We start from the raw sequence: 115,343 nt of genomic DNA on the forward strand, positions 1-115,343 counted from the left end.
GCGTGTATTGTGGATCTTGTTGGGCATACAGTTGGTACCCTAACAGGAAGATGAAAATGGTATATATTAGTTTTTTCATTGGTCTTGTTTTCTTTTTTAGTAGTTAAGATAAATCCAAGCTGTTCTAGCACCTTTAGACTCTGTATAAATCGTATAAAAATAGGTCCCTACAGGTAGCTTATTTCCATCCTTGTCTATACCACACCATTCATCTACATAATTTTCCAACTCCCAGACTTTAACTCCATAACGATTAAAAACTTCTGCTCTAATTATGTTTTCACGATCTTCTAAATGATCCAAAATCAAACAATCATTAATCCCATCTCCATTGGGGGACAATCCATACGGCTGATTCACACAATTCGCATTTTCATAAAATTCAACAATCATTTCGACAGCTTCCCCTTCACAACCAGTAACATCATCAACAACTGTAGCTGTAATACTCCCTTGTTCAAGAGCTTCAGCAGTTAACGTATACTCATTGCTTGTGCTTGATTGTACTAAATTGCCTTCCACATAGAAATTATAAATCAAGTCATTCGTGATCTCTTCTGTACTCACTAGATTAACTGAAATGTCATAATCCTCATTAGCACACTTAATAACATAATCTTCTTCAAAAGCGATGGCTGGATTTGGAAAGAATTCAATTAAAACGTCATCTAAGAAAAAACATGTGGTACCTGTTATGAGTATTTCTGCGGTATAAATTCCTGTTTCTGTAACTAAAAGAGTAGGCTCATTAGCATCTGCTATTGGCTCCAAAATTCCTGTAACCTCAGGATCTGTATAATACCAAGTAAGCACGGAGTTATTCGGAATATCAATTCCGATATCCAGAATCACTTCATCTCCATTACAATTTGCATTACCTCCTTCTAACAAAATATCCTCTCCTAAATCTATTTCACCAATATCAAAACTACCTGCCGACAGAAATACCGCAGAGTCATATTGGGTATCTCCATCGTCTGCTATGACTAGCTTAATATGGTATACATCATTAGGAATTACTGTTGCCATAGCGGTTAAAGGCACCGTTCTCCCTTTAAAATTTATAGGGCTGGTTAACGGATCCAACCCTATCCCATTATTAAAATCTCCTGCATCATAATAAGCATCAAAATATTGTGGATTAGCTGAATCACAATTTCCATTAAAAGTATTATCCCGTATTGAAAATACAGACACAGGAATATTAGTATTTGGGACTACAGCTAAGTTTACTGTTACTCCATTTTCATCTGTTAACAAAAAAGCAAAGGCATCAGAAAAACCACATTGAAATGTTCCATATTCCTCTGCAGCAAAAATAAAATCGAAAGACATTTCTGAAGTTACAGGCACGAAATCAAATTCAAGTACTGTTGCATTAAACGTTTCTCCCTCACCTATTTCATTTTCAAGATCTGTGTCTCCAAGCCAATTAAAATCCCCATCATTTAAAATCCCTGCTTCAGGACCTGGGGCATTTAAAACATCTCCTGTAGATAACACCACTCCACTCTCAAAAGGAAACGCAGATCCATTTGCTTCAAAATAGCCAATACCATTGGATGAACCAAAACTTGTTCCTGTTACAGACGTTATATTATTCACCAAAGAACAAGGGGAATCTATTAATATATCATTAACTAATTCTTCAATAGAATATTGATCTGCATTTGTTGCAATAGGCTCAGGAATTGTAATAACACACAAGTCAAAAGTTGTATTTTGATATGGAGCATCATCAAAAGAAAAAACTTGAATATAATAGGTGTTTCCAATAATTAAACCATTAGCCAGAATTTGATTATTATCACACCCTAAACTAGCTAAACTATTACAATCTACTCCTTCATACAGTCCCATAGAAAGAAATGTAGTATCTCCTATTATATTACTCAATGTTACAGCATGATTTTCTGATACTGCTTCAAAAGAAAACCAGACATCATCATTTGCTGTCCCTGTGCAAGTACTCCCTTGAGAGGACCCTGTAGCACCATACAATGTCCCACTAGCTATAGTTGTGCAACTATCATCTGCATTAGCAATAATAACAGATGCTGTATCGCATTCATCATTATCTGGCGGACACACAGGAACACTTAACGTACTACTTGTTAAAGTACAATTATTATCATCCTGATTAGAAACTGTAATGGTAACCTCTGTTCCTATAGCATAAGGCCCCATTTGCACTATGCCAATAGTAGTGGCTGCCTGTACAGTCGTCCCGTCATCTATATCTAAAGTTGTTGCACTTCCTAGATCAGTTATATTTACATCTATAAAAAATTGATTTGCTCCATTATCACAATCGGCTACGGCATTAAACTCTACTTCTTGAAAAATACAAGCTGTACATAACACTGTTACATCGATAGAAGCATATCCTTCAGACCCACAGTTATTAACGCCATCTGATACTACTGTAAATGATATCTCATTACCACTAGATTGATATACTAAACCAGAAAGATCGCCACCGTTTCCATACGGAGTTGCGACGTTTAAATCTGTAATCCCATCAGTATCAAAAACTGAAAACGCATCCCAGTCTTCCTCAACATTACCAGCATTAACTATAAGTGTTAAAGGCGTTCCATCATTGCTAGAAAAAGTAAACACATTAGTATCATTATTCTCATAACAATAGGTGAAATTTGTTGAACCAACCGCACAATCTACAGGGAAATTCATTTGGATTGTAGTAGAGAAATTTAAAGGTCCAACATATTCACTTGTAAAGCCTCCGCCGCAATCTGCCAAAATATAAAACTCATAATCTGTATCATAATTTAATCCTGTGGCATTAAGTGTTGTTGCATTAATAACTGTTCCTACACCTGTAGGGACTCCAGTTCCTGCTGGCTGAATAACATACTGCCATTCTGTTTCTCCATTATTAGCAGTCCACGAAATATCGGCTGTTGTTTCGCCAACATTTTCAACTAGCAAATTACTTGGTGAGACACAAAAAACGCCACATGTTTCTACTGTAATTTGATCTATAGAGAGATCCCCTTCAAAGCCTGTACCTGCCCCTCCGTAATTAAATTCTAAATATATTGTTTGCCCCAAATAAGCATCCAAATTAATACCTATTGGCACCCAAGCTTCTGTATCTGCTCCTTGAAATTCTCCATTCCAAGAATATAATGATACGAAAGGCCCTGTAGCAGAGGCCCCCACATTAACATTCAAAACCCCAATATCTGCTCCAAAAGCATGCATAAAAAAAGCTAATTCGGCACCGTCAATAGCTGTTGTTAAATCTATGGCTGGACTAATTGCAGAAGCTATATTTGTAGCGCTACCGCTTGCTTCATATTCTAAATGCGCACCTGTACCGCCATCATAGGTGTTTTCTGGACCAGTATCTCCTGAATTCTCTCCAGCTAATGTTATATCCCAATTACCTTCTGAACCATCAAAACCTGTGCCTGTCCATCCTATAGGATCACTATCTGGATCCGCCCCGAAACCTTCTGTAAATACCATTGTTGATGTTCCAGACGTACAAATAACTCCTTGTGGTGGTGGTGGTGGATCGTTTAATGTTGTAAAATTAACAGGACCTATCCATTGACTATAAACACCGCCTCCACAATCTGACCTAACATAAACCTCATAATCTGTTGAAAAATTTAAGCCCGTCTCATTCACTATGTTTACTCCCACACTTGTCCCGTTAATTGTAGGCTCTCCTGTCCCTGCTGGCTGCAACGCGTATTCCCATGCAGTAATAGTCCCTGAGTCCCAAGTAATCTCTGCTGTTGTAGCTCCAATATTATTTACAACCAAACCTGTTGGAATATCACATAATGAATTATAAACTTGTATATTATCGATCATCCAGAACCAAGCCCAGGAGTCTCCGTCATTGTATATAAAACGCACCTGCATGTTCGCATTGGAAAAAGCTGTGATATTGATATGTTTTTGATCTGGCACAGCAAAAGAACCAGCTGTAATATTCTGGTTTAATACTTCTGTCCAACTTGTTCCATCAAAAACCTCAACGATTCCAGTATCTATACCTCCATTTCTATAGAACTGCTCAAAATCTAAAAAGAGCCCAACGGCTCCTGTAGTATCAAAAGTAGGAGACGTTAATGTTTCTAACAGTAATACGCCATTTCCATTGGCATCGCTATCTACAACGACACCATTTGTACCATCGAGACTATTTGCCCCTCCTTGTTGTCCAGAGCTCCATGAATCTCCTGTTGCCGCTCCTTCATCTGTAACAGTCCAAGTCGCAGGAATTTCTATATCAAAATTTTCTTGCAAATAAGTTTGCGCGGTTAGCGAATAACTAAACGAAAGCAAAATTAACAATAAAGTAATCTTTCTCATTTATAATTAAATTTATGGTTAAGTTAAAATTTTCCAAAATTCGTAATTTTTTGGATTTTTTTTCATAAACCACAATGTATACTAATTACTTTAATTAGAAAACCAGCAACAGATATAATATTATATTTTTCGACGAAATGAACGTTTGTTAGCTAAAATAATAAATATCACTTAGTTTTTTAACATGTTAATTGCTAATTGTTATTTTTCTTTTGATTTCATTACCAAAAGAATCAATTACTGTTATTAGGTGATTACCTTGATCAGGAAGTATTGAAATGTTATGAATATTTTTAGTTGTTCCTATAAAAGTTTTGTTTAAATACCAAAACAGCGTCGTTTGAGGCTTAACGTGTGTAACCTTTACAATTAATTCATTGGTTTTACCATCGAAATCTTTTGGCAGAAAAACGACACTTCCTTTTTTAGGATAAATAAATTCCATTAATAAGCCTCCTTTTACATTACAATCACCCCTGAAAGGAGGTAAAGACTTATAAAAAGGATTTTTACTTTTATAATAATACTCCATTAACGGGGGTAAGACAAACCATGATTTATGAGAGACAACGCTTAAGTCTTCACAAGAGGCATTAACTTGATACTGCTCATCGGCATCTAAATGAATTAATACATGATATGGACAAGGTTTTGTTTTTAACCCACTAATTTGCACGTATTCTTTTTTTACTTCTTCACAGTTTTCGTTTGCGCGATAACCGCTTTTTAAACAAACATCTATTTCCCGCATCTCATCATACGGTTTTTCAAACCAATTACTGTCTGGCAAAATAGCAAATATATCAAATAAAACAGGAGCTGCAGCTTGCACACCAACCAGACCTGGCCGACCTTCCCCATCAGCATTACCAACCCATACACCAACCACATAATCTTTTGTAGTCCCTATAGCCCAAGCATCTCTATACCCAAAACTAGTTCCCGTTTTCCAAGCAATTTGCTTAGCCCCATCAAAAAACTCCCAATTCTCATCCTTTTCAGGTCTATTCACTTCTTTTAGGCTTTCATAGGTTAAATAAATAGAAGCCGCATCGAATAATGTTTTTTCTGTAGATCGCTTTCCAAAGTCAATAGTTTCTGAAGCTAAAAAAATAGGTTCACAAAACTCATTAGAAAAATATTCACTAGAATATTCATTAAAATGATTTAGTGTTGAAGAGAGACTAGCATAGCTTTTACATAAATCCCAAAGACTACTTTCGGCACCTCCTAAAATTAAAGACAAGCCATAATGGTTCGCATTATATTTTACATCTTGTAGCTTCAACTCTTTTAAATAATAATGAAAACGGTCTAAGCCAAAATCTTGAAGCATTCGCACTGCTGGCACATTTAAAGAACGCGCCAAAGCACGTTTTGCAGGTACCACACCATCGTATTCTTTATTATAATTTTCGGGCACATAGTTACCAAATTGCGACGGCACATCTGGTACTAACGCATTTGGCAACAAATCTCCAGAATCTAACATCGCAGCATATAGAAATGGCTTTAAAACACTACCTGTACTTCTCCCTTTATCTACAATATCTACATCTTTTTGATGTGCTCGTGTAGTTGGAGCATTACCAATATAACTTAACACTTCTCGTGTTTTTACATCCAAAATCAATACCGATATATTAAAGATTTCATTTTGTTGCAATAAATTATAATGATTAAAAACAACCCTATTCGCTTGCTGCTGATACTTATTATTTATAGTTGTTTTTACACGTTCTCCATGGTGATTTTTCGCAATTTTCTGTAATAAATGTGGCGCAATTTGCGGTAAGGCATAAGGTTTCTGAGGAAGTGATTCTGCAATAGACAAATCGTACGTTAAAGTATCTATGATTTGATTAACTAACAATTTTTTTAAAAGCTTGTTTCGTTTTTTTAATAAGCGCAGTTGGTTTTTTCCTGGGTAAATTAAACTTGGAGCATTGGGTAACACTGCTAAGGTTGCACTTTCCGCCCAAGATAAATCATTAGCCGCTCTGTTAAAATAGCGCCATGATGCAGCATCCAACCCTACAACATTTCCTCCAAATGGAGCATAGCTTGAGTAAAACGCTAATATCGCTTCTTTATTATATCTTAATTCAAGACGCGTTGCTAAAATTATTTCTTTTATTTTTTCCAGATAAGTTCTAGACCTTCCTTTGCGCGACAATCTAATAACTTGCTGCGTTAAGGTACTTCCGCCACGCTTTACTTCTCCTGAACTTATATTTTGCTTTAAAGCCTTAAATATAGATATAGGATTAAAACCTGGGTGCTTGTAAAAATATTCATCTTCAAAGTTGATGATACAGGTTTTAAATTTTTCGGGAACATTATTGTTTTTAGGGAATCGCCATTGCCCATCTTTTGCTATTTGCGCTCCCAATAATTCATTATTACGGCTCGTTATTACAGTTGCAGTAGGATCCTTAAAGAGTTGATTTGGCAAACATAAATAGTACACTACTATTAAAACGACTAGTACTATAGATTTTATTTTGTGTTTTCTTATGTGGGGTATTATTTTTTTCATTTTTATACAATTAAAAAGAAGAACTTCTTTTGGTAATTACTTATTCTTCATTTCTACATGAATAACGACATACTACAAAAGAAAAGCACTATTTAACACTTTACAAACTCAAACACATGCTCAACTTTACAGATTCTTACATTATAACAACTACCAATCTTGCGCACCTATTACTTAGCATGCGCTCCCATTAAATTCCCCAACATCATACTTATTATCATATTCAGTTCTGGTTGATATAAAAATCACAACACAGTAAGACGTAAAATCTAACTTCTCTTTTTATATTCTTTTTTACCCCATGCCAATACTTGCACCCCTCTTGAATAGTGTATTTTATCTGGCTTGCTATTTAAAAATGTAAACCTCGGATAGTTCACATTAATATCTGTACAAATAATATGCTGCATTGGCCATTCTATGTGATGCACATCGTATTCTATTATTTTGTTTTTATACTCCTGAAACACTGCATAACGCTCTGTTAGCCAAATATCGATTTCATCTTTTAGCACTGGCTCTTCTTCCAATGTATAGCGAATACTAAAAGCGTCTTTTAAATCCGTGTTTACAGATTGAAAACTCTCGTCATTTCTACTCATTTCCGAATAACGATATGGTAATTTAGAGGCTTGTCTTATTAGTTTACACGACCACTTATTATTAGCCTCCATACTTAAAAAACACACACTTGGCTTCCCTTTATACACAACATAAGTTCTAATATTTATTTCCTGAAAATCTGAAATATATGGCGGTTTTGGCAAGTATCGTAATTTAATATTATTCATATCGAAAGCCACTAAACTAATCCATGCTTTACCATTGACTACATCTACAGTTAATTCGCTTGGCAATAATGCCTGTATAACCTTAGGTGCTACTTCCCAATGTAAAAAAACAGCTTTGTTCCATTCTTGATATATCGCCCATGGTTTTGATGGATAATCGAATAATCTATGACTTGTTTCGTTTAGAATCTGTTTTGACTTCAATTTCATATCAATTTAATAAGACTCCTGTTTTTACAAGAGTGTGTTACTTTTCAACTTCCACCCATTGCCCTTTTGTACGTACTAAAAACTCATTATCGTACATAGCTTCCACTTGTACTCCAGGCAAATAATAAACTCCTAAATAAGATGCATTTAACATCACATTAAAAGTCTTAGAGCTACTAGTCTCCCCTCTTTTATTTAAATCTAAATAAAAATTAACACGATCATCTCTAATATCGGTATATCTTGCCTGACTTATAGTTGCGCTTCCAAAAGCCGTAAATCGCGTGTTTACGATTTCCCATCCCGATGGAAATACCTGTGTTAAAGCAATATCATTTACACGCTCATTTTTAAGATTACTCACAGTAACAGTAGCTACAAAATCCTGCCCCTGTTGCAGCTTGCTAACATCTATAGAATTCCCTTTTAAATCTTTATAAATAACACTTACACTCAAACCGCGCTGCTCCTCTAACTCTTCGCCTAATGGTAATTTACCCGAGTTTAAAACACGTACATAAACGACATTAGCTTGATTATTTTTAAAATTTAAAGCATTACTTCCACCCTTTAATTTTAACTCCCGCTGCACAATTGCATTCTGTGTCTTTATAGTTTCAGTTTTACCATTAATAGTATAATCTAATTCCACGGATTTCCCTCCATTAGCCACCACCATTTTAGCCATTGCTAATAAACTATAAGCTGTTGTTTGTGTACTCATCCAACGGCTACCAGAAAGATCTCTTGCTAATTGTTTCGCCAGCTCATGTGATCTCTTATCTTTTGTTAGCACCATCGTTTCTAGAGCCATTGCGCGGTTTCTATCTACAGAACCATAGGTATAGTAGTTATAACGCGGTGCTTGAAACTCAATATTCGCTGTTTTAGAAATTTGATGACTCGCTTCCTTTTGCCCTGCTAATGCATAAGCAGCTGCTAATCGCCATTTGGCCTCGTTAGAGATTTCACTAAACTCCCGTAATCGATTCATAGAAGCTAGGTCTGGACTTCCTGCTAATGCCAAAGTATACAATCTATAGGCTTGCGCTAAATCACTATTATACGTTCTATAACTTGGCCTCCAGTTTCTTGCAACTTCTTTTTGATAACGAATCCAATTATCCTTAAAGGCTAAAGGTAATACATAGCCTTTATTCTCTGCCTCAATTAAAAAGTGTCCAGAATAGCTTGTTCCCCAGTCGTTAGCATTACCTTCTCCAATCCAGTAACTCATTCCTCCGCTTGGTCTTTGAAAATGACCTAAACGTTTAATTCCATTTTTAATATTAGATTGTATTTTTTGTTTTTTATCGAAGGGTAAATCAAAAATATCATTTAAATACAACTGTGGAAATACACTAGATGTTGTTTGCTCTACACAACCATGCGGATATTGTATTAGATACTGTAATCGTCTAGAAAAATCCATTGGCGGCATTGTAGAAAACTCTAATGTTGCTGCATTTGTTCCTTGCACCCCAAAGGTTTCAAAATCTAAATTAGCGGTTGCATTTGCTTCCAATGTTTTATCTAGTACTCTTGATGTTATTGGGTTCGGATTAACAACATCTAGCTCAACGTTGCATGTTGCCTTTTCACCATTTCCTGTTGCTATAACCTCAACAGTATTTACACCTTTTGCTTTACTAACATCTAATTCAAAATAAACCATTTGCTCATCTGGCCTTTTAAATGTTAACATTTTGGTTTGATCACCAACTACAGTAATGCCATTACTAAGTTTTAGTTTCAACTTTACATTTTTCACTTTATCTTCCATAGCAAATACAGTAACCGGAAGAGTCACTTTCTCACCAGGACTTAACTTACGTGGTAGCGTAGCCAATACCATTAATGGTTTTTTAACTTCCACTGATTTATCTACACTACCATAAGCCTCTGTTCCATTATTTCCAGCGACAACCATAGTACGTACAGCACCAACATAATTTGGCATTTTTATGGTGTGCGTTTTCTTAGCACCTGACTTTAATACAAATGGCCCTAAATAAGTAACCACAGGCTTAAAACGGTTCGCTTTTTTGTTTTTACCTCCAGCAGCACTACCATCTCCACCAATAGCAAATATTTGATCTATACTACCACTATACGCTCCCACAACATCATCGAATACATCCCAGGTTTTAACACCTAATGCTTCTCTTGCATAAAACACAGACCAAGCGTTTGGGGTTTTGAAACGCGTTAGATCTAACAAGCCTTCTTCGACCACCGCAATGGTATAAGTCATTGCTTTATCGTTACTCTCTGAAATGGTTACCTTAAACTCTTGCTCTGGACGCAATACCTCAGGCATTTTAATTTCTGGATTAAGTTTTGTTTCTGGATTTTCGACTAGTATTGGAATGACACCATATAAACGTAATGGCAAATCATTTGCAGTACTAGCATGCGGCTGTAGTAATGAAATATTCACAAATACATTGGGCGCCATGGCATCTGTTATTGGCACATCTACAACAGTTTCACCTTGTTTAGTTTTCACCCATTTGTAATCTATAACTTCGGAACCGTTTTCAACACTTATTAAAGCGCGTCCTTCCGTACCAGAAGGAAATGTAATTCTTGCGGTTTCGCCGACATTATAATTGTCTTTATCGGCAGAAAACACTAGCATTTTTGCAGCATCTTTACTACCTGTTGGTTGCCTTTTCCACCAGTTTCTATAAAAATAGGCTGTGCGTCCTGTTGCATGCCCACTTATCGGATCGTAAACCCGAATTAAATAACGACCACCTTCATGCTCTGGAACTTTTATATTAAAGCTTGCTTTTCCTTTTACATCTGTATTTACCGTAGTATTCATAAATGGTTTATGATACGAACTCTTAGCATATTTAGACAAATTATCGTACGAAGAATTCCACCACCAACGCCATTCTATTTTATAAACTTTAACTTCTAATCCATTTCGTTTTATTGGTTTTCCTTGAGCATCTACAACTACCAAATCGAAATTTTGATCTTCGTCTGTATAAAATGATCCATAAGCCTTACTTTTTGGTGATTTTAATCCTACAAAGGATTTATATGGTGCATATTTTTTTGAAAAGGCGTCCATAGAAAAATCGCCCCCATTCTCAAAAGCACGTACTAAAAACTGAACATTTAGCATTCCCGGCGCATTTTTACCTACATTTAATTTATTGGCAATAATCGCTAGTCCTTCTTCATCCACTTTATTTTCAAAAATAGTAAGTTCTTCTCCAGAGAATTCTCTAGATGGATCTCTAAACAGATACGCTTTATAGTTTTCAAACGGTGAATACGCATTACTAAACTTCGCTTTTATTTCTGTTTTTAAGTTTTTTGCTGGCGCACCATGCAACCATTTTATTTGCAAGTTTCCATTTAACGGACTTTCACCTGTAAGCACCTCATCCTTAAAATCAACTTTAATTCTTAAGCGATTAGGCTTTACCGTTTCTATTTTTAATCCTTTATAAAATTTAGCGCCACCGACACTTACTTTAGCATTCCAGTTTCCTGTTTTATCATCTACTCCTGTAGGCACCGTAAATTTGTAGAACTGATTAACATTTGTTGTTGTAATTTTTTTATAAACTAATTTGCCATTAGGGTCTGTTATTTCCATTTTTACGGGATGCCCATTTGGCAACTTATTAGCCACATCATTTAACATAAAAGTTAGGTGCAAGGTATCTCCCGGCCTCCAAACACCACGCTCTCCATAAATATATCCTTTAATACCGCGTTGCAAACGATTTCCCGAAATATCAAATTTACTTAGCGATAACGAATTTCCATCTTTTAACTTTATATAAGTTTTATTTCTCCCTTTTGATACTATAGCAAATGCGGCATGCTTATCTGCTTTTATCGTAGCTAAGCCCTCAGCATCCGTTTTAGTTGACGCTATTTCTTGCTGCTGAAAATTATACAATACAACTGTAGCATTCTCCTCTACATTAGTATTTAAAATATTAGTCACCGCAAAGTAATAATTATTATGAGCTCCTTTTTTTACAATTACCCCAATATTTGACGCTAATAAATTCTGTGAAATCTTATTATTAACCTTATAGTACGACGGTTTACAAGGGTTTTTACGATCTCTCCAATTGTAATTATTATCACGGTAACTATAAGTTAGATTATCCCAATACTCTTCCTCTCGCAAATCGTCATCTTCTGTAGTACTCTCACTATAATCACCTTCGTAATATTCCTCTTCATAGTATTCATCTTCGTAATAATCGTCATTATCTTCAGAATTTGTTATGTTCTGGTTATCATCGCAACCATATAAAGAATACTCTTGTTTGAAATCGACTTCCACCCTATAAATTGCCCCTGGATCTGCATTAAAAAATTTAGACAAATCAACACTATAGGCTTTCCATTTCCCTGTATTTTCTATAGCACTTCCCATAAGTTCAATTTTCTTTTTTGCGATACGCCGTCCTACATAACGAATACTATTATCATATCCAGCAGCCGACTCATTTTCTTGAAGGAATTGCAAGACATTACTCTCAAAGATTTTAATCACTTTCACGTCTACTGCCATTAAATTAACAGCTTCAAAATTAAATTTTAATGCTTCAGAATTTGGTAGAATCACACCATTGTTTACTAAACGCACTTGTGGTTTTATTTGTTCAAAAGAAATAGTTTCAGAAAAAGGGCGTTTCAATTTATACCCTTCTGTATTTTTTATCCCCTGAAAAACATCTATACGAACAGTTCCTATAATTTTAGAATCAGAATAAGCCTTTAAAACATTTCCATCTACTATATATCTTGGATTTCTAACATTCTGAATACTTACTAACCCATCAAAATTCTGTTGTTTTCTTATTGGATCAGAGAAATTAATGGATAAATATTGCTCTGGACTTTGCACCACTTCCATTTTTGTAATGGTAAAATTATTTTTTCCAGGAATCGGCACTTTATTTTCTCCAGAATTATCCGCATTTATAGCTTCACCATCCCATTTCACTAGTATTTCACTATCTTCTACAAAACGTCTTATACTATCGATCTTAAAAGCAAAATGCCTTGACGGCACACTTTCTTCATCCCATTCGATTTTTAGGTTTTTCCCTTTTTGCGTAGCACTTATTAGTTCTTTAGCCTTATCTATACTAATATTATCTGCCGCCTTTAACGTCCCTAATAAGTATTGCCACTCTTTACTATATGATTGTAAGTCCTTAGTAATAATATTAAAGTTTGGCGTGATGGTTTTAAACTGAAAAGTGTAATTTTTAAATTCGGCAGAAATATTGTTATATATCTTATCTAAATTTACTGTCACCGAATACTCCGTATCTGACTCTAAAGGCTCATCTGGAACAAAAACTAACACGTGCTTGTTTTTAGAAACCAATTGCCCTGACACATATGGTATTACATTAACCAAATCTTCAGAAATATCGTTATCGGCACTCCACTCCTTAACCGCTTTAGTTAAACTTATTGTTATAGGACTACTAGTCGACACCCTACCAGAAGTAGTATAACTTATATAGTCTCTAAATTTAAAAACATTGTCTGTTTCTGTTTCTTTTTTCTTACATGAAAGAGCGAGTAAAAAACAGAGCATTAAGGTTAAAAGCGATTTTGTTTGCATAATAGTTTTGAAAGTTTTCACAAAACTAAGAAGTATCCACCAAACAACTACAAAAGGATTAATATTCGTTGCGATAAAACAAGGATTCGTTAAGTTAAAAATAGTATTTGCAGCAACACCTAAAGATTATACGTTTACGAATAGCATTACCTGCAGCATTCCCCTACATATTATCAACTTTAAAAATGCAACAAATAACTATTCCGTTCACAAAGCACAACTTTGAAATAATCTAATATAATGGCATTTTTATCTTTTTAGAGTTAACATTTTAAAAAATCTAGGTCTTCAAAATAAAGAGTTTTATTAGTACCTTTGCTCAAAATTTAATAATTCGTAAAAACTAAGCAATTATGGCAGCAGTTTCAGCTGATTTCGGAATAAAAGAAGCTCTTTTAGAATTAGGAGTAAAAGATATAAACGAAGGAACATCTACAGGTTCCAATTATTTTTCTAATGGAGAAATTTTAGAATCTTATTCTCCAGTAGATGGAAAGTTAATAGGTAAAGTAAAAGCAACAACGCAGGCAGATTACGACAAAGTAATGGAAACCTCTACAGAAGCTTTTAAAACCTGGCGAAAAATGCCCGCTCCCCAAAGAGGAGAAATCGTTCGTCAATTTGGTGAAAAATTAAGAGAAAAGAAAGAAGCTCTAGGAAAGTTAGTTTCTTATGAAATGGGAAAATCTTACCAAGAAGGTTTAGGTGAGGTTCAAGAAATGATAGATATCTGTGATTTTGCAGTAGGTTTATCTCGCCAATTACACGGCTTAACAATGCACTCTGAACGCCCAGGACACAGAATGTATGAGCAATACCATCCACTAGGAGTTGTAGGTATTATTTCTGCATTTAACTTCCCTGTAGCAGTTTGGGCTTGGAACACTGCATTAGCATGGATTTGTGGAGATGTTTGTGTTTGGAAACCCTCTGAAAAAACACCTATTTGTGGCGTTGCTTGCCAAAATATAGCTGCTGAAGTTTTTGCTGCTAACGACTTACCAGAAGGTATTTGCAACTTAATAAATGGAGATTATAAAGTTGGAGAAATGATGACTAAAGATACACGTGTCCCTTTAGTATCGGCAACAGGCTCTACGCGAATGGGTAAAATTGTTGCTAAAGAAGTTGCAGGACGTTTAGGCAACTCATTACTAGAATTAGGAGGAAACAATGCCATAATAGTAACACCAGATGCAGATGTAAAAATGACTGTAATAGGTGCTGTTTTTGGAGCTGTAGGAACTGCTGGACAACGTTGCACTTCTACACGCCGTTTAATTATACACGATAGCATGTACGATACTGTTAAAGATGCTATTGTAAAAGCTTACGGACAATTACGAATAGGAAACCCTTTAGATGAAAACAATCACGTTGGACCACTTATTGATACAGATGCGGTAAAAATGTATGAAAATGCACTAACTAAAGTTGTTGAAGAAGGCGGAAATATTATTGTTGAAGGCGGCGTACTTTCTGGAGAAGGTTACGAATCTGGATGTTATGTAAAACCAGCTATTGCTGAAGCTAACAATGCTTATGAAATAGTACAGCACGAAACTTTTGCTCCTGTTTTATATTTATTAAAATATTCTGGAGGCGTAGAAAATGCTTTAGATATTCAAAATGGAGTCGCTCAAGGCTTGTCTTCTGCTATTATGACCAATAACTTGCGTGAAGCAGAAGCTTTCTTATCTGTTGCAGGATCGGATTGTGGAATTGCCAATGTAAACATAGGAACTTCAGGAGCCGAAATTGGTGGTGCCTTTGGAGGTGAAAAAGAAACTGGTGGCGGACGTGAATCTGGATCTGACGCTTGGAAAGTATACATGAGACGTCAAACAAATACGATTAATTACACGACAGATTTACCTCTAGCTCAAGGAATTAAATTTGACCTTTAATTAAATTAATTAACAAGATCATTATAAAAACCGCTTCTAAGAAAGCGGTTTTTTTTATTTTTACTCCAAAAAAAGACAAAAAAATGACCGTACAAAAACTAAAAAAAACGATATTCATTCTTATTATTATTCTTTCAACCCTAAATTCTTGCGAATCTGAGGACAATAGTGAAACCTTTACTCTTCCAGAGCCAGAACTTATTGAAACTTATTATTTTAAAGGAATGCTAGATGGAGAAGTACTCAATATTGAAAAAAACGTATACATCAACGATTACTTTAACGGAGTCAGGCCATACAGAACCAATTCTATAAACAGCCAAATCCACAGTGAAGACCCTGATAATTACAACACAAGCCCCTGCAAAGGTCTTTATGGTTTTGCTTTATATGCCAATGAAGAGCACGAAGATTTCAATCAATTAGACTCGGCTAATATGGTTTTTAGAAAAATCCCCATTAACACCTGTACCTTAGCAAATGAAATTATAGCAATGCATTCCTTTTTAGAGCTCCCAAACTACAACTACAATCTATTTTCAAATAGTCAATATACTTCTATTCCTAATTCCGTTGCTCTAGACTTTTTTCCGGCAGGTACGTTTTACGAAAACACCACTTATTACTCCTCTCGATTTGGTGACAACACTAATGCTTCCTTTAATATAACCTCGGTCGATGAAATAGAAGCTGGGCAATTTATAATTACAGGAACGTTTAGCTGTAAATTATACAATAATAATGACAATACTGAATATAAGGAACTTGAAAATGGTGAATTCAGAATAACATTTAAACACCTTTTAACAGCGTAACCCTCTTAGGAAAGAAACACTTCTACAAATCGTATTTAACTTTTTTAAGTAAACAAAAGAGCCTTGACAAAAATCAAGGCTCTTTTTAAAATGATTGGTTATTTACAGACTAATCAATAGTATTATTGTTTAATGAATTTTTTTGTCATTGTTGCTTTTCCATCATTAATTTCAACAAAATATAATCCCATTTTTAACGCTCCAACATTTATTTCTCCTGTTAGATTTCCTTTAGAAATGGTCTGACCAGTTATGCTTACTATCCTGTATGTTGCGTCTAAATCCCCTTTTAAACTAATATATAAAACATCTCCCTTAACAGGGTTTGGATGCATTTTAAAGGTATTATTATTAACATTTACAACTCTTATTTTTCCAACAGTCCTTGCATTTCCTACACAGAAATTTGTAGTCTCCGTACTTCCAAAAGAACCTCCAGAAGCCAATGTTCCTGATCCATCAGAAACACTATATGATCCATTCCCATAAGAACAGCAAATCCCATCACCATAAGCATCTGTAATTACGAAATCGTAACATCCCTCTTCTAAACAAACCGTTTGAGTTTCTGTTGAACCGTCTGGGTTCGCTGTAGAATAACTTGCTGAAGCGACTGTATTTCCATTAGCATCTTGAAGTGTCCAAGCCGTTTCTTCTGGATAATTATCTAATGTTACAGATACTAATACATCTGTACAAGTTGGCGCAGAATCGCCTAAGCAGAAATTCGTAGTCTCTGAGTTATCAAAATCGCCACCAGAAGCTAAACTTCCCCCATCTCCAGTTACACTATATGAGCCATTTCCATAAGAACAGCAAATCCCATCGCCATAAACATCTGTGATAACGAAATCATAGCAGCCATTAGGTAAACATAATGCTTCTGAAACCGATGAACCATCAGCATTTGCTGTAGAATAAGTACCAGAAGCTACTGTAACTCCACTTGCATCTTTAATTTCCCAAGCCGTTTCTTCTGGGTAATTATCAAAAGTAATATTCACATTAATACTATTATCTGTACATGCTGTAGAGCATGGTTCACAAGAGCCACCACAATCTACACCAGTCTCGTCTCCATTTTGAATACCATCGTCACATGTTGGAGCAGTATCACACGGCTCACAAGAGCCACCACAATCTACACCTGTTTCATTTCCATTTTGAATTCCATCATTACATGTTGGCTCACTACCACCGTCACATTTTGTAGATGCTCCAAGACTCGCTCGAACACCGCCAGGCAATAAGGTAACGCGCATTCTATCGGTTTGCCCTTGAGTAAATAGATTCATACAAGAATCATCACTATAATCCATATAATTTTGAACCATATCCACCGAACCACAAGACACATGTGTTGTAGCACAGCCACCATTAGAGTTATCAGAAAGCGGGGTATCTGATACAAAATCATCTACTCCACAACCACCATCTCCCCAGATATGACGTAAATTTAAAAAATGTCCGACTTCATGCGTCGTTGTTCTTCCTAAGTCAAAAGGTGCAGACAGATAAAAACCAGAACCGCCATTTTTACTACCAAAGTAATTTGGCCCCATTACAACACCATCTGTAGCTGCACTTCCTCCTGGAAACTGAGCATAGCCTAAAATTCCACCTCCAATATTACAGACCCACATATTAAGATATTGAGAAGTATCCCACGGATTGACGCCACCTTGAGATGCTTTTTTCATAGCATCACTAGTCCCCCAAGATGTTCTCGTAGAAGATTTTCTAGTAATTCCATTTGTAGCATTACCGCTTGGATCTACAACAGCCATACAAAATTCAATTTCTGTATCTGCCGCTTGAGACCATGTGTTATCTGCATCAGAGTTTGTTCTTCTAAAATCGTCGTTTAAAACTTGTATTTGGGATAATATCTGCGCATCACTAATATTCTCATTAGCATTGCTATAAATAACATGTACCACCACTGGAATAGTTATAATATCACCTACTATTTTGTTTTGCTGCCCTTGTAATTCTTGAAGCTTATTTTTTGTGTAAGCCTCAATTTGATTCATATTTTGCTCTAAAAGAGGGTTTAATTGTTTTCTGTACTCTAAGTTTTCCATAGATTTACAGTTTCGCTCTTGCTGAGCAAAAACTGTAAAAACAAAAAGAAAGCTCATTACAAATAAAGTAATTGATTTTTTCATAATTAAATATTTAAAAGTTTTTGAATTACGGGAGCATTTTTATTAACAGCCTCAAAATTATAAAAATATATCATTTTTTTAGCATTTTTATTAACTATTATTTAACAAAAAACAACTTCTATTGAATTTACGGTTTTTACCGTAATTTAAAATGATACAATTCCTACATTTACATTAATTATGAAGCATCTACTATCAATTAATAATCTTTCCATTTCGTTTTTATCTAACAAGGATGAGAATAAAATTATACATTCTATATCCTACGATCTATATGAGAATGAAATACTGGGCATCGTCGGAGAATCTGGCTCTGGAAAATCGGTATCGTCTTTAGCTATTTTAGGATTACTTCCCAAAGCTATATCAAAAATAACTTCAGGTAGTATTTATTTTGAAAATGAGGATTTAACTCAAGTTTCTTCTAAAGATTTTCAAACTATTAGAGGCTCAAAAATAGCGATGATCTTTCAAGAACCAATGAGTTCATTAAATCCCGCTATGACTTGTGGTAAACAAGTTGAAGAAATATTGCTTCAGCATACTACCCTTTCTAAAAAAGAAAGAAAAGCAGAAACACTCTTATTATTAAAAAAAGTAAAACTTCCAGATCCAAATCGCACTTTTAAATCCTATCCACATGAAATATCTGGAGGGCAAAAGCAACGTGTTATGATTGCCATGGCTATAGCCTGTAAACCTCAAATACTTATAGCAGACGAACCAACAACAGCTCTTGATGTTACTGTACAGAATGATATTATCGAACTTTTAAAAGAAATTCAAGCAGAAACAAAAATGAGTATTATTTTTATAACTCATGACTTAGCTTTAATTTCTCAAATAGCAGATAGAGTTTTAGTAATGTATAAAGGAGATATCGTAGAACAAAATACTACAACTTCAATTTTTAACTCTCCCCAACACAACTATACCAAAGCTCTAATAAACGCTAGACCGTCTTTAAACACACGATTAAAAACGCTTCCTACAATTAGCGACATATTAAACGACAAGCTTTCTCACGAAGTCATTACTACAAAAATGCGAGAAACACGACATAAAGAAATCTATGCAAAGCCTCCTCTTTTAGAGGTGTTTAATATTGAAAAAGAATACTTTACCAAGTCGAATTGGTTTAGCAAACCTGAAATTTTTAAAGCTGTAAAGAACGTCAGCTTTAAACTCTACGAAGGCGAAACACTAGGATTAGTTGGAGAATCTGGTTGCGGAAAATCGACATTAGGCAATGCCATACTACAATTAGACAAAGCCACTTCTGGGCGCATTATTTATAAAGGCAAAGACATTACAACATTAAACAGCTCTGAAACTCTAGCTATTAGAAAAGATATTCAAATTATCTTTCAAGACCCTTATTCTTCATTAAATCCTAGAATAACAGTAGGCAATGCCATAATGGAACCGATGACGGTTCACAAACTACACAAAACTCCTGAAGGACGCAAAACTAAAGCCATCTCAATTCTAAATAAAGTAGGCCTTTCTGAAACGCATTTTAATCGTTATCCTCACGAATTTTCAGGAGGACAACGTCAACGCATTGGAATAGCAAGAACAATAGCTTTGGAGCCTAAATTAATCGTTTGTGACGAATCTGTATCTGCGCTAGATATTTCTGTACAAGCTCAAGTTTTAAATTTACTAAACGAATTAAAAACCAATTTCGGGTTTACATATATTTTTATTTCACACGATCTTGCTGTCGTAAAATACATGTCCGATCAGTTATTAGTAATGAATAAAGGAGAAATTGAAGAGTTAAATGAAGCCGATACTATTTATACTACACCTAAAAAAGAATATACAAAAAAATTAATAAATGCGATTCCTAAAGGACTTTAATCATAAGATTAGATAGCTAAAAAGATTGTAAATCTCACTAGCTATTAAACTTTTATTTACTTATAATTTTTAAATTGAATAATATAAACGGTTAAGCTATGGTACATTTGAGCTTTTATATTATTTTGATAGGTTTGGGATTACAAATATACATTTGTTTTCAACACTACCGCTTAAAAGCTTTTAATTTAGACGAAATACACGATATTTTAACATTTAAACGTTAGACACAATATTATTTCATATTCACCTGTCTATCTATAAACTTAAACAACTTATTCTTATAAACATCACCACCTTTTTCAAACATATTGTAATGATCTCCGTTATCCACAGTTACAAATTCTTTGTCTGTTGTTATTAAGTTATGAAACAATTGCTTAGCATAGCTATATTTAATATTTTCATCTGCATTACCGTGTGAAATCAACATCGGTTTATAAATTCTATTAACCGACGCTATAGGACTTACTTGCTTAGGGTTAAAGTTTGCGATATCACCAGCTTTTTTTAACACCAGATTGCACACCCACTCCAAGCCTAAGCCATAAGCATACCGTTTTTGATAATCCTGTACAATTTGCTTCAAGTCTGTAAAAGTACTTTCTACAATACCAAAATCAATTCTTAAGTCTTTTTCAATAGCTTGAATTGCAATTGCACCTCCTAATGAACTCCCCCAAATCCCAATTTTAGCTTTTGAGTTGTTTTTTTTTATCTCATCTACAATTATGGAAATATCATCTTTTTCAAAGAAACCGTAAGTTGTGTATTCCCCACCGCTTTCGCCATGCGCTCTATTATCAAAAAGCCAACTGTCGTATCCTCTATTAGCCAACTCTACAGCTAAATCGGTAAAATGCTCTTTACATCCGCCAATTCCATGTACTAATATTACAGAGGCCTGTGTTTCTTTTTTATTAGATTTCACATAATACCCTTTAAGTACAATACCATCTGCTGTAACTAAGCTCACCGTTTTATATTTCTGCTTTTGAAGCTCTAAATGATTACGCCCGTTGACTCTCTGTGGCTGTAAAATAGCATAAGGCAGCACATTATTAATTACAACTATTAAAACAAAGCTTACTAATAAAATAATACATAGCGTTATTTTATAAACCTTCTTCACAGACATCTGATTAGAAAGATGAGGGGTTAATTAATTGAATAATCATCCCCACTTAGAGCTTCATTTCTGGCACATCACCTTCCACTAAAAGCGTTCCTTCTGTTGCATCTTGAATCTCTTTTACTGAAACTCCTGGAGCACGTTCTAATAACTTAAACCCATTTTTAGTAACCTCTAAAACCGCCAAGTTTGTTACTATTTTTTTTACACAACCAACACCGGTTAATGGTAGTGAGCATTTCTTAAGAAGTTTAGACTCTCCTCGTTTATTAGTATGCATCATGGCTACAATAATATTTTCTGCACTAGCTACTAAATCCATAGCTCCCCCCATACCTTTAACCATTCTCCCTGGGATTTTCCAATTGGCTATATCTCCATTTTCAGCAACTTCCATAGCCCCTAAAATGGTTAAATCTACATGCTTTCCTCTTATCATTGAAAAACTGGTCGCTGAATCAAAGAAACTAGCTCCTGGCAATGTAGTTATGGTTTGTTTACCGGCATTAATAATATCTGCATCCTCTTCACCTTCAAATGGAAATGGCCCCATTCCCAAAACACCATTCTCACTCTGAAACTCTACTTCAATATCTTCTCTCACATAATTTGCCACTAATGTTGGGATTCCTATTCCTAAATTTACATAGTACCCATCTTGCACTTCTTTTGCTATACGCTTTGCTATTCCTGTTTTATCTAACATAATATTTTAATTTCTCTTTCTAACGGTCCGTTGCTCTATTCTTTTTTCATATTGCTCACCTTGAAAAACACGCTGAACAAATATCCCTGGAATATGTATTTGATTTGGATCTAAAGTTCCCACAGGCACAAGCTCCTCAACCTCGGCAACAGTTATTTTTGCAGCACCACACATATTAGGATTGAAATTTCGTGCTGTTCCTTTAAATATTAAATTTCCTGCCTCATCGCCTTTCCATGCTTTTACAAACCCAAAATCTGCATTAAAAGCTTGTTCTAAAACATACATTTTACCATTAAATTCTCTCGTCTCTTTTCCTTCAGCCACTTCAGTTCCATAACCAGCAGGTGTATAAAACGCAGGGAAACCTGCTTGAGCAGCTCTACAGCGTTCGGCAAGTGTTCCTTGTGGAATTAACTCTACATCGAGCTCCCCAGATAGCATTTGTCTTTCAAATTCATCATTTTCCCCAACATAAGATGAGACCATTTTTTTTATTTGACGTTTATGTAATAACAACCCTAATCCAAAATCATCTACTCCCGCATTATTCGAAATACAGGTTAAGTCTTTTACACCACTTTCCACCAAAGCTGCTATAGCATTTTCTGGTATCCCAGACAAACCAAAACCACCAAGCATAAAGGTCATACCATCAGCAATTCCAATCATTGCCTGATCTATCGAGTTTACTTTTTTGTTTATCATCTATTCAAAATTTATTGTGCTTAAAATTAAGAAATAAAAAAGCCATTCTATAACGAATGGCTTTCAAATATATTTTTTTACTTTTTATTAAAATTACAGGTCAAAATCGTCTGAATTATCATCCTCTTTTGTTTTAACTTCTTTATCAAGGTCATTAATCCCCTCATCTTCATCGCAATCAACTTTAATTGATAAATTCATAGGCTTCTCAAAATCTGCTTTAGAGATACTTAAACTTTCATCTTCATAACAGCTACGCATATACATTCCCCAAATAGGCAAAGCCATTGCTGCGCCTTGTCCGTATATTATAGATTTAAAATGCGCCGCTCTATCTTCAGCTCCTACCCAAACTCCTGTTACTAAATTGGGTACCATTCCCATAAACCACCCATCACTTTGGTTTTGTGTTGTTCCTGTTTTTCCTGCAATCGGGTTTTTAAATTCATAAGGATACCCTGTTACTACTTCTCTAAAATCTGCTCGTCTTTTATCTGCTCCTTTGGTTCTTAATCGCACACCAGAACCTTCTTTTGTTACACCTTCCATAAGCTTAACTGTAACATATGCAGATTCTGCACTTAACACATCTTTTGTTTCTGGTGTAAATTGATACAATACCGTCCCGTTTTTATCCTCAATTCTTTCTATCATTACGGGCTTTGTATACACCCCTTTATTCGCAAAAGCTGAATAGGCTCCTACCATTTCGTAAACGCTAATATCTGGAGTCCCTAAAGCTATAGAGGGGACTTCGGGGATATTTGAAGTGATGCCTAAATTTTTTGCCAATGTAGCTACCGGCTGTGGACCGACTTTATTCATTAAACGTGCTGTAACCGTATTTACAGAATGCGCTAAAGCATAAGTTAATGTTTTTTCTCCTCCATATTTGCCATCAGAATTTTTTGGTGTCCATGGTTCTGGATTTCCATACTTATTAGCCTCAATGGTTATTTGTGATAATGGTTGTGTATCGCAAGGTGACATATGTAATTGGTCTATTGCAGTAGCATAAACAAAAGGTTTAAATGTAGACCCAACTTGTCGTTTTCCTTGTTTTACATGATCGTATTGAAAATGGGTATTATCGACTCCTCCCACCCAAGCTTTCACATGCCCCGTTTGCGGGTCCATACTCATCATTCCAGCATGAAGAAAATGCTTATAATATCGCATAGAATCTATTGGTTTCATAATAGTATCTATAGTCATCGTTTTGCCGTTTTTCCATGCAAAAACGGTCATCTTTGTAGGAATATTAAAGGACTCAATAATTTCTTTTTTAGACTTGCCTTGTTTTTTTAAAATCCGCCAACGCTCACCTCTGCTCATTGCGTTTCTCATTAATTTATCCACCTCTTTTTTAGTTAAATCTAAAAAAGGAGCTGTTGGATTACGCTTGGGTGTGTTTTGATGAAAAAATTCAGCTTGTAATTTTGAAATATGCTTCATCACAGCTTCCTCAGCATATTTTTGCATTCGGGAATCTATAGTGGTATAAATTTTTAAACCATCATTATATAGATTGTATTTAGAACCATCTGGTTTTGGATTATCATTTATCCATTTTTTCATTTCTTTTGAAAGAAAGGCTCTAAAATAAGGCGCTGGACCTTTACTGTGCGATTCTGGAGAATAATTAAGGTCTAATTCGGTTTTTTGAAGAGAATCTTTAATCTTTTTCGTAATATATCCGTATTTCTCCATTTGATATAATACGACATTTCTTCTGTTTTTAACTCCAACAGGATTACGTCTTGGATTATAAAAAGAAGAGTTTTTAAACATCCCTACGAGCATTGCAGCCTCTTTTAACTCTAATTCTATGGGTTCTTTACCAAAATAAATTCTTGACGCAGAACGAATACCATCACCATTATTACCAAAATCATAAATATTGAAATACTGTGCCAATATTTCTTCTTTAGTATACTGGCGTTCCAAACGAATAGCTATAATCCATTCTTTAAATTTCTGAGTATATTTTCGCCACCCTTTGGCTCTTTCGCCATGAAATAATTGCTTTGCTAGCTGTTGAGATATTGTACTAGCACCTCCATTTTTACCTAAAAAAACAGCCGCCCTTAAGGTCCCTCTAGCATCTATCCCAGAATGCTCATAAAACCTAGCATCTTCCGTAGCAACAAGCGCATCTATTAAATGCTTAGGTAATTCTTTATAACTAACTGGTGTTCTATTATCGTTTAAATAGAATTTACCTAGTGTTTTTTCATCGCTAGAAATAATTTCTGCGGCCAAATTCGTTTTAGGATTCTCCAAAACTGTGTGGTCTGGCATATCACCAAAGACACCCCATGATGCTAAAGAAAACAATAACACAATTAATAGCACCCCGCCTAAAAATAGTATCCAAAACCAACGTATATATTTTTCAAAACCCTGATTCTCTTTCACTTGTTTTGCCTTAGCCATAAATTACTTCTCTTTTATATATAGTTCTATATGGTCCCAAATTCACTTTTGAAACTCTATTAAAAAATTGCTTAAAACCTCTATTTTTGGGTTTCTATTCTAAACCCTACATCAGTTATTCCTTCAAGCTTCTGAATACCATTAACATCACCATTTTTTCGCATAGCATGCTGAATATTAACCACATATTCTCCAGCCTCATTAAACACAACACCTTGTTTATACCATAGTTTATTCTCTTTTACTCCGGTCAAACCAACACCTAACAATTCACCATCGGCATTTGCCATCTTATATTCTAGGGTGTCCTTAATAATTTTTCCATGAGGAAAATTCATTTCCACTATTAAGAATAAATTATTGTATTTATAATCCTTAGTATTCCTAATATTGACAAATAAATTATAGGGGGTTAAGGAATCTGGTGCTTGAATATTAAATTGAACCGTCTCATCCTTATCCCAAGTATTAGAAACAGTCTTGTATTTATCAAAAACACTAGTTGAATCACATGAGCAAAACATCAACACACATAATAGCAAATTACCCCATACTATTATTCTACTTTCTCGCAGGTTTTTTAGCATTATTATTAGATTTATTTGTTCTATTTTGAGGTTTATTATTTTTATTTTGAGGGTTTCTCTTATTCTTATTTCTGTTATTCTTACTCCTATTGTTTTTACGTTTTTTATTCCCTTTTGGATTATCAAAACGTGTTAAACTATCCTGACCTACAACATTCTCAAATTCTACTTTAGTATCTTCTATCAAATCTGAAGCATACTCTTCTAAACTAGCGACTTTCTCCCTGTCTTTATTTAAATCAATGATTTCCCTAGCTTGAGCAGTAGTAATCTTATGCCAATTCATCCATTCCCCTTCATAAGCATACCACATATGACCTTTAAAAATATCTGTTTTTTGACATACAGCAGTACCTTTTTCGGTGTATAGTTTTACATCCGTTTTAGGGAAAGCTTTCAAAGCATCCAAATAGGAGTCCAATTCATAGTTTAAACAACACTTTAATTTCCCACATTGCCCTGCCAATTTTTGCGGATTTAATGATAATTGCTGGTATCGTGCTGCTGATGTGCTTACAGACCTAAAATCTGTCAACCAAGTAGAACAGCAGAGTTCTCGACCGCATGACCCTATCCCTCCTAATCTTGCTGCTTCTTGCCTAAACCCGACTTGCTTCATTTCTATTCGCGTTCGAAACTCTTTAGCGAACACCTTTATTAATTCCCGGAAGTCTACACGCTCTTCAGCAGTGTAGTAAAAGGTTGCTTTACTAGCATCTCCTTGAAATTCAATATCAGAAATTTTCATTTGCAGCTTCAAATCTATTGCAAATTGGCGCGCCCTAACTTTCATTGGCTCCTCCTTATCTCTAGCAGCAGACCATATATCTATATCCTTCTGTGATGCTTTACGGTATACTTTTAAAATATCTTCTGGTTTTTTACTGATTTTTTTACGCTTCATTTGCACGCGAACCAACTCTCCAGACAAAGTAACCATTCCTATATCATGTCCTGATTGCGCTTGTGTTGCCACAATATCACCAATAGACAACGATAAATTCTCTGTGTTTTTATAATAATACTTTCTCCCATTTTTAAATCGAACCTCAACAAAGTCAAAAGGGCTTTCGCCATTGGGAATAGACATATTAGACAGCCAGTCGAAAACAGTTAATTTATTACAGCTATCGGTACCACAAGTACCATTGTTTTTGCAACCACGTGGGCTACCATCCTTTGTTGAGCAACTTGCACAAGCCATATGATTATTATATATTGATTCTGAATACCATAGATACCAGAAGACGATTAATATTTATTTGCTTTTCTATTGATGAAAATCCGCAAATGCTTTTGAATTACAAAACCCCTCTTTTTGAGAGACTTACCGTATAATTGGTTAAATTTTGATTGTAAAGATAAGATTATTCTAAAGACTTGAAAATAATAAAAAACCCGAAGAGATACTTCGAGTTTTTTTATTATTTTGTATTAAAGTAACTTGATTATTTTTTTAGTGTTTCAAATATATTTCTCAAGTCTTTCTTATATGGCAAATGATCTGCGCGTCCTTTTTTAAAAATATCATTACTATTCCCTTGCCCTTTACGTAAAGCTTTTTGAGCGTCATGAGGTAATGCTGTAATTTCCTTACAGTTTGTTGAACAGCAATTATTCATTTCTTCTTTACAGGTTTCACATTGTATAAATAATAAATGACACGCTTCGTTTGCACAATTAACATGTGTGTCGCAAGGGCTTCCACACTGGTGGCAATTAGCGATAACATCTTCACTAATTTTTTCTGCCCTACGGTCATCAAAAACAAAGTTTTTTCCAATAAACTTATTTTCTAGTTCTTGTGCTTTGACCTGTCTCGTATATTCAATAATACCGCCTTCTAATTGATACACATTCTTGAATCCCTTATGTTTAAAATAAGCACTAGCTTTCTCACAACGAATCCCTCCAGTACAATACATCACTAAGTTTTTATTCGCTTTATGATCTTTTAAATCATCTTCTATAATATCCAGTGATTCTCTAAACGTATCCACATCAGGTCTTACAGCATTTTTAAAGTGACCTATTTCACTTTCATAATGATTTCTCATATCTACCAATACGGTATTCTCATCTTCTATAAACTCATTAAACCTTTCCGCAGCAACATGAATCCCTTTATTAGTAACATCGAAAGTTTTATCATTTAAACCATCGGCTACAATTTTATTACGAACTTTAATTTTCAGCTTCAAAAAGGACATATTATCTTGCTCTACCGCAATATTTAATCTAATTCCTTTTAGAAAGTCTATGGTGTCTAGGTGCATCTTAAATTCATTAAAACGATCTGCCGGAAGCGATAGTTGCGCATTAATACCTTCATTAGCCACGTAAATACGCCCTAAAACATCCAATATATTCCAAGTAATGAATAAATGATCCCGAAGTAATTGAGGGTTTTCAATATTTGCATATTGATAAAAAGAAAGAGTTAAACGCTCTTTACCAGCATTTGCTATTAGTTCTGCTCTTTCCTTGGCACTTAGTTTATTGTACAGTTGCATGCTATACTATTTTTAAGGTTAAAGATTTTTTTTGCAAAAATACCACTTAATATGATTCCAACAAATTAACTTCACAGTCAATCGCTTTAATACGCTTTAAAAATTAAACAAAAAAAGTCCCTATACTATGTGTAAGGACTTTTAATAGACTAACTCGTTACTAATTTTTTTTCTTAAAAATTAAAGAACGAGCTAACCCCCATCGGCTTTACAACTACTATTCACAAAGACAATAGCTGGAACACCTAAAGCATTCATTATTATTGTTTTTTTTAAATATTTCATGTCTTTAATACTGAAAACTAAAGATAAATCATTTTAAAGTCGGGCTTAATTATTCTTTCTCATAGCAAATTTTTTCCCGCTTTATTTAGTAGACGCATAAAGTATAAAAAGGTTGCGTGATAAAATTGTAATACCTGAAAAGAATTGGTATTTTAGCACGAATAATACAAAAATATCATAATAATGAGCAATGAAAAAGAAGCGAAATTAAAGGCGCTTAAGCTTACTCTAGATAAACTAGACAAAGCTTATGGAAAAGGAACAGTAATGAAAATGAGCGACGCAGCTATTGTTGATGTTGAAGCGATCCCTTCTGGTTCTTTAGGCTTAGATATTGCATTAGGTGTTGGAGGGTATCCCAGAGGACGAGTAATCGAAATATACGGTCCAGAATCTTCTGGTAAAACAACGTTAACCTTACACGCTATAGCAGAAGCCCAAAAAGCTGGTGGCATCGCTGCATTTATTGATGCAGAGCATGCTTTTGATCGCTTTTATGCCGAAAAATTAGGTGTAGATATAGATAATCTAATTATTTCACAACCGGATAATGGAGAACAAGCTTTGGAGATTGCAGATAATCTAATTCGTTCTGGCGCTATCGATATTGTTGTTGTAGATTCTGTAGCTGCATTAACACCTAAAAGTGAAATTGAAGGAGAAATGGGAGATTCCAAAATGGGACTCCATGCACGTTTAATGTCACAGGCCTTGAGAAAACTAACCGCTTCAATTAGCAAGACAAATTGCACTGTAATTTTCATTAATCAATTACGTGAAAAAATAGGTGTAATGTTTGGAAATCCCGAGACTACTACTGGAGGTAATGCATTAAAATTTTATGCTTCAGTACGTTTAGATATTAGACGCTCTACACAAATAAAAAGTACCGATGGCGAAGTTATGGGTAACAAGACGAGAGTTAAGGTTGTGAAAAACAAAGTAGCCCCTCCATTTAAATTAGCCGAATTCGATATTATGTATGGAGAAGGTGTTAGTAAAGTTGGCGAAATACTTGATGTAGCTGTAGACAAAGGCATTGTCAAAAAGAGCGGCTCATGGTTTAGTTATGATGAAACTAAATTAGGCCAAGGCCGAGATGCTGTAAAAGCTATAATTAAAGATAACCCAGAGTTATTTGATGAGCTTGAAGAAAAAATAAAAAAAGCCATTAAAGACGAAAAATAAAATTAAATCCCGATATATTCGGGATTTTTTATTTTTAACACGCAACCTTTTGCATTTTCATGCATCTCTTAAAAAACGTAGGTTTTAGTTTTAAGAGTTTAAAATAAAAAAATACACATATCTTTAATAATCTTATTTAGCGCCCTCTTGTTATATTAGTCATACTCATTGACTAATAACTATCAAGAATTCGAATTAGATAAAAACATATGTGATTACACTTTTTTGCCTTACACCCACAACTTGCCTTACTTTTAATGATATATACTAATCAAGGCAATAATTTTAAAGCGACTCACATAAGTGTATTAAAAGACAATAATTAAAAAATATCCACTTAACGATAGGAGTTCCTGTAGCATCAATGAAATATTAACTAAACGTGAAAAAAATTGAGTTTAAAACAACTCATACATAAATGTAAAATTAACGATACTAAAGCTCAAAGTGAGCTCTACATGCTCTTTTCTAGCAAATTGTTTTCAACTTCTTTAAAGTATTCTAGAAATTACGCTGAAGCTGAAGATAATTTACAAGACGCCTTTATAACCATCTTTAAAAAAATAGAGCAATATAAAAATGCAGGCTCTTTTGAAGGCTGGCTTAAACGAATAACGATAAACACGGCATTACAGCGCTACAGAAACCAAGGGGTTTTTGATATTATCAATGAAGATATTATAGAAGACGAAACCATTTCTATTGAAGATGATGACGATGAAGTCTCTATAGATTTTTTATTGAAAATTATTCAAGAACTACCAGATCGTTACCGATTAGTCTTTAATCTCTACGTTTTAGATGGTTATTCCCACAGCAATATTTCAGAAATGTTAAACATAAATTTAGGAACATCAAAATCTAATCTGGCTAGAGCAAGACGAATTTTAAAAAAAAAGATTCTAGAACATAAAATGGGGCTACACTCCCAATCATTATAATGAATGACAAGAAGCACATAGATAGACTTTTTCAAGAGAAATTTAAAGACTTTGAAAGGACTCCAGATACAACTGTTTGGAAAAATATTCAAAGGCAACTAGACCTCCCAAAACAAAAACAAAAAAGAGTTTTTTCATTACGGACTAAGCTTGCAAGCACCGTTGCTATTTTATTACTACTCACCGCCATAGGTTTTACTTATATCAAGACCTCAAAAAAGCACCTTGATTCTCTTATCATTACGGATAATAATAATAATAATAATAAGAGTTCCAACTTAAATAATACGCCCTCCATAATTAATCCAACAAAAAGTAACCTCAAAGAAATTAATGACTCAAAAAACACAACAAACCATAACGACAATACCAACAGCAACCCCTTAATTTTAAACAAGAAAAAAAACACCTTAACAAAACAAAAACGCTCCCCTATTAAGGCAAACACTCAACATTTGTTAAAAGCACAAAAAACAACGCCAAATACGAAAACAAAAACAGCTCATAAGCATCCCACAAAAAAAAATACGTTCAAAAACTCTAATCCATTTTTCTCGTCACAAGGAGCCCTAAAGCGTAACACAATTACGAAAACCTCTAATAAAATAAATAATTCTAGGGATTTCACATTTAAAGATACTATTGTTAACAGCAAAAACACCCCCAAGCTTTACAACTCTGGATTTATATCATCTAATACGAGAAAACACCCTTCAATAATACAAACAACTAAAAGCAAACAGCTAAACATTACTAATACAAATCCATTAACATTAGTTAGCTTACTAAATAAAAAAGGAAATAGTATAAGTTATATACAATCTAATGCTGTAGAAGAAGCCATTGTCAAAAACAAAAAAACGAACACAAAAGAGAAGACCGCTTTAAATAAATGGTCTGTCAATATGAATATCGCTCCTGTATACTATAACACACTTGGCAAAGGCTCTCATTTTGACGATCAATTTATTGATAACCCAAAAAATGGTGAACTAAACACTAGTTACGGAATACAAATAGGTTACGCACTTAATAACAGGTTTAAAATACGCACAGGATTAAACAAGCTCAATTTAAGCTATGACACGGCAAATGTTATTATCTATGAAACCTTATCTAGCGCAGCAAACCCTCCTCCTTTAAGAAATGTTGATTTTATTCCAAACAACCAAGGACAAACATTATCTGCTTTAAGCACAAGTAGCCTTGCTATTCAACAAATAAGTGATATTGCTAATGATGAATTAAATGCAGCTTTAAGTCAACGTATAAGTTATATGGAAATCCCTTTAGAATTAGAATACAGCCTTATAAACAAGCGTTTTGGATTCAATATAATTGGAGGTATGAGTACTTTTATATTAGGCGATAATCAGGTGGTTACAGAAGTAGAAAACCGCAAAACATTAATTGGCGAAGCGAATAATATAAACAACATTAGCTTTAGCACAAATTTAGGCCTAGGTTTAGATTATAAGTTTACTAAAGTTTTTAAATTCAACCTAGAACCTGTATTTAAATATCAAATCAATGCTTTTGATAAAGTCTCTGGCGATTTTAAACCATTCATTATTGGTATTCACACAGGTTTTAGTTATAAATTTTAATTAGGGTAGTAATACCTTAATTTTCTCGACTGTAGCGAGAACAATGATGACAAAAAGCTGTTCGGTGCCATGAGTGGCTTTTTTCATCATTATGCTTTATAATAATCTAATTGATTTAAAATAACCGTTCTTGTTTTACTATTCAATCTTTTAGTATCTTCGGTTTTTAGACCTTTAGTACTAATAAAACGATGCATTTTAACACGCATCTTACCTGGACTTCCGCTAAAAAAAGTGTATGAAAACCGCTTTTTATTATCCGCAAAAGTTAAAGGCACTATTGGTATTTGATGATTAATAGCTAAACGAAAAGCCCCATCTTTAAACTCAGCTAAATCAATATGCTCCTCTGGCACCATGCCTTCTGGGAAGATACATATACTCAAACCATCTTGCAAACGTTTTTGAGCTCTTAAAAATACAGCTTGCCTACTTTTAGGGTTGTTTCGATCGACCAAAATAGACGTCCGTTTATAAAAAAAGCCTAATAATGGTATTTTTGCTAATTCTGCTTTCCCTACAAATACAAACGGGTTTTTAACAACCACAAGCATTAACATAATATCTATCATTGAAGTATGGTTGGCTGTAAACATATAACTGTCATTCCTATTTGTTATCTGGTCTCGCTCAACTCTTGTTTTAAATCCCATTCCGATTAATATGAATCGTGCCCATATTCGTGCCAATTTAAAAAAATAAGGATACCAAGACTCCTTTAAAATGGAGACTAGTAGAAAAGGGAATAATACGATTATTGGTATAGCAACAAGTACATAAAACCAAATACGATATAGTAGCCAAAAAAAGTGCTTAAATACAATCATAGGCTCCAAAAATACATAATTGATTTGAAGTAATTCATTTTCCTTTTATATAAAAAAATTACCTTTGCAACCTTAATACTGTTATTAGAATATTAATTAATGAAAGACCTGTAACACAGGTAATGTTATGGCAAGAATACTTACAGGAATACAAAGTACAGGAACACCGCATCTAGGAAATATTTTAGGCGCTTTAATTCCAGCGATAGAAATGTCTAAAAACGAATCTAATGATTCCTTTTTATTTATAGCAGACATGCATTCTTTAACTCAAATAAAAGATGGGGCGCTTTTACGACACAATACTTATTCTACAGCTGCTACTTGGCTAGCCTTTGACCTAGACATAGAAAAAACAGTGTTTTACAGACAAAGTGATATCCCACAAGTAACTGAATTAACATGGTATCTCAATTGTTTTTTTCCTTTTAAACGCTTAGAGTTAGCACACAGTTTTAAAGATAAAGCCGATAGACTAGACGATGTTAATGGTGGTTTATTTACGTATCCTATGCTAATGGCTGCAGATATCTTATTATATGATGCTGAAACGATACCCGTTGGAAAAGACCAAGAACAACATATTGAAATGACAAGAGATGTCGCCTCTCGTTTTCATGCCAAAATGGGAGAAACCTTTGTTTTACCGAAGGCCGAAATTCAAAAAGAAACCATGTTAATCCCTGGTACAGACGGAGCCAAAATGAGCAAAAGCAAGGGCAATACTATTAATATATTTTTACCAGAAAAAAAACTGCGTAAACAAATTATGAGTATTGAAACAGACAGCACAGCTTTAGAAGATCCAAAAGACTGGAAAACATGTAATTGTTTTGCTATATACAAACTATTAGCTTCGGAATCGGAAGTTGAAACAATGAAAGCTAATTATGAAAATGGCAATTATGGTTATGGACATGCTAAACAAGCTTTGTTTGGATTAATTCTAACCCGTTTTAAAAATCAACGTGAGCGTTATGACTACTATATGAATAATTTAGACGCTATCGATGCAGCTTTAGCCAAAGGTGCTGAAAAAGCAAAACGTATTGCAGATGAGGTTTTAAAAAGAGTTAGACATAAAATTGGATATTAATTATTCCATAAAAAATTATAAAATCTGAACAATTATAAACTTGTTCAGATTTTTTTTATTTAAATTATTTTCTTTTCATCACAAACAAGAACTCTTAAACTTCTCATATATTATACAAGAAAAAGAGATTGCTTAACTTATTAAACCATTTATATCACTTCAAATAATTTCCCTGGTAAAGGCCTCACGACTCCTTTCAATTCCATATTTAATAATACCCCTGCTAACTTATAAATTGGCATATTACAATTTAATGCAATACTATCAAGAACCTGCTTCTGGTGCGCTTTTAAATAATCGTACACTTTTCTTTCATCATCATTAAGCCTTATAAACAATTGTTTTTGTATTACTGATTTTTGTTTTTCTTCCAGTTGCCAATTCAATAAATACGCCACATCTAATGGTGTTGACAACAAGTGTGCTCGCTGTTGTTTTATAAGATTATTACACCCTACACTTTGAGAATCGGTAGTGCGTCCTGGCACAGCAAAGACATCTCTATTGTAGGAATTCGCAATATCTGCAGTTACTAAGCTCCCTCCCTTTTCAGCAGATTCAATAACAATGGTAGCCTCACTAAGTCCAGCTATAATTCTATTCCGCTTCAAAAAATTATTCCTATCAAATGCATCTGTACTCCAAAAATCTGTAAAAAACCCACCATTATCTTCTACAGCTTTCATATATTTCTTGTGCGGTTTAGGGTAGATTTGATTTAAACCATGTGCTAGGCAAGCAACCGTTTGCAATTTATGTTTTATAGCCCCTTTATGCGCTGTAATATCTGTTCCATAGGCAAAACCAGAGACGATTACGGGGTTGTATACAGCTAACTCTTCAATAAGTTTTTCACAAAAAGCTATCCCACTGGTCGTAATTTTACGCGTTCCAACAACACTTATAATGTGTTTTCTATTTAGCTTTATGTTCCCTGATTCGAATAATAAAATAGGACTGTCAATACAGTGTTTTAACTTTTCGGGATAATCATCGGATCTAAAGAAATGGCACCTAACCTTCTCTTTTTTAATAAATTCCAGCTCTTTTTCAGCTGCTCTAAAATGCTTATTTGTAAACAAATCTCTAATTATTAAATCCCCTATCCCGTTAATTTTCAACAAATTTTGTCGTTTTTCTTTCAAAACACCTTCAACAGAGCCGCAATGATTTATTAATTTCTTTGCTGTTGTATCTCCTATTCTAGAGCCTTTTTGAAGTGCCAGAGTATTAAGTAAGTCTGTTTCATTCATTTTACAAGGTTGATTTAGAGTCTACAAGAAAAGAATTTTAATGCTGTTAATAACTAATGCCAGACAAATTTTATTCTATTTTAATAAATGTCTAACTTTGTTATTATGCAATTAGAGACTTACATAAGCGATTTGTTGTACCGTTATGAATGTGTAACGGTACCTAAATTTGGTGCTTTTTTATCACAGCACGTATCTGCAACAGTACATGAATCTACAAATGCGTTTTATCCACCAAAGAAACGCCTATCCTTTAATGAGCAAATACAAACTAATGATGGTTTATTAGCACATTATATTGCTGATGCCGAAAAAATATCATTTGAAGCTGCTTCAAAAAAAATTGAAGATGCTGTTGTATCTTTAAAGTCACAATTGAAAGAAAATAAAACCCTTAAGTTTAAAAACATTGGTGATCTAACATTAAATAAGGAGGGCAAAATACAGTTTAATCCCTCTTACCATTTAAATTACCTAACAGATGCTTTTGGTTTGTCACAATTTGTTTCACCTACTGTAACTCGTAAAACGTCTAAGGAAAACATTAAAGTTGTTAAACCTAATATTGTACTAGAAAAACGAAAAACTAGGCCTTATCTAAAATATGCTGCTATTGCTGTAATAGCATTAACTCTTGGAGGTTTTGCCGTTTCAAATTATTATATAAACGGTATAAATTCACATAATCAATTAGCTCAAGAAGAAGCCAATAAGCAACTCGAAAGCAAAATTCAAGAAGCAACATTTGTTATGAGCAACACTTTACCCGCGGTAACGTTAAATGTAAAGAAACAGTCTGGGAATTATCATATTGTAGCAGGCGCTTTTAGAGTTGAAGAGAATAGAGACAAAAAGATAGAAGAACTAATTGCTCAAGGTTTTGATGCTAAAAAGATTGGCATTAATAAATACGGCTTACATCAGGTAGCTTATTCTAGCCATATGGATAGAGCCGAAGCTTTAGAAGCTTTAAATACGATAAGGACATCAAATAATAAAGATGCTTGGTTACTCGTAAAACAACTGGATTAATAAAATACTCTACTATATCACTTAATTTCTTTTTTAAAATCTTAATTAATTCTAAAATATAGAATTTAAGGTTTTAAATCCACTTACCTTTGCGTTTTAATTGACGGTTCCCGCATATGCTCGGGAACAATATTTAATATTTATGCAAGCAAAAACAGTAGAATTATCTAAAACAATCTTAACCGATTTAGTTTTACCTAGCGAAACAAATCCTTTAAACAATTTATTTGGTGGTGAATTACTCGCTAGGATGGATCGTGCTGCGAGTATTTCAGCTAGACGCCATTCGCGTCGTATTGTCGTTACAGCTTCTGTAAATCACGTTGCGTTTAACCGCTCCATACCATTAGGTAGTGTTGTTACTATTGAAGCTAAGGTTTCAAGAGCATTTACGAGCTCTATGGAAGTATTTATAGATGTATGGATTGAAGATAGAGAATCTGGAGAGTGCATTAAGGCCAATGAAGCGATATACACTTTTGTTGCCGTGGATGATACAGGAAGACCTGTTACTGTTCCAGAATCTATAGTTGAGACAAAACTAGAGAAAGAACGTTTTGAAGGTGCTTTAAGACGTAAACAACTCAGTTTAGTTCTTGCTGGAAAAATGAAACCTAATGACGCTACCGAATTAAAGGCCTTATTTAAATAGTATTTTTAATGTTTTTAAAATAAAACAGTTTATTATTTAAACTTTTTTGAACTCTTATAGTCCTATAGTTTCTCTTTTAAAACCATAACAATCTATGAGAATTCTAAGCATTATTTTATCGGTCTTTTTTGCTTTAAGTTTAGCTTCTTGTGTAACTAGAGTTACTACAAGGTCAGTCCAAACGGTGTATATAAAAAAGGCTCCAAGATATTATAAAATAGTAAACGTTAGAGGGCGTCGGTACTATTTCTGGAATGGTAATCATTATAAAAAAACACGAAGAGGTTATGTTGTTGTAAGATTATAAAGTTATTACATTCTATAAATCCAACTTGCTGGGTTTTGCGTTTTAGTCTCCTTATAAATGCTAAATCTTAATGTGCTTTCGCCTGTTTTAGGATGTGTAAAAACTTCTCCGATATCCTGCTTAGTTTTAACTTTATCCCCTTGCTTAACGTATAATTTACCAAGGTTTTTGTAAGCAGTAATATAATTTCCATGTTTAATTAATACCGTTGGATTACTACGTTTAGGTTTGATTATTCTTAAAACGACACCATTAAAAACTGCACGTACTTTTGCGCCTTTACTTGTAGAAATTCGTACGCCATTACTATTAATAATAAGCGTTTTATCTATTGGAGAGGGCTGTTTTCCATAACGTACTTTCACCACTCCCTTTTCAACTGGCCATGGCAGTTTGCCTTTATTCCCTAAAAAACTCTTTGCTAAAGCTTTATCTTCTGGCGCCATAGCAAACTTAACCGATTTAGTATTTTTCTTTACTTTTTCCTTATTAGATTTTATAATTGCATCTCTAATAATTTTATCGATTTGTTTATCGATCTTACTGGCCTCTTTTTCCTTTTTTCTAATTTGCGCAGTGTACTTCTTTAGGTCCTTTTTTATCGAACGCATTATAAGATTATGCTGCTTTAGCTCTTTCTCAAGTTCTTTTTGTGCCAATTTGTTTTCACTAATCAAATTGCGCTTTTCTTTTTTTTGAGCCAACAACAAAATATTTGAGTTCTGTAAAGCTTGGGCTTTTAGTTTAATGTTTTCGCCTTGTTGTTTTTGGTAATTTGCATATTGATTGATATACTGTATACGCTTATACGCTTGTTTAAAACTGCTTGCTGATAATAAAAACATAACACGACTTTGTTTGTTCTTATTTTTATATGATTTATCAATCATATTCCCATAATTTGTTTTAAGTGCCTTAAGCTCGCTTCTAAGCGATGATATTTCTTTTTGGTTACTATTTATCTCTCGGGTAAGTAAATTCGCCTGCTGATTCGTTACTTTAATTAGGTTGCGCCTTACGTTAACTTTATAATTAAGATCTTCTATTAACGAAATCTGAGATTTTTCTTTGGATTTATTTGATGAAACCAAAGTATTTATCTTTTGTATTTCTCTTCGTAATGCAACGCGTTTAGCTTCTAGCTCTTTTTGTTTTCCGTTTTGAGAAAACACTAACGTGTGACTTAATAAAAAGAAACTTATAACAAAGAAGCTATATACCGGTTTTTTAATCATTACTTTAATTCTATTTCATCGTAACCTGAAGGAATTCTAAAAGGAAATCTAAGATTTTGATTTAATGCTACAGATTTAAATTCTAAATCAATATTTAATTCTTCATTTTTTTGAACCGCAACGATATCTATTATTTTAGGAAATGTTTCGGCATCTATTTTTTGATATGTTGTATAATCTATTCGTAATAACCGTCCTTCTTTAATTTGCCCTATTTCCTGAGTGTCCAACTTAAAAAGACTGGGATTAAGCAAAAAGAAGATCTCATAAAGTTCATCTTGATTTTTAGGTTGCACTACATATGACTTTTCATTAACGTCACTTTTATAGTCTTTTGCATTCAAATCTAAAATTGCTTCTCCTAAAAGCAAATTTTGAACTTTTTTAAAGTCTAATTCTGTTCCCAATAACTCACTCAAATATCTAAAATCCCCGTCAAAATAAGTATTGTCCCAATTATTATAAAAAGCAACTCTATCTGGGGTAATTAAGGCTTTAACGATTCCTAATTTACTTAACCATATTGCCTTGTCCTTTTCCATTCGCATAGAAACGGTTACAGATTGGCTTCTAGTTCCATCATTTGTTTCTATTTTTAATCGCGCAGACAAAGTTTTAAAATTAGTTTTTCTGCTATTGGCTTCTTTTACGATCTGTTTTGTTGAAAGACTAGAATTTAGTGTTCCTGTAGCTATTATTGTTTTTGCTGATTTACAACCAAATACAACTAATATAACAAGTAAAAGTATAGGTGTTTTAATATTTTTAATATTCATTTAATTTGAAAGTTCTAATGCTTTTGCTTTATCACTAAACGTTTTTGCTTTATCTAAATTGTTCAGTGTGTGGTATGCCTTACTTAATTGCTTATAAAAATCGCCTTCCATCTTGTTGTTGTCTATAATATAATCTAAGCCTGCTTCTAAACTATCTACCGCATCACTGGCACGTCCTAAACGGTTTAATGCAACTCCATTTATAAGATATAAAACAGGTTGCGATGGGAACTTTTCTAATGCTTCATCACTTTTTTGTTCTGCTATGGTATAATGCTCTAAATCGATATGTAATAATAATATATTTCGTAATAATCCAAAATTATCGGCTTCTAGTTTTTGCGCTTTTGAATAGTATTTTAGAGCCTCTGCCTTATCCCCTTTTATTAAATAATATTGAGCCAATTCTACAAGTGTCTTACCATCTGTTGCAGCATTAATCACCAAAGAAGCAATCGCAACTAAATCCTTTTCATATTCTTGATGTTTTCCTACGAATTTAACAAAGTCAGATAATACCTTGGCTTTAGATTCTGGTTTGATTTGCCTACTATTCAATACTACTTTCATAGATTCAATGGCTTTACGAGCGTCACCATCGTCTAGATAAAACTTATACAATGCTAAGTGTACCAGTTGTGACTCTGGGTTTATTTCTAAAAGCTTTTGAGCTGTTTCAAAGGCCTTCTTTTTATCATCATTCTCACTGTAACGGTAAATTAATGCTAAATAATTTTTCTCTGCTTCAGGATTATTCTCTACTCGTTCTTCTAAATTGGCTATTTGTTCTTTTTTGCGACCAGTGGCATTATAAATTTGATTTCGAAGCCGGTCTCTCATGGTAGAAACCCCTTGTTCTTCATCCAACTCGTCTAATACTTTGAGTGCCTCTTTATATTTTTTTGTTCGTACATATATAGACGCTAAGTCTTCTTTATAATCGGGATGAAATTTAACCAATTGCTTAACTGTTTTTATGGCTTTATCGTAATTCTTTTGTTGGACATAAGACTCATAAAGTTCATCTAGATACCATTCGTTATCAGGTTGTTTTTTTATCGCTTTTTTTAACGCATCTTCAGCAGCTCCAAAATTTTTAAGTTTATTGTAGTTTTTGCCAAGCTCGAAAAACAGAATAGATTTTGAGTCATCTAATTCAATACATTTAAGCAGAGCAGTTACAGCTTTATCATAGTTCTCTATTCCTTTTTGTTTTAAGGCTTCAAAAAACAATTCTTGATATGCGTCTGAAACATTTCCTAAATCGTCATCTGGCGTTTTATTAAAATCTACTTGTGCATAGGTTAATTGAGGAAAAATAAGCATTCCCAAAAGCAAGTACAATATGTAGATTTTATGTTTCATAAGCTTTTTAAACGGTGTCTTTTTTATATTATAATAACTTAACAACTATCAGTAACAGTTATTCCATTATGGTATAGTCGCCAATACTAATTTTGGTAAAATCACCATCATATTTAACAAAATTTCCAACCATAGCCTCGTCTAAATTAGCATTTTTTATTGTTGTATTATTCTGTATTAAACTATTTTTAACGATTGAATTTTCAACAACACAATCATTACCAATAGATACATTTGGACCAATCGTTGTGTTTTTTAATATTACATTGTCTCCAATATAACAAGGTTCAATAATATTAGATTCTTCTAATTTTACAGAATCTGATATTAATTGCTCTTCATTATCTGCTTGTAAAAAGCCTAACATTCTTGCGTTTGTTTCTAAAGTTACAGCTTTATTTCCGCAATCCATCCACTCACTAACTTCTCCAGTTTTAAAGACTTTGCCATTTGCCATCATTCCTTTAATACCATCATTGATTTGGTATTCCCCACCATTTATAATATTTTGGTCTAACACGTGTTGTAATTGGTCTTTTAACACTGCTACATCTTTAAAATAATAAATACCGATAACAGCCAAATCACTTACAAACTGTTCTGGTTTTTCCACCAATTCAACAATCTCTTGCTTTTCATTTAATTTTACTACGCCATAAGCTTCTGGCTTCTCAACTTGTTTTACCCATATAACGGCATCGGCTTCTGGGTCGAGATTAAAATTAGCTCTTATTAAGGTATCGGCATAAGCAATAACAGCTGGCCCAGAAAGAGATGCTTTGGCACACATAATAGCATGTCCTGTCCCTAACGGTTCATCTTGTCTATAAATAGAAGCCTTTGCGCCTAAGCTTTTAGCTAAATCTTCTAAACTAGAAACAACCGCAGTTCCAAACCAAGCAGGATCGCCCAAAACAAAAGCAATTTCTTCTATAGGCTGATTTAAAACTTTTACGATATCTCTTACTAATCGATGAACAATAGGCTGTCCTGCAACTGGAATTAATGGTTTAGGAACAGTTAAACTGTGCGGCCTTAAACGCGAACCGCGTCCTGCCATTGGTACTATTATTTTCATATTTATAAATCTGTTATCACAGTATTTTAATTATATTATTATTTTAAAGTTTTTAGGTAACCCTCTTGTAATTATTTTACTCCAGTGCTGCCAAACCCTCCTGTTCCACGCGCTGTATCCGACAAAGATTCGACTGCTTGCCACTCGGCACGTTCATGGCTTGCAATGATTAATTGAGCAATACGTTCTCCGTTTTCCAATACGAATACGGTATTAGACAAATTTACCAAAATCACCCCTATTTCGCCTCTATAATCTGCATCGATTGTTCCTGGTGCATTAAGAACAGTTACCCCATTTTTAGCAGCCAAACCACTTCTAGGTCTTACCTGTGCTTCAAAACCTATAGGTAGCTCTATAAATAGCCCTGTAGGTACAATGGCACGCGCCATTGGCGCTAATGTTATACTTTCGTTTATATTGGCTCTTAAATCCATTCCTGCAGATGCTACGGTTTCGTAATGCGGCAAAGCATGTTTAGACTTATTTATAATTTTTATTTGCATTTTTTAAGATCTATCTGTTTTTATAATAATTAAAACGTTTCAATAATTAACGAGAAATCTATGTTTGTTTTTTCACTAATTGTTTTAGTTCTTTTCTTTCAAGCAGTAAAGCGCTAATTAAAAATAATAAAACAAAAACAGTATTTAAATAGTAATTGGCATTGGTTCTTAAGGCTAAGATAGCGAGAACAATTGCTAACAATAAATATCCCACTATTTTTTTTAGATCATAAGGTACGGGATAATACTTTTGACCAAATAAGTAGGATAAAATAACCATGACTCCGTATGCTGCCAATGTTGCCCAAGCTGCAGCTATAAATCCTATTTTATCTATCATTACTAAATTGAAAACAACTGTTACTAGTGCACCAACTATAGAAAGATACATGCCATAGCTTGTTTTATCGGTTAACTTATACCAAATAGCCAAATTAAAATAAATGCCTAAGCATAAATTTGCCAAAAGTACTATGGGAACAATCTCTATAGCGATCCAATAACTTTCATCTCTAACAATTAATAGTTTAAAAATATCTAGATATGAAACTATAAAAACCAACATCGCGCTTCCCACAATAACAAAATACTTCATGATGGTTGCATAAGTTTCTTTTGCGTTTTCTGATTTTGAATGATTGAAGAAAAAAGGCTCTGCTCCTAATCGAAATGCTTGTATAAAAATAGTCATAAATACTGCTATTTTATAACAACCACTATACGCACCATTAATATCTTTACCTAATGCGTCTGGTAATATCCATTTATCGAAATTCTCATTAATTACATATGCAATGCCCGCAACCATAATTGGCCACCCATAACTTATTAATTCCTTAAAAATAGTACTACTGAACTGTAATTTTGTCTTAAAGAAATAAGGCATTAGCAATAAAAAAGTAGAGCTGCTTGCGATTAAATTTGCTATAAATATATATTTTACTAAATCTGATTTATCATAACCTGGAAAGCTAATTCCAAACTTAGGTATGGCCCAGAGAAAAAAGAAATTTAATATCACAACAACAGCAATGTTTGCGATTTTTATTGCAGCAAACTTAATTGGCCTTCCTGTGGCTCTCAAATAAGCAAAGGGTGCTACAACTAATGTATCTAGTACCAAAAGGCTTAATAATAAATTAAAATAAGTCTGGTCTATCTCCATTGCATTTGAAAGTTGCTCATTAAAAATAAGCATAAGTACTAGAAATAAAACAGTGGTAACTATAAGGCTAATAAATGTTGTTGAAAACACCTTATCCTTTTCTTTAGATTTACTAAAAAACCTAAAAAAAGCGGTTTCCATTCCATAGGTAAGCAAAACATTAAAAAAAGCGGCATACACATAAAACGTTGTATTATCAGAATAGCTTGCTGTTGGTAAAGTATCTGTATGTAATGGAACAAGCACAAAATTCATAAGTCTTGGCAAAACTGTAGCCAAACCATATATTATTGTGTCTTTAAAGAACTTTTTAAGTACGCTCAATGTATTATATATCTATGTTTTGTTTCCTTTAGAACGCCAGTATTTAATTTACAGGTGGGCTCGTTGGGTAGTATTCGCCTGCTTTTTCTTTGATATTCCCTATTTTAAAATACTTTGTCTCTCCTTTTTCTATGTAGCTAATAACGCATTCATTTGCAGCCAATTTAAAAGGAAATCGTTGTGCTTTATTCTCATGAACCGCCTTGGTATTGTCATGAGTTAGAATAGCATTAGGCTTTACTTTTTTAATCGTTGCAAAATAAGAAGCTTTACCGCTTTTTAACTTCCCTTTCATGTTTCTAAAAAATACACTATCTACAACGGTATTGTTATACATTACTAGGTTTGGGAAATAGATGTTAACACCCGAACCGCCATCTTTTATACCTGCAACCCATTCTTGGAAATAAACACGATTATGCGCTAAAGGGGCTTCCTTCTGTAGTTTTAGTTTTGAGCCAGAGCAATGGAAAAGGCTTATAGCTAAAACAAATACCGTTAGAAGTTTAAGTGTACGCTTATGAAATCTCATTATTATTTGTTTTTTAGATAAATATACAAATTCATATTCTATACTATAAAAAAAGCCTTGCTGAAAATCAGCAAGGCCTTATATTTATGATTTAAAAGCCTTTATTTCAAAAGGTTAATTTTAAATTTAATTATTTAATGCTTCTGCACCACCTACAATTTCCAAGATTTCATTGGTAATTGCAGCTTGACGTGCTTTATTATAAGTCAATTTTAATTGATCTCTAAGCTCTGTAGCATTATCTGTTGCTTTATGCATAGCAGTCATACGAGCGCCATGTTCACTTGCAAAAGAATCTCTAATACCTTTGTATAATTGTGTTTTTAAAGATTTAGGAATTAACTCTTCTACAATCTCCTCTTTTGATGGCTCAAAGATATAATCAAGATTAGTATTTCCGTTTTCTCCTGCAACTGGCACTATTGGTAAAAACTGCTCAGTCATCACAATTTGAGTGGCTGCATTTTTAAATTTATTGTAAACGATTTCGATTTTATCGAATTCACCTGCAACAAATTTATCCATTAGCATTTCTGCTATTGCAGCAACATTATCAAACGTTAGATTGTCTAAAACCTCACTTTTATTAGCGATAATACAATCTAATTTTTCGAAAGCATCGTTCGCTTTTTTACCAATGGCAAGAACAGAAACCTTTTTTCCTGCATACACATTGTTCATTAAGTGATTCGTTTGCTTAATAATATTAGTGTTAAATGCACCACATAATCCTCTGTTTGAAGTTATAGCAACTACAAGTACATTTTTAACGTCATTTTGTGCTGCATATTTACTTCCAGAATCTGCATCAAGTGTTGCGCTTAAATTTTGTAAAAGCTCTGTTAACTTATCTGCATAAGGACGCATAGCAGTAATAGCATCTTGTGCCTTCTTTAACTTTGCAGCAGATACCATTTTCATAGCACTGGTAATTTGCATTGTAGAAGATACAGACGATATTCTGTTACGTATTTCTTTTAAGTTTGCCATGTTTACAAGTTATGGGTTATGAGTATGGGGTTGCAAATAACTATTTTTACAACCCTGAACTCTGAACTTTTTATCCTTTATATTTCGCTGAAAGATCTTTACATACAGATAATAATGTATCTGTAACCTCGTCAGTTAATTTCCCTGCTTTTAAAGTGTTTAAAACATCTTTATGTTTCGCATTTAAGAACTCGATAAAATCTCTTTCAAATTCTTTAATTTTGTTTACAGGAACATCCTTTAATAAGTTTTTAGAACCTGCATAGATAATTGCGACTTGATCTTCTACTTTAAAAGGTTCGTTTTGACCTTGCTTTAAGATCTCTACGTTACGTTTTCCTTTTTCAATTACATTTAAAGTAACGGCATCTAAATCGGAACCAAACTTAGCAAACGCTTCTAATTCGCGGTACTGTGCTTGATCTAATTTTAATGTTCCAGATACTTTTTTCATGGATTTAATCTGTGCATTACCACCAACACGAGATACAGAAATACCTACGTTAATTGCTGGACGTACACCAGAGTTAAATAAATCTCCATCTAAGAATATCTGCCCATCTGTAATAGAAATTACGTTGGTTGGGATATATGCTGAAACGTCACCTGCTTGTGTTTCAATAATTGGTAATGCAGTTAAAGAACCGCCTCCTTTTACGATTGGCTTTAATGAATCTGGTAAATCATTCATTTCTTTAGCGATAGCATCGTTATTAATGATTTTTGCAGAACGCTCTAATAATCTTGAGTGTAAATAAAATACATCCCCAGGATAGGCTTCACGTCCTGGTGGACGTCTTAATAATAATGAAACCTCACGGTAAGCAACGGCTTGTTTTGATAAATCATCAAACACAATTAACGCTGGTCTACCAGTATCTCTAAAATACTCTCCAATAGATGCTCCAGTCATTGGTGCATATACTTGCATTGCAGCAGGATCTGATGCATTTGCAGCGACTATTGTAGTATAAGCTAAAGCTCCTTTTTCCTCTAAGGTTTTAGCAATTAATGCCACTGTTGAAGCCTTTTGCCCTACAGCAACGTATATACAATATACAGGTTCCCCTGCATCGTAAAATTCTTTTTGATTTAAGATTGCATCAATACAAACTGCCGTTTTACCAGTTTGTCTGTCACCAATTACCAGCTCACGTTGTCCTCTACCTACTGGAATCATTGCATCAATGGCTTTAATTCCGGTCTGTAATGGTTCGGTTACTGGCTCACGGTAAATAACACCAGGTGCTTTACGTTCTAAAGGCATTTCGTAAGTCTCTCCAGCAATAGGTCCTTTTCCATCGATAGGATTTCCTAAAGTATCTACAACACGTCCAACGATACCTTCTCCTACTTTAATAGAAGCGATACGAGAGGTACGTTTTACAGTAGAACCTTCTTTTACTCCAGTTGATCCACCTAATAATACGATACCTACGTTATCTTCTTCTAAATTAAGTACAATTCCTTCTGCACCACCTTCGAATTCGACTAATTCTCCGTATTGAGCGTTAGCTAATCCGTAAGCACGTACAATACCATCACCTACAGTTAATACTGTTCCAACTTCGTCTAGTGAAGCACCTGCTTCAAAACCTGAAAGTTGTTGTTTTAAGATTGCTGATACTTCAGCTGGTTTTACTTCTGCCATCTTATTATTTATTTAGATATAAATATATCTTAGTTTAATGTAAATTCTCTTTTTAATTTGCTCAGTTGATTTGCAATACTTGCGTTGTATTGTATATCTCCTACACGTAAGATAAAGCCCCCTAAGATTGCTTCATCTATAACACTTTCTACTTCGACGTCTTTACCTGTAAGCTCTTTAACTTTCGCTAAAACCTTTACTTTTAAATCTCCTGTTAATGGTAAAGCTGTTGTTACTGTAGCAACTTCAGTTCCGCGTTGTTCATCGTATAATCTAGAAAATTCGGAAGCAACAACGCCTAATAAAGCTAATCGTTTATTAGTTACTAACGTATCAATAGTATTTACTGTTAATACATTAACATTTTTAAATATTTCTAATAACGATGCTTTTTTAATTGAAGCACTTACCACAGGACTTTGAAGCATTTCGCTTAAGTCTTTACTATCGGCGATAGTTTTTGCGATAAGCTTCATATCGTTATTTACAGTTTCTGCTGTATTTTGATCGTTTGCCAAGCTTAACACTGCTTTTGCGTATCGTATTGCTGCTCTTGCTCCTACCATTTCTTAAATTAATTAAGTTTTGCTTCACCTAACATAGACTCTACCAACTGTAATTGTTTGTCCTTATTAGATAATTCTTGACGCACCATTTTTTCAGCAATATCAACAGACAAACCAGCCACGTGGTTTTTAAGCTCTGACATAGCTGCTTTCTTTTCGCTATCTATAGCGATTTGTGCTTGTTCAATCATTTTGTTTGCTTGCGCTTGTGCTTCTTCTTTAGCATCGGCAACCATTTTATTTTTAATGTCTCTAGCATCTTTAAGCATTGCTTCACGCTCTGCACGTGCTTCATTTAACAATTTCTCGTTATCTGCTTGAAGATTTTGCATTTCTTTCTTAGCGTTTTCAGCAGATTCTAATGCATTATTAATAGATTCTTCTCTGCTTTTCACGGCGCCTAAAATAGGTTTCCAAGCAAACTTTTTCAATAAGAAAAAGAATACAACAAAGATGATAGTAGTCCAAAAAATTAAACTTTCTGGTGCAGTAAAGTTCATATCTATATTTTTATTTAATTATTTTTTCAATTTAAAATTCTTCCCAAAACCAACCGTTTTGGGAAGAATTAGTTTCTTTTCAAAAATTACTTAATTACCCGTTTGTAATTAAAGCAACTACCACTGCGAAAAGTGCAACCCCTTCAATAAGAGCGGCAGCTATAATCATTGCAGTTTGAATTTTTGAAGTAGCTTCTGGTTGACGAGCAATTGCATCCATTGCAGATCCACCAATTTTTCCAATCCCGATTCCTGCTCCAATTGCAGCTAATCCAGCACCGATTCCAGCTAATACCATAGTAATAAAATTTATTTAGTTAATAATTAAAAAACTCGATTTAATGATGGTCATGTTCGGCAACAGCCTGACCAATAAACAATGCCGACAACAATGTAAATACATACGCTTGCAGTGCAGCAACCAACATCTCTAAGACACTCATAAATAAAACGAAGGCTCCAGAAACTGGCGCTATGAACACGCTTTTAAAGATGAATATTAGAGAAATTAAACTTAATATAATAATGTGACCAGCAGTAATGTTTGCGAATAAACGAATCATTAATGCAAATGGTTTTGTAAACATTCCAATAATTTCAATTGGCACCATAATAGGATATAATGCTTTTGGTACTGGTGGCATTAAAATATGCTTCCAATAATCTTTATTCCCGCTAAATGTTGTAATCACAAACGTGATAAATGACAACACAAACGTGAAAAATATATTTCCTGTTAAGTTAGAACTAAACGGAAAGAATGGGATTAAGCCAACTAAGTTATTAATCCATATAAAGAAAAATATGGTTAACAAGTACGGCATATACTTAGCATACTTTTTCTCGCCAATATTGGGAACAGCAATATCATCTTTAACGAACAAAACCAAAGGTTCAAGAAAACCCGCAAGTCCTTTTGGTGCTTTATCATTTTTCTTATAAGAACGCGCTACCAAACCAAATAATAAAAAGATAACTATTGCAGACATTAGCATTGAAAACACCAATTTAGTAATTGAAAAATCCAGCGGCCTTGCCTCAAAGTTAAAAGCTCCTTTTTCCGCTGCTGTTAATGCTTCGAACTTGTTTTTATAAAAAATAACATCATTGTAACGTACAAACTCTTGACCGTTTACTGCTACAACATGATGTCCAGTATTATCGTGATGGAATTTTTCTGAAGAAAACATAGTCAATCCATTATCTGTCCATAGTATTACGGGCAAATAAAAAGATATTGGGTGACCGTTCCAGTCTGCAATGTGGAATTCATGAGAATCACCAATGTGACTATTAATCAATTCACTTGCGTTAAATTCTTTATCATCGCCGTGATTACCGCCATTGTCTGCTATTGCAAATAATGGAACCAAAGCGAAAACTAATATTGCAATTAATTTGATAGATTTTTGTGCTATCGCCATACCTTTTTATAATAAAAAATTATCGTCCTAAAATTTCGGTGCAAATGTACGGTATTAATTATAATTTTGAAGTCTTAAATTAAAAAAAAAAATCAAGAATTTAATGCCCTTATTTTTAGAGTAGTAAAACCTATTTTTTATTCAGCGTTTTAAGTACAAATAGCGTTTCTATAAGTAAGTATAGAAAGTAGGGAATAAAAAAGGCTAAAACATCATTTATTGAAGACTGTGTTCTGTTGCGAATTAAAGGCAATAGAAACACAATAGCGGCCATCATTTTTAATAAGCTACAGGCCATAAAAGCAAAGCCTGTTTTGTCTGAAAAGGTTTTATGTACAAAAAGAATACTTATATAAATAAGTAACGTTGCAAAGAAATGAAACACATAAATACTCCAAGTACTATAAAAAAAAGAAGTGGTCTCTTTTAAGTGTTCTACAATTAAATATTGAATCCCAAAGAGCACTAATGTAAAAGGGATTAATACGATTAAAAAGGGTTTTAATTTCTGAATCATTCTTTATCTTTATTCATAGACATAACCTGCTTAATCACTACATACATCGCTGAGACGACTCCTAGTAGTGAAAAAATGATAGTATATGCACTATATGCATTAGGGAACTTCTCATCTAACTTAATGCCTATAAATGAAAACACACAAATAATAGCGATCATTTGAAAGGCTATGCCTGAGAATTTAATGTAATTGTTAAGCTGTTTTTTTGGTTTTTGTTCCATTTTGCAGTTCTTTTATAGTGGTTTTCATAACACATGTTACATTAAACACTGCTCCAGGTTCCACGGCTAACTTTTCTGTTATAACCTCTCCTTCTACTTGCGCAGAAGCCTTTAATGTTAAGGTCCCTGTAAGATTCAATTTCCCAGAAAATTTACCTTCAAAATAAGCGTTAGCGCTTTCTAATGCTCCAACAATTTCCCCTGTTTTTCCAACAACAACTTTTCCGGGTGTTTTAATATTTCCTTCAATAATTCCGTCTATTCTTAAATCGCCCTCACTAGAGAAATCACCTACAATTTTGGTGCCTTTTGCTATTTTATTTTGAATAGATGTATTATCCTGTTGCTTGTCTTTTTTGTTCTCAGAAAACATGTTATTATTTATTTTTTTTGGGAGTTATATTATTATTGACTTATTAAATAAGCATCTAAATTTTTATGAATTTGAACAATTCTATAATTTTGAGAGGAAATTGCAAATGCAGGTTTTTTAATCTCATCTCCTTTTTCTAATATTTGAGAAAACCCTTTGGCACCATCTATACTTTTTAAACCATGCACTACTATAAATATAGTATTTTCTTTGTACAAATCTACAGAAACCGTTAGATCATAATATTTCACTTGTTTTACCGCTTCTTCTAAAACCTTTACAAAGGTATTAATTTCATCTTCACTAGAATCTGTAAATTGATATATTACTTTAAAGTTTTTGGCCGTAGTGTCGTCTCCAAATACTTTATTTGACAACACAGTAAATCCTTTGGAAATCATTTCTTGTGCTTGCATTCCCTCTGGGGTATTGGCATAATTTGCAGCAATAGCATTTATCGCTTTACTATAAGCTTCAAATCCGTATAAACGCCCTGTTGCCGTTGCTTTTAGCAGTTCAAACTTTGGCACAATTGCATCGCCTTCTAGTCTATTAATATAATACTCACTAGTATTGATAACTTCTAAAAACCGCTGTTCTTCAAACAACTTATATGTCTGCTCATAAAGGCTTTCTGGGCTATTTTTATCGCGATCTAAAACCAGTTCTGGATTACGAAGTATTTGTGCATAACGCGACTCTGGGTAATGGGTTATAATATCGTTTTTAGCTATTGAAGCTTCATCTGCCTCTCCTAGTGCTTGATAAATTTTATACAAATTATATTTTGAAGGCAATATTAAACGCTCTTCAGGATTACTTTTTAACAACGCTAAAAACTTCTCTTTTGAGAGTTCATATTCTTTAAACTTCTCCTTATAAATAAGGCCCAATTGGTAGTATGCAAAGTTTCTATCTTTAGATAAACTATCGATTGCTTTTTCTTCGGTTGGAATTTTTGATATATAATATTGTGGATCAAACAATTCATTATTCTCATCTAAACTCAAGAGTTCTTCTGCTGATGCTGCGCTTATACCTGATGCGCCACGACTTGAGGATGATGCCCAGCCATCTTTAAGTTCGCGATTACCCCAAACTCTTAAGAACTCGTTTTTTCCATAGGCTACAGTTGTAGGGTTATAAAAATAAAATACCGATCCTTTATTTGAAGCGCCGCCTTTAGGTTTTACAATATTCCCACTTCCTGTACTATTTGCTGCTAAGCCCCTTTTTTGTTCTTCGATTGCTAAACGTTCTTTTTCGGCTTCTGCTTTGGTTATTAATTTGTTTGTATAAGCTTCAAAATAAGCTAACCTATCGGCTTCATTCATAGCAACCAAATTTAGTATACTATCGTTTGTTTCGGCAATATCTTCATAATAAATAACATCGTCTAGGTTGTCTCTTTTTCGCTTTATAGTCCTATATGGTTTGCTATCTTTAACCATATTAATCATTGTACTATCAAAATATGCGCCTGCATTTTTATAAGCATTAGCATCAAAGCTCATATCCCCAAGCGTTTCGTAATTTTTAGCAACTAAAATTTTATCTTGAGAGCGTGTTTTTATAGATTTATTATAATAGACCACTGCTAAGGAGTCATTAGCCGTTTTGAGATAATACGTTCCTATTTGATGGTATATATGATCTAAAAAAGGCCTGTTCTCTCTATTTACTTCGAGCTTTGTTAAATGCTCTAAAAAAGCAATTTTATCACCGTTCTCATAATCAAAATTCTTAGCTTTTTCTACTTCTGCGCCTATAAGATATTTCCGCGGTATTCTCCGGTTTAAGTCTATAACTCTATCGAAAGCAATGTTTGCACTATCCTTATCGTTTAAGGCATTATAGAGTTGCCCTTGAATAAAACGATAACGCCCTTCTTCATTCCGTTTTTTAGTTTCACTAGCCGCAATGTCAATTTGCGTTAATGCACTATCCAATGCTTTGGTGTTAATATAAGCTTGTGCTAATATAGATGTTGCATCTGCTAAATCCTGCCCTTCTATTTCTTCTTGCTTTAACAAGCGTTTTAAATTTTTAATAGCCAACTCATTATTATCTAAACGCATGTTGGTTTTTTCTCTCCAAACTTTAGCTTGGTTGATGTTACTACTTGCTGGATATTTATATAGAATGTAGTTAAAAGCCTCTAATGCAGGTACAAAACGCTGGTCAAAATAGCGCGATTTTCCTAGTAATAAGTAAGCTTCATCTATTTGAGGATTTTTTTCTTTCCCATTAATATTCATGCCATGCCTTTGGATGGCTTTTACCGATTTTTCTTCGGCAATTGTAAAGTCTGAGTCTTTAGAATCGCCAGGTAAGATTAGATCTTCGTCTATTTGCATACGTTCTACTGGTAAAATGTCCCAATAGTTATCTCTGTATGAGTTATTAAGATTTGTTCTTCCTTTTTCTAAAGCGACATTGCCATTAAACAAAGTGTTGTATTCTGTAGTTACTGCGTGAAAATTTCTACTAACGAAAGTATCCTTTTTACGAGAACACCCTGTTATTATTATAACAGCGGCTGTGACGAGCAATATTGGTTTTAATATTATTTTCAACGTTGTTGTATTTAATCTAATACATAACTTTAATCTTATGCGAATATTATATATTTATCTCATAAGCTCGTAAAAATAAGCATCTTTTTCAGTTTATACCAAAATATAAGTTTAAAGTTATAGGTTCAAGATTATAGATATATGCTAATATACCGCGTTAAATCTTAAAACATTTATTCTTTTTTAGATTTCAGGCATTGCATCTGGCTTTCCAGCATATTTTTTAAAGTTCTACAACATTCGAAAAATGTAATTCTAATTCTTTTAACGTTGCTTCACTTGTTTTAAGGTCTTTAATAACTTCGCCTTTCTCTAGCACAACAATACGCTCACAAACATCGGTAACATGCAAAAGATCATGACTAGAAATCAAAACCGTAATCCCTTGTTTTTCAGCTAAATTTTTAATAATACCTTTTAATCTAATTTGAGTTGTTGGATCAAGATTAGCAAAGGGCTCATCGAGTATAATAACCTCTGGATTTCCTATAAGTGCAGCCACAATCCCTACTTTTTTCTGATTTCCTTTACTTAGGTCTCTTAAATATTTTTTTTGATTTAAAATTTCTCCATGAAAAAAGTCTTCAAATTGTGATAAAAGTTGATCAACATCATTTGCGTTTTGCTCACGAAGTTCACCTATAAAATAGAAGTATTCTTCGGCAGTTAAATATCCAATCAAAAAACTTTCATCTATAAAAGACGCTGTAAAAGGCTTCCAGTCTTCACTTTCATTAACTGCAACGCCGTTATTTACAATACGCCCTGTTGTTGGTTGTATTAAATCCAATAACAAGCTAAAATAAGTTGTTTTACCTGCACCATTATTGCCTACCAACCCAAAACTTTGTCCTTTAGGAATTTCAAGATTTTCAATATTTAAAACTGTAGAATCGTTGTATTTTTTAGAAATATTTGATGTCGTGATCATTGTTTTGTCTTTTTAAATTGGTTATTTTTTTTCTGAAAACGCAGCTATAGTCTTATATTTTCCTTTTTGGTAAACGGCTTCAATTTTATTGAAAATGGCATTTCTAAAAACAATCCCCAAAACACCACTTAAAGCTAATACCGCAAGCCCAACCTCAAAATTAACAAGCTTATACGGAATATAGAACAAGCCCATTGGAAGGAGTAGTTTAGGCAAACTTATTAATAATTGTGTGGGATTAAATCCATTGGTATTACTAAAGGCTTTTGCTTTGACATTAAGCTCTACCGGCACTCTATTTAGCACTCCTCCATAAAGTGTTATAAATGAATTTAACCCAATATTAAAGAAGGCCCCTGCGGCTATCATTCCAAAAATATCCCATCCAAAATAAATATAGGGTGTACTTAAAACAAAAGAAAGCAATACGGCAAAAACCATTAAATACCATTTAGACTGCAAATAGGTTTTGTATTGTATATTTTGACTCATTAGCATTTTATAATATTCGCTATCCCATGAGGGCACTAGTTGCCCGAAAGTCATTAAAAAGCCACCTGTTACAAACATAGAAGCAAAAGCCAACATTGCTGGCATCTCTTTATAAGCCTCTTGAGTATAAAATATAAGGCCGTAAAATAAAAAGATAAAAGACATAAACATAACCTGTCGTGGCCTTACATTTCTCCAAATAAGTTTTACATCATTTTTAATAAACGGTGCGACAACTCCAAAACGGTTCATCCAAGATAAATCGGCTGCATTAACTTCCTTTATTTTTTTAGAGATCGCATTGTCTAAATAAAATCCTTTTTTTATAAAGTTAAAATTCACTAAATAAAATCCTATCGCTATTAACACAGGAAACACAACTAGGTAAGAGTGTATATACAGTGCATTAAAGACCGCGCCAATAGGTTCTGATATTTTAAAAATATGATAGAACTCTAAGCCTGTAAAAACCCCTAAAATGGCTACTATTACATAAAAAGCAAAATTATTTTTATTAATAAGAAAATTTATAAAATTATTAGTTAGCGTAATGGAAATTACGGCAACAAGCCAACACAGAACATTTATTACAGGATATCCGTTAACTAACAAAACTACAGCGAACGGTATGAATACAAATAATGGTAAAAAGTTAAAGAAAGACAATGTTGTTTTTCCTAATAAAAAATGAATTACAGCATTTCGTTTCACAGGAATTGTCATTAATGGCTTCACATTCATTACTGGTAATTGCTGGAAAAAATAACGAATAAGTAAGTCGGAAAGAAACCAATAAATCAAGAAATTATTTAGAATGTGAATTGGATCGGCTGTAGGCGCTACTTTTTTTAAAATAAAAAATAGACCAACCCCAAACATAAGGGCTGCGCCACCAAAACAAAGCACCGCTAAAAACAGTAAAATTTTAATCGCTAAACCTTTTTGAAAATAGGAAGCTCGTCGAAACTGCTTCCATTCTAAACTTATAAAATGCTTGAACATATCTATATTTATTGTTTACTTTTAATAAGTTAGTATTATAAAACAACAAAATGTTACATCCCGTATTCGGGATATGTTTTTTTAAGAAGTTTTTGAGCTTCGTTTGGTAATAACTGAAGACTAATATAACTACTTATTACAATGAGTGTAAATACTAAAGAAGCTATAAGTGCTACAACATTACTCCCAAACATATCATATCTATTGGAGTTTATCATCTGAAAAAACAAAAACAAATACGAAGAACCAACGACTGAAGCTTATTGAAAAATAATATCCTCCAAAAGCCATTTTTTTTGCTTAGCGCTTTTTCTTTTTTCATAGGCTTTACGTAACGCTGCGCCTTTATAAACCGACCATACTCCTGCGACAGTAAATATTGGGACCGTAAAATACAATACATAGTCACTCTTTACTATTAAATAAAACGCTAGAAATAAAGATAGCGTTATGACGAATTGTGGCAATTCAAACCATTTTTTCAAATAGGTCCATAAATACCCATAGTAACGTTTATTCATTGCTTTTTGTCTGGCATCAATAACATTCATAAAACCAAAAATACCAAATTTCTTAAAAGACAGATCACGAGATGTTTCAAAAGATAGTTCTGGTTGTGTTTTCCAAATGTCTTCAATATCGTTTGCTAAGTGATCTACTAATTCTGTTTGCAGGTCATAATGCTCTACAAAATGTTTTCTTGTAAAAAGATACAGCTCTTCTATTTGTAATTTTGTAAGTTTCATTTTTGTATTAACACGTTTTTTAAAAGTTCTAAAAACAGTGCCTTCTATTAATTATTATCCTTTTATAAATTCAATACAACACACTTAAACATAACACTTAATCCTTTAATCTCCTTTAATAAGTAACCAACCTGTGATCATTTATTGTTTTAACCTTAACTAAATGTAGGATTTATAAGGACTTGCATTGTTTTAATATAATTTTCAAGCTCTGCTAATTTATTTGCAGTTTCTTTTGTTCCATGTTCCGTTATCTTATAATATTTACGCAACCTATTGTCTACTTTTTTCACTTCGACCTCTAATAACCCTTCTGCTTCTAATTTATGTAAGGCTGGGTACAAAGCGCCCTCCGTAATATGCAACGCCCCTTTTGTTATCACTTTAACTTTTTGAGTAATTTCATAACCATACATTTTATCCCTTTCATTTAAAAGTTTTAAGATAATAGTTGTTAAACTCCCTTTATATAGTTTAGAATTGCTCATGACTCAAATATATACCTAATTTTCTTATGCATAAAATTATTATGTATTATTTTTTTCATAATTGCTCTAATAACTCTAAACCCTTCACTATTTTTACAAAAAAAAATAACATGTCGCAATTTCATAAATTAACGATACAAGATATTCATAGAGAAACTTCTCAAGCTGTTACACTAACATTTTCAATTCCTGAAAATTTAAAAGACGCTTTTACCTTTAAAGCTGGACAGTATATTACTTTAAGAACAGCAATTAATGGTGAAGATATAAGACGCGATTATTCGTTATGTTCCACTCCAAAAAGTGGTATTTTAAAGGTTGCCGTTAAAGAAGTAAAAAACGGTAAGTTCTCAAAATATGCAAATAGCGAATTAAAAATTGGAGATGTTTTAGATGTTGCAACACCAAACGGCCGTTTTATTTTTGAATCCGATGCTAGTAAAAGTAGAACTATAGCCGCATTTGCAGCAGGAAGTGGAATCACTCCTATTTTAAGTATTGCTAAAACTGTTTTAGAGGAAGAACCCAATAGTACTTTTGTTTTAGTTTATGGAAACAAAACCACTAAAGACACTATATTTTTAAATGAACTCTTAGAGTTACAACACAAATACAGTCAACGACTTACAATACAATTTGTTTTTAGTCAAGCTCAAGAGAACAATGCCATTTTTGGAAGAATAGAAAAAAGCACTGTTAATCTTATTGTTAAAAACAAATACAAGCACACCACTATTGACGCTTTTTATCTTTGCGGACCAGAAGCAATGATCAATACCGTAAAAAGTGTTTTAACCGAGAATGCTATCACAGAAGATCTTATTTTTTACGAGCTTTTTAAAGCTGCCAAGGCCACTGAAGCCATAGCAGAATCTAATACAGCAGGAAGTTCAACCATAAAAATAATTGTTGATGATGAGGAAGCGACTTTTGAAATGCAAAAAAAGCAAACCATTTTAGAAGCAGCTTTAGATCAAGATTTAGATGCTCCCTATTCATGTCAAGGTGGAATTTGTAGTAGTTGTATTGCCAAGGTTACCGAAGGAAATGCAACTATGCGTCAAAACAATATTCTCACAGATGGTGAAGTAGCAGAAGGGTTAATACTAACTTGTCAAGCTCATCCAACCACTTCAAAAATAACAGTAGACTTTGATGATGTTTAAAAACTAAGCATCATCTTTTTTCTAAACGCTCAAGTTTTAAGGTTTTTAAACACATTAAATATAGCTTTAAAATTAAAGTTCAATTATTTTACTAATTGTTTCTATTGTATGCCAATTTAAAATACTGGCTTTAGCATTTTATTCATAAAGGTATTCTCAAACACAAAGTAACTATGCTATAAAAGATTATTTTAACACCAAACCCATTTCATCCCAAAAAATAAACTTTTTATCGAAAAAGTATTATTTTTTTCAGTTTAACAAAATTTATATCGATAAAATGCTTAAATTTAATTGAATTTATAACTCTAAATATTTGTTAGTTTAAGGGATAATATAATTTTAGGGGATTAGTTGTAAATTAAAAAAGCCTTATCGGAAGATAAGGCTTTTGTGCATTTATATAATAGAGGTAATTTTCTTTATAACATTTTCTGGGGATATTGTTCTAGAGGCTTCTTTATAGCTTTCTGGGAAGACATTGCCATAAATAGAAGTGGGTATTAATGGAAATACTTTTTTATCAGCGAGTAATTGATAATCATCTGGCTGATTAAATGGTTTAAACCCTGCAAAAGGGTGTGTTACATTCCAAATAGTAACTACTTTTTTTCCAAGCATAGCAGCTATATGTGCATTTCCTGAATCCATAGACAGCATTACACTTAAATTTGAGATAACATCTAATTCTTCATCCAAGCTTAACTCACCAGCTAAGTTTATAACATTTGCATATTTATTTTGATACCCCTTAAGTATTGCAATTTCATTTTCACCTCCACCAAACAATAAAATCTTATGATCTTTAGATAACTGCGCCATTACGTCCTCCAAAAGATCTAATGGATACATCTTAGATTCATATTGGGCAAAAGGTGCAATTCCTATCCATTTTTTAGCATCAGTTCCTATAAGTTTTTGCGCATGAACACTTAATTTTTTTTCTGAAAAATTTACCGATTTATTTAAATCTATGTTATAGCCCAATTGCTTAAAGACATCAACATAGCGTTCATGTGTTGTTTTTAATTGCTTAAAGATTTCTCCTTTAACAAGCGCTTTTTTCTCATTTCTCCCTTTATCTATTTGTTTGAAAGCCTTACCTAAAAAAAAGGATTTCAATATTTTGGTTCGCAATACATTATGTATGTCTGCAATGGCATCTATTTTTAATGCCTTTATTTCTTTAGATAATCTATATAAACCAAAAAGCCCTTTATGCTTACCTTTTAAATCGGGTGAAAGCACTTCCACATTAGGCAGATCTCTAAAGAAAGGTTTAAAAAACGCACGCGTTAAAACCGTTATTTTAACTTCTGGATATTGTAAGCAGAAAGCACTTAAAACAGGAACTGACATCGCTACATCTCCCATTGCCGAAAGACGGATAACTAGTATATGTTTTTGCTTAGATTTCATCTTAGTTTAAAAAACAGTCTTCAAACTATTCAGGCCTTATTTTTGCCCTCTCAAAACGGGATTAAGCTCATCGTCATTATACATTTTCATTTGCTTATATACTTTCATATACTTATCTCCATTTTCAATATCTACTATCATATCATCTATAGCAGTACTTAAATCTACCCGCTGTTCTAATAACACTTCTAATTTCTTTTGGCAGGCTGCTATATGACTTTCTGAAGCATCCTTTCTCTCAACTTCTTCATTCATATGATAAATTTTCAATGCCAATATAGATAACCTATCTATGGCCCATGCTGGACTTTCAGAATTTAATTTTGCAGATTCTTTTGGTGTTACATTAGCGTATTTACTTAAGAAATAACTATCTATATATTCTACCATATCTGTCCTATCTTGATTTGAAGCATCAATCTTACGCTTTAAAGTCAAAGCTGCCACAGGATCTATTTGAGGGTCTCTAATAATATCTTCAAAATGCCACTGTACTGTATCTATCCAACATTTACGATATAACAAATGTTCAATCAAATTCTCTTTTTCATCATACACATTAGTAAATTCTTGATCTACGGTATTTATAACGTGGTAAGTATTTATAACCTCTTGAAAAATACTATTAGCTTTACTTGTAAACATATTATATCATTTTAAAGCACAAAACTACGTAAATTATATAAGAATCCTTAGAAAATGAAAATTCTAGTTTCTTTTTATCATTCGTAAAATTTAAAGTCAAAAATTACAACTGTAATACTAAATAATTAACTTTAGCCTCAAAAAAGCTTACTTACTATGAAAATTCATAACCTTTCCTCTCAGCATTCTATTTTAAATACTTTTATATCTGAAATTAGGGCTGTTGATATACAAACAGATCGTATGCGATTTAGACGTAATATAGAGCGCATTGGTGAAGTTTTAGGATATGAAATGAGTAAAACCTTTAGCTATGAAGAAAAGAAAATACAAACACCTTTAGCTGAAACTTTAATAAGCGTTCCTAAAAACGATGTTGTGCTTTGCTCTATTTTACGCGCTGGTATACCACTACACAATGGCTTGTTAAACTATTTAGATAAATCGGAAAATGCTTTTATTTCGGCTTATAGACACCACAAAGGCAATCCTGAAGTTTTTGAAATTATAGTTGAGTATTTGGCCTGCCCAAGCCTTGAAGGAAAAACATTAGTTTTAGCCGATCCTATGGTGGCAAGCGGACAATCTTTGGTAGCGACTTATGAAGCATTAAAACCTTATGGCAAGCCTAAAGAAATCCATTTGGCAGCTGTTATTGGCGCTAAAGCAGGTTTAGAATTCATTAAAGACAAATTCCCTAAGGATACACATTTATGGATTGCAGCTATAGATAATAAATTAAATAATAAAGGGTATATAATTCCAGGCTTGGGAGATGCTGGGGATTTAGCCTTTGGTGAAAAGCTACAGCATTAATAATATAAAAGGAAGCACAACCAAGACCAAGACAAACAACTCTTTAAACCACTTAATTTTAATGGTTTCCACATAATTTGTTATTATAATAGATAAAGGTGCAAATAAAAACAAAAATGCGCTTCCGTCTTTTTTAGGAGATAGAATCAATATAACAACAGCAAAAATAAAGCTTGCAAAAATAATTTTATAACCAGGTCTAATGGCTTTTTTTTTCTTTTTAATGGACTTTAAATAAAAGATAGAAGACCATATACCAAAGAAAAATAACGTCATTATTGCTACTATAAATTGAAACGTATTATACTTATTCAAATTTAAATCTATTGTTGGAAACAATGATCTAATAGAAAGAACAGTATCGTTAAAAAGGATAAAACATGCCACTGTAATTATTACGACAGTAAAAAAGCCCAAAAGAGGAATAAACCAGTTTTTTATTTTATTTCTAGAATAAAAAAATAAAGAAATAAATATAACACCAAAGAAAAGAAATGACCAAGCATTTACTATTCCTGCTATGGTTAGCAGAACCGATGCATCGAAAATTTTTTTTATAAACCCTTTCTGAGTTCTTAAACTCAACAATCTTCTTAAAGCCAGTAATACAAACACATTAGATATTACTGTTTTTATATCCAAAAATACGGTAGGCATCACCAAAAAAAACAAACTAAAAAACAACACTTCATAATTACTCTTTTGAGAGAGATAATTTTTGCTAACAATAAAATCGGTTAGGAGTACTGAGAGATAGCTTAAAAAAAATACAAGGTTTAATTTTACAATATATAGTGCAGACATGTCATTTTCATTGTACTTAAAAATAGCAGCAAAGATGGCTAGTAGTAATACGAAGAAAACTATTAAAAAATTAATTGATTTAGATTTACTAAAAATACTTGTAATCATTATCTGTTTTTGTATTTTTGCTCTATAAATATACTATTATGAAAGATTTATTCTACGCAATTCAAGACTTATTTGTAAATGTATTGTTTGCACCTTTAGATGCTTTAAGAAGTTTAGAGTTGGAAAGTTGGTTTGCTGCTAATTTTTTAAACTGGTTTTTTATGGCCATTTGTGCTGCTGCTATCGTATATTGGATGCTTCAATTAAAGAAATATAGTGACAATAAAGAAGAAGATAAAAGTGTGTCTTCACACTCTTATCTTTAATCGATATATTTTATAAATCGAAACCAATATCTTTTCGATAATTCATCTTATCAAAATGTAGTTTTTCTATATTTTGATAAGATTTTTTTATAGCTTCTTGATACGTTTTTCCGTAACTAGTCACTGCCATTACGCGCCCTCCAGAAGTAACTACTTTATCGTCTTTTTTAGTTGCTCCCGCATGAAAAACTATAGCATCTTTAATACACTCTAATCCAGAGATCTCCTGCCCTTTTTCATAAGCTTCAGGATAGCCTCCAGAAACTAACATTACCGTAGTTGCAGCACGCTCGTCAATTTCTATATTTATGGTATTTAATGTTTGATTTGCTACCGCTTGAAAAACTTCGACTAAATCATTTTTTAAACGCGGCAATACGACTTCAGTTTCAGGATCTCCTAAACGGACATTATATTCTATTACAAAAGGATCTTCCCCTACTTTAATTAACCCTATAAATACAAAGCCCTTATATGGCAACTTATCTTTTTCTAATCCCTTAATTGTTGGTATTACAATACGCTCTTTAATTTTAGACATAAAAGCTGCGTCTGCAAATGGCACTGGTGAAATAGCCCCCATGCCGCCTGTATTTAAACCTGTATCGCCTTCTCCGATACGTTTATAATCTTTTGCTGTAGGTAATATCTTATAATTCTTACCATCTGTTAATACAAAACAGCTTAATTCTATCCCGTCTAAAAATTCTTCGACAACGACTTTAGTACTTGCTGATCCAAATTTTTTATCGATTAACATCGCTTTTAATTCTGCCTTTGCTTCACTAATATCATTAAGTATAACAACTCCTTTTCCTGCTGCCAATCCATCTGCTTTAAGCACATATGGCGGTTTTAATGTTTCTAAAAAGGCATAACCTTGTGCTACCGTACTACTATTAAAACTTTGGTAAGCAGCTGTAGGGATATTATGTCGATACAAAAACTCTTTTGCAAACTCTTTACTCCCTTCTAGTTCTGCAGCCGCTTTTTGTGGTCCTATAACAGCAATATGCTTTAACGCATTATCATTTAAAAAGAAATCATGTATCCCTTGTACTAGTGGATCTTCTGGACCAACAACGACCATATTAATTTGGTTTTCTAAAACTAGTGTTTTTATAGCTTCAAAATCGGTTACTTTAATATTAATATTATTTGCAATTTCGGCTGTACCAGAATTTCCTGGTGCGACAAATAATTGCTTACATTTTGGACTTTGGGCTAATTTCCAAGTTATTGTATGTTCTCTTCCGCCAGAACCAAGTATTAAAATAGTCATAGTTTGTTGTTGTTTGCGCAAAAATAATTATTTACTTTACATTATCATATTTATCCGTTTTTCTTTTGAATTTATTTAACCTTTCGCTTCGACTTAATGGCTTTCCTATTAAAAAAGCCTCACTTACTTATAAGGCTATTAAAGCACTAAATGATAAGGATTTCAACACCTATTTTTACAAACAGCGCGAAGCTATTGTAAACCATCATTTGCAGCATAATATGTTTTACAAAAGACTAGCTTCTCATACAAATGTAAAGGATTGGAATAGCATTCCTGTTATTACCAAATTAGACTTACAACAGCCTATATCACAAAGATTATCCCAAGGATATACCATTAAAGATTGCCATATTCATAAAACTTCTGGTTCTTCTGGAACACCTTTTATTTTTGCTAAAGACAAATACTGCCATGCTATTACCTGGGCTGGTTTTATAGATAAGTATAATTGGTACGGCTTAAGTTTTAATCGATCTAAACAAGCGCGTTTTTATGGCATCCCTTTAAATAAAACGGGATATTATAAAGAGCGTTTAAAAGATATATTAAGTCTTCGTTACAGGTTTTCCGTTTTTGATTTAAGCGATAAACAACTCGAAAAAAACTTAGCAAAGTTCAAATCAACTGCTTTCCATTATATTAATGGCTATACTAGCTCCATTGTACAATTTGCTAAATTCTTACAAAGGAAACAGATCGTATTAAAAAATGTTTGCCCCAGTTTAAAGGTTTGTATCGTGACTTCGGAAATGCTTTTTGAAAACGACAAAAAATGCATAGAAAAACAGTTTGGTATTCCTGTTGTAAATGAATATGGAGCTGCAGAATTAGGTTTAATTGCATTCCAAAATACAAGTGATGAATGGGTTGTTAATAGTGAGGATTTATTTATTGAAATCCTTGATGCTGAAAATAATCCGCTACCTTATGGAGAGGAAGGCAAAATTGTTATCACTTCGCTTTACAACAAAGCACATCCATTTATTCGTTACGAATTAGGAGATATAGGGATACTATCAAAACAAAGCACACTTAGGAAGCCTATTCTTAAAAAATTGGTTGGGAGAACAAATGATATCGTAATTCTACCAAGCGGAAAACGCGCTGCTGGGTTAACTTTTTATTATATAACAAAAACCATTATTGAGGATGATGGCAATGTAAAAGAGTTTATTATAGAACAGTTAAAAAAAGACTCCTTTAAAATAAGTTATGTGAGTAAATACGTGCTTTCTAAAACTAAAGTAGCACAAATAGAAGCTGCCATAACGAAATACTTAGAGCCAAATTTAAATATTATTTTAGAACAAAAATCTGTTTTAAAAAGAGCTAAAAGCGGGAAATTGAAACAGTTTATTTCTCGGTTATAGTAATAATTTGCTTAGATTTTATAAAAAAATGCTCTTTTAAGAATACTATCATACTGTATATTGATTTAATTACAGAAAAACCTAGACCCGTTTTATAAACAGCATAATTATATTTTATCAAGTTAAGTTTATTTGAAGACATCGAGCCTTTTCGAACACGATAATACGCTAAGGATGCCTGTATACTCATAGCTGGTTTTCCTGATGTTTTAATGGCCTGTAACCATAGTAACCAATCTTGACGTTTACGAAGATTAGGTGACGTTATTTTACCTAATACTTTGGCATTATATATCCCTGTAAGATTTCCTATATAATTCCCTTTTAAATACTTTTTATAACTTAATATAGGCAATGCCTTTATTAATTTATTTAGAGGCTGTCCTGCTTCATCTATTTGCTCATAACTACTAAAGCAAACATCACAATTTTCGGACTCCATAAAGGCTATTTGTGTTTTAAGTTTTTCTGGCTTCCATAAATCGTCTGCATCAAGAAAGGCAATATAATCCCCATTTGCAACACCTATCCCTCTATTTCTAGAAATTGCTGCACCAGAATTGGTTTTATTTATTAGTAGTTTGATTTTAGAGTTTTGGGATATAAATTCTTTAACAATATTTATTGTTCCATCTGTAGACTTGTCGTCTATAAGTATTAATTCCCAATTAGAATATGTTTGCTTTAAAACGCTTTTTATAGCCTCTGTTATATAAGCTTCAGAGTTAAACATTGGCGTTATAATAGAGACTAATTTATTCATCTTTTATTTATTAATAGGCTTCGTCTTGAACCCAAAAAATATAAACTATCGTTTGTAATATAATTTTCACATCTAGTAAGAGCGACCAGTTTTCAATATAAAAAATATCGTACTTAATACGATTAATAATATCTTCATCGGATTTAACTTCTCCTCGACATCCTTTTATTTGAGCTAAACCAGAAATACCTGGTTTTACATTGTGCCTAAAAATAAAACTGTACTTGTCTATTTTCTTTGAATAATCTTCAGTATAAGTTAACATATGGGGCCTAGGACCTACAACGGACATGTCTCCCATTAAAACATTAATAAACTGAGGTAATTCGTCTATACTTGTTTTTCTTAAAAACCGCCCTACTTTAGTAACTCGTGTATCGTTTTGCTTAACATACGTTCCCTTTACTTCTCCTAACGTTCTAAGGGACCTAAATTTATAACAATTAAACTCTTTGTAATTAATACCATTTCTTTTATGTTTATAAAGTAAGGGGCCTTTGGATTCTAATTTTATTAAAATAAAAAGAATAACAGATACCCAGGATAAAACAAAAACAATTATAACTATAGAAAACACAATATCAAAAGCACGCTTAATCATTTTATTAACGCCATTATTTAACGCTACTTCTTGAATAGATTGTACGGGTAGATAATTATAAAAATCTGTTTTAATTCGCTTTGAAAATAGCCGTTTAGTATTTTGAATAAACTTAATGTTACAGTGATTAATGTTAGCATACTTAACAAAATCACTCACTTGTTTTTCCGTCAATTCATCGATGGCACAATAAATCTCATCAATACTGGGATTTTCTTTTAAAAAAATAAAACTTTCGGCAATAGTCCCCGTATAATCTTGGTTTAAAGTGTCACTAAATACCCCCAATAGGTTATAGCCTAATTCTTTTCTTTTAGTAAAAAGAGATTGCAGTTCTTTTGCGCCCTCACTTTTTCCTACAATAATAACTCGGCGGACATTTCCTTGTAAAAAAGAACGATAGGTTTTTAAAGCATAATAACTCAATAATTTAATAAGACTAATAATTGCAAACGATAGCAGTAAGTACTTAAAAACCTTAAGAGATTCTATATTTACACTTCTAAAAACCCCAATAAATGCTAAAAAAATAATACTATAAACAAACAATTGTTTTATTAGCAAGGCAATTATATCTAATACAGAAGTATAGCGGTAAACTTTATAAAAACTTAACAAATGGGTAGATAAACCCCATAATGCTATGGAATATATTAAATAAAATAAGTGTTTATTGTTGAAAAAATTATTAGAGAATAAGTATATTTTTTCTTCATTAAAGTTGAAAAAATAAAACGCTAAGGCATTAATGATTAGTATATCAAAAATGATAAGAAATGGTCTCAATAACCATGAATACCTTCCGCGTTTATATTCCATAAGCTATTTGGTATTGTAGCTTGAAAAATCTTTATGTTCACTTTTATATAGCTCGGCTTCATTTAGCCCTTTAAAGTAGTTGTAAGTAATACGCATACCTTCAGCTCTATTAATTTTAGGTTCCCAATTTAATATTTTTTTCGCTAATGATATGTCTGGTTGTCTTTGCATCGGATCATCTACTGGTAAATCTTTATAGATAACCTTTTGAGAGGTATTGGTTAACCTTATAATTTCTTCAGCAAAATCTTTAATTGTTATTTCATTAGGGTTACCAATGTTAACTGGATTCGTATAATCACTTAATAACAGTCTATATATGCCTTCTACTTGATCGTCTACATAACAAAAGGATCGTGTTTGCATGCCATCTCCAAAAACAGTTAAATCTTCTCCTCGAAGCGCTTGCCCCATAAAAGCAGGGATTACCCGACCATCATTAAGTCGCATTCTTGGTCCATAAGTGTTAAAAATCCTTACAATTCGAGTCTCTAATCCATGAAAACGATGGTATGCCATTGTTATAGATTCTTGAAATCGTTTAGCTTCATCATATACCCCTCTAGGACCTATGGTATTAACATTCCCATAATATTCTTCCGCTTGTGGGTGAACTAAGGGATCTCCATAAACCTCTGATGTTGAAGCTATAAGCAATCTCGAATTCTTTGCCTTTGCTAAACCTAATAAATTGTGCGTTCCTAATGAGCCTACTTTTAAGGTTTGAATAGGGATTTTAAGATAGTCTATTGGACTTGCAGGGGATGCAAAATGCAATATATAATCAAGTGCTCCTTCTATTTCAATAAATTCGGTTACATCATGTTTTATAAAGCTAAAATTAGGATGTTCTAAGAGGTGACTGATATTTTTTTTATCACCTGTTATAAAATTATCCATGCCTATAACGGCGTAATTTTCTTTTATAAAACGATCACATAAATGCGACCCTAAGAAGCCTGCAGCTCCTGTAATTAAAACTTTTTTAAGACTCATTACCTACCTATTGAAACGTATTTGAACCCTTCATTTTCAACATCCTTAACGTCATAAAGATTTCGTCCATCAAAAATAACATTAGCATTCATTAACGTCTTTATTTTATCAAAATTAGGCGTTCTAAAAATGCTCCATTCTGTACATATAATTAACGCATCTGCTTTTTCTAAAGCAGCATACATATTTTTAGCAAAAGTTATTCTATCTTCTAATTTTCGCTCAACATTTGGCATTGCTTCTGGATCAAATGCCGTTATATTACAACCCGATTTTAATAAACTATCTATAATATCTAAAGCCGGAGCTTCTCTAATGTCATCAGTTTCGGGTTTAAAAGCCAACCCCCAAATAGCTATATTTTTACCTTTTAATTCGTTATTAAAATGCGTTTCTATTTTTGGCACTAAAACTAGTTTTTGTTTAGCATTTACTGAAATAACCGCATCTAGTATTCTAAAATTATAATCGCTGTCTTTTCCTGACTTGTGCAATGCTTTTACATCTTTAGGAAAACAAGATCCACCATAGCCTATACCTGGAAATAAAAACCGTTTGCCTATACGAGAATCTGTCCCCATTCCTATTCTTACTTTATCAACGTCTGCACCAACTTTTTCACAAAAGTTTGCGATCTCATTCATAAATGTAATTTTTGCTGCTAAAAATGAATTTGAGGCATACTTTGTTAGCTCCGCTGATTTTTCATCCATTACAATAATTGGATTACCAGACCTTACATATGGCTTATATAGTTTTTGCATAAGCTTAGTGGCGCGTTCACTGCTTGACCCCACAACGATACGTTCTGGCTTTAAAAAGTCGTCGACAGCAAAGCCTTCCCTTAAAAATTCAGGATTAGAAACGACATCAAACGCTACAGTAGCATGCTTAGCTATTGCAGCCTTAACTTTATCTGATGTTCCTACAGGCACAGTACTTTTGTCTACTATAACTTTATAGTCGGTAATAAGTTGACCAATATCATTTGCGACGCCTAAAATATATTTTAAATCTGCTGATCCATCTTCGTCTTCAGGAGTCGGTAGGGCAAGAAATATAATGTTTCCGTGCTTAAGGCCTTCTTCTAAACTTGTAGAGAATTTTAAACGATTTGCATTAATATTTCTTTCAAACAGGACGCTTAAATGTGGTTCGTATATAGGTACTTCTCCATTTTGCATTTGCTTTACTTTATTCTCATCGATGTCTATGCATAGTACATCATTACCTGTTTCTGCCAAACACGTTCCTGTAACTAGACCTACATATCCTGTCCCTACTACTGTTATCTTCATTTATTTTTAACTTATATTTTTTTATATGCTATTTTATAAAAACACATATAACATTATTCTTTGACTTGAGCTACTTTTGTGTCTAATGTTTCAAAATCGGAATTCATACTAAGAAACTCTGGAACGATTGCTTTCATTTTACTTACAATCTCATTTTTGTTATCTCTTTTAGCAACTTCTACTAAATCAAGAATGCCATTATTAATATAATCATAGTCATAGGTTTCTATTTTTGCTATCATTATCTTATCGTTATAAGTAGGCAAAGTCTTTGATTTCTCATTCAATAACTCTTCATATAACTTTTCTCCAGGTCTAAGCCCAATAACCTTTATATCTATGTCTTTAAAAGGAATAAAACCAGCTAATCTTATTATTTTTTTAGCTAAATCTATGATTTTAACAGCTTCTCCCATATCAAAAATAAATATTTCACCTCCATTACCCATTGCGCCTGCTTCAATTACGAGCTGGCAAGCCTCTGGGATAGTCATAAAATACCTTATAATATCTGGATGTGTTATCGTAAGTGGTCCTCCTTCTTCTATTTGCTTTTTAAACAATGGCACTACTGAACCATTAGAACCTAGTACATTTCCAAACCTTGTCGTTACAAAGTTTGTTTTTGAGTTGCCATTCGTTTTTGCTTTTTCTTGAAGTGCTTGAACGTAAATTTCAGCAATACGTTTAGAAGCCCCCATGACATTACTTGGATTTACAGCTTTATCTGTTGATACCATTACAAATTTTTCTGCATTATACTTACATGCCAAATCAGCAATGGTTTTTGTCCCTAATACATTAGCAAAAATGGCTTGGGAAGGATAGTTTTCCATTAAAGGCACATGTTTATATGCTGCGGCATGATAAATTACATTTGGCCTATACTTATTAAAAACTTCATTTACTGCTTGAATATTTCTAACATCGGCAATTATGGCATCAAAAGTTAAATCTGGAAAATCATGTTTAATTTCCAATTGTATTTGATATAAAGGAGATTCTGCTTGGTCTAAAATAATAAGATGACTCGGTTTGTAATTTGCAACTTGTCTTACAATCTCACTACCTATGGAGCCCGCTCCTCCAGTGACCAAAATACATCTATTATATATTTCTTTCGCTACAAGTTTATTATCTAATCGAATCGGTTCCCTATCTAGGATATCTTCTATTTGAATATTTTGAATTTGATTAGAAAGATTCGTATTATTTTCTATATCTGATATTAAAGGCGCTCTAAAAACCTTGAAGTTATATTCTAAACAATTATCAACAATCTCAATACTTTGTTCTTTTGTTAATTTATTATCTGCCAATATGAGGGCTTGTGCGCTATAAATCCTTAATAGAACTGCTGTTTTTCTATTTAAATGAATGATTGGTAAACCAAGTATTTCTTTGCTTTTATTTTTATCCTCTCTATCTATGAATCCAATCACCCGATACCTTACTGGCTTTTCAGAACGTAATGCACTAGCGATAGCGATAGCATTTTCTCCTGTACCATAGACCAATACATTTAGCTCTGATTCTATATTATGATAATTAAAATGAATTTCGAAAATATGCTTCACTAATATTCTAAATAAAAACAAGCCACAAAAAGAAATAATAGAATAGACTAATACTTCTGACATTAAAAACAAAATCTTACCTGAAAACAGCATATAGCTATAATGAATAGCTGAAATGGTTACGAGCGTTGAAATAGTCGCTAAAAAAAACTTAACAGCATCTATTATAGTAGAATGCCTAATTAAACCGGCATATGTTCTAAATAAAATGAAGAATAAAATATTTAGTAAAATGACAATAAACTCTTGACCAGTAGGGTACGCGTATATATAGCTTATATTTTGAAGATTACCCACAATAACCTTAGTGACAATTAAAGCTAATAGAAGAATAACCGAATCAAAACACAAAATAGCCCAACGCGGTAAGTAACCTATATTTTTAAAATCTATTCTTTTACGACTAGACTCCAATACTTGCCTTAAAGCTTGTTTTATTTTTTTTAGCATTTATGTAATTAGTTATAAAAGACAAATATCTTAATTATAATTACAATATAGAAATATAACCGTAGATTACAATAATAAAATGTTATAGAACGCGATCTACAACTCTTGCGATTCTATTAAGATCTTCTTCCATTAAGTTTGACCCGCTTGGCAAACATAGTCCTGTTTTAAATAATTTTTCAGAAACACCTTTTCCATAATAAGGACTATTTTTAAAAACAGGTTGCAGATGCATCGGTTTCCATAAAGGTCTTGTTTCTATATTTTCTCTTTCCATTTCTAACCTTAATGCATCTACATTAAGCTTAGCCGTTTCATCTAAAATAACACAACTTAACCAATAGTTTGAATGATAATCTGAATTTGGTTCACTCATTACAGTTACGCCTTGTACATTTTTAAATAACCTTTTATAAAAACCATTAATAGCCCTCCTTAAGTCTATGTGTTTATCCAAAACTTCCATTTGCCCACGACCAATCCCTGCGCTAATATTACTCATACGGTAATTATATCCAATTTTTGTATGCTCATAATGAGGGGCTTGATCCCTTGCTTGAGTTGCTAAAAATATTGTATTTCTCTTTTTTTCTTCTGTATTACAAACCATAGCTCCTCCTCCTGATGTTGTAATAATTTTATTTCCATTAAAAGATAGGATAGAATACTCTCCAAACGTACTGCATTTTCGCCCTTTATAACATGAACCTAAAGCTTCTGCTGCATCTTCAATTATTGGGATACTATATTTTTTTGCTACACGCATTAGTTCATCCATTTTAGCAGGCATCCCATATAAATGAACTACGATTATAGCTTTAGGCATTTTTCCTTTATTAATTCTATCTATAATTGCAGTTTCTAAAAATTCTGGACACATATTCCATGTATCCAATTCGCTATCCACAAAAATAGGTGTTGCGCCTTGATAGATTATAGGATTTGCAGTAGCTGAAAAAGTAAAAGATTGGCACAAAACTTCATCCTTTAGTCCAACTCCTAATTGGACTAATGCTAAATGAATTGCAGCTGTTCCTGAGGATAAGCATGCTACATAAGTATTTTCACTGAGGTAATTTTCAATATCTTTTTCAAAACCATTTACATTTGGCCCTAAAGGGGCTACCCAATTAGTATCAAAAGCTTCTTTAACATATTCTTGTTCAGCTCCTCCCATATGAGGTGAGGAAAGCCATATTTTTGGATTCATAAATTACTTTAAATTACTGTTTTACATATATATATTATATCATTAATTAATGAATAATTTTTTATATATGCTTTATTAATTTCGATTTTTTTAGGCCAAATAACAGTATCATTATAGAATTTCGGGTCTTTTTGGTTTTCCAATAAATCCTCTTCATATTTAAAATAAATTGATGCTGGTCCTGTTATACCAGGTTTTATTGTTAATATTATCCTATCCTCTCCTTTTAATTTATTTGCGTAACCTTCAACATCTGGTCTTGGTCCGACAAAACTCATATTACCAATAATTACATTTATAATTTGTGGTAATTCATCTAACTTATATCTTCTAATAAATCGACCAAATTTGGTTATCCTCTTATCCTTTCTTCTCGTAATAGTTGTTTCATTTTTCTCATCAAACGATATCATTGTTCTAATTTTATAAATTTTAAAAGGTAAACCTTTAAAACCTATTCTATTTTGAGTAATTACACCTGATTTTTTGGTGTCTACAAAACTTATAATTCCCAACAAAAGAATAACCCACCAAACAAAAAAAAGCAGTAATATTGCTAAAAGAAGATCAAAATATCGTTTTCTTATTTTTTGATTTGGACTTAACACTTTAAAATATGTAATTTATTATTCGTTTATTTTAATAAATTTTGCGGGAGAACCTACAACTACTGAAAAGTCAGGAACATCATTAATTACAGTAGAGCCCGCTCCAATAATACACCATTTCCCTATTTTCACTCCTGGTATTACATTTGCTCCTAAACCAATATGTGTCCCTTCTCCTACCATTACATTTCCAGCTAACGCTACATTAGGAGAAATATGCACATAATCTTCAATTTTACAATCGTGTTCCACAACTGCTGCTGTATTTATTATACAATGACTACCAATTTTCGAATTAGGATTTATTACTGCATTTGCCATAATTACTGAACCTTTTCCTATAAAAACATTTAATTCAGAAACTACTGCTTTAAAGTGAATTACAGTTATAAAATTTGCTATTAATGATCGAGCTACTTTTTTTCTTGTTTTGTTATTTCCAATGCTAATAACAATATCTTTAATTGAATTCTCTATTGAAATGCAATTAAGTACAGGAATGTTATGCATAGTTTTTTCAGATATAAAATCGTCATAAACACCATCAATTTTATATTCTGTTGAAGACAAAATGATGTCTATAATAACTCCTGCATGCCCCCCTGCACCATATAAAAACATACGCGTTATTTTAGTTTTTAAAAGCCTCTAATTGTTCTATTGAATTAACACCTATAATTGTAGTTATAACTGTTTTATTAGTTTTAATATAATTTAAGCAACTATTAATACTCGTTTTAATATCGCCTGAACCTTTTAATAATTTCCCTGCAAAGAAAGGTCGTATTGCTATAAAAGGTTTTTTTATAGCAAATTTTGAATACTCTTGCTCTACTTTATTTAAATAAGATATAATACCATCAATTTCACTTAACTCTTCAACTGCTTCCCCAAAAGCTACTGAATATGGAAAACTAAATACAGACTTTACTTTCCCTTTTTGCTTAAGTCTTTGTAAAACCTCTTCTATTTCATCTTTAAATTTAAAGAGCGTAAGCAATCTATCTTTGTCATTAATTGGTTTAGATCTTAATAACCATTGTAAAACATCTATTCTTTCAATGTCTAAGGCTTTTAATTCTTTATCTACTCTCTCTTCTAATAATTTCGATGAAAAGACATTGTCATCAAAGTGAGGTGCAGAAAGTTTAACAATATGTTTAAGTTTATTTCCGCAATTGGACTGTTTTAAAGACCTATTATATAAATCATAAGAACTATATTCAACAGAAGAATGATGAGTATCTATACCTATAGAAAAAGCTTCTTCAATTAAATTTGTCACCTCTTTAGTTGTTAAAGATTTATCAAAAAACCGCATAGTCCCTAAAGTAATATGACTTAGATTTAAAGTGTTTTCTAGTTCTTCCACTTTAATCCAGTTTTCCAAATAAATCTATCATTTGTCTTTTCTGCTTCGTATGATGTACGACCATGTAATATTAATTCATCCCACCAAAGTACAGCTTCACCAGGGTTTAATATTACCTTTTCAACCATATGTGAATGAGCTACAAAGTTTTGAAGAAAATCGAAAAACTCTTTGTTTAACCTTTTATTTTCTTCTGTCTCCTCTTTATCTATACAATAGTAGTTATAGTTAAAATGTACTTGGCCATTAGCTTTAACATCAATTATTTTTTCCGTCCGCTCTTCTTCTGCTTTCTTATATCTAACGTCTGTTGTTTTTAAACGTTGTAATAAATCTGGAGCATTTTCTTCCATATACTTTATTAATACAGTACTATCAATAAAAGTAGTTGCTCCACCTTTTATAGCTTTATTTATACCATAAAACATCATTACATCTGCTGGGTTAGAGATATAAGACTCGTCTGTATGTAATGGTTGTGCATTTTTACTATGTCTATAAGCAGCTAAATCTGGAATATCAGCATCGTATCTAATTTCCAACCACTTCTCTTGTGTTTGCTTACCTCCTTTAGTAAAATCTTCTCCAATATTTATTGGATCTCCTAAATTATCTACAAAAACATCATAAAAAGCTCTTAAATCACCCAAATACCATTCTGGAATAACTTTAATCACCTTATGTTTCGTCAATGCCTTTTTTACTACTTTTGCAGCTTCTAGAGGGTTATCTGTTCTTAGTCTTACATCAGTTATAAATTCCATATTCTCTAATTTTTACCATTAAATTTAACCGCAGTCGCTTCTCCTGCTTGGTTAACATCAGTAGGTTTTACAATTTTTAGCAAAGTTAAAAAAAGTATTTTAATATCTAGAGAAAAGCACTGTCTATCAACATACCATATATCTAACTCAAATTTTTGTTGCCAACTTATACTATTTCTGCCATTTACTTGTGCCCAACCTGTAATTCCCGGCTTTACTTCGTGTCGTCTTTTTTGGTAGTCTGTATATATTTCTAAATACTCAGCCATAAAAGGTCTTGGCCCAACTAAACTCATTTCCCCTTTTAAAACGTTTAATAATTGAGGTAGCTCGTCTAAAGATTTACTTCTCACAAAGCCCCCTATTTTAGTTAGTCTTGAATGATCTGGCAACAATTCACCGTTAGCATCTTTTTTGTCATTCATTGTTTTAAACTTGATGACACTAAATATTTTATTATTTCTTCCGCCTCTTGTTTGTGTAAAAAAAGGTTTGCCATTATTGCTAACAAATAATAAAACAATAAGAATAATAAGAATTGGAGATACGATTAATAAAATTATTAATGCAGAAAGAAAATCTAAAGATGGTTTTATAAAAGATATATACATATTATTTATTTGATACTTTTATTATACTATCAAGGTACTTTAAAGCTAAATATTTTCTTTCAAAATGATCCTTAGCGTAGTTATATCCACTTTCTCCAAAGGATTTATAATCATTCAAATTGGCAATATAATCTTTTATTTTATTGGCAATATCTTTAGCGTTTTCTGGCTCAACACAAATGCCACATTTAGCGTCTTCTATTAATTGTTTAGACACTCCTTCAATAGCTAATAATATTGGTTTTTTACAAGACATATAATCAAAAGTCTTATTAGAGTAAATAGTTTTGAAAGTATCGACCTTTTTTAACACAGAAGCCCCCATATCTGAAGCTAAAATATATTTAAATACCTCTGTTTTTGAAACGGGGTCTCTAAAAATAACATTTTCTAATTTTCTTTTTAAAACTTCTTGCTGAAGCATTCTTTTTTCCATTCCAGAACCAATTAATTGGAATACAACATTAGTATCAGATAACAGTTCAGCAGCATTAATTATCTGAATTAAATGGTTTGCAACACCATGGGCGCCAACATAAGTGATAACAAATTTGTCTTGTAAATTTAATTTTGCTTTAAACTTATTTGCGTCGAATTTATTTTGAATACCTTCTGCTAAAGTAAAGTCCGCAGCATTAGGTATGAATATAATTTTACTTTCAGGAACGTTTTTCTTTTCTATTAAAGTATCTCTAAATGCAGGAGTCAACACATTGATGAGCTTCGCTCTTTTATAAATAAAACATTCAAACCAAAAAGCAAATTTAATAACCATTTTATTTTGTAAAACGCCGGTATCTATTGCTGATTCCGGCCATAAATCTCTAATTTCAAAAATAAAAGGTGTGCGTTTTAATACAGATAAAACATAAGCTGTGATACCTACAAAAAGAGGTGGTGAGGTTACTACTATAATATCATGCTTGCCTTTAACTTTAAATAAACCTGCATAAATGCTTGAGAATACAAACGAAAAATAAGCCCACAATCTTCCTATAAAATTAACATTATAGCTTTCAGACACGTGACATCTATAAACATCTACCCCCTTATAAAACTGCTTATCTGTGTGAAAATACCTCCCTTTATAGCGTTCATTTTTCTTTCCAGTTGCATAGTGCACCATGCCACCCAAAACACTTACTTCATATCCTTGGTTTGCCCAAACCTGAGTCATTTCATTAAAACGAGATCCTCCACCATCATTTTTTTCTAAAAATGCATGATGAATTAAAAGAATGCGCATATATTATATATCTATTTTAATTATAGTCTTAAAACTACTTTTATCGGTTGCAAAAGTAAGCCTTATAGACTTTTCTTTTACACCATAATAACCAGAAAACCATTTTTCTTCTATTAAAGGTTCTAATTTAACATTGTCTGCATTAAAAGTCTCTATAGTAATAACATCTTGAAACTCTGGGTTAATATGCCAATATTGGTATATCGTCCTATCATTAACATTTTTTAGGATATCATTAATCTCCCATAAATTTTCATCAGCTTGCTTAAAAATGCTTCTTTCATGATAAATATTATTACCTAAATTTTTAAACCCTTTTATTCTACCATAAAACTCAAAAAGCCCATCTTTATTTATCAATTTTGCTTTTACTTCTTTAACCCAATTGTACCAAATAAAACGATCGCCTTTTAACATTTGATTTTCACCTGAAACACTAACTGTATTATGGCCTTCGCATCCGTTAAAATAGTTTAAAAATTGTTTTTCTGTGTTATATTTATAGGAACCTGAGTCTCTTAGCATATTTTTACCATCTATCCAAATATCAATATGCAGATTATCCGACTGAAAGGGCCTGTCTTTATAACCTCCGCATCTTATAAACGTTTTAACATATTTATCTTGTATAATATAATAACCACCAACTTTAAAACTATTTTCTTTTTTTGGTAGAACATAATCAATTACTTCCCCACAATTTAAGCCATACCAAAATGCGCTTTCACTTTTAGCATAAGTTTTATTTACCAGCGCTAATCTTAAATCGTTTAATTGAGATTTATAATTCCTAAAATCATCACTTGTAAACTTAAAAAACAATGCTCCATCATTAGATCCATAGTTAGGAAGTTTTCCTGAAATTGGATCTAAACAGGTGTCTAAAAAATCTAATGTTCTTTCTGCTCTATCGTAAACAACAGGTTTAAACCTCTCATTATTTAATTTTGAAAGCTGTAATGCCCATGTTAATAATTGTGTAACTACACGATGGTAATTCATAGAAAATTGAAGGAATGTACCATCTTTATAAATTTGGTATTCTATCTCTTTTTCAAACCATGCCTTCCCTTTAATACTCCATTTTTTTGTTTCAGAAATAAACGGAAATAATTTAGCAGAAAGATATAAAGTAAGGGTCTCTGTAATAGCGTGGTTGTTTCTTACTGCAATTCTAGAAAAATGAATATTTTTGTATATGTGATCTAATTGCCAATAAATTGAGTTAATTATTTTCAAAAACAAAGCTTCATTTAAATCCTTTGAATCTTTATAATAATACAATGCAAATGTCCAGTTTAACAAACGTAAACTTGTTTCTTGACTACACTTGTAATTTGGCCCTTGATTTATAGGGTTCTTATCTATAAAATCTTCTATTTCACAAAAAACCAATTGTGATTGATTCTCTTCAAAATGATAATCATAACGAATAATATCGTATAAAAAAGAAAATCTCGCTTTCTCCCAAACAAATTTTATATCCCCTGCTTCTATTGAAATATCTTGAATTTCACTCCAATGTTTTGATATATCATACTTGTAATTTGTAGATGGATTAGTTACCCAATCATAATCCTTTCCCAAGTCATATTGCAGTTTGCTGAAAAATGTGAATCGTCCCTTTATAATATCATCAAATGTTGTTTTTAGCTTTTCGTCTTTTTTTTTTGGAAGATTATGTATGTTTTTTCCGTAGAAAAAAAATGAAGGCATATTACTTTTCCACTCTTCTAGAGTAATAATTTTTTTAAACTCAGGATTAGTAGGGAATGCTTTTTTTTGCCAGCCTAATTTTGTTGAAATAACATAATAGATTCTAAATAAAACATATCGCAATCCCATATTTTTAAATAGATTGAAAATTAATTTCATTTTTTGAATCATAAAAACATTTTAAATTATTAAAGATTAACTTAACTCAACCCACTCTCCTTTTTTAATACTTTCTATTGCAGCAAAGCTAGCTTTAGTAACATTGATCAATTCGTCGTATGGAATTAATTCTACACTCCCTTTTTTAAGCTCATTTAAAATAGTTTTAAATTGATTTTTATGTCCTTTATCTAGCTTTGTCTTTAACTTAGAAAAGCCTTTTGTACCATAACCAGTGGTCTTAATAAAATTATCCATTATTAAAGTTCTTTCTTGGGAATAAACTTCTAATCTTTCTTTTGAATATGATTTCGCCCCATTTGCAAAGTAGTTAATTACCCCTGTTGATCCATTATTTAATTTAACAAGAATAGACGCATTATCTGTATTTTCTTCTGGATTTCCTCCTAAGGCATTCATACAAACAGCTTTGATTTTACTTCCAGTTAAGTAAACTATTAAATCTAAATAATGACAAGCTTCTCCAATAATTCTACCGCCACCAACTGCCATATCATGAATCCAGACATTAGGAGGAATTGCTCCTGCATTCATCGTTGCAATAACATTCATAGGAGTATTTCCTACTATTGATTTTATTTTTTGGGTATGTGGAGAAAAACGACGATTAAAACCAATCATTAATGTTCCCTTACTGTTTTGGTATGCTTCTTCTATCTTTTGAAGTTCAACAAGGTTTAATGCCAAGGGTTTTTCTATAAACACATGCTTATCCCTATTTAAAGCTTTTATCACCATATTAGCATGTAAATTATGCCTAGTTGTGATCATAACTAAATTCACATCTTTATCATCTAGAACTAAATCATAATCTGTCGTACTTTGCGCTATATTGTATTTTTGAGCTAAAGCGGTTCCATTAACTCCTCCTGAAGAAACTATATGTTTAACTTGAGCATTCGTTCCTTTTAAAGCTGGCAATAAAGTCATTTTTGTAAAATTACCAGCTCCAATTAAGCCTATAATTCCTTTATTGGCTTGTAATTGTTTTTTATTTATAACAATACTATATTCTGGTTCATTATCCTCTTGATATTTAATTATAGAAGCAATAGATTTAGATTGCCCAATATTCCCATATATTTTATGGTATTCCTCTAATGGAATAATTTCTGAGACTAATTCCTTAACTCTTAACTTACCTGTCTCTATCAGTTGCAAAACAGTCTCAAAATTCCTCTTTTCTGTCCAACGAACAAAAGCTAGGGGATAATCGATACCTTTTTGTTCATAATCATCATCATATCTTCCTGGTCCATATGAACACGATACCTGAAAACTTAATTCTTTTTCATAAAAATCTGCTCGTGATATATTTAGTCCAACAACACCAACTAAGACAATTCTCCCTCGTTGTCTAGACATATTAGCTGCTTGAGAAATAATATCATTTGTTTTTGCTGACGCAGTAATAATTACACCATCTGCACCATTATTATTTGTGTTTTCTAACACAAACTTTACAGCTTCATTCCCTTTTAATGGGTTAAAAGCATTAACACCTTTAGATTTTGCTATTTCAACTTTAGTATCATCTAAATCATATCCTATCACTTTACAACCATTGCTTATAAGTATTTCAGCTGTTAATAACCCTATTAAACCTAAACCAACAACAACAATAGTTTCGCCAATTGTTGGTTTCACTAAGCGAACTCCCTGTAATCCTATGGCTCCAATTACAGTAAACACAGCTTCTTCATCTGTTATATTATCTGGTACATGTGCTACTAAGTTTTGTGGTATGCAAACAAATTCTCCATGCTGTCCGTTAGACGCTACTCTATCTCCTATTTTAAAACCTGAGACTCCTTCTCCAACAGCAATCACTTTTCCTACATTACAATAACCTAATGGTAATGGTTGCTCTAATTTATTAAAAACAGTTTCTAAAGTAGGCAATAAACCTTCTGCTTTAATCTTGTCTAAAACCATTTTAACCTTATCTGGTTGTTGTCTGGCTTTTTGAATAAGTGATGCCTTACCGAACTCAACTAACATACGTTCAGTCCCTAAAGACACTAAGCTCCTTGTAGTTTGTATTAGTATTTGTCCTTTTTTAATTTTTGGAGCGGGAACATCTACTAACTCAGTATTACCCGTTTTAAAGGATTGTAGAATTTGTTTCATAAAAAAATAATGCTTTGTACTAATTTGCAAAGATAGCTATTTAAACTATACATTCTTATTTAAGGGCATAACCTTATTAATTACAATATAAAAAAGCACTGTTGCAGTCACGCTTAACAATAACCCTCCCCCAAAAAAACTTGTTAAAAATAAAATAATTATAAGCCTTTTCTTTAAATAATCTGAATATTTCAAAAAATGGTATTTGATTATGTATATATAGAATAATATTCCAAAAAATCCTAAAAAAAGATATAAATCAAAGACTTCAAATTCTACTTTATACAAATTAAAATCTATACCTCCATACATATAATTTATAATATTCCAATTTGTTTTTATATGTATTAATGCTTTATTAACGAGATCACTTCTTCCTGATGTAATCGTTGATAACAACCCATATTTACTATAAATTTCAGACCAAAACAAAGAGTTAGTTATCAAAAAAAAACTTATTTTTTTGATAAAAATAATAACTAGCAATACCATTAATGGTATTGCTATTCTAAAAAAAACTTTATATTTAACTTGAAATAATAAGTGAGTAGATATTAGCAAAGTTATAAATAAAAACATCTTTTTTTGCCCAATAAACAAAGTAGTTAAAATAAATATACATGTTTTAATAAGATGAACTTTGTCTTTTTTATATATCCATTTGTAATAATTATAAATAATTGCTGTACAATAAATAAACCCTGCTTCTGATGGCTTAGAAAATAATCCTGCATATCCAAACCTTGAAGTATTTTCATAAGATTTAAAAACATTTACTTCAAATAACACTCCAATACCAATTATAACACAGTTAAAAAACAATATTAATTCCATATAATTATATCCTTTTATAAAGGAGCTCTTTGGAATTTTTATGCTATTTATAAATAGTATAAAGAAACATATATATAAATATCTATTTAAAAAATATATATTCCCTTTAAAAACATGATATTTTAAATCATACAGTACTGAAGATATAAAGACTTGATTAACTATCAACAAAATAATTATAATAAATAAAATCTTATAATGATTAGTTAATTTCTTAAAATTAGTTACTATAACAATAACCATAATAATTTCAAAAATCAATTTAAAAACACCAGCATATCTATAAAAAGTAGATATTGATAATTTATAAAAAAAACTTGTTATGAAATCACTAACAAATAAACTTATTACAAAAAAAGAAATTATTTTATTTTCAATAAGTTTCATTATCTAAATTTTATTTTCATTCGCCTTTGCAAATAAATCCAAGATAAGGCAAAGAATAAAAAACCGTAACCTAAAAATGATCTAGCAAAACTAGCTTGAGATAAATAATAAGCAAAAACAAAACAAAATATTATAAAAACAATATTAACAACATTTTTCTCTAATCTATCTAAAAAAACATCTAGCATCCCCAAAAAAGAACCGAGGAATATTGTCCCAAAAACAAGACCATAATAACCAAATGCACCGTAAAAATCTATAATTGAAGAAATTGCTAAAGATCCTCCTCTTCTTTTTTTAGAAAAATAATCAAAAAGTATACGTCCATCTAAATAAGTCTGATTACCAAATACTTTACTTAAAGTGCCTATATTACGTATACCATAATGATTTTCAACATTTGGAAAATAATTAACATAAAAAAAAGAAGGAAGAGATAATCTCCCAAAAATTCTTACTAATGATATTTCTGTAAGTTTTTTAACTCCTTGGAAAACACTTTGAAATTGATAATTTGTTGATGAATAATAAAGAATTATTAATATTAAAAACAGACAAAAACCTATTGATATAATTCTTTTTCTAATTTCTTTCTTGCTTTTAATTCTTTTATTTTTTTTAAGGTTATATCCTTTCTTGAAAATGAAAGTAGAAATTGAAATAATAAGTAGAAATAAAATTAAAGGGCGTTTTTGAAATAATAATAAGATTAAAATAATTGAGAAAAATAATAAATTCCAAAAGATAAATTTATTTAACAAATTCTTACTATTAATTGAAACGTATAATGCAATAATCGTTAAAAAAGGTAATACATTATAAGTAACTATTACATACCAGTAACTCGATGTAATACTTCTCCTAGAGTTTAATAAAACATTATGATTTCTATCTAGAAAGCCATAAAAAATACCATCAATAAAAACATTTCGCTTTAATAAAATATAAATAAAAAGAGAAATGGATACACATATAAGAAGGAAATAATAATTTGACCTACTTAAATTGTCTATAATCGGTTTTTTAAACCTTAAATGATCAATTATTTTTATTTTACCATAGAAAATTGCCAAAACGAATGAATAGGAATAGAGGCTTATCATTAATCCTAAGACAGCAATAAATTGTGTTTTAACAATTTGAAATTCAGTAATTAATGATATGTTAAAAGAACCAAAAACTCTCTCTACAAATGGTTTGATAAATGGAAATAATAATATTCCTGTAATAGAAAAAATCAGAGTAGTGATAAAAAACACTCCGAAAACATTCCATTTAAAGATTAATTTCCTAAACAAATAAATATGAAATAATAAAACAAATATCAATAAATAAGTTATTCCCATTTTACCCTTTTTGTTGCTATTAAATAGAATAAGTAATTAAAAGCTGCAAAAAAAGTAATCCCCCATTGTCTACTTAAAATATTTTCTGTGATGCAACTTCCTAAAATTAAAACTATAAAGCAAAAATACACATAGTTCTTTTGTTTAATAGACTTGTAAAACGCATAACCTAGAACACTTAAAAAAGTTATTAAACCAATTATACCAAAACGTAATAAATAATCTAAATATTGGTTATGAACATTAGTTGCTGTTCTAATCCCTTTCTTTTCGTATTCTGAAAGTAAAACATGATTTGCATCGCCAGTACCTAAACCAATAAAAGCGTCATCTTTAATTACTGACAAAGCAGGCTCCCATATAACAAGCCTAGTCTCTCTTTCGCTTAAATTTGGGTTAATTAATTCTTCAAGTCGATCCGTTATTCTATTTAAAGGTAAATCAAATTTAACCACTGTAAAATAACTTAAACAAAGAACTACAGTAATTAAAAAAAATAATGTTTTAATTTTTCTTTTATATGTCAATAAATAAACTAGTGAGGGTATTATTATTAAAAGGTTAAGTAAAATAGCCGTTTTTGCTACCATTTGCATTAAAAACATTGACTGAAAAATTATTACTACTAATAGGGACACAAAATATAAGGCATTATTCGTTTTTTTTAAAAATTCAACTATTAAAATATTTGACATTATGATGTACATTCCAAAATAAGCATTATGCACTCCTATTAACTTTGTCAACTCGGTTCCTGTATACCTATAAGATAAAAATAGATCTAAACTTAAAGGGAAGATATTACTTTTATAAAAAAACTGATATAAAATATAGCTTTCAAGAACTATCAAAAAAAACAAAATAGCAGTACAATATAACTTCAAAAGTAGTTTTACCTTACTTAAATTATAACTTGCATAAAATAAAGGAAAAAGAACAAAACTTATTTGCCGGGTAATAATTGTAAACCCTTTACCGATATTTTGAGAGTACAATAATCCAATAAAATTAAAACTATATAAGATAATAAGCATCCAAAAAAAAGGCGTTAGACTTAACTTAAAATGCTTCTTTTTAATAATTAGAAAAAGTTGAGTAACGAATAATCCTAGAATAAATTTAGGATTCCATTTTTCTAAAGGAAATGTAGATACTGTAGCAACTAGTATAAAAAAAACAACATCTATATTTTCATGTTTATTTATATATTTATTTAAAATCTTTATCATTTATTTCTCTAAAAAAAACTCTAATTCTTTATAATCATTATCTCCTAGGTAAACATCTTCTGGCAAATCTTTAAATGATTTATCTATTTTAATTTTATTAGTTACCAATTCTAAAACAGCATCTTCTATTTCTCCATTATTTTTATAATTAATGGCCACTCCTATACTATATTTTTCAGCTATTTCTGCTAAATAAGTTCCATTACTACAAATTAGAGGTACACCATAATACATGCATTCATATAATTTATTTGGTAATGCTAATTTATTATTTAAAGATACTTGATCAGTATCATAAACTAAATAAATAATATCTAACGATTTATAAATTTTTTCAGCATCTATAAAAGCGTTATATGCCCCAAAGTAAGTAATGTTATCATATTGTGACGCATAGTCTTCAATTATATTTTGATATTGTCCTTTTCCATGAATATGAATATCTACTGTATCATTATTCTTATATGTTTCAAAAAGTTTTATATATTCATCTTTTCTTAATAGTAATCCGACGATACCAATAGTGGTTTTCCTACTTTTTTCTACTCTTTCTATTATTGTATTTACTTGAACTTCCTTAGATAATAATTTATTTTCCAAAACGAAGACCTCTTTATTAAAAAAATTACTAAAGTGATATTCATGATATTTTTTTGAAGTTACAATTAATTTATCTATATATTTATTATATAGTCTTTTCTCTAAACTTCTCATGCACTTAGCAGAAGTACTTTCTCTAAAAACAAATTCACGTAAATCAGAAATCTCTATCGCTAATTTAATCTTTTTCCTTTTAAATATACTAGCTACTTTATACAATAATAATACATCTATATTATTAATTAAAAGCACTTCAAAATTGCTTCCCTTGAAAAGTTTTTTTAGTTTTTTAATAGTCTTTAAATAAACCCCTATTCTCTTCGCAGGTTGCGATGCATTAGGTATTTCACCTAAATCATAAACTGTTACATTATGGTCTAACGATTTATTTAAATCGGCTAAACTTTTTCGCTTAAAAAACAATAAAGTAACTGTGTTATTCTTAGTCAAATAATTTATTTGTTTTATAAATCTCGGATTCGGTTGATGAGAGATAAAGAATAATATATTCATTTTTATTTGGTCTTTCGTTTTAATAAAACATTAATTGCTTCTTTTAGAAACAATGTCTTTACTTTAAGCATTACTGCTGCATATATAATTACAGAAAAGAAACTACAAACAATGAAACTAATTAAGTTATTAAAATATTGATTCACAAAATAATTAACCACAAAAAGTAAAATGGCCAATAATATTAGTATGTCAAACCTAAAATATTGATTTCTATAAAAATATTTCCTACACCATACAATAGTTGTAATACCAAGTGAAATAAAAGCTATTGATAAAGATATTGACAAAGATATTAATGTGTTGCAATAATTTTTTAAGATTAAAAATAAAATAACATGTAATGCAACAGCTATCATTAAAGAATACAAGTTGTATGGTTTAAAAAACTTAATCTCTATAATACCTTTTAAGCCTTGAAAAAAAGCATAAGGAACTAAACCAAAAGCAATAAAATTAAAGGCAAATAGAACATTATTTATAGTTTCTGGGTTAGTTAACCAAATACCTAATAAAACGTCTAACCAAGTAGATAGTAATACTACAAATAACAAAGTGAGATAAATTATAGCTCCTGTCATTAAATTAATAGCTTGCATCTGCTTTTCTATAACGTTATCATTACCAATAATTACTGACGATAATTTAGAAACTGGTTGTAAAACCACCAGAACCATTCTTGAAAGTACTAAAGCGATAAGAAACGAAGCAATTACTCTTTCATCCTTAGATACTAAAAGAGACCCAATGGTAAGTAAAAACATATCTAAAAATGTAATTATAGAACGAGGGATACTGTACGTATAAAATGGCTTTAATTCTTGTTTTAAGCGTTTTTTAGATGGAATATTATATAATTCTAGATTAAAACTAATATATAGCATCAACACTATTTGCAATGCGGACATTATAAATAAAGTATTATATAAAATAGATTCTAAATTTGGATTTTTAGAAAAAAAGAAAAACACTAAAATAAGGATTACACTAGAATTTAGTGTACTTATCGTATTATAAATAATTATTCTTCGTTGTGTTAAAAAAAAGGGTTGTACTAAATAACTTAAATGCAAAACAGCTATATACCAAAAAGTTAATAGCATATACATTTTACTATTTTCATTATCTTTATAAGTAATATCGCCAAGATATTCTCCAAGAAATAAATAAAGCCCAATTAAAATAATAACACTTACAAACCAACCTAAAAAAGAAATAAAAAAGTAAGTTTTCTTGTTCTCATTATCTTCATTATTTAAACTTACAAAACGAATAATTGCCTGCGAAGTTCCCAATTGACTTAAATTGGTAAATGTAGCACTTACTCGACGTATTAATAAAAAAACACCTAATGCTACGGCACTAAGCATAAACTCAGCCTCTCTAATTAACCACATATTCAATAATACGTTTAATATCGAAAAGATTGTATTAAAAAACAAGTCTCGACTTAGCTTATTCATTTAGTTTTTGTTATGTTAAAATATAACGACGCATTATTTGCAATATTTGTTTTTAAAACAACTCTTTTTGATCTTACTTTTGAGCCATAATTGCGGCTTAAATAATAATCTTCAACAGCTACTGTTGTACCAAGATCAAATGTAATGAGATATTGTTTAGTTTTTACTCTTATTATAGGGTTTTCGTTCTCAAGTTCTAATATTACATCTTCAGCAAAATGTATGCTCCTAATAACTTCATGTTCTCTATTACAAAATACTTCATCCTCACAACGTATCTCACTAAAATCCTTTAAAATTGTAAAATTACGTTTATGTTTTACTGCATTCTCTAACCTATTGTAACCATTATGCTCACCTGAAATCATTATTGAATGTTCCCGTTCATTACAACTTATTTTTTCTGGTATTGCTATATTACTAATTCCCCACTCTCCAATTTGAGGTGCAATTTCAGTATTATCGACTACTAAGCCATTATGATATAATGATGATTTCATTTCGCTTTTAAGTTCTAAATCCCCTGTATAAGTATAACAACCAGGGTCTACAATAATATCTTGATTATCTAACATCAATTCAAAACTAAACAAGTCATTATGTCCATGACCACCTCTACCGTTCATACCGACTTCTCCATAATCCGTTATAAAATAATCGGAATTTGTTTTTATTGAAATGAAGCCTCCTGCCTCAAAATAATTAACCTGAAGAGATTCTTTAAGACTATTTTCAACTGTTTTTATACCAAAAAATTCTATTGAAGAATGAAAGACTTTATTAGAAACATTTAAATTGCTATCTTCTAGAAACAAGCTTGCTAACTGTAGTATATTCGAATGATTATTCAGTGATATATTATCACTTTGAAATACTGATGCACTATCATTGTCACCTATAATTGGCATTTGTAAATTAGGTTTTATTATTCCTTTTATAAAACTATTTGCATTTTTAAAAATGGTAAGTGTCTCTTGATGTAGTTTTAGCTTAGGTTCACTTCGCGTCATTACTAAGAATGAAGTAAAAAACAACTCTACTACTAATCTGTGATATGGTATAGATTTTTCGAAATTAACCCCATCTTTTAAAAATTGCAAATGGAATTCTTTTTCTGTTTTATTAAACGCGTACGTATACCATTTCTCTGCTTCTTTATAAAAACCTTTAAACACATTTCCTAACAACAAAAGTGCTGTTAAATTTGCTGTGTAATGATTTCCGCGAACATCTGTATACTCAACAGTTCTCCATAAAAAAACACCTTGAAGTAAGAGTACTTCATTTAATAAATTAATTGTTTTATCCGCTTTAATTGATAGTAATAATAATTCTCTTAATTGCACTAGGTTTATGCTACGCATCGCAACTTCCATTGGATACCAATTTACAGCATACCCAATAGGGTTTTCAATTTTCCAACTCTTTAAAACGTTATGAATAAAGTCTATATATTTATGTTCATTACTAATAAGGTAAGCTCTAGCAACAATAATTAAGAAACTAAGTCTAGATAGTTCCCATGGAAATTTAACATCGTATTCTTTCTGTTTATTAGCTTTATAAAAATTATACTCTTTAAAATACTTGTTTTCCCATGTTTCATTTACTCTCCAATCTACATTCCATTGTAGCGGAAATTTAAATTGATAATCCACATCAAAAATAGAGATTGTACCTTCTAAGATACGATTAGCTTTTTCAAGTGTGATGTTTAAATCTTGTCTAGTTCCTTTATAACCTTTAAAATCACAGTGAAACAAATTGCTTTTATCAATATGTATATGACTTTTTGAAATTTTATTAGCTAATTGTATTTCAACTTTGGACCAAAACTTTGTTTTATAGTAATATTTAAGCTTTAATAATTGTTTAAAGCGATACCATACAACAGATATTGGTTTTGATAATATAGTTTTAATATTCATTATCTAGAATATTAATTATTCTGAATTAAAAATGTAGCTCGTGTTGTTTCTACCATACTATGAAAATCTATAGCCCATTTGTTATTTGCAATAGCGTCGTAGAAAGAAATCAATTCTTCGTACTGTCCTTTTTCTGGTGTTTTAGAATTAATGTCTTTTACTTTTACCCCATAACCTGTAAGTTTAGTAAAGTCATCCATAATGATTGTTTTCTCATCATAATGTACTTCTAAATTCTCCTTTTGATAGCCTTTATTTCCAACAGCAAAATATTGTAAATTTCCTACTGAACCATCCTTATATTTTAAAAGAATAGAAACATTATCGTCTGCTCTAATCTGGCTATTTTTAGGCGATAGTTTTTCAACACTAACAGAAACTATACTTGAATCTGTTAAAAAAGATATCAAATCGATAAAGTGGCACACTTCACCAACTACACGACCGCCGTGTTCGTGTAAGGCATCTGTTGCTGGTCTAAATCCTGCGTTAATTCTATAACTAACATATAATGGATTTGTACGATTGTCTGTATGAGTTTTTATTTCTTGAGCATACTTACTAAAGCGTCTATTAAAACCTGTTAATAACATTGGTTTTTTACTAATACTATCGTCATTATAAAAAGCAATAATTTTATCAAGGTCTTCTTGTGTTGTAGCTAAAGGCTTTTCTACAAAAACATGTTTTCCTGCTTGTAAAGATTGTAATACTAAAGAAGCGTGGTCTTTATGTTGTGTGGTAACAAATACTAAATCGACATTATCATCTACTAAAACATCATTAATATCTGAAGTTGTGTATTTAGCATCAAAATGAGTAGCAACTGTTTTACTTTTATGTCCTGTTCTATTAACAACCGCATATAAAGCATATTTGTCTTTCATCTTTTGCATATTTGGTAAATGCATTGCAGTGGCAAAACTTCCTGCACCAACTAGTGCAATATTTAAAGCTGAATTTGGTTTTGTATAATTAGTATTTACTTCTACTTTGCTATTTGTTGGCACTTTATTAGTAGTATCATAAGATAGTAATACTATAATTGGTTTCTCTGGGCTTTGAAGAGAAGCATATGCTTCTTCAACCTGCTCTATTGGATATACTTTATTTATTAAAGGTTCTAAGTTTACTTTTCCTTCATGAAGCATCTTAAGATACTCAGTCATATTTCGGTTTTCAGTCCAACGCACATAAGCGTATGGATAGTCGTTACCTTTATCTTCATAACTTCTATCGTATCGTCCAGGACCATAAGAAGTAGACACTAAGAAATCTAGTTCTTTCTGGTAGATGTCTTCTCGTTTAATCTCCATTCCAGACACACCAACTAGAATAACGCGCCCTTTTTTCTTACAGGCTTTAAAAGCTTCAGATAATGGTTCGCTACTTCCAGTTGCAGCTGTAAAGATTACAGCATCTGCTCCAAAACCTCCAGTAAAACTTGTTATACTTTTAACTACATCTCCTTTAGTTGGATTTATAATTAAATCAACTCCAAGCTCTTCCGCTATTTTTAATCTATCATCATTAATATCCGTTACAATAGTACGAACACCAGAATTTTTTAAATATTGTACTGTTAACAGGCCTAAAATCCCTGCGCCAATAACTACTGCATATTCTCCTAATCTCAAATCTGCTCTACGCACACCTTGTAACGCAATACCACCCAAAGTTACTGTAGAAGCTAGTTTTAAATCTAGTCCTTCTGGCACTTTCATTACTAAGTTTTGTGGTACAACTACAAATTCTGCATGATTTGCAATCCCAGCTCCAGCTGCTGCAACTTTATCTCCAACTTGAAAGTTTGAAACACCTTCACCTATTGCTATTACAATTCCTGAATTTGAGTAACCCGTTGGCGTACCATATTTTACTTTTTGCTGTACTTTGGAAAACGCTCTAGAAAGACCTTGAGACTTTGCCATAGCAATAACTTTTTTAAGGTTTTCTGGTTGTTTAATAGCACGCATTATAAGGTTTTCTCCACTATTACCAACACTCTTCAATTCTGTTCCTGCCGAGATACAACTGTGTGATACACTAATTAATACTTCTCCTGCAGATAAGATTGGAGCAGACACTTCTTCTGCAACTACTTTTCCTTTTTTTATAATGGCTTGTAACATCTTTAATTTAAATTTTTTATAATGTGTTTTGCTAATATTTCGTGCCCTTGTGCATCAAAATGCAAAACATCTATTTTGTCTCTTACGCTTCCTTTTGTATAAACACCAAAGTTGTCTTTAGTTAAAATATAAGAAGCATCAATACACTTAATATTATTTTGTTTACAGTAATTTTTAACTTCATTTATTAAATTAGCATTAAGTTTCTATAATAAAATATTTTTTTTGATACACGACTTCCTCCTAAAGGAATAAACAAGTAGTCTCTTAACCAAGACGATAAACTTATATGCCATTTTCTCCAAAACTCTGTTATATTAGTAGACCCATACGGCATATTAAAGTTTTCCATTAGTTTAAAACCTAATAATACTGCAACTCCAATAGCCATGTCTGAATATCCTGAAAAATCACAATAAATCTGGATACTATAAGCCATTACTCCAATCCAAGTTGCAATGGTTCCAAATTGTTCTGGAGCAGCAAATAAAGCATCTGAAATTGGCGATATATTATCTGCAATTACTACTTTTTTAAACAACCCTAATAGAAAGTAGTTTGTCGCTAACTGAAAATTAACTTTATTAAACACACGATTTTCCTTTAATTGTGGCATAAAATCTATTGCACGTACAATTGGTCCTGCTACTAATTGCGGAAAGAATGTAACATATAATGCAAACTCAAAAAAATCTTTACTAGGTTTCATTTTACCATAATATATATCAATGGTATAACACATTGATTGAAATGTGTAAAATGAAATACCAACTGGTAATACAATATCTAAAAAGAAATTTGTTCCTGTACCTGAAACTAGACTAGAAACACTATTTATAGTGTCTAAAAAGAAGTTGGTATATTTAAAATAGGCTAGAAAGCCCAAATTGGTTACTAAGCTCATCACTAAAAAAAACTTTTTTTGCTTTTGTGATTCGCTATTGTGTATTTTTTTTCCTGCAAAGTAATCTACTATTGTAGAAAACAGTATTAATAGAATAAATATAGGGTTCCAAGACATATAAAAGTAATAAGACGCTAAAAGCAAGAATATAATTCTTGCTTTTAGTTTCTTATCTTCATTTTTTATTTGCCCTAATAGGAACCAATATATTAGGAATACAACTACAAAAAAGAGTAGGAAAAGTGAGGTTGAAAAAATCATTGACAATAAATTTTATTGTAGCAAATTGATATTTCTTATTGTTAATATTTTATCATTCTCTACTCCACTATTAGAATAAAAGTAAAACTTAACCTGTTTATGTTTTTTAGGTAACAAATTAAATTCTTGCGAAATAACAGGTTTATTATCTAACATCATAACTTTACATACCGTTGCTATTTGTCTTGATTTACGATCTTGGTATAACTTATCATTAAATGACTTAGGGTTTTCTGCATAAAAAACTGCCGATACCTTTAATGTTTCAATACGCTCTAAGTTAGATTCTGAATCTAAAACATATATTAATTGATAATTATCACCTCCTTTTGAATTTAAGGTTATATAATTTACTTTGATATCATCTGTAAATTCAAAACCGTTTTCAAAAATATAATTAAGTTGAGTTGGGACTCCTTCTAAATTAGGATAAGTAACTGCTACTTTTTCTGTTATTTTAGTTTCATCAAGCGTAACTGTTTCTTTTTTCATCTCATCTTTACAAGATAAAACTGCTATAAATAACAATGCTAATAAAATGTTCTTCATTTTTATTTAATTTATTGATTTGTAACGTTACAAAAGTCTAATGTAAACTTACTAGATTCTAATGCTTTAAATTCGTTATGAGCCACTAAATATACAATAATATCTGAAGCTTCAATGGCATCATTTGACTTTTGTATTTCTAGCGTTTTATGGGATTCAATATTAGGTTCAACAGCTAATATGTTTAAATTTTGATTAATCAAAGTCATTACAACATTTAAAGCAGGTGATTCTCTTAGGTCGTCAATGTTTGGTTTAAAAGCTAATCCCATTGCTGCGATTTTTGGCTTTTTATTATTATCTAACTCAAACTGTAATGCTGTGTTTTTAATTTTTTCAATAACCCATTCCGTTTTGTAATTATTGATTTCTCTTGCTGCTCGAATTATTTTCGTCTGTTCCGGAAATTCGCTAACGATAAACCATGGATCTACAGCAATGCAATGACCGCCTACACCTGTTCCTGGCTGCAAAACATTTACTCTAGGGTGTTTATTCGCTAGTTCTATTAGCTCCCAAACATTAATTCCTGCCTCATCACATATCATAGATAACTCATTAGCAAATGCAATTTGCACATCTCTAGAAGAGTTTTCTACTAGTTTACACATTTCTGCAGTTTTAGAATTAGTTTTATGTAATTCTCCTTTTACAAAATGCTTATAAAATAGTACAGCTCTTTCTGTTGATTCTTCGTTAATCCCTCCAATCGCTCTATCATTATGTTCTAACTCATGAATAACATTTCCAGGTAAAACACGTTCAGGACAATAAGCCATAAATATTTTCCCTTTCAATTCTGGTCTTTCTGAAAAAATAACCTTTTCCATTTTTTCTGTTGTACCAACTGGACTCGTAGATTCTATAATTACTAAAGCCCCTTCTTTTAATGTTGGTAAAATAGCACGGGTAGCAGATTCTACATAAGAAATATCTGGTTCATGATCATCTTTAAAAGGTGTTGGAACCGCTATTAAGTAAACATCTGCTTCAACAGGCGTAGTGCTTGCTGTTAAATACTTTTCTTTTACTACATGGTGGACTAAACCATCTAAATCTGGTTCTACAATATGTATTTCTCCTTTGTTAATTGTATCTACTACGTGTTGATGTATATCTACTCCTGTAACTTTAATATTTTTACTTGCTATTAAAGCTGCAGTTGGCAGACCAATATAGCCTAAGCCAACCATTACAACACTTGGTTTATTACTCATGTTTATAAATTAGATATGAAATTTACTATTTTACTACAAGCTGTACCATCACCATAAGGGTTATGCAACTTGCTCATTTTTAAATAGGCTGCTTCGTTGTTTAATAAATCATTTGTTTCGTTTACTATTTTCTGCGTATCTGTTCCTACCAAAAGTACAGTTCCCGCTTCAACTGCTTCAGGTCTTTCGGTTGTATCGCGCATTACTAAAACTGGCTTCCCTAAACTTGGTGCTTCTTCTTGAACACCACCACTATCTGTAATAATTATGTGTGATTTATTCATTAACCAAACAAATGCAGGATAAGATAATGGGGTTATCAGTTTTACATTTTCAATATTTGCTAAAAGCTCGTATACAGGTTTTTGAACATTTGGATTTAAATGAACAGGATATATTATTTGAATATCATCATTTTTTTCTGCAATTTCCTTTAATGCACTACAAATATTAATAAAACCTTGTCCATGATTTTCACGTCTATGACCAGTTACCAATATTAGTTTTCTTGAACTATCAACTATATTTTTCAAATCATTAACCTCATTATCTGAGTATTCAGAAGAAGTGACTTTACTAGAACTAAAATCTAATGCGTCAATAACTGTATTACCTGTAACAAGAATATTACTTTCAGAAATATTTTCGTTTAGCAAGTTTTGCTTAGAAGTCGTTGTAGGTGCAAAATGATAATCTGAAATACTTCCAGCTATGCTTCTATTTACCTCTTCAGGAAATGGAGATCGTTTGTTAAACGTTCTTAAACCAGCTTCTACATGACATACTTTTGCTCCAGAATAAAATGACGCTATACTAGCTGCCATAGTTGTAGTTGTATCACCATGAACATATACATAATCTGGTTTAAACTCTTCTAAAATAGGTTTTAGGTTTATTATAATGTCTGCTGTTAAGGTGTATAGATTTTGATTTGGTTTCATTAAATCTAAATCGAAATCTGGTTTGATTTCAAAAAAAGATAACACTTGATCTAACATTTCTCTATGCTGAGCTGTTATACAGACCTTAGTTTCAAATTTGTCTTTATTCTTAATAAATTCTTTAACCAATGGAGCCATTTTAATCGCTTCTGGTCTAGTTCCGAAAATTATAAGGTTTTTTTTCATTAATTATTGAGGCTAAACATTTGGTTATTATAATGCCTTTTTGCGACTGCAAAAGTAGTATTTTTAAACAGATTTTTTTCTTTTATATAAAATAAACTTACGATTAACCGATTAAAGTGTGTTTTTAATTGGCGTTTTACCATTAGAAATTTATCTATAGGAAACTTTCTTACATTTTAAAGCCTTGCAGTTACTATATTTTCAGGTAAAAAACCTTTTAAATCGAATACCACAGTGTTTTTAGTTACTAATTTTTCCCAATCCAATCTATTAAATCTATCATGCTTTACAGCTAAAATAACAGCTTTATAGTCTTTAGATATTTCTTGAATTAAATCAATATTATATTCTTTCTTAACTTCTATTTCGTCTGCAAAAGAATCATAAACATCTACTTGCATTCCAAATTCTTTTAACTCATCAATAACATTAATGACTCCTGTATTTCTAATATCTGGGCAGTTTTCTTTAAATGTAATCCCTAATATTAAGACATTAGCTCCCTTTATTTCATTTCCATTATTTGCAAACAGTTTAACTAATTTATTAGCTACAAACATACCCATACTTGAGTTTATTCTCCTTCCAGCCAATATTACTTCTGGATGATAACCAACAGATTCAGCTTTGTGTGTAAGATAGTAAGGGTCAACACCTATACAATGTCCTCCAACTAATCCTGGAGTAAATGGTAAAAAATTCCATTTAGTTCCAGCAGCAGCTAACACTTCTGTTGTATCTATTTCAAGTTTATCAAAAATAATAGCAAGCTCATTTATAAATGCAATATTTAAATCACGTTGCGTGTTTTCTATAACTTTAGCTGCTTCTGCAACTCTTATTGATGATGTTTTATGTGTTCCTGCTGTAATAATTGATTTATACAAATCATCAACTTTTGTAGCTATTTCCTTAGTACTCCCTGAAGTTACTTTAATAATATTAGTAATAGTATGCTTTTTGTCTCCCGGATTAATGCGCTCTGGTGAATATCCACAGAAAAAATCTTTATTAAACTTAAGTCCACTATTTTTAGCTAATATAGGCGCACAAACCTCTTCAGTGCATCCTGGGTAAACAGTAGACTCATATATTACAATATCTCCTTTTTTTAAAACTTTAGCTATTGTTTCACTTGCCTTAATTATTGGTGTTAAGTCTGGTGATTTATGCTTTGTAATTGGTGTTGGAACTGTTACTATATATATGTTTGCTTGTTTTAAATCTTCAACAAAACTGGTGAATTGTAATGTTTTTGAAGCTTCTAATTCTCTTGACGACACTTCTAAAGTGTGGTCTTTATTCCTTTTAAGTTCTTTTATCCTTGATTTATTAATATCAAATCCTATAATATTAAATTTCTTTTTTGAAAAGGCAACAGCTAACGGTAAGCCTACATAACCCAATCCTATTATAGCTATATTATTATTCATTTTTTAATGTTTTAATTACCTCTTCTAGTGCTTTTTTCCAATGATTATTTATAGTATTAGTGTTTTTTAAAAACTTGTCTTTTGATAAAACACTATATTTAGGACGAGTCGCTTTTGTTTTAAAAAAAGGTACTTGTGATAATTTATTTAAATCATACCCCTTAAAGTTAGTTGCTATTTCTCTTGCAAAATCATACCAAGTAGCTTCTCCTTCATTACTATAATTATAGGTTGCATAAGGTATATTTTTTAGTTTTATTATATTATAAATAACTTTAGCTAAATCTATGCAACTAGTAGGTGTTCCTGTTTCTGCAATAGTAACTTTTAAATCAGCGTTTTCATTTATTTTATTAACTATGGTTTTAACGAAGTTCTTTCCATATGAAGAAAACAACCAAGACGTTCTTATTATGAAATGTTCTTTCAATATTTCAGAAATATATTGTTCTCCTTTTAACTTTGATTTACCATATTCATTTATTGGATTTGTTTTATCTGTTTCAAAATATGGTGTTTGCTTTGTTCCATCAAAAACATAATCTGTAGAAATATGTATCAATGTGATCTTTTCTTTTTTACACGCTCTTGCTATATATTTTACTGCTTCTGCATTTACTTGAAATGCTATATTTGATAAGTCTTCTGCTTTTTCAACGTTTGTATAAGCTGCACAATTTACACAATAATCGAAACTGTTTTTTGAGAAATATTTAGTTATAGCTATTTGATCTGTAATATCTAGTTCTTCTTTACTTATAAAAGTAAATTGTATATTATCTTTATTCTCATTGAATAATCCCTTAATAGTTTGAGATAATTGTCCTTTCCCCCCGGTTACTAAAACATTAGTCATCATGGTAAAGTAGCATTTTTAAATGTTGGAAGGATTATATCTTTTTCAGAAACTAAAAATTCCTCTTTTGATAATTGCCAATCGATATTTAAATCTGAATCATTATATATAATACCAGCTTCAGATTCTTTATTATAATAATTATCACATTTATAAGAGAAAATAGCAGTTTTACTTAATACAATAAAACCATGAGCAAATCCTCTTGGCATGAATAATTGTTTTTTATTTTCTCCACTCAACTCTACTGAAAAATATTGTCCGAAAGTTATAGATCCCTTTCTAATATCTACAGCAACATCAAGAACATTCCCTTTAATAACACGTACCAATTTTGCTTGAGCGAATTCGCCTTTCTGATAATGTAGCCCTCTTAAAACCCCTTTCTTAGAATAAGATTCATTGTCTTGAATAAAAATGGTATTCGTTTTAGTTACCTCATTGAAAATCTTATTATTAAAACTCTCAAAAAAAGACCCTCTTGAATCCTTAAAAATCCTTGGTTCTAAAACAAGACAACCTCTAAGTTTAGTTTGGATAACTTTCATTCTGTTTATAAAAGTTTTATTTATCTAAAATGCTAAGTAAATGTTTCCCATAACCACTCTTAATTAGTGGCTCTATAAGTTTGTTTAACTGTCTTTTATCTATATAGCCCATTCTGTAAGCAACTTCCTCTATCGCACCTATTTTAAGCCCTTGCCGCTCCTCTATTACTTGAACAAATTGAGAAGCTTGCATTAACGAATTAAATGTCCCTGTATCCAACCATGCAGTGCCTTTATCAAGAACACTTACTTTTAATTTTTTTCGCTTTAAATATGCTTTATTAACATCTGTAATCTCTAATTCACCTCTACAACTTGGTTTTATGTTTTTAGCGATATCTATAACATCATTATCATAAAAATAAATGCCAGGTACAGCATAATTTGATTTAGGTTTTAATGGTTTCTCTTCAATAGATATTGCTTTACCCTCATCATCAAATTCAACAACACCATAACGTTCTGGATCAAGAACGTGGTAAGCATAAATAATCCCTCCATTAGGGTTATTATTCGCTTGCAGTAACACTTCTAAACCCGTTCCATAAAAAATATTATCGCCCAATATTAGTGCTACTTTATCGTCACCAATAAACTCTTCTCCAATAATAAAAGCCTCAGCAAGACCATTAGGAGCTTCTTGTACTTCATATTGAAAATTACAACCAAATTTTTTTCCATCCCCCAACAAGGCTTTAAAAAGAGGAAGATCTGATGGTGTAGATATTATAAGTATATCCTTTATTCCTGAACACATTAGAGTAGATAAAGGATAATAGATCATCGGTTTATCGTAAATAGGCATTAATTGCTTACTCACAGCCAATGTTAAAGGATGTAACCGTGTACCTGATCCGCCTGCTAAGATTATACCTTTCATTTTATATTAAACATACTTCTTTAAGTACCAATTGATTGTTTTCTTTATACCTGATTCAAAATTTTCATCGGCTCTCCATCCTAAATCATTTTCTATTTTAGAAGCATCTATCGCATATCTAAAATCATGGCCTAGTCTATCTGGCACGAATGTAATTAGGTTTTTATAAGAACTATCTGTTGGTTTTATTTCATCTAAAATACTACATATTTTATCTACGATAAATAAATTATTTTTCTCATTACGACCTCCTACATTATATGTTTCTCCCGCTTTACCTTTTTTAAAAACGAGATCTATTGCTTTACAATGATCTAAAACATATAACCAATCTCTTATATTTTTTCCATCCCCATAAATAGGGATTTGCTCACCAGATAATGCGCTTCTAATGATTGTTGGTATTAACTTTTCATCATGTTGCTTTGGCCCGTAATTATTAGAGCAACTAGTAGTCACAACATTCATTCCATAGGTATGAAAATAACTCCTAACCATAAAATCAGAAGAAGCCTTTGATGCGCTATATGGGCTATTTGGCGCATAGGGTGTTTTCTCTGTAAATAAACCATGCGATCCAAGTGTACCATATACCTCGTCTGTTGAAATATGATGAAATCTACTATTTTGAAACCCTTCTTTTACCTTATTAAAACTATCTAACCAATATTTCTTTGCAACTTCTAACAGATTAAATGTTCCTAAAATATTAGTGTTTACAAAAGCTCCAGGATTAGTTATAGAATTGTCTACATGAGATTCTGCAGCAAAATGAATGATTCCTTGAAAACAGTACTTTTTAAAAAGTTCTTCTATTAGTTCTCGATCACAAATATCACCTTCAATAAAAGTATAATTATTATAATCTTCTATTTCATTCAAATTAGCTAAATTTCCGGCATACGTTAATTTATCTATATTCACAATGGCTACATCTTTATTTTCTTTTAAAAAAAAAGATATAAAGTTTGAACCTATAAATCCAGCGCCTCCAGTAATTAATATGCTTTTAATTCTCATAATTTTTCACATATACTATAATTTTTTTCATTGCAAAAAATAAACATAACATTATAAAAGAGATCGCAGGGAACACTAAAGAATATCTCTCTAACAACTTAATACGCTCGTTACCTACATTTTGAAAACTAGAAATAACATCTACAAAAACATCTTTAGAAATAGCTTTCTCTTCTAATGTTCTCATTTGTTCCCTCAATTTTATTTCTTTTTCTAGCAATTCGTATTCTTTAGTTTCTGCTTTTTCTTGCTGTAAAGGGAATGTTGCTGACAGCCTAAGACCCTTACTTTGACTTTTCGTTTCCTGCTGTAAAACATCAATATATATGCGCTGCAAAGAATCTACTTCCTTTAAATTTTCTTCAATGTTTCTTTTTTCTAATATGTATAATTCATTTTCTTTCTTTTTCTTTCTCTCAGAAAAACTATTAGTAAAGGCTGAATTAATTCCATTCTCTAGATTTTTAAAAATATCTTTTTTATAGGATTCTGCTGTTATTAAAAATAAATCTCCAGAATAAATATTTCTATTTGCTATGTAATCATCAAAAGAAATGCTTTGTACTCCAGAACTATCTATAGTTCTTAGAAAATTTTGATAACTTAATATTTTATTATTTTCAGTTTCTGGCCCAGGTTCTATTATAAATGCTTTAATTTCCTTTACATCAACTTTAGTCTCTTGAAAGTTAAAGATATCTTCTAAAGCCTTGTAATTTTTATTATTAATTAAAGCATTATAATAATTAATATTAGAAACTAATTGGTATTTAGAATCGAAATAAGGCTTTACTAGCATCTCTGAGCTATAAATTTTTTGCTTTTTTTGCTCTAAAAAAAAGCCTAACATTCCTGTAACGAGTACAACACTTATTATGAGCTTCCAATTGATTATAAATGCCTTGATAGCATAAATAAATATAGAAAAAATAGTCTTAAAGATTGTGCCTAAAAAATTAAAAAATCTTGTAAACACATTTCCTATTAAATTAAAAAATACAATTAGATCAATTTCTTCTCCTGTGTTTCTGTTTGATGGCAATTCTTTGCTCATAATTATGATTAAATAGTTTTATTAAATATCTGTTGTAATATTTTTCTTGTTATTAGGTATGTTGGCCTAACCCCAGAAGTACCTAAACCACCTGATGCTAATGTTCCTCCTGTTTCCAAAGGATTATCACTAGCGTAATAAGCGTATCTCACCTTTACATTTGGATTGATACTTCCTCTTACTTTGGAAGCTGCCTGTATTGCTTTTTGATAGTGTGCACCTTCCATTTCTAACCCAATAACATTCCATGTTGAGTTAAAAAAGAACTTCAAAATATCTTTATTCTGTAAAGAGGTTCCTAAAACAGAAACCATAGAACCTTCAAAGACCTCAACACCTTGCCCTTCTAAATCCGATTTACTCAATTCGTTCTTAAATGGGTAATTTCCTGCTGTACCTTCAAAAATATGCGCAGAAGGGATCATTATATCGCCTTTACCGCCTTCTAAAATACCCGCTTTTCCCATTATGGAAATAGACTCTATATTTAAATGCGTCACTTCAGACTTATCTAAATACGGCTTTAATAACTCGTCTATAGTCTCATAAGCCTGCTCTCCAAAAGCATAATCCATTACAAAAATAACAGGTTTTACTAAAGTCTCTTTTTGCGTATTTAACTCTAATCCCAGTTCGCTTAGATTCAATTTCTCTGTATCGAAAATCTGAACATCGATATTTGTACCTGAGCTATCTTTTATGTATATCATACCTTGCTGTAACGCTTTATGTGTTACTTTGTTACGTAAGGTTTCATTTTCGCTATTGCTTAAATCTTCATAAACATCGAATACATCTTTCTTAGAGACTAAGCTTTTTAATGCTAATGGTGCATATAGCGTATTCATTACACTATGTAAATTGGCGCTAATAATATGAATTGGACGTTCTAATAAATGATGCTTTTTTAATGTTTCTTTTATAGTATTCGCCCAAATTTCACCATGAATATGGTGCCCTAATCGCTCTCGCAATACTGGACTAAAGGTAACCGTTCGCTTATTATTGTAAACCACCTCATCTATCGCTAATTTACCTAACCAATACACAATATGCAGCAAACGTTCTGGTGATGCCTTGGTCGAAAACGTAGAATACACTGCCGACAATTCTTGAAAAGTTCTTCCTAAAATATTCGCAGTATGCGTAATGGCAACTTCTCGTTCTTTTTGTGTTAGTTTCTTTTTAGATAAAACAGCTTTTTCCAATTTCAACCAATCTCGAGTTGTATGCCCTTCATCGTTAATAACGACACGTTTACTAATTTTATGAGACTCTATAAAAAGAAAAGTTAAATGTGTTAAAATATCATAAATCTCAGAACGGCCACGCGTAATTTCGATATTCATTTGTTCTTCGTCTATACGATAACAATTACGTCTCCTTTTAGGTGGTATTATAACTTCAAAATGTGAATTAGCATACCCTTCATCACTAGTTAAGTTTATAAAACGACATTCTTCAATTCCCGCAGGTAATCTATCAATTACATATAAAAGCCCCTCTAATTCGGCTTTTTCTTCAGCTATAGACCCATAAATTTCTGGCCTTAAAACTAAAAGAGCTTCGCGTAGAGTTTCCCCTGAAATTCCCATAGGCTTATAAAAACCACGATTAAACAAATGACGCATAGTGATGTACATTCTCTCTATTGCATTCGAACTCTCTTGAGCTCTCGATCTTTCATGATGTGCTGTTTGACTCATATTTTATATTTAACGCGTAAAGATACTATTATTTATGAATAATTCCGTCTTGTAAAGCATCTGCTATCTTTCTATCATTAGAAAGTCGAGGGATTTTATTCTGTCCGCCAAGTTTTCCAATAGATTTCATATAATTCTGAAACCCTTTCTTTTTAACCTTAGAAACCTTTAATGTTTGTAAAATTTTACCTTCTATTAAGTCTAAATAATAACTATTTTGTTTTTGTAAAGCTTTATCAATTTTTAATTCCAAAGCTGCAATATCATCTGGTGCATTCTCAAATTCTATAAACCATTCGTGATAAGGCAGACCTGATTCTGGCGTTATTTGTGGGGCTACTGTAAATTCATTTATTCTAACTGCTGTCCCTTTTAAAGCTTCTTCTAAAGCATATTCCACTTCTTTCCCTATAACATGTTCTCCAAAAGCAGAAATAAAATGCTTAATTCGTCCTGAGACAATAATGCGATATGGCTTTATACTTGTAAACTGAATTGTATCACCAATATTATATGCCCAAAGTCCCGCGTTGGTAGAAATTATCATGACGTAATTAATTCCAACCTGAACATCACCTATTGTTATACGTTCTGGATTTTCATTAAAAAAAGTATCGGCAGTAACAAATTCATAAAACATTCCTGAGTTTAATTGTAACAACATCCCCTTTTCGCCTTGCTTATCTTGAAAGGCAAAAAAACCTTCACTAGCAGGATAAAGCTCTATACTATCGACTTTACGTCCTATTAAATTTTCAAACTTAGCACGATATGGTTCATAATTAACCCCACCATAAATAAACAAATTAAAATTTTTAAATATGTCTCCTACTTTTTTTCCTGTTTTTTGCTGAAGCCTTTCAAAGTACATTTGTACCCATGATGGGATCCCAGAAATCACAGTCATATTTTCAGGAAGGGTTTCTGATACAACAGCATCGACTTTTGTCTCCCAATCTTCAATACAATTGGTTTCCCAAGAAGGCATTCTATTTTTTTGAAGGTATTTCGGCACATAATGCGCCACAATACCTGATAATCGTCCTAATTGCACCCCATTTTCTTTCTTTAAAGTTGGGTTCCCTTGCAGGAAGATCATTTTTCCATCGACAAATTTTGTGTTTCCTGTTTCATTAATATACATTAAAATCGCATTTCTAGCGGCATTAATGTGACTTGGCATACTTTCTTTAGTAATAGGAATATATTTTGCTCCAGAAGTAGTCCCGGATGTTTTTGCAAAATACAACGGCTTTCCTTTCCATAACACATCTGCTTCTCCAGAAACAACTCTATCTACATAACTCCTTAACCCTTCATAATCTCTAATAGGGACATGTTTAGCATAATCTTCATAAGATCTAATAGTTTCAAAATTATGCGCTTTACCAAACGCTGTAAATTTCGCTTCTTCTATTAACTTTCGAAATACTCTTTCTTGTGTTTCAATTGGAGCATTTGCCCATTTTTGAATCGTTTTATTAATGCGTTTTGCAAAGGGTTTTGCTAATGCAGATTTTAATGATATCATTTTTTTATTTAAAATCTATAAAATTAGTTGGATTCACAGGATAACCATCACTCCATAATTCAAAATGTAAATGCGGTCCTGTTGTTAACTCTCCCGTATTACCAGCAGTAGCAATAACTTCTCCTGATTTAACTAAATCTCCTTGTGATTTTGTTAATGAAGCATTGTGTTTATATACCGAAATTAAACCGTAACTATGTTCTATTATAATAACAAAACCTGTTTCAGTGGTCCATTCAGCAAAAATAACGGTGCCATCTGCAGCAGCTTTAACTGGTGTATTTTCTGCAACAACAACATCTACGGCATAATGTTTTTCTTTAACATTATAAGCGGCACTAATCGTTCCATTTACAGGAGGAAAAAGAACAAAATTAGCTTTAGATTTTGCTGTCTCAAACAAATTATATTTATCTTCTTTATTTACTTTTTCTCTTAATATTGAATCTTCTTTTATCGGGTCTAAATCAACCTCATTAATATCAATACTGGCTGCAGAAATAATAGAATCTCTATTAAACGCAACAGTGCTCACTTCGCCTTTCAACACCTTTTTAATAGACCCATAATATTGTTCATTTAACCGAATAACTTGCTGAAGAGAATCGGTTTTATAGTTAAGTTCTACAGCTTGTTTTTTCAACGCTGTAGATGAATACCCTGGTATGTATTCTCTTAAAGGTGTAAAAGCAATTAATAGCGTTGTAAAAGTAATTAACAATATGGAGGATATGCTAATTAAAACAAATACATTTAACCTTGTTAGTTTAAACGATATACGTTCTTCAAAAGTGTCTTCATTCAATATCACTAAACGATATTTATGAAGTAATTTCCGCTTTAATGGAATCTTTTTCTTTTCTTTCATAATAAAATCACATTACAAATATAATCAATCACAAGTATTTTTTATTCAATTTGACATTTTTAAGAACAAACATATTACTTGCTTATAAACAAACACTTAAGACAACTTATAACAGCTTTATTTTATAAAAACAAGCTGTAATCCCTTGTTTTTATACTTAATAATACTTTGCTTTGAATCAAAACTCAAGCAAATGACATATTTAATACTATACGATTATTTCGTTGAAAAGGTTCAATCTAAAACGCTAATAAACATTAAATATTTAAAACGATTGAATTATGGAAGAAAATAATATCTTTCCTGAAGACATACTCCATAATACAGTAGAATATCATATTGCAAAACATAGTAAAAAAAGTAATCTTATTTTTTGGCTTATATTCATTGCTTTGTTGGGTACATTTATAGCACTTCCATTTATATATGTAGACATATATACTACCAGTAGAGGAATCATAACATCTGAAGAGAATCCAGTAACACTTTCTGCACCTTCTAGAGGTCGCATCACTTACTTTAACCTTTCTGAGAACGCAGCGGTCTATAAAGGCGATACGTTATTAATTATTGATCAAAAAATTCTAGACGAAAAAGATAAATTATTGATTACTCAAAAACAAGATGCTGAAAACTTCATCATTGATCTAGAACATTTACTTAAAGGGCGCTTTTCCAAACTCGAAACAAGTAAGTACAGAAAAGAAAGAATCCGTTATCAACAGGAGTTACAAAATATTGATACAGAAATAAAAAGAGCAAACGAAGATTTTAATATTGCCAAGCAACTATTTAATAAAGATGTTATTGCAAAAGTTGAATATGACGAAGCTTTATTTAAATTAAATAAAGCCAAGGACAATAAAGTAATAACTGTAAAGCAAACACAACTATCGTGGCAAAATGAATTGGTCGATTACAACCAATCTTTAGATAATTTGAATTCTAACCAAAAACAATTGGCAGAAGAAAAGAATATGTATGTTTTACTTGCTCCTATAGATGGAGAACTTATAAATGTACAAGGGTTTAATACTGGAAGTATTGTTAATACCGGAAGCAACTTGGCTAATATCTCACCTAATAAAAACCTTATTATAGAATCTTACATTTCACCAACAGATATAGGTTATATTAAAGAAGGTATTGCAGCAAAATACCAAGTAGATTCCTATAATTCAAATCAATGGGGATTTGCTAGCGGAAAGATAACAGAGGTTGGAAAGGATATTGTTACCTATAACAATGCTTCCATTTTTAAAGTTAGAAGCTCATTAAAAGAAAAAAAGTTATCACTTAGTAACGGTGCAACTGGAACTCTAAAAAAAGGAATGACGGTTACTAGTCGCTTTTTCTTAACTAAAAGAAGCCTTTTCCAATTGCTATTTGATAGCATAGACGATTGGTTTAACCCTTACAACAACGACAATGAGTAAAATAGAAATAAAACAACACGATTTTACCGACTGTGGTGCAGCTTGTTTAGCATCTATATCAGAACATTATAAATTAAGCCTCCCTATTGCTAGAATTCGCCAGTATGCGAATACTAGTCAAAAAGGAACATCCCTTTTAGGGCTTCGTGAGGCCGCAACAAAATTAGACTTTATTGCAAAAGGAGTTAAAGCCTCTATTGAAAGTTTAGAAGACATTCCATTACCAGCCATTGCGCATGTAATGATTAAACTCGAAGAACATGAGTTTCCACATTATATGGTTATTTACAAAGTAACTAAAGACTATGTAAAAGTTATGGATCCTGCAACGGGTAAATTAGAAAAGAAAACAATAGAAGCCTTCAAAAAAATATTTACGGGCTATATGTTAATTTTAATTCCGGATGAAGATATTTTTAAAGAGCGTAATGAGAAATTCTCAAATTTAAAGCGGATGGCTTTTCTTCTAAATCCTCATAAACACATATTGGTTCAAGCGCTTATAGGCTCTATCATCTATACCTTATTAGGGTTTTCGGTATCCATATACATAGAAAAAATAACAGATTTTGTACTTGTTAGCGGCAATAAGAGCCTACTTAACCTAATGAGCATTATAGTTATAGCGTGCATTATTCTTCAATTTATCTTTGGTGCTTTAAAGGATGTCTTTATGTTAAAAACCAGCCAGCAAATAGATTCTAGACTTATTTTAGGCTATTATAAACACCTCTTTTCTATGCCACAAAAATTCTTTGACACAATGAGAATTGGTGAAATCATGTCACGAATAGGAGATGCTGTAAAAATAAGACTACTTATTAATGAAACGGCCTTAAGCATAATCGTAAATGTATTTATCGTTATTTTTTCATTTGTTTTTATGTATACATACTACTGGAAACTGGCTGCGATAATAACGCTAATTATTCCATTGTATATTATAATTTATTATATAGTAAACAATTTAAATAAAAAGGTAGAGCGTCAAGTTATGGAAAAAAATGCATTACTTGAATCTCAATTGGTAGAGTCTATAAAAAACATTGGAACCGTTAAACGCTTATCCTTAGAAGAGTTTTCAAAAAATAAAACCGAATTAAAATTTATAGATCTACTAAAAACGGTATATCAATCTGGTCTTAATAACATTTTTTCCAGTACCTCAACAGGATTTATTTCTAGAATTTTTACTGTAATACTACTTTGGGCAGGAACCTATTACGTTATTGATGGAGAAATAACCCCTGGAGAATTATTTTCTTTTTACTCTATTATAGGGTATTTCACGGGGCCAGCCTCGCAATTAATTGGCACTAATAAATCCATTCAAAATGCTATGATTGCAGCAGACCGGTTATTTGGAATCATGGATTTAGAAACGGAGGCTAACGAAGCCAATATCTCAATTTCTGAGCACTCGTTTGGAGATATTCAATTTGATAATGTACGTTTCCATTACGAATTAGGTAGAGATATATTTAAAAATATTAGCTTAAATATCCCAAGAGGAAAATTTACAGCCTTGGTAGGCGAAAGTGGAAGCGGAAAGAGTACTATTGCTTCGCTTATACAAAGTGTTTATCAGCCTACAGAAGGTAAAATTTTAATCGGGGATTACGATTTAAAATACATCACCAAAGAGAGTATTAATAGCCTAGTAACAACAGTTCCCCAAAATGTAGAATTATTTGATGGTTCCATCATTTCAAATATTGCTATAGGAGAATACAAACCGAATATGGAAAAAATTATCAAAGTTTGTAAACAAGTAGGTGCGTATGAGTTTATAGAATCATTACCTAATGGTTTCGAAACCTATCTTGGTGAATTCGGAGCCAATCTTTCAGGAGGTGAAAGACAACGCATAGCGTTTGCTAGAGCACTTTATAAAGAGCCTGAAATATTAATTCTAGACGAAGCCACTTCTGCTCTAGACTCAGAATCTGAATTGGTCATTAAAGATCTTATCGATGCTTTAGCATCACAAGGAAAAACAATAATAATAATTGCCCACAAATTACAGTCTATAATTAAAGCAGACAAAATAATTGCACTTAAAAAAGGGGAAGTTGTTGAAACAGGAACGCATCAAGAACTTTTATCTAAGGAAGGCTATTATAACAAAATGTGGAAAAATTTAAACGTATAACTAAAAAAACCCTTAAATTATGAAAAACCATTCATTTGCAAACAAAGCGGTTGTTAGAACACCATTAAGCATTAAAAAAATTGATATTACTTGGAAAGAAATTCAAGAAATATTTAAAGTCCCTAAACATAGGGAAGCCTTGTTTATTGGATCCCCTAATATTTTTAAAGCACTAGAAATGTGGGAAAATGGTGAAGGGTTTCAAACAGAAGACGAGCTTAAAAATTTAAAAGGATCTTTATATAAATACACTTCAAGATTAGCAAACCGTTGCACCCCTTTCGGTCTTTGGGCCTCTGTAAGTACCATTAATCTGGCAAAAGAGACACATATTGAAATCGATAACGCAAAACTAAAACGCACAACCAAATTCGACATGTATTTTTTAGGCGAAATCCTTCCAGAGATAACCAAACATAAAGAAATTAGGGATGTTTTAAAATACTATCCTAATAACTCGATGTACAAGGTTATGGATAAATATAGATTTGTGGAGTATTACTTTAAAGAGAGAACACGCTGTCATAAAATATCTGAAGTAGACATCAATGAATATCTAGAAAAAGCAATTACTATTGCACGAGGTGGAGCAACTATAAATGATTTAATAAAACCAATTACAGATGACAATATTAGTGTTGAGGACGCTAGAAATTTCATAGATCAAGTTATTGATAGTCAATTTTTTATAAACGAACTAGAATTTACATTAACTGGCGATGACTATTTAGAAAATTTATTATTGATTTTAAATGAAGACCGTTTTAATTTCTATGAAGCAAATGTTGTAAAAGAATTATTACAATCGCTTAAAAACAAAATAAACGCTATAGATACAGCCGTTTTTAATAGCCCCGAAAAATATCGAGAGATACACCAACAAATTGAAGATAAAATTCAAGAAGCCGATATTACAAAATTGTTTCAAGTAGATAGCTACAAAGATTTAACCTCATCTACACTTAGTTATACTACAATTAAAAAATTAAGAAGTGCTATTACTGTTTTAAATAAACTACAAAATAAAAGAGATAATCCCACTTTAGATGACTTTAAAAAGAAATTCCAGGAACGTTACGAAGAATACGAACAGCCTTTAATTAATGTTTTAGACCCCGATTTAGGTATTGGTTATGGTCGCGGATCGGGAGCAAAAACCCCATTGATAGATAAACTAGCAATACGAGGTAATTATGCTACAACAAGGCAAATAAGTTGGAATAAAAAAGCTGAGTTTTTATTTAAAAAAGCATTAAATGCGCTACAAACTGGTATCTCCGAAATTAGTTTTACTGATGAGGATATTAATCAGTTTAAAGAAAATGAAACCTTATATCCAGATAGTTTTTCAACTTTCTTCAATGTCTTTCATGAAAATGGAGAAGAAAAAATACATTTAAAATCTATTTGGGGCCCATCTGCTAATGGTTTAATAGGTCGCTTTGCGCATCTGGATGAATCTATTGAAACCCTATGCAACGACATTCATACACATGAAAAGGGCTTATATCCCAATAAAATTCTTGCCGAGATTATTCATTTACCACAGGCGAGAACAGGTAATATATTATATAGAAAATTTCAACGTGATTATGAAATTCCATACTTAGGAAACTCTTCATTAGACAAAGCACATCAATTAGAGGTTTCAGATTTATATGTTTCTGTAAAAAGAGGTAAAGTTATTTTACGCTCTAAACGACTAAATAAAGAAATTATTCCACGTTTAGGTAATGCACATAATTATAGTGCTAATGCCTTACCTATTTATCATTTTTTATGTGATTTACAAGATCAAGAGCAATCTGGATTAAATTTTAGCTGGGGAAGTTTACAAAACGAGTTCAGTTATTTGCCAAGAGTAAGCTATAAAGACATTGTGTTATCTCGTGCAACTTGGACACTAGACCATAATACGATAAAAACAATTTTAGCGAATAAAGAAGAAAATGCTATTGAGGCGATAAGAGCTTTTCAAAAAGAAAGAAACATTCCAAACGTAGTTTCGTTTACTCAAGGAGATAATGAAGTTGTTATTAATTTTGAGAGTACCTTAAGCTGCACAACATTCTTCTTTATGCTAAAAGGAGAACATTTTATACAACTTAAAGAATTTCTTTTTAAAGAAGATACCATAACTGGAGCTTACTGTAATGAATTTGTGCTTCCCTCCTATAAAAACTTACCAAAACCATCAAGCCAACAACAAATTCAAACAATAGAAACACAGAAAAGCACCTTACAAAAAGCATCTTATTCTACAGGTGATGAATGGCTATATTATAAATTTTATTGTGGAGAGCGTGTTGGTGAAAAATTATTAAACCGAGCCATTAAGCCAATAGTTGACGAACTAGAAGCTAATAACCTCATCGATAAATGGTTCTTTATTCGCTATGCAGATAAAGATGGACATCACTTACGTTTTAGAATTCATTTAAATGATAAAACTAAATTCTCTGAATGTGTCTTGACTATAAAAAAACACATTCAACCTTTCGAAAACAACCTGTTAATTTGGAAAACACAAACAGATACCTATTTAAGAGAATTACAACGTTATGGTTTTGAATCTATAGATGCAACCGAAACTTTATACTATAATGATAGCGAGTGTACCGTCAAATTCGCAAATATGATTGAAGGTGATGCTGGGGAACGTGTCCGTTGGCTATTTTCATTACTATCTATGGATCATTTACTTAATGATTTTGGATTAGATGTTAAACAAAAAATGCAATTATTAAATATTGCAAAAACAGGTTTTGGAAAAGAATTTAACAAAACAGGTGCGCTTAACAAGCAAGTTAATGAATTGTACAGTGAAAATATGGCTGCTATAGAATCTTTTCTAGACAAAGAAAGGGCTGCAGACATGTATATGCCACTATGGGATATTTTAACAGAACGCTCTACTAAAAACAAAACTGTAGTATCCCAATTAAAAACACTATCCGAACAGAATATTTTACCTGGAGGTTTAGAAAATACCATATTAAGCTATTTACATATGGTATGTAATCGTATTTTCTTAGCAAAACAACGTGTACATGAAATGGTGGTTTACGATATGTTATTTAAATATTATAGTAAGCAAATGCATACGCAGAAAAAGGCAAAAGGTAATATTAAAACAGAAAAAGTATGAGTATTAATTTATTAACAATACCAATGTTAGGTGGTGGTTTATCTCATCAAATTCCTCTGTTTGTTCTTAATCAGCAACATTTTCAAAGAATTGAAGGTTTAAAAAATCATTTTTTATTGCCCAAACATCTTCACAAAAGCTTTAACAAAAAAAATATTAGCATTTTACCATTAGACTATAGTGTAACTAACGATAATGGTGTAAAAAAAATAAATGCTGCTGCTGCTGAAGCCTTTTTAAAAATGACAGAACAAGCCTTCAATATGGCAAACCCAGAAGTTATCATTGAAGATTGTTGTTTTACCGCTCCTTTAATCGCAGAAAAAAAAGGAGTCCCTAGGATTTCTATTCATCGTACTGGTTTCTTCAGAACACTAAACCATTCCAAAAGAAATAAAACTCACAAACACTCCTTAGAGAATGCCGCTCGATTACCTTTTCTTAAAAATGGTTATAGCAATAGCATTACAGACAACTCAGATAAAAGTTTATTATTGAATTATCTAAATTCTAAAACCAAAATTATACCAGGTATTCCTACAATAGAAAGACTCCCTGATGAAATTGAAAATAAAGATTCTTTTTTCTATTCAGGTCCTTTAATTTTAAACGACAACCTATCAGATAATAATTTAATAAATGCTATTAATACTTTTTTAAAAGTAAATAAAAATCGAAAAAAAGTATTAATTACAACAGGATTAATTAATGAATCTGAGACCTCTAAATTCATTGATATTTTATTAAACAAAGGTTATGCCGTATTTTCAACTAATGCTGTACCAATAAATAAAACATTTGAAAATCATTTTTTTTCTAATGCTTTTTTACCTTTAAACCTTATATGTTCGAATGTAAATTTAGCCATTCATCAATGTGGTTCTGGGATGTATCATTATCCTATACTTAATAAAATACCTACGATTACTATTGGTACTAGGAGCTACGACAGAGAAGATGTTGCTTTAAGACTAGAGGCGTTAAACATTTCTAAGCATGTGCCTTCTGCTATTGACAACCAAAACTACTTACAATTATTTAAAAACCATCTAAGCGATTTCGAAACCGCGAATTTATGTGATTTTGATGCATTAAATAACATTCATAATGAAGTTATTTATTATATGAAAAACTTTAACCCAATAGAAGTCTTGGAACATTCCTTTAACACCATAAATATTTAAAACCATGAGAGCATTAGCCGTATTAAGTCCGTCAATAGACAAAAAAACTGAAGAAAGTGATAAATGTTATATTAAAATTGATGAAAGCAATATTCCTTTAGCTTTAATTCATATTCCTGATACTGAGTTTGATGAAAATGATGAAACTAACGCAAAACTAGTTCTAATTAAAAAGGAAGCGTTTTCTTTAAACTATAGAGATTTAGGTATTATTCAAAATGCTTGGAATATGCTAAGTCAAAAAGATTTTGATAGCTATTATGCCATAGGATCAGACTTCTGTGGTAAAGTGATTAAAAAAGGGAAAGATGTAAAAGGTATTGAAATAGGAGATAGAGTTATTGGGGATTGTACATTTCCTTTTGTTGAAGAAGGTGTCGTACCAGGCATTCCCTCAAATCACTCTAGTAAAGAACTAGAAATAATGCATTATAAGAAAATAAAAAAAATACCAGATAATATCTCTAAAGAAACTGCTGGAGGGATGAGTATTGGTACACAGACAGCGAATGCTATGATTGAAAAGGCAGCTATTAAAGAAGGTGCTAATGTACTTATAACCTCTATTAGCTCTAATACGTCTCTATTTCTTTTAAGCTTCTTGAAAGAAAAGAACTGTAATATCTATGGCTTATCATTTTCTGGAGAAAAAATAGAGGCTATTAAAACCGCTTTTCCATTTTTAAAAGAAGTCTTTAGCTTTCAAAATAATGATTTACCAGAAACTCTTTTATTTGATGCTATATTAGACCCTTTTTCAGACACTTATTTAGAAACACTTGTTTCGCATTTAAATTATAATGCTAAATATATAACCTGCGGTATCTATAATCAATCTCATGAAAAATACAATTCTAAAAGTTCTTATAAAAATATTACTGGTTTAATGGCCAAAATCATGACCAAAAATGCTAATATTATAGGTAATTGCTTAGGCACAGAACAAAACTTAGATGATGGGATAAATCTATTAAATAATAACAAAGCAGAGATATTAATTGATAGTTTGTATACTGATGAGAATTTCAAAAAGTTTATAGAAAAATCATACAATAAGGATCGCTTTGGTAAAGCTGTTATGGTTTATTAATCTCTAAATAATATCTTTAGAAGCTAATCGATTTTAAACAATACAATAGGCTAAATCCTACCTAAGTTAAATTAAGATATTAATTTAGGTAGAGATTGCAATAGTTATAATAAAAACAATCTAGAACAGTTTTTAGTTTTTCTAAAATCCACATTTTAAGTTTAAATTAACCTGTATAACAATATCTATTTATGGTTATAAAGCTATTAACCAAGTCAAATTATGATTACTATTATTTTAGAATATACCATTCTGGTAGCATTCTCTTATCAAAACGCTATATTTCGCTAATATTTACTATATCTATATTAAGTCAAATCACGACAACATGATCTTTATATAAAAGCTTAGTAGGCTACTTATTAGTAGCCATAATATAGTAATTAAAGGGTTTATTTAATATTTCTAAAGGTTTGAAGAGCTTATAACAGTAACAGGAAGCAATTCTCACTACATATTCAATGCACACAGCGAACTTGATTATAATTGTAGAAGGGCTTTAATCAGACATTAAGTAAGTATAATTTAATGCATCAATCGCGTAACATAGAAACGCACAATTTTTTTCATAATTAAATCACTATTCAAGCAGATATGCATTAATTTTAAGAATAAAAATCTGCGGGATTTAATACAATTCTTAGTTTTCTACTTGAACGGTTTGTAAATAGACATCACTATTCAGAATTCGATTCTTTTGGAAGAATTACAAAAAACAATAGCT

At 31.8% G+C, this 115,343-nt stretch carries 93 protein-coding genes; 19 read left to right on the forward strand and 74 right to left on the reverse strand.

The genetic code is table 11. The annotated features are described in order from the left end of the window. Positions 1-96: 96 nt before the first annotated feature. From AC2D8I_RS04435 to AC2D8I_RS04450, 4 genes are all read right to left on the reverse strand, one after another. Positions 97-4,353, reverse strand: coding sequence for a choice-of-anchor L domain-containing protein (locus AC2D8I_RS04435; RefSeq protein WP_484704784.1), 4,257 nt, complete (start codon positions 4,351-4,353; stop codon positions 97-99). 187 nt (positions 4,354-4,540) lie between these two features. Continuing rightward, positions 4,541-6,892, reverse strand: coding sequence for a penicillin-binding protein 1C (gene pbpC, locus AC2D8I_RS04440; protein ID WP_484704785.1), 2,352 nt, complete (start codon positions 6,890-6,892; stop codon positions 4,541-4,543). 269 nt (positions 6,893-7,161) lie between these two features. After that, positions 7,162-7,887: a YqjF family protein gene (locus tag AC2D8I_RS04445; protein ID WP_484704786.1), complete on the reverse strand. Its 726-nt coding sequence runs from the start codon at positions 7,885-7,887 to the stop codon at positions 7,162-7,164. 43 nt (positions 7,888-7,930) lie between these two features. Continuing rightward, entirely contained in the window at positions 7,931-13,516 is a 5,586-nt protein-coding gene (locus AC2D8I_RS04450; protein ID WP_484704787.1) for an MG2 domain-containing protein, read from the reverse strand. A gap of 353 nt (positions 13,517-13,869) precedes the next feature. Between AC2D8I_RS04450 and amaB the strand changes: the two genes are divergently transcribed. Further along, positions 13,870-15,423: an L-piperidine-6-carboxylate dehydrogenase gene (gene amaB / locus AC2D8I_RS04455; RefSeq protein ID WP_484704788.1), complete on the forward strand. Its 1,554-nt coding sequence runs from the start codon at positions 13,870-13,872 to the stop codon at positions 15,421-15,423. Between the two features lie 83 nt (positions 15,424-15,506). Beyond that, positions 15,507-16,238: a hypothetical protein gene (locus tag AC2D8I_RS04460; RefSeq protein ID WP_484704789.1), complete on the forward strand. Its 732-nt coding sequence runs from the start codon at positions 15,507-15,509 to the stop codon at positions 16,236-16,238. 122 nt (positions 16,239-16,360) lie between these two features. Here the strand turns inward: AC2D8I_RS04460 and AC2D8I_RS04465 are convergent, their stop codons facing one another. Continuing rightward, on the reverse strand, positions 16,361-18,406 hold the full coding sequence (locus tag AC2D8I_RS04465; RefSeq protein WP_484704790.1) for a M43 family zinc metalloprotease: 2,046 nt from the start codon (positions 18,404-18,406) through the stop codon (positions 16,361-16,363). Positions 18,407-18,586: 180 nt separating this feature from the next. Between AC2D8I_RS04465 and AC2D8I_RS04470 the strand changes: the two genes are divergently transcribed. Further along, on the forward strand, positions 18,587-20,272 hold the full coding sequence (locus AC2D8I_RS04470) for an ABC transporter ATP-binding protein (protein WP_484704791.1): 1,686 nt from the start codon (positions 18,587-18,589) through the stop codon (positions 20,270-20,272). A 235-nt stretch (positions 20,273-20,507) separates the two neighbouring features. On the opposite strand, the gene AC2D8I_RS04475 is transcribed toward AC2D8I_RS04470, so the two are convergent. From AC2D8I_RS04475 to trhO, 7 genes are all read right to left on the reverse strand, one after another. After that, positions 20,508-21,410 carry an alpha/beta hydrolase gene (locus AC2D8I_RS04475; protein ID WP_484704792.1) on the reverse strand — a complete coding sequence of 301 codons (903 nt, stop codon included), beginning with the start codon at positions 21,408-21,410 and terminating at the stop codon, positions 20,508-20,510. A gap of 46 nt (positions 21,411-21,456) precedes the next feature. Further along, positions 21,457-22,110: a 3-oxoacid CoA-transferase subunit B gene (locus AC2D8I_RS04480; RefSeq protein WP_484704793.1), complete on the reverse strand. Its 654-nt coding sequence runs from the start codon at positions 22,108-22,110 to the stop codon at positions 21,457-21,459. A gap of 6 nt (positions 22,111-22,116) precedes the next feature. Beyond that, complete coding sequence (locus AC2D8I_RS04485; RefSeq protein WP_484704794.1) at positions 22,117-22,818, reverse strand: CoA transferase subunit A; 702 nt, start codon at positions 22,816-22,818, stop codon at positions 22,117-22,119. Positions 22,819-22,911: 93 nt separating this feature from the next. After that, the gene (locus AC2D8I_RS04490) at positions 22,912-25,254 is read right to left on the reverse strand and encodes a penicillin-binding protein 1A (RefSeq protein WP_484704795.1); all 2,343 of its coding nucleotides are present in this window, start codon (positions 25,252-25,254) and stop codon (positions 22,912-22,914) included. Between the two features lie 80 nt (positions 25,255-25,334). Then, the gene (locus AC2D8I_RS04495) at positions 25,335-25,841 is read right to left on the reverse strand and encodes a gliding motility lipoprotein GldH (protein ID WP_484704796.1); all 507 of its coding nucleotides are present in this window, start codon (positions 25,839-25,841) and stop codon (positions 25,335-25,337) included. Beyond that, positions 25,816-27,045, reverse strand: coding sequence for a PSP1 domain-containing protein (locus AC2D8I_RS04500; RefSeq protein ID WP_484704797.1), 1,230 nt, complete (start codon positions 27,043-27,045; stop codon positions 25,816-25,818). Before AC2D8I_RS04500 ends, AC2D8I_RS04495 begins: the two co-directional genes overlap by 26 nt. Positions 27,046-27,289: 244 nt before the next feature. Beyond that, complete coding sequence (gene trhO, locus AC2D8I_RS04505; RefSeq protein ID WP_484704798.1) at positions 27,290-28,354, reverse strand: oxygen-dependent tRNA uridine(34) hydroxylase TrhO; 1,065 nt, start codon at positions 28,352-28,354, stop codon at positions 27,290-27,292. 468 nt (positions 28,355-28,822) lie between these two features. Between trhO and recA the strand changes: the two genes are divergently transcribed. The 3 genes from recA (at position 28,823) to AC2D8I_RS04520 (ending at position 32,375) form a co-directional block, all read left to right on the forward strand. Beyond that, positions 28,823-29,827 (forward strand): recombinase RecA, encoded by a 1,005-nt coding sequence (gene recA, locus AC2D8I_RS04510; RefSeq protein WP_484704799.1) that lies wholly within the window; start codon positions 28,823-28,825, stop codon positions 29,825-29,827. Positions 29,828-30,219: 392 nt separating this feature from the next. After that, on the forward strand, positions 30,220-30,768 hold the full coding sequence (locus AC2D8I_RS04515) for an RNA polymerase sigma factor (protein WP_484704800.1): 549 nt from the start codon (positions 30,220-30,222) through the stop codon (positions 30,766-30,768). After that, on the forward strand, positions 30,768-32,375 hold the full coding sequence (locus AC2D8I_RS04520) for a hypothetical protein (RefSeq protein ID WP_484704801.1): 1,608 nt from the start codon (positions 30,768-30,770) through the stop codon (positions 32,373-32,375). Before AC2D8I_RS04515 ends, AC2D8I_RS04520 begins: the two co-directional genes overlap by 1 nt. Positions 32,376-32,464: 89 nt before the next feature. On the opposite strand, the gene AC2D8I_RS04525 is transcribed toward AC2D8I_RS04520, so the two are convergent. Beyond that, on the reverse strand, positions 32,465-33,202 hold the full coding sequence (locus AC2D8I_RS04525; protein ID WP_484704802.1) for a lysophospholipid acyltransferase family protein: 738 nt from the start codon (positions 33,200-33,202) through the stop codon (positions 32,465-32,467). 127 nt (positions 33,203-33,329) lie between these two features. Between AC2D8I_RS04525 and trpS the strand changes: the two genes are divergently transcribed. Continuing rightward, positions 33,330-34,298, forward strand: coding sequence for a tryptophan--tRNA ligase (gene trpS / locus AC2D8I_RS04530; protein WP_484704803.1), 969 nt, complete (start codon positions 33,330-33,332; stop codon positions 34,296-34,298). Positions 34,299-34,447: 149 nt separating this feature from the next. Here the strand turns inward: trpS and dprA are convergent, their stop codons facing one another. Next, positions 34,448-35,551, reverse strand: coding sequence for a DNA-processing protein DprA (dprA, locus tag AC2D8I_RS04535; RefSeq protein WP_484704804.1), 1,104 nt, complete (start codon positions 35,549-35,551; stop codon positions 34,448-34,450). 105 nt (positions 35,552-35,656) lie between these two features. Between dprA and AC2D8I_RS04540 the strand changes: the two genes are divergently transcribed. The 3 genes from AC2D8I_RS04540 to AC2D8I_RS04550 all read left to right on the forward strand — a co-directional run bounded on the left by AC2D8I_RS04540 (position 35,657) and on the right by AC2D8I_RS04550 (position 37,542). Continuing rightward, positions 35,657-36,583: an HU domain-containing protein gene (locus AC2D8I_RS04540; protein WP_484704805.1), complete on the forward strand. Its 927-nt coding sequence runs from the start codon at positions 35,657-35,659 to the stop codon at positions 36,581-36,583. 142 nt (positions 36,584-36,725) lie between these two features. Beyond that, positions 36,726-37,235: an acyl-CoA thioesterase gene (locus tag AC2D8I_RS04545; RefSeq protein ID WP_484704806.1), complete on the forward strand. Its 510-nt coding sequence runs from the start codon at positions 36,726-36,728 to the stop codon at positions 37,233-37,235. Positions 37,236-37,329: 94 nt separating this feature from the next. Continuing rightward, positions 37,330-37,542 carry a DUF6515 family protein gene (locus AC2D8I_RS04550; protein WP_484704807.1) on the forward strand — a complete coding sequence of 71 codons (213 nt, stop codon included), beginning with the start codon at positions 37,330-37,332 and terminating at the stop codon, positions 37,540-37,542. 5 nt (positions 37,543-37,547) lie between these two features. On the opposite strand, the gene AC2D8I_RS04555 is transcribed toward AC2D8I_RS04550, so the two are convergent. From AC2D8I_RS04555 to AC2D8I_RS04660, 22 genes are all read right to left on the reverse strand, one after another. Continuing rightward, positions 37,548-38,777 carry a murein hydrolase activator EnvC family protein gene (locus AC2D8I_RS04555; RefSeq protein ID WP_484704808.1) on the reverse strand — a complete coding sequence of 410 codons (1,230 nt, stop codon included), beginning with the start codon at positions 38,775-38,777 and terminating at the stop codon, positions 37,548-37,550. Next, on the reverse strand, positions 38,777-39,553 hold the full coding sequence (gene lolB1 / locus AC2D8I_RS04560; RefSeq protein WP_484704809.1) for a lipoprotein insertase outer membrane protein LolB1: 777 nt from the start codon (positions 39,551-39,553) through the stop codon (positions 38,777-38,779). Before lolB1 ends, AC2D8I_RS04555 begins: the two co-directional genes overlap by 1 nt. Then, positions 39,554-40,918: a tetratricopeptide repeat protein gene (locus tag AC2D8I_RS04565; protein WP_484704810.1), complete on the reverse strand. Its 1,365-nt coding sequence runs from the start codon at positions 40,916-40,918 to the stop codon at positions 39,554-39,556. Positions 40,919-40,976: 58 nt separating this feature from the next. Beyond that, entirely contained in the window at positions 40,977-41,996 is a 1,020-nt protein-coding gene (locus AC2D8I_RS04570) for a sugar phosphate nucleotidyltransferase (protein ID WP_484704811.1), read from the reverse strand. 71 nt (positions 41,997-42,067) lie between these two features. Beyond that, on the reverse strand, positions 42,068-42,502 hold the full coding sequence (gene dut, locus AC2D8I_RS04575; protein ID WP_484704812.1) for a dUTP diphosphatase: 435 nt from the start codon (positions 42,500-42,502) through the stop codon (positions 42,068-42,070). Positions 42,503-42,560: 58 nt separating this feature from the next. After that, on the reverse strand, positions 42,561-43,991 hold the full coding sequence (locus AC2D8I_RS04580) for a lipopolysaccharide biosynthesis protein (protein WP_484704813.1): 1,431 nt from the start codon (positions 43,989-43,991) through the stop codon (positions 42,561-42,563). Between the two features lie 43 nt (positions 43,992-44,034). Next, positions 44,035-44,523: a hypothetical protein gene (locus AC2D8I_RS04585; RefSeq protein WP_484704814.1), complete on the reverse strand. Its 489-nt coding sequence runs from the start codon at positions 44,521-44,523 to the stop codon at positions 44,035-44,037. 126 nt (positions 44,524-44,649) lie between these two features. Then, positions 44,650-45,513, reverse strand: coding sequence for an ATP synthase F1 subunit gamma (atpG, locus tag AC2D8I_RS04590; protein WP_484704815.1), 864 nt, complete (start codon positions 45,511-45,513; stop codon positions 44,650-44,652). Between the two features lie 70 nt (positions 45,514-45,583). Next, complete coding sequence (gene atpA, locus AC2D8I_RS04595) at positions 45,584-47,164, reverse strand: F0F1 ATP synthase subunit alpha (protein WP_484704816.1); 1,581 nt, start codon at positions 47,162-47,164, stop codon at positions 45,584-45,586. Between the two features lie 29 nt (positions 47,165-47,193). Then, positions 47,194-47,730 (reverse strand): ATP synthase F1 subunit delta, encoded by a 537-nt coding sequence (gene atpH, locus AC2D8I_RS04600; RefSeq protein WP_484704817.1) that lies wholly within the window; start codon positions 47,728-47,730, stop codon positions 47,194-47,196. 8 nt (positions 47,731-47,738) lie between these two features. Further along, the gene (locus AC2D8I_RS04605) at positions 47,739-48,230 is read right to left on the reverse strand and encodes a F0F1 ATP synthase subunit B (RefSeq protein WP_484704818.1); all 492 of its coding nucleotides are present in this window, start codon (positions 48,228-48,230) and stop codon (positions 47,739-47,741) included. A gap of 94 nt (positions 48,231-48,324) precedes the next feature. Further along, positions 48,325-48,528 carry an ATP synthase F0 subunit C gene (gene atpE, locus AC2D8I_RS04610; RefSeq protein ID WP_484704819.1) on the reverse strand — a complete coding sequence of 68 codons (204 nt, stop codon included), beginning with the start codon at positions 48,526-48,528 and terminating at the stop codon, positions 48,325-48,327. Between the two features lie 40 nt (positions 48,529-48,568). Then, complete coding sequence (gene atpB / locus AC2D8I_RS04615) at positions 48,569-49,654, reverse strand: F0F1 ATP synthase subunit A (protein ID WP_484704820.1); 1,086 nt, start codon at positions 49,652-49,654, stop codon at positions 48,569-48,571. A gap of 130 nt (positions 49,655-49,784) precedes the next feature. After that, the gene (locus AC2D8I_RS04620) at positions 49,785-50,171 is read right to left on the reverse strand and encodes a DUF6168 family protein (RefSeq protein WP_484704821.1); all 387 of its coding nucleotides are present in this window, start codon (positions 50,169-50,171) and stop codon (positions 49,785-49,787) included. Further along, positions 50,168-50,395, reverse strand: a complete 228-nt coding sequence (locus tag AC2D8I_RS04625; protein WP_484704822.1) for an AtpZ/AtpI family protein — start codon at positions 50,393-50,395, stop codon at positions 50,168-50,170. Before AC2D8I_RS04625 ends, AC2D8I_RS04620 begins: the two co-directional genes overlap by 4 nt. Next, a complete protein-coding gene (locus AC2D8I_RS04630; protein ID WP_484704823.1) occupies positions 50,367-50,768 on the reverse strand; it encodes a bactofilin family protein in 402 nt (133 codons plus the stop codon). Before AC2D8I_RS04630 ends, AC2D8I_RS04625 begins: the two co-directional genes overlap by 29 nt. 32 nt (positions 50,769-50,800) lie before the next feature. Beyond that, on the reverse strand, positions 50,801-53,344 hold the full coding sequence (porW, locus tag AC2D8I_RS04635; RefSeq protein WP_484704824.1) for a type IX secretion system periplasmic lipoprotein PorW/SprE: 2,544 nt from the start codon (positions 53,342-53,344) through the stop codon (positions 50,801-50,803). Between the two features lie 223 nt (positions 53,345-53,567). Next, positions 53,568-54,275 (reverse strand): ABC transporter ATP-binding protein, encoded by a 708-nt coding sequence (locus tag AC2D8I_RS04640; RefSeq protein ID WP_484704825.1) that lies wholly within the window; start codon positions 54,273-54,275, stop codon positions 53,568-53,570. 21 nt (positions 54,276-54,296) lie between these two features. Beyond that, the gene (locus AC2D8I_RS04645) at positions 54,297-55,769 is read right to left on the reverse strand and encodes a DUF5687 family protein (protein ID WP_484704826.1); all 1,473 of its coding nucleotides are present in this window, start codon (positions 55,767-55,769) and stop codon (positions 54,297-54,299) included. Positions 55,770-55,822: 53 nt separating this feature from the next. Continuing rightward, on the reverse strand, positions 55,823-55,987 hold the full coding sequence (locus AC2D8I_RS04650; RefSeq protein ID WP_484704827.1) for a hypothetical protein: 165 nt from the start codon (positions 55,985-55,987) through the stop codon (positions 55,823-55,825). 42 nt (positions 55,988-56,029) lie between these two features. Continuing rightward, positions 56,030-56,515, reverse strand: coding sequence for a hypothetical protein (locus AC2D8I_RS04655; protein WP_484704828.1), 486 nt, complete (start codon positions 56,513-56,515; stop codon positions 56,030-56,032). A gap of 155 nt (positions 56,516-56,670) precedes the next feature. Further along, positions 56,671-57,003 carry a PadR family transcriptional regulator gene (locus tag AC2D8I_RS04660; RefSeq protein WP_484704829.1) on the reverse strand — a complete coding sequence of 111 codons (333 nt, stop codon included), beginning with the start codon at positions 57,001-57,003 and terminating at the stop codon, positions 56,671-56,673. 110 nt (positions 57,004-57,113) lie between these two features. Between AC2D8I_RS04660 and AC2D8I_RS04665 the strand changes: the two genes are divergently transcribed. After that, positions 57,114-58,169, forward strand: coding sequence for a 2Fe-2S iron-sulfur cluster-binding protein (locus AC2D8I_RS04665; RefSeq protein WP_484704830.1), 1,056 nt, complete (start codon positions 57,114-57,116; stop codon positions 58,167-58,169). Between the two features lie 399 nt (positions 58,170-58,568). Here the strand turns inward: AC2D8I_RS04665 and AC2D8I_RS04670 are convergent, their stop codons facing one another. Next, positions 58,569-59,588: a glycosyltransferase family 9 protein gene (locus AC2D8I_RS04670; protein ID WP_484704831.1), complete on the reverse strand. Its 1,020-nt coding sequence runs from the start codon at positions 59,586-59,588 to the stop codon at positions 58,569-58,571. Positions 59,589-59,624: 36 nt separating this feature from the next. After that, a complete protein-coding gene (locus AC2D8I_RS04675) occupies positions 59,625-60,233 on the reverse strand; it encodes a DUF4254 domain-containing protein (protein ID WP_484704832.1) in 609 nt (202 codons plus the stop codon). A 156-nt stretch (positions 60,234-60,389) separates the two neighbouring features. Here AC2D8I_RS04675 and upp point away from each other — a divergent pair, with 156 nt between their 5' ends. Next, entirely contained in the window at positions 60,390-61,049 is a 660-nt protein-coding gene (gene upp, locus AC2D8I_RS04680; protein ID WP_484704833.1) for a uracil phosphoribosyltransferase, read from the forward strand. Here the strand turns inward: upp and AC2D8I_RS04685 are convergent. Beyond that, a complete protein-coding gene (locus AC2D8I_RS04685) occupies positions 61,038-61,961 on the reverse strand; it encodes a DUF6427 family protein (protein ID WP_484704834.1) in 924 nt (307 codons plus the stop codon). The two genes, upp and AC2D8I_RS04685, sit on opposite strands and share 12 nt — an antisense overlap. A gap of 38 nt (positions 61,962-61,999) precedes the next feature. On the opposite strand from AC2D8I_RS04685, the gene AC2D8I_RS04690 reads away from it, so the two are divergent. Beyond that, on the forward strand, positions 62,000-62,227 hold the full coding sequence (locus AC2D8I_RS04690; protein WP_484704835.1) for a DUF6341 family protein: 228 nt from the start codon (positions 62,000-62,002) through the stop codon (positions 62,225-62,227). Positions 62,228-62,237: 10 nt separating this feature from the next. Here AC2D8I_RS04690 and purD read toward each other — a convergent pair whose 3' ends face one another. Next, a complete protein-coding gene (gene purD / locus AC2D8I_RS04695; RefSeq protein WP_484704836.1) occupies positions 62,238-63,509 on the reverse strand; it encodes a phosphoribosylamine--glycine ligase in 1,272 nt (423 codons plus the stop codon). 65 nt (positions 63,510-63,574) lie between these two features. Here purD and AC2D8I_RS04700 point away from each other — a divergent pair, with 65 nt between their 5' ends. Continuing rightward, positions 63,575-64,882 (forward strand): phenylacetate--CoA ligase family protein, encoded by a 1,308-nt coding sequence (locus AC2D8I_RS04700; RefSeq protein ID WP_484704837.1) that lies wholly within the window; start codon positions 63,575-63,577, stop codon positions 64,880-64,882. Here the strand turns inward: AC2D8I_RS04700 and AC2D8I_RS04705 are convergent. The 34 genes from AC2D8I_RS04705 to AC2D8I_RS04870 all read right to left on the reverse strand — a co-directional run bounded on the left by AC2D8I_RS04705 (position 64,866) and on the right by AC2D8I_RS04870 (position 105,609). Further along, the gene (locus tag AC2D8I_RS04705) at positions 64,866-65,645 is read right to left on the reverse strand and encodes a glycosyltransferase family 2 protein (RefSeq protein WP_484704838.1); all 780 of its coding nucleotides are present in this window, start codon (positions 65,643-65,645) and stop codon (positions 64,866-64,868) included. The genes AC2D8I_RS04700 and AC2D8I_RS04705 overlap by 17 nt on opposite strands. A gap of 10 nt (positions 65,646-65,655) precedes the next feature. Next, a complete protein-coding gene (locus tag AC2D8I_RS04710) occupies positions 65,656-67,065 on the reverse strand; it encodes an exopolysaccharide biosynthesis polyprenyl glycosylphosphotransferase (protein ID WP_484704839.1) in 1,410 nt (469 codons plus the stop codon). Between the two features lie 3 nt (positions 67,066-67,068). Beyond that, positions 67,069-68,061: a UDP-glucuronic acid decarboxylase family protein gene (locus tag AC2D8I_RS04715; RefSeq protein WP_484704840.1), complete on the reverse strand. Its 993-nt coding sequence runs from the start codon at positions 68,059-68,061 to the stop codon at positions 67,069-67,071. Continuing rightward, positions 68,061-69,359 (reverse strand): UDP-glucose dehydrogenase family protein, encoded by a 1,299-nt coding sequence (locus tag AC2D8I_RS04720; protein WP_484704841.1) that lies wholly within the window; start codon positions 69,357-69,359, stop codon positions 68,061-68,063. Before AC2D8I_RS04720 ends, AC2D8I_RS04715 begins: the two co-directional genes overlap by 1 nt. Before the next feature lie 53 nt (positions 69,360-69,412). Then, a complete protein-coding gene (locus AC2D8I_RS04725) occupies positions 69,413-71,386 on the reverse strand; it encodes a polysaccharide biosynthesis protein (protein WP_484704842.1) in 1,974 nt (657 codons plus the stop codon). Between the two features lie 82 nt (positions 71,387-71,468). Then, on the reverse strand, positions 71,469-72,596 hold the full coding sequence (locus AC2D8I_RS04730) for a DegT/DnrJ/EryC1/StrS family aminotransferase (protein ID WP_484704843.1): 1,128 nt from the start codon (positions 72,594-72,596) through the stop codon (positions 71,469-71,471). 8 nt (positions 72,597-72,604) lie between these two features. Further along, entirely contained in the window at positions 72,605-73,204 is a 600-nt protein-coding gene (locus AC2D8I_RS04735; RefSeq protein ID WP_484704844.1) for a sugar transferase, read from the reverse strand. An 18-nt stretch (positions 73,205-73,222) separates the two neighbouring features. Continuing rightward, positions 73,223-73,825, reverse strand: a complete 603-nt coding sequence (locus AC2D8I_RS04740; RefSeq protein WP_484704845.1) for an acetyltransferase — start codon at positions 73,823-73,825, stop codon at positions 73,223-73,225. Positions 73,826-73,835: 10 nt separating this feature from the next. Continuing rightward, a complete protein-coding gene (locus AC2D8I_RS04745; RefSeq protein WP_484704846.1) occupies positions 73,836-74,576 on the reverse strand; it encodes an aldo/keto reductase in 741 nt (246 codons plus the stop codon). Next, positions 74,564-75,340 carry a TauD/TfdA family dioxygenase gene (locus tag AC2D8I_RS04750; protein ID WP_484704847.1) on the reverse strand — a complete coding sequence of 259 codons (777 nt, stop codon included), beginning with the start codon at positions 75,338-75,340 and terminating at the stop codon, positions 74,564-74,566. Before AC2D8I_RS04750 ends, AC2D8I_RS04745 begins: the two co-directional genes overlap by 13 nt. 5 nt (positions 75,341-75,345) lie before the next feature. After that, the gene (locus tag AC2D8I_RS04755; protein WP_484704848.1) at positions 75,346-75,951 is read right to left on the reverse strand and encodes a sugar transferase; all 606 of its coding nucleotides are present in this window, start codon (positions 75,949-75,951) and stop codon (positions 75,346-75,348) included. 1 nt (position 75,952) lies between these two features. Then, on the reverse strand, positions 75,953-77,197 hold the full coding sequence (locus tag AC2D8I_RS04760; protein WP_484704849.1) for a glycosyltransferase family 4 protein: 1,245 nt from the start codon (positions 77,195-77,197) through the stop codon (positions 75,953-75,955). A 3-nt stretch (positions 77,198-77,200) separates the two neighbouring features. Further along, positions 77,201-79,072 carry an alginate lyase family protein gene (locus AC2D8I_RS04765; protein WP_484704850.1) on the reverse strand — a complete coding sequence of 624 codons (1,872 nt, stop codon included), beginning with the start codon at positions 79,070-79,072 and terminating at the stop codon, positions 77,201-77,203. Between the two features lie 36 nt (positions 79,073-79,108). Beyond that, positions 79,109-81,223: a bi-domain-containing oxidoreductase gene (locus tag AC2D8I_RS04770; RefSeq protein ID WP_484704851.1), complete on the reverse strand. Its 2,115-nt coding sequence runs from the start codon at positions 81,221-81,223 to the stop codon at positions 79,109-79,111. Between the two features lie 45 nt (positions 81,224-81,268). Then, positions 81,269-82,057 carry a hypothetical protein gene (locus AC2D8I_RS04775; RefSeq protein ID WP_484704852.1) on the reverse strand — a complete coding sequence of 263 codons (789 nt, stop codon included), beginning with the start codon at positions 82,055-82,057 and terminating at the stop codon, positions 81,269-81,271. A 386-nt stretch (positions 82,058-82,443) separates the two neighbouring features. Beyond that, entirely contained in the window at positions 82,444-83,703 is a 1,260-nt protein-coding gene (locus AC2D8I_RS04780) for an O-antigen polymerase (RefSeq protein ID WP_484704853.1), read from the reverse strand. Between the two features lie 77 nt (positions 83,704-83,780). Continuing rightward, complete coding sequence (locus AC2D8I_RS04785; protein ID WP_484704854.1) at positions 83,781-85,019, reverse strand: O-antigen ligase family protein; 1,239 nt, start codon at positions 85,017-85,019, stop codon at positions 83,781-83,783. Further along, a complete protein-coding gene (locus AC2D8I_RS04790; RefSeq protein WP_484704855.1) occupies positions 85,020-86,132 on the reverse strand; it encodes a glycosyltransferase in 1,113 nt (370 codons plus the stop codon). Between the two features lie 2 nt (positions 86,133-86,134). After that, complete coding sequence (locus AC2D8I_RS04795) at positions 86,135-87,595, reverse strand: polysaccharide biosynthesis protein (RefSeq protein ID WP_484704856.1); 1,461 nt, start codon at positions 87,593-87,595, stop codon at positions 86,135-86,137. Continuing rightward, on the reverse strand, positions 87,592-89,523 hold the full coding sequence (locus tag AC2D8I_RS04800; RefSeq protein WP_484704857.1) for an alginate lyase family protein: 1,932 nt from the start codon (positions 89,521-89,523) through the stop codon (positions 87,592-87,594). The genes AC2D8I_RS04795 and AC2D8I_RS04800 overlap by 4 nt, the downstream gene beginning before the upstream one ends. Before the next feature lie 11 nt (positions 89,524-89,534). Further along, on the reverse strand, positions 89,535-91,655 hold the full coding sequence (locus AC2D8I_RS04805; protein ID WP_484704858.1) for a bi-domain-containing oxidoreductase: 2,121 nt from the start codon (positions 91,653-91,655) through the stop codon (positions 89,535-89,537). 187 nt (positions 91,656-91,842) lie between these two features. Beyond that, positions 91,843-92,820 (reverse strand): MBOAT family O-acyltransferase, encoded by a 978-nt coding sequence (locus AC2D8I_RS04810; protein ID WP_484704859.1) that lies wholly within the window; start codon positions 92,818-92,820, stop codon positions 91,843-91,845. Between the two features lie 12 nt (positions 92,821-92,832). Beyond that, positions 92,833-93,369, reverse strand: a complete 537-nt coding sequence (locus AC2D8I_RS04815) for a hypothetical protein (RefSeq protein ID WP_484704860.1) — start codon at positions 93,367-93,369, stop codon at positions 92,833-92,835. 11 nt (positions 93,370-93,380) lie between these two features. Then, positions 93,381-94,586 carry a UDP-N-acetyl-D-mannosamine dehydrogenase gene (gene wecC / locus AC2D8I_RS04820; RefSeq protein ID WP_484704861.1) on the reverse strand — a complete coding sequence of 402 codons (1,206 nt, stop codon included), beginning with the start codon at positions 94,584-94,586 and terminating at the stop codon, positions 93,381-93,383. Between the two features lie 2 nt (positions 94,587-94,588). Then, complete coding sequence (gene wecB, locus AC2D8I_RS04825; RefSeq protein WP_484704862.1) at positions 94,589-95,713, reverse strand: non-hydrolyzing UDP-N-acetylglucosamine 2-epimerase; 1,125 nt, start codon at positions 95,711-95,713, stop codon at positions 94,589-94,591. Between the two features lie 176 nt (positions 95,714-95,889). After that, complete coding sequence (locus AC2D8I_RS04830; RefSeq protein WP_484704863.1) at positions 95,890-97,146, reverse strand: nucleotide sugar dehydrogenase; 1,257 nt, start codon at positions 97,144-97,146, stop codon at positions 95,890-95,892. After that, the gene (gene rfbD, locus AC2D8I_RS04835; protein WP_484704864.1) at positions 97,139-98,005 is read right to left on the reverse strand and encodes a dTDP-4-dehydrorhamnose reductase; all 867 of its coding nucleotides are present in this window, start codon (positions 98,003-98,005) and stop codon (positions 97,139-97,141) included. Before rfbD ends, AC2D8I_RS04830 begins: the two co-directional genes overlap by 8 nt. After that, a complete protein-coding gene (rfbC, locus tag AC2D8I_RS04840; protein WP_484704865.1) occupies positions 98,002-98,550 on the reverse strand; it encodes a dTDP-4-dehydrorhamnose 3,5-epimerase in 549 nt (182 codons plus the stop codon). Before rfbC ends, rfbD begins: the two co-directional genes overlap by 4 nt. A 16-nt stretch (positions 98,551-98,566) precedes the next feature. Further along, positions 98,567-99,430: a glucose-1-phosphate thymidylyltransferase RfbA gene (gene rfbA / locus AC2D8I_RS04845; RefSeq protein ID WP_484704866.1), complete on the reverse strand. Its 864-nt coding sequence runs from the start codon at positions 99,428-99,430 to the stop codon at positions 98,567-98,569. Between the two features lie 6 nt (positions 99,431-99,436). Further along, the gene (gene rfbB / locus AC2D8I_RS04850) at positions 99,437-100,444 is read right to left on the reverse strand and encodes a dTDP-glucose 4,6-dehydratase (RefSeq protein WP_484704935.1); all 1,008 of its coding nucleotides are present in this window, start codon (positions 100,442-100,444) and stop codon (positions 99,437-99,439) included. Beyond that, positions 100,440-101,504: a hypothetical protein gene (locus AC2D8I_RS04855; protein WP_484704867.1), complete on the reverse strand. Its 1,065-nt coding sequence runs from the start codon at positions 101,502-101,504 to the stop codon at positions 100,440-100,442. Before AC2D8I_RS04855 ends, rfbB begins: the two co-directional genes overlap by 5 nt. A gap of 8 nt (positions 101,505-101,512) precedes the next feature. Beyond that, positions 101,513-103,210, reverse strand: a complete 1,698-nt coding sequence (locus AC2D8I_RS04860; RefSeq protein WP_484704868.1) for a DUF6909 family protein — start codon at positions 103,208-103,210, stop codon at positions 101,513-101,515. 28 nt (positions 103,211-103,238) lie between these two features. Further along, entirely contained in the window at positions 103,239-104,741 is a 1,503-nt protein-coding gene (locus AC2D8I_RS04865; protein ID WP_484704869.1) for a GH3 family acyl-acid amido synthetase, read from the reverse strand. Positions 104,742-104,745: 4 nt separating this feature from the next. Continuing rightward, positions 104,746-105,609, reverse strand: a complete 864-nt coding sequence (locus AC2D8I_RS04870) for a M23 family metallopeptidase (RefSeq protein ID WP_484704870.1) — start codon at positions 105,607-105,609, stop codon at positions 104,746-104,748. A gap of 281 nt (positions 105,610-105,890) precedes the next feature. On the opposite strand from AC2D8I_RS04870, the gene AC2D8I_RS04875 reads away from it, so the two are divergent. The 5 genes from AC2D8I_RS04875 to AC2D8I_RS04895 are packed head-to-tail and all read left to right on the forward strand — an operon-like array spanning position 105,891 to position 114,619. Then, the gene (locus tag AC2D8I_RS04875) at positions 105,891-107,045 is read left to right on the forward strand and encodes an HlyD family secretion protein (RefSeq protein ID WP_484704871.1); all 1,155 of its coding nucleotides are present in this window, start codon (positions 105,891-105,893) and stop codon (positions 107,043-107,045) included. Further along, positions 107,038-109,197 carry a peptidase domain-containing ABC transporter gene (locus AC2D8I_RS04880; protein ID WP_484704872.1) on the forward strand — a complete coding sequence of 720 codons (2,160 nt, stop codon included), beginning with the start codon at positions 107,038-107,040 and terminating at the stop codon, positions 109,195-109,197. Before AC2D8I_RS04875 ends, AC2D8I_RS04880 begins: the two co-directional genes overlap by 8 nt. A 19-nt stretch (positions 109,198-109,216) precedes the next feature. Next, positions 109,217-112,345 (forward strand): lantibiotic dehydratase, encoded by a 3,129-nt coding sequence (locus AC2D8I_RS04885; RefSeq protein WP_484704873.1) that lies wholly within the window; start codon positions 109,217-109,219, stop codon positions 112,343-112,345. Beyond that, the gene (locus tag AC2D8I_RS04890; RefSeq protein WP_484704874.1) at positions 112,342-113,529 is read left to right on the forward strand and encodes a glycosyltransferase family protein; all 1,188 of its coding nucleotides are present in this window, start codon (positions 112,342-112,344) and stop codon (positions 113,527-113,529) included. The genes AC2D8I_RS04885 and AC2D8I_RS04890 overlap by 4 nt, the downstream gene beginning before the upstream one ends. Before the next feature lie 4 nt (positions 113,530-113,533). Further along, positions 113,534-114,619, forward strand: a complete 1,086-nt coding sequence (locus AC2D8I_RS04895; protein ID WP_484704875.1) for an alcohol dehydrogenase catalytic domain-containing protein — start codon at positions 113,534-113,536, stop codon at positions 114,617-114,619. Positions 114,620-115,343: the final 724 nt, after the last annotated feature.

Source organism: Lacinutrix sp. YIN62, from assembly GCF_057219185.1.

Excerpts from the sequence above, each read along its gene's own strand:
- AC2D8I_RS04435 (WP_484704784.1), bottom strand. The coding sequence starts at position 4,353 with ATGAGAAAGATTACTTTATTGTTAATTTTGCTTTCGTTTAGTTATTCG.
- pbpC (WP_484704785.1), bottom strand. The coding sequence starts at position 6,892 with ATGAAAAAAATAATACCCCACATAAGAAAACACAAAATAAAATCTATA.
- AC2D8I_RS04450 (WP_484704787.1), bottom strand. The coding sequence starts at position 13,516 with ATGCAAACAAAATCGCTTTTAACCTTAATGCTCTGTTTTTTACTCGCT.
- amaB (WP_484704788.1), top strand. The coding sequence starts at position 13,870 with ATGGCAGCAGTTTCAGCTGATTTCGGAATAAAAGAAGCTCTTTTAGAA.
- AC2D8I_RS04460 (WP_484704789.1), top strand. The coding sequence starts at position 15,507 with ATGACCGTACAAAAACTAAAAAAAACGATATTCATTCTTATTATTATT.
- AC2D8I_RS04465 (WP_484704790.1), bottom strand. The coding sequence starts at position 18,406 with ATGAAAAAATCAATTACTTTATTTGTAATGAGCTTTCTTTTTGTTTTT.
- AC2D8I_RS04470 (WP_484704791.1), top strand. The coding sequence starts at position 18,587 with ATGAAGCATCTACTATCAATTAATAATCTTTCCATTTCGTTTTTATCT.
- AC2D8I_RS04475 (WP_484704792.1), bottom strand. The coding sequence starts at position 21,410 with ATGTCTGTGAAGAAGGTTTATAAAATAACGCTATGTATTATTTTATTA.
- AC2D8I_RS04480 (WP_484704793.1), bottom strand. The coding sequence starts at position 22,110 with ATGTTAGATAAAACAGGAATAGCAAAGCGTATAGCAAAAGAAGTGCAA.
- AC2D8I_RS04485 (WP_484704794.1), bottom strand. The coding sequence starts at position 22,818 with ATGATAAACAAAAAAGTAAACTCGATAGATCAGGCAATGATTGGAATT.
- AC2D8I_RS04490 (WP_484704795.1), bottom strand. The coding sequence starts at position 25,254 with ATGGCTAAGGCAAAACAAGTGAAAGAGAATCAGGGTTTTGAAAAATAT.
- AC2D8I_RS04495 (WP_484704796.1), bottom strand. The coding sequence starts at position 25,841 with ATGCTAAAAAACCTGCGAGAAAGTAGAATAATAGTATGGGGTAATTTG.
- AC2D8I_RS04500 (WP_484704797.1), bottom strand. The coding sequence starts at position 27,045 with ATGGCTTGTGCAAGTTGCTCAACAAAGGATGGTAGCCCACGTGGTTGC.
- trhO (WP_484704798.1), bottom strand. The coding sequence starts at position 28,354 with ATGCAACTGTACAATAAACTAAGTGCCAAGGAAAGAGCAGAACTAATA.
- recA (WP_484704799.1), top strand. The coding sequence starts at position 28,823 with ATGAGCAATGAAAAAGAAGCGAAATTAAAGGCGCTTAAGCTTACTCTA.
- AC2D8I_RS04520 (WP_484704801.1), top strand. The coding sequence starts at position 30,768 with ATGAATGACAAGAAGCACATAGATAGACTTTTTCAAGAGAAATTTAAA.
- AC2D8I_RS04525 (WP_484704802.1), bottom strand. The coding sequence starts at position 33,202 with ATGATTGTATTTAAGCACTTTTTTTGGCTACTATATCGTATTTGGTTT.
- trpS (WP_484704803.1), top strand. The coding sequence starts at position 33,330 with ATGGCAAGAATACTTACAGGAATACAAAGTACAGGAACACCGCATCTA.
- dprA (WP_484704804.1), bottom strand. The coding sequence starts at position 35,551 with ATGAATGAAACAGACTTACTTAATACTCTGGCACTTCAAAAAGGCTCT.
- AC2D8I_RS04540 (WP_484704805.1), top strand. The coding sequence starts at position 35,657 with ATGCAATTAGAGACTTACATAAGCGATTTGTTGTACCGTTATGAATGT.
- AC2D8I_RS04545 (WP_484704806.1), top strand. The coding sequence starts at position 36,726 with ATGCAAGCAAAAACAGTAGAATTATCTAAAACAATCTTAACCGATTTA.
- AC2D8I_RS04550 (WP_484704807.1), top strand. The coding sequence starts at position 37,330 with ATGAGAATTCTAAGCATTATTTTATCGGTCTTTTTTGCTTTAAGTTTA.
- AC2D8I_RS04555 (WP_484704808.1), bottom strand. The coding sequence starts at position 38,777 with ATGATTAAAAAACCGGTATATAGCTTCTTTGTTATAAGTTTCTTTTTA.
- lolB1 (WP_484704809.1), bottom strand. The coding sequence starts at position 39,553 with ATGAATATTAAAAATATTAAAACACCTATACTTTTACTTGTTATATTA.
- AC2D8I_RS04565 (WP_484704810.1), bottom strand. The coding sequence starts at position 40,918 with ATGAAACATAAAATCTACATATTGTACTTGCTTTTGGGAATGCTTATT.
- AC2D8I_RS04570 (WP_484704811.1), bottom strand. The coding sequence starts at position 41,996 with ATGAAAATAATAGTACCAATGGCAGGACGCGGTTCGCGTTTAAGGCCG.
- dut (WP_484704812.1), bottom strand. The coding sequence starts at position 42,502 with ATGCAAATAAAAATTATAAATAAGTCTAAACATGCTTTGCCGCATTAC.
- AC2D8I_RS04585 (WP_484704814.1), bottom strand. The coding sequence starts at position 44,523 with ATGAGATTTCATAAGCGTACACTTAAACTTCTAACGGTATTTGTTTTA.
- atpG (WP_484704815.1), bottom strand. The coding sequence starts at position 45,513 with ATGGCAAACTTAAAAGAAATACGTAACAGAATATCGTCTGTATCTTCT.
- atpA (WP_484704816.1), bottom strand. The coding sequence starts at position 47,164 with ATGGCAGAAGTAAAACCAGCTGAAGTATCAGCAATCTTAAAACAACAA.
- atpH (WP_484704817.1), bottom strand. The coding sequence starts at position 47,730 with ATGGTAGGAGCAAGAGCAGCAATACGATACGCAAAAGCAGTGTTAAGC.
- AC2D8I_RS04605 (WP_484704818.1), bottom strand. The coding sequence starts at position 48,230 with ATGAACTTTACTGCACCAGAAAGTTTAATTTTTTGGACTACTATCATC.
- atpE (WP_484704819.1), bottom strand. The coding sequence starts at position 48,528 with ATGGTATTAGCTGGAATCGGTGCTGGATTAGCTGCAATTGGAGCAGGA.
- atpB (WP_484704820.1), bottom strand. The coding sequence starts at position 49,654 with ATGGCGATAGCACAAAAATCTATCAAATTAATTGCAATATTAGTTTTC.
- AC2D8I_RS04620 (WP_484704821.1), bottom strand. The coding sequence starts at position 50,171 with ATGATTCAGAAATTAAAACCCTTTTTAATCGTATTAATCCCTTTTACA.
- AC2D8I_RS04625 (WP_484704822.1), bottom strand. The coding sequence starts at position 50,395 with ATGGAACAAAAACCAAAAAAACAGCTTAACAATTACATTAAATTCTCA.
- AC2D8I_RS04630 (WP_484704823.1), bottom strand. The coding sequence starts at position 50,768 with ATGTTTTCTGAGAACAAAAAAGACAAGCAACAGGATAATACATCTATT.
- AC2D8I_RS04640 (WP_484704825.1), bottom strand. The coding sequence starts at position 54,275 with ATGATCACGACATCAAATATTTCTAAAAAATACAACGATTCTACAGTT.
- AC2D8I_RS04645 (WP_484704826.1), bottom strand. The coding sequence starts at position 55,769 with ATGTTCAAGCATTTTATAAGTTTAGAATGGAAGCAGTTTCGACGAGCT.
- AC2D8I_RS04650 (WP_484704827.1), bottom strand. The coding sequence starts at position 55,987 with ATGATAAACTCCAATAGATATGATATGTTTGGGAGTAATGTTGTAGCA.
- AC2D8I_RS04655 (WP_484704828.1), bottom strand. The coding sequence starts at position 56,515 with ATGAAACTTACAAAATTACAAATAGAAGAGCTGTATCTTTTTACAAGA.
- AC2D8I_RS04660 (WP_484704829.1), bottom strand. The coding sequence starts at position 57,003 with ATGAGCAATTCTAAACTATATAAAGGGAGTTTAACAACTATTATCTTA.
- AC2D8I_RS04665 (WP_484704830.1), top strand. The coding sequence starts at position 57,114 with ATGTCGCAATTTCATAAATTAACGATACAAGATATTCATAGAGAAACT.
- AC2D8I_RS04670 (WP_484704831.1), bottom strand. The coding sequence starts at position 59,588 with ATGAAATCTAAGCAAAAACATATACTAGTTATCCGTCTTTCGGCAATG.
- AC2D8I_RS04675 (WP_484704832.1), bottom strand. The coding sequence starts at position 60,233 with ATGTTTACAAGTAAAGCTAATAGTATTTTTCAAGAGGTTATAAATACT.
- upp (WP_484704833.1), top strand. The coding sequence starts at position 60,390 with ATGAAAATTCATAACCTTTCCTCTCAGCATTCTATTTTAAATACTTTT.
- AC2D8I_RS04685 (WP_484704834.1), bottom strand. The coding sequence starts at position 61,961 with ATGATTACAAGTATTTTTAGTAAATCTAAATCAATTAATTTTTTAATA.
- AC2D8I_RS04690 (WP_484704835.1), top strand. The coding sequence starts at position 62,000 with ATGAAAGATTTATTCTACGCAATTCAAGACTTATTTGTAAATGTATTG.
- purD (WP_484704836.1), bottom strand. The coding sequence starts at position 63,509 with ATGACTATTTTAATACTTGGTTCTGGCGGAAGAGAACATACAATAACT.
- AC2D8I_RS04705 (WP_484704838.1), bottom strand. The coding sequence starts at position 65,645 with ATGAATAAATTAGTCTCTATTATAACGCCAATGTTTAACTCTGAAGCT.
- AC2D8I_RS04710 (WP_484704839.1), bottom strand. The coding sequence starts at position 67,065 with ATGGAATATAAACGCGGAAGGTATTCATGGTTATTGAGACCATTTCTT.
- AC2D8I_RS04715 (WP_484704840.1), bottom strand. The coding sequence starts at position 68,061 with ATGAGTCTTAAAAAAGTTTTAATTACAGGAGCTGCAGGCTTCTTAGGG.
- AC2D8I_RS04720 (WP_484704841.1), bottom strand. The coding sequence starts at position 69,359 with ATGAAGATAACAGTAGTAGGGACAGGATATGTAGGTCTAGTTACAGGA.
- AC2D8I_RS04725 (WP_484704842.1), bottom strand. The coding sequence starts at position 71,386 with ATGCTAAAAAAAATAAAACAAGCTTTAAGGCAAGTATTGGAGTCTAGT.
- AC2D8I_RS04730 (WP_484704843.1), bottom strand. The coding sequence starts at position 72,596 with ATGAATCCAAAAATATGGCTTTCCTCACCTCATATGGGAGGAGCTGAA.
- AC2D8I_RS04740 (WP_484704845.1), bottom strand. The coding sequence starts at position 73,825 with ATGTTTTTATATGGTGCAGGGGGGCATGCAGGAGTTATTATAGACATC.
- AC2D8I_RS04750 (WP_484704847.1), bottom strand. The coding sequence starts at position 75,340 with ATGGAATTTATAACTGATGTAAGACTAAGAACAGATAACCCTCTAGAA.
- AC2D8I_RS04755 (WP_484704848.1), bottom strand. The coding sequence starts at position 75,951 with ATGTATATATCTTTTATAAAACCATCTTTAGATTTTCTTTCTGCATTA.
- AC2D8I_RS04760 (WP_484704849.1), bottom strand. The coding sequence starts at position 77,197 with ATGCGCATTCTTTTAATTCATCATGCATTTTTAGAAAAAAATGATGGT.
- AC2D8I_RS04765 (WP_484704850.1), bottom strand. The coding sequence starts at position 79,072 with ATGAAATTAATTTTCAATCTATTTAAAAATATGGGATTGCGATATGTT.
- AC2D8I_RS04770 (WP_484704851.1), bottom strand. The coding sequence starts at position 81,223 with ATGAAACAAATTCTACAATCCTTTAAAACGGGTAATACTGAGTTAGTA.
- AC2D8I_RS04775 (WP_484704852.1), bottom strand. The coding sequence starts at position 82,057 with ATGGAATTAATATTGTTTTTTAACTGTGTTATAATTGGTATTGGAGTG.
- AC2D8I_RS04785 (WP_484704854.1), bottom strand. The coding sequence starts at position 85,019 with ATGATAAAGATTTTAAATAAATATATAAATAAACATGAAAATATAGAT.
- AC2D8I_RS04790 (WP_484704855.1), bottom strand. The coding sequence starts at position 86,132 with ATGAATATATTATTCTTTATCTCTCATCAACCGAATCCGAGATTTATA.
- AC2D8I_RS04795 (WP_484704856.1), bottom strand. The coding sequence starts at position 87,595 with ATGAATAAGCTAAGTCGAGACTTGTTTTTTAATACAATCTTTTCGATA.
- AC2D8I_RS04800 (WP_484704857.1), bottom strand. The coding sequence starts at position 89,523 with ATGAATATTAAAACTATATTATCAAAACCAATATCTGTTGTATGGTAT.
- AC2D8I_RS04805 (WP_484704858.1), bottom strand. The coding sequence starts at position 91,655 with ATGTTACAAGCCATTATAAAAAAAGGAAAAGTAGTTGCAGAAGAAGTG.
- AC2D8I_RS04810 (WP_484704859.1), bottom strand. The coding sequence starts at position 92,820 with ATGATTTTTTCAACCTCACTTTTCCTACTCTTTTTTGTAGTTGTATTC.
- AC2D8I_RS04815 (WP_484704860.1), bottom strand. The coding sequence starts at position 93,369 with ATGAAGAACATTTTATTAGCATTGTTATTTATAGCAGTTTTATCTTGT.
- wecC (WP_484704861.1), bottom strand. The coding sequence starts at position 94,586 with ATGAGTAATAAACCAAGTGTTGTAATGGTTGGCTTAGGCTATATTGGT.
- wecB (WP_484704862.1), bottom strand. The coding sequence starts at position 95,713 with ATGAAAAAAAACCTTATAATTTTCGGAACTAGACCAGAAGCGATTAAA.
- AC2D8I_RS04830 (WP_484704863.1), bottom strand. The coding sequence starts at position 97,146 with ATGAATAATAATATAGCTATAATAGGATTGGGTTATGTAGGCTTACCG.
- rfbD (WP_484704864.1), bottom strand. The coding sequence starts at position 98,005 with ATGATGACTAATGTTTTAGTAACCGGGGGGAAAGGACAATTATCTCAA.
- rfbC (WP_484704865.1), bottom strand. The coding sequence starts at position 98,550 with ATGAAAGTTATCCAAACTAAACTTAGAGGTTGTCTTGTTTTAGAACCA.
- rfbA (WP_484704866.1), bottom strand. The coding sequence starts at position 99,430 with ATGAAAGGTATAATCTTAGCAGGCGGATCAGGTACACGGTTACATCCT.
- AC2D8I_RS04855 (WP_484704867.1), bottom strand. The coding sequence starts at position 101,504 with ATGAGCAAAGAATTGCCATCAAACAGAAACACAGGAGAAGAAATTGAT.
- AC2D8I_RS04860 (WP_484704868.1), bottom strand. The coding sequence starts at position 103,210 with ATGAGTCAAACAGCACATCATGAAAGATCGAGAGCTCAAGAGAGTTCG.
- AC2D8I_RS04865 (WP_484704869.1), bottom strand. The coding sequence starts at position 104,741 with ATGATATCATTAAAATCTGCATTAGCAAAACCCTTTGCAAAACGCATT.
- AC2D8I_RS04870 (WP_484704870.1), bottom strand. The coding sequence starts at position 105,609 with ATGAAAGAAAAGAAAAAGATTCCATTAAAGCGGAAATTACTTCATAAA.
- AC2D8I_RS04875 (WP_484704871.1), top strand. The coding sequence starts at position 105,891 with ATGGAAGAAAATAATATCTTTCCTGAAGACATACTCCATAATACAGTA.
- AC2D8I_RS04880 (WP_484704872.1), top strand. The coding sequence starts at position 107,038 with ATGAGTAAAATAGAAATAAAACAACACGATTTTACCGACTGTGGTGCA.
- AC2D8I_RS04885 (WP_484704873.1), top strand. The coding sequence starts at position 109,217 with ATGAAAAACCATTCATTTGCAAACAAAGCGGTTGTTAGAACACCATTA.
- AC2D8I_RS04890 (WP_484704874.1), top strand. The coding sequence starts at position 112,342 with ATGAGTATTAATTTATTAACAATACCAATGTTAGGTGGTGGTTTATCT.
- AC2D8I_RS04895 (WP_484704875.1), top strand. The coding sequence starts at position 113,534 with ATGAGAGCATTAGCCGTATTAAGTCCGTCAATAGACAAAAAAACTGAA.